106 protein-coding genes and 1 pseudogene (1 of these 107 only partly in view) are annotated in these 112352 nt (G+C 73.0%); 65 read left to right on the forward strand and 42 right to left on the reverse strand.

All coding sequences use genetic code 11. From position 1 onward, the window contains the following. Nucleotides 1-26: 26 nt before the first annotated feature. Entirely contained in the window at nucleotides 27-794 is a 768-nt protein-coding gene (locus AB0G11_RS17005; protein ID WP_357586669.1) for a methyltransferase domain-containing protein, read from the reverse strand. 94 nt (nucleotides 795-888) lie between these two features. Here AB0G11_RS17005 and add point away from each other — a divergent pair, with 94 nt between their 5' ends. Next, nucleotides 889-1905 carry an adenosine deaminase gene (add, locus tag AB0G11_RS17010; RefSeq protein ID WP_357586671.1) on the forward strand — a complete coding sequence of 339 codons (1017 nt, stop codon included), beginning with the start codon at nucleotides 889-891 and terminating at the stop codon, nucleotides 1903-1905. Here add and pgl read toward each other — a convergent pair. The 5 genes from pgl to tkt all read right to left on the reverse strand — a co-directional run bounded on the left by pgl (nucleotide 1902) and on the right by tkt (nucleotide 8508). Continuing rightward, nucleotides 1902-2675 carry a 6-phosphogluconolactonase gene (pgl, locus tag AB0G11_RS17015; protein ID WP_219509938.1) on the reverse strand — a complete coding sequence of 258 codons (774 nt, stop codon included), beginning with the start codon at nucleotides 2673-2675 and terminating at the stop codon, nucleotides 1902-1904. The genes add and pgl overlap by 4 nt on opposite strands. Before the next feature lie 73 nt (nucleotides 2676-2748). Further along, nucleotides 2749-3654: a glucose-6-phosphate dehydrogenase assembly protein OpcA gene (locus tag AB0G11_RS17020; RefSeq protein WP_219509939.1), complete on the reverse strand. Its 906-nt coding sequence runs from the start codon at nucleotides 3652-3654 to the stop codon at nucleotides 2749-2751. Beyond that, nucleotides 3654-5255, reverse strand: coding sequence for a glucose-6-phosphate dehydrogenase (zwf, locus tag AB0G11_RS17025; protein WP_246646029.1), 1602 nt, complete (start codon nucleotides 5253-5255; stop codon nucleotides 3654-3656). Before zwf ends, AB0G11_RS17020 begins: the two co-directional genes overlap by 1 nt. Before the next feature lie 63 nt (nucleotides 5256-5318). After that, on the reverse strand, nucleotides 5319-6410 hold the full coding sequence (gene tal / locus AB0G11_RS17030; protein ID WP_219509941.1) for a transaldolase: 1092 nt from the start codon (nucleotides 6408-6410) through the stop codon (nucleotides 5319-5321). 4 nt (nucleotides 6411-6414) lie between these two features. Beyond that, on the reverse strand, nucleotides 6415-8508 hold the full coding sequence (gene tkt, locus AB0G11_RS17035; RefSeq protein WP_308125991.1) for a transketolase: 2094 nt from the start codon (nucleotides 8506-8508) through the stop codon (nucleotides 6415-6417). A gap of 274 nt (nucleotides 8509-8782) precedes the next feature. Between tkt and AB0G11_RS17040 the strand changes: the two genes are divergently transcribed. Both AB0G11_RS17040 and AB0G11_RS17045 read left to right on the forward strand, forming a co-directional pair. Continuing rightward, on the forward strand, nucleotides 8783-9742 hold the full coding sequence (locus tag AB0G11_RS17040; RefSeq protein WP_219509943.1) for a heme o synthase: 960 nt from the start codon (nucleotides 8783-8785) through the stop codon (nucleotides 9740-9742). Nucleotides 9743-9844: 102 nt separating this feature from the next. Continuing rightward, nucleotides 9845-11008, forward strand: coding sequence for a PrsW family intramembrane metalloprotease (locus tag AB0G11_RS17045; RefSeq protein WP_219509944.1), 1164 nt, complete (start codon nucleotides 9845-9847; stop codon nucleotides 11006-11008). A 6-nt stretch (nucleotides 11009-11014) separates the two neighbouring features. Here the strand turns inward: AB0G11_RS17045 and AB0G11_RS17050 are convergent, their stop codons facing one another. After that, the gene (locus tag AB0G11_RS17050) at nucleotides 11015-11677 is read right to left on the reverse strand and encodes an ElyC/SanA/YdcF family protein (protein WP_357586673.1); all 663 of its coding nucleotides are present in this window, start codon (nucleotides 11675-11677) and stop codon (nucleotides 11015-11017) included. Nucleotides 11678-11771: 94 nt separating this feature from the next. Continuing rightward, the gene (locus AB0G11_RS17055) at nucleotides 11772-12773 is read right to left on the reverse strand and encodes a COX15/CtaA family protein (RefSeq protein ID WP_308125992.1); all 1002 of its coding nucleotides are present in this window, start codon (nucleotides 12771-12773) and stop codon (nucleotides 11772-11774) included. Nucleotides 12774-12865: 92 nt separating this feature from the next. Here AB0G11_RS17055 and AB0G11_RS17060 point away from each other — a divergent pair, with 92 nt between their 5' ends. From AB0G11_RS17060 to AB0G11_RS17095, 8 genes are read left to right on the forward strand one after another with little or no spacing between them, the layout of a single operon-like run. Further along, nucleotides 12866-14011 (forward strand): FAD-binding oxidoreductase, encoded by a 1146-nt coding sequence (locus AB0G11_RS17060; RefSeq protein ID WP_357586675.1) that lies wholly within the window; start codon nucleotides 12866-12868, stop codon nucleotides 14009-14011. Further along, the gene (locus AB0G11_RS17065) at nucleotides 14008-14250 is read left to right on the forward strand and encodes a (2Fe-2S)-binding protein (RefSeq protein ID WP_231618791.1); all 243 of its coding nucleotides are present in this window, start codon (nucleotides 14008-14010) and stop codon (nucleotides 14248-14250) included. Before AB0G11_RS17060 ends, AB0G11_RS17065 begins: the two co-directional genes overlap by 4 nt. Then, on the forward strand, nucleotides 14247-15605 hold the full coding sequence (locus tag AB0G11_RS17070) for an NAD(P)/FAD-dependent oxidoreductase (RefSeq protein ID WP_357586677.1): 1359 nt from the start codon (nucleotides 14247-14249) through the stop codon (nucleotides 15603-15605). Before AB0G11_RS17065 ends, AB0G11_RS17070 begins: the two co-directional genes overlap by 4 nt. Beyond that, nucleotides 15602-16495 (forward strand): dihydrodipicolinate synthase family protein, encoded by an 894-nt coding sequence (locus AB0G11_RS17075; RefSeq protein ID WP_357586679.1) that lies wholly within the window; start codon nucleotides 15602-15604, stop codon nucleotides 16493-16495. The genes AB0G11_RS17070 and AB0G11_RS17075 overlap by 4 nt, the downstream gene beginning before the upstream one ends. Further along, nucleotides 16492-17493, forward strand: a complete 1002-nt coding sequence (locus AB0G11_RS17080) for a proline racemase family protein (RefSeq protein ID WP_357586681.1) — start codon at nucleotides 16492-16494, stop codon at nucleotides 17491-17493. The genes AB0G11_RS17075 and AB0G11_RS17080 overlap by 4 nt, the downstream gene beginning before the upstream one ends. Continuing rightward, nucleotides 17490-18467 (forward strand): proline racemase family protein, encoded by a 978-nt coding sequence (locus AB0G11_RS17085; protein ID WP_357586684.1) that lies wholly within the window; start codon nucleotides 17490-17492, stop codon nucleotides 18465-18467. Before AB0G11_RS17080 ends, AB0G11_RS17085 begins: the two co-directional genes overlap by 4 nt. After that, a complete protein-coding gene (locus AB0G11_RS17090) occupies nucleotides 18464-19474 on the forward strand; it encodes an ornithine cyclodeaminase family protein (RefSeq protein ID WP_357586686.1) in 1011 nt (336 codons plus the stop codon). The genes AB0G11_RS17085 and AB0G11_RS17090 overlap by 4 nt, the downstream gene beginning before the upstream one ends. Before the next feature lie 15 nt (nucleotides 19475-19489). Beyond that, a complete protein-coding gene (locus AB0G11_RS17095) occupies nucleotides 19490-20161 on the forward strand; it encodes a GntR family transcriptional regulator (RefSeq protein WP_219505715.1) in 672 nt (223 codons plus the stop codon). 38 nt (nucleotides 20162-20199) lie between these two features. Here AB0G11_RS17095 and AB0G11_RS17100 read toward each other — a convergent pair whose 3' ends face one another. Then, nucleotides 20200-21114, reverse strand: coding sequence for an EamA family transporter (locus AB0G11_RS17100; RefSeq protein ID WP_219505714.1), 915 nt, complete (start codon nucleotides 21112-21114; stop codon nucleotides 20200-20202). Between the two features lie 109 nt (nucleotides 21115-21223). On the opposite strand from AB0G11_RS17100, the gene AB0G11_RS17105 reads away from it, so the two are divergent. Then, the gene (locus AB0G11_RS17105; RefSeq protein ID WP_357586688.1) at nucleotides 21224-22399 is read left to right on the forward strand and encodes an MFS transporter; all 1176 of its coding nucleotides are present in this window, start codon (nucleotides 21224-21226) and stop codon (nucleotides 22397-22399) included. 21 nt (nucleotides 22400-22420) lie between these two features. Here AB0G11_RS17105 and AB0G11_RS17110 read toward each other — a convergent pair whose 3' ends face one another. Both AB0G11_RS17110 and AB0G11_RS17115 read right to left on the reverse strand, forming a co-directional pair. Next, nucleotides 22421-23191 (reverse strand): ABC transporter permease, encoded by a 771-nt coding sequence (locus AB0G11_RS17110; RefSeq protein WP_357586690.1) that lies wholly within the window; start codon nucleotides 23189-23191, stop codon nucleotides 22421-22423. Then, nucleotides 23188-24096 (reverse strand): ABC transporter ATP-binding protein, encoded by a 909-nt coding sequence (locus AB0G11_RS17115; RefSeq protein ID WP_219505709.1) that lies wholly within the window; start codon nucleotides 24094-24096, stop codon nucleotides 23188-23190. The genes AB0G11_RS17110 and AB0G11_RS17115 overlap by 4 nt, the downstream gene beginning before the upstream one ends. A gap of 149 nt (nucleotides 24097-24245) precedes the next feature. Between AB0G11_RS17115 and AB0G11_RS17120 the strand changes: the two genes are divergently transcribed. The 15 genes from AB0G11_RS17120 to AB0G11_RS17190 all read left to right on the forward strand — a co-directional run bounded on the left by AB0G11_RS17120 (nucleotide 24246) and on the right by AB0G11_RS17190 (nucleotide 40060). Next, nucleotides 24246-25466 (forward strand): multidrug effflux MFS transporter, encoded by a 1221-nt coding sequence (locus AB0G11_RS17120; RefSeq protein ID WP_219505708.1) that lies wholly within the window; start codon nucleotides 24246-24248, stop codon nucleotides 25464-25466. 95 nt (nucleotides 25467-25561) lie between these two features. Further along, nucleotides 25562-26263: a metalloregulator ArsR/SmtB family transcription factor gene (locus AB0G11_RS17125; RefSeq protein ID WP_219505750.1), complete on the forward strand. Its 702-nt coding sequence runs from the start codon at nucleotides 25562-25564 to the stop codon at nucleotides 26261-26263. Further along, nucleotides 26260-27672, forward strand: a complete 1413-nt coding sequence (gene sufB, locus AB0G11_RS17130) for a Fe-S cluster assembly protein SufB (protein WP_219505706.1) — start codon at nucleotides 26260-26262, stop codon at nucleotides 27670-27672. Before AB0G11_RS17125 ends, sufB begins: the two co-directional genes overlap by 4 nt. Then, on the forward strand, nucleotides 27672-28796 hold the full coding sequence (gene sufD, locus AB0G11_RS17135; RefSeq protein WP_357586692.1) for a Fe-S cluster assembly protein SufD: 1125 nt from the start codon (nucleotides 27672-27674) through the stop codon (nucleotides 28794-28796). Before sufB ends, sufD begins: the two co-directional genes overlap by 1 nt. Further along, nucleotides 28793-29113, forward strand: coding sequence for a non-heme iron oxygenase ferredoxin subunit (locus tag AB0G11_RS17140; protein WP_219505703.1), 321 nt, complete (start codon nucleotides 28793-28795; stop codon nucleotides 29111-29113). The genes sufD and AB0G11_RS17140 overlap by 4 nt, the downstream gene beginning before the upstream one ends. Before the next feature lie 4 nt (nucleotides 29114-29117). After that, complete coding sequence (sufC, locus tag AB0G11_RS17145; RefSeq protein ID WP_219505701.1) at nucleotides 29118-29864, forward strand: Fe-S cluster assembly ATPase SufC; 747 nt, start codon at nucleotides 29118-29120, stop codon at nucleotides 29862-29864. After that, nucleotides 29861-31117, forward strand: coding sequence for a cysteine desulfurase (locus tag AB0G11_RS17150; protein ID WP_281427012.1), 1257 nt, complete (start codon nucleotides 29861-29863; stop codon nucleotides 31115-31117). The genes sufC and AB0G11_RS17150 overlap by 4 nt, the downstream gene beginning before the upstream one ends. Before the next feature lie 2 nt (nucleotides 31118-31119). Beyond that, nucleotides 31120-31560: a Fe-S cluster assembly sulfur transfer protein SufU gene (gene sufU / locus AB0G11_RS17155; RefSeq protein ID WP_219505699.1), complete on the forward strand. Its 441-nt coding sequence runs from the start codon at nucleotides 31120-31122 to the stop codon at nucleotides 31558-31560. Continuing rightward, nucleotides 31557-31919: a metal-sulfur cluster assembly factor gene (locus tag AB0G11_RS17160; RefSeq protein WP_219505697.1), complete on the forward strand. Its 363-nt coding sequence runs from the start codon at nucleotides 31557-31559 to the stop codon at nucleotides 31917-31919. Before sufU ends, AB0G11_RS17160 begins: the two co-directional genes overlap by 4 nt. A 299-nt stretch (nucleotides 31920-32218) precedes the next feature. Continuing rightward, the gene (locus AB0G11_RS17165; protein ID WP_357586695.1) at nucleotides 32219-34207 is read left to right on the forward strand and encodes a DEAD/DEAH box helicase; all 1989 of its coding nucleotides are present in this window, start codon (nucleotides 32219-32221) and stop codon (nucleotides 34205-34207) included. A gap of 314 nt (nucleotides 34208-34521) precedes the next feature. Beyond that, complete coding sequence (locus tag AB0G11_RS17170) at nucleotides 34522-34785, forward strand: phosphoribosyl-ATP diphosphatase (RefSeq protein WP_219505694.1); 264 nt, start codon at nucleotides 34522-34524, stop codon at nucleotides 34783-34785. Nucleotides 34786-34844: 59 nt separating this feature from the next. Beyond that, entirely contained in the window at nucleotides 34845-35690 is an 846-nt protein-coding gene (hisG, locus tag AB0G11_RS17175) for an ATP phosphoribosyltransferase (RefSeq protein WP_219505693.1), read from the forward strand. Nucleotides 35691-35744: 54 nt separating this feature from the next. Then, nucleotides 35745-36344, forward strand: coding sequence for a carbonic anhydrase (locus AB0G11_RS17180; RefSeq protein WP_357586697.1), 600 nt, complete (start codon nucleotides 35745-35747; stop codon nucleotides 36342-36344). Between the two features lie 207 nt (nucleotides 36345-36551). Then, nucleotides 36552-38363, forward strand: a complete 1812-nt coding sequence (locus AB0G11_RS17185) for a family 43 glycosylhydrolase (protein WP_357586699.1) — start codon at nucleotides 36552-36554, stop codon at nucleotides 38361-38363. A gap of 50 nt (nucleotides 38364-38413) precedes the next feature. Beyond that, the gene (locus AB0G11_RS17190; protein ID WP_357586701.1) at nucleotides 38414-40060 is read left to right on the forward strand and encodes a lectin; all 1647 of its coding nucleotides are present in this window, start codon (nucleotides 38414-38416) and stop codon (nucleotides 40058-40060) included. A gap of 14 nt (nucleotides 40061-40074) precedes the next feature. On the opposite strand, the gene AB0G11_RS17195 is transcribed toward AB0G11_RS17190, so the two are convergent. Further along, nucleotides 40075-41415, reverse strand: coding sequence for an aminotransferase class V-fold PLP-dependent enzyme (locus AB0G11_RS17195; protein ID WP_357586703.1), 1341 nt, complete (start codon nucleotides 41413-41415; stop codon nucleotides 40075-40077). 52 nt (nucleotides 41416-41467) lie between these two features. Further along, nucleotides 41468-42493: an EAL domain-containing protein gene (locus AB0G11_RS17200; protein ID WP_357586705.1), complete on the reverse strand. Its 1026-nt coding sequence runs from the start codon at nucleotides 42491-42493 to the stop codon at nucleotides 41468-41470. Nucleotides 42494-42614: 121 nt separating this feature from the next. On the opposite strand from AB0G11_RS17200, the gene AB0G11_RS17205 reads away from it, so the two are divergent. Continuing rightward, nucleotides 42615-43028 carry a hypothetical protein gene (locus AB0G11_RS17205; RefSeq protein ID WP_357586707.1) on the forward strand — a complete coding sequence of 138 codons (414 nt, stop codon included), beginning with the start codon at nucleotides 42615-42617 and terminating at the stop codon, nucleotides 43026-43028. Further along, nucleotides 43025-43678: an acVLRF1 family peptidyl-tRNA hydrolase gene (locus tag AB0G11_RS17210; protein ID WP_357586709.1), complete on the forward strand. Its 654-nt coding sequence runs from the start codon at nucleotides 43025-43027 to the stop codon at nucleotides 43676-43678. The genes AB0G11_RS17205 and AB0G11_RS17210 overlap by 4 nt, the downstream gene beginning before the upstream one ends. Nucleotides 43679-43746: 68 nt before the next feature. Here the strand turns inward: AB0G11_RS17210 and AB0G11_RS17215 are convergent, their stop codons facing one another. Further along, the gene (locus AB0G11_RS17215; protein ID WP_357586711.1) at nucleotides 43747-44562 is read right to left on the reverse strand and encodes an NAD(P)H-binding protein; all 816 of its coding nucleotides are present in this window, start codon (nucleotides 44560-44562) and stop codon (nucleotides 43747-43749) included. 91 nt (nucleotides 44563-44653) lie between these two features. Here AB0G11_RS17215 and AB0G11_RS17220 point away from each other — a divergent pair, with 91 nt between their 5' ends. The 8 genes from AB0G11_RS17220 to AB0G11_RS17255 all read left to right on the forward strand — a co-directional run bounded on the left by AB0G11_RS17220 (nucleotide 44654) and on the right by AB0G11_RS17255 (nucleotide 53481). Further along, nucleotides 44654-45208: a helix-turn-helix domain-containing protein gene (locus AB0G11_RS17220; RefSeq protein WP_357586713.1), complete on the forward strand. Its 555-nt coding sequence runs from the start codon at nucleotides 44654-44656 to the stop codon at nucleotides 45206-45208. 82 nt (nucleotides 45209-45290) lie between these two features. After that, nucleotides 45291-46310 (forward strand): LacI family DNA-binding transcriptional regulator, encoded by a 1020-nt coding sequence (locus tag AB0G11_RS17225; RefSeq protein ID WP_357586716.1) that lies wholly within the window; start codon nucleotides 45291-45293, stop codon nucleotides 46308-46310. A gap of 203 nt (nucleotides 46311-46513) precedes the next feature. Next, the gene (locus AB0G11_RS17230; RefSeq protein ID WP_219505678.1) at nucleotides 46514-48112 is read left to right on the forward strand and encodes an ABC-F family ATP-binding cassette domain-containing protein; all 1599 of its coding nucleotides are present in this window, start codon (nucleotides 46514-46516) and stop codon (nucleotides 48110-48112) included. A 113-nt stretch (nucleotides 48113-48225) separates the two neighbouring features. Further along, a complete protein-coding gene (locus AB0G11_RS17235) occupies nucleotides 48226-48441 on the forward strand; it encodes a helix-turn-helix domain-containing protein (protein ID WP_020547488.1) in 216 nt (71 codons plus the stop codon). 118 nt (nucleotides 48442-48559) lie between these two features. Further along, nucleotides 48560-49396, forward strand: coding sequence for an enoyl-CoA hydratase/isomerase family protein (locus AB0G11_RS17240; protein WP_357586718.1), 837 nt, complete (start codon nucleotides 48560-48562; stop codon nucleotides 49394-49396). Between the two features lie 327 nt (nucleotides 49397-49723). Beyond that, nucleotides 49724-51604, forward strand: coding sequence for an ABC transporter ATP-binding protein (locus AB0G11_RS17245; protein WP_357586720.1), 1881 nt, complete (start codon nucleotides 49724-49726; stop codon nucleotides 51602-51604). A 49-nt stretch (nucleotides 51605-51653) separates the two neighbouring features. Continuing rightward, nucleotides 51654-52568, forward strand: coding sequence for an LD-carboxypeptidase (locus tag AB0G11_RS17250; protein WP_219505673.1), 915 nt, complete (start codon nucleotides 51654-51656; stop codon nucleotides 52566-52568). Nucleotides 52569-52602: 34 nt separating this feature from the next. After that, entirely contained in the window at nucleotides 52603-53481 is an 879-nt protein-coding gene (locus AB0G11_RS17255; RefSeq protein ID WP_357586722.1) for a hypothetical protein, read from the forward strand. On the opposite strand, the gene AB0G11_RS17260 is transcribed toward AB0G11_RS17255, so the two are convergent. Together AB0G11_RS17260 and AB0G11_RS17265 are read right to left on the reverse strand one after the other, a co-directional pair. Continuing rightward, complete coding sequence (locus AB0G11_RS17260) at nucleotides 53478-55283, reverse strand: glycoside hydrolase family 15 protein (protein ID WP_357586724.1); 1806 nt, start codon at nucleotides 55281-55283, stop codon at nucleotides 53478-53480. The genes AB0G11_RS17255 and AB0G11_RS17260 overlap by 4 nt on opposite strands. A gap of 61 nt (nucleotides 55284-55344) precedes the next feature. Next, complete coding sequence (locus AB0G11_RS17265; protein WP_357586726.1) at nucleotides 55345-55947, reverse strand: hypothetical protein; 603 nt, start codon at nucleotides 55945-55947, stop codon at nucleotides 55345-55347. 63 nt (nucleotides 55948-56010) lie between these two features. Between AB0G11_RS17265 and AB0G11_RS17270 the strand changes: the two genes are divergently transcribed. Then, entirely contained in the window at nucleotides 56011-57441 is a 1431-nt protein-coding gene (locus AB0G11_RS17270) for a PLP-dependent aminotransferase family protein (protein ID WP_357586728.1), read from the forward strand. A gap of 6 nt (nucleotides 57442-57447) precedes the next feature. Here AB0G11_RS17270 and AB0G11_RS17275 read toward each other — a convergent pair whose 3' ends face one another. Next, a complete protein-coding gene (locus AB0G11_RS17275) occupies nucleotides 57448-58056 on the reverse strand; it encodes a trimeric intracellular cation channel family protein (protein WP_219505662.1) in 609 nt (202 codons plus the stop codon). A gap of 33 nt (nucleotides 58057-58089) precedes the next feature. Further along, on the reverse strand, nucleotides 58090-59580 hold the full coding sequence (locus tag AB0G11_RS17280; protein ID WP_219505660.1) for an oligopeptide:H+ symporter: 1491 nt from the start codon (nucleotides 59578-59580) through the stop codon (nucleotides 58090-58092). A 137-nt stretch (nucleotides 59581-59717) separates the two neighbouring features. Between AB0G11_RS17280 and AB0G11_RS17285 the strand changes: the two genes are divergently transcribed. The 3 genes from AB0G11_RS17285 (at nucleotide 59718) to AB0G11_RS17295 (ending at nucleotide 63397) form a co-directional block, all read left to right on the forward strand. Continuing rightward, nucleotides 59718-61562 (forward strand): AMP-dependent synthetase/ligase, encoded by a 1845-nt coding sequence (locus AB0G11_RS17285; protein ID WP_219505658.1) that lies wholly within the window; start codon nucleotides 59718-59720, stop codon nucleotides 61560-61562. Between the two features lie 76 nt (nucleotides 61563-61638). Beyond that, the gene (locus tag AB0G11_RS17290) at nucleotides 61639-62760 is read left to right on the forward strand and encodes a hypothetical protein (protein ID WP_357586730.1); all 1122 of its coding nucleotides are present in this window, start codon (nucleotides 61639-61641) and stop codon (nucleotides 62758-62760) included. 154 nt (nucleotides 62761-62914) lie between these two features. Beyond that, nucleotides 62915-63397, forward strand: coding sequence for a hypothetical protein (locus AB0G11_RS17295; RefSeq protein WP_219505654.1), 483 nt, complete (start codon nucleotides 62915-62917; stop codon nucleotides 63395-63397). 80 nt (nucleotides 63398-63477) lie between these two features. Here the strand turns inward: AB0G11_RS17295 and AB0G11_RS17300 are convergent, their stop codons facing one another. Then, entirely contained in the window at nucleotides 63478-65037 is a 1560-nt protein-coding gene (locus tag AB0G11_RS17300; RefSeq protein WP_357586732.1) for an OmpA family protein, read from the reverse strand. An 84-nt stretch (nucleotides 65038-65121) separates the two neighbouring features. On the opposite strand from AB0G11_RS17300, the gene AB0G11_RS17305 reads away from it, so the two are divergent. From AB0G11_RS17305 to AB0G11_RS17315, 3 genes are all read left to right on the forward strand, one after another. Beyond that, on the forward strand, nucleotides 65122-66144 hold the full coding sequence (locus AB0G11_RS17305; RefSeq protein ID WP_219505650.1) for a LacI family DNA-binding transcriptional regulator: 1023 nt from the start codon (nucleotides 65122-65124) through the stop codon (nucleotides 66142-66144). A 105-nt stretch (nucleotides 66145-66249) separates the two neighbouring features. After that, nucleotides 66250-67065, forward strand: coding sequence for an SAM-dependent methyltransferase (locus tag AB0G11_RS17310; RefSeq protein WP_219505649.1), 816 nt, complete (start codon nucleotides 66250-66252; stop codon nucleotides 67063-67065). A 142-nt stretch (nucleotides 67066-67207) separates the two neighbouring features. Then, nucleotides 67208-67975: a hypothetical protein gene (locus AB0G11_RS17315; protein WP_357586734.1), complete on the forward strand. Its 768-nt coding sequence runs from the start codon at nucleotides 67208-67210 to the stop codon at nucleotides 67973-67975. Between the two features lie 36 nt (nucleotides 67976-68011). Here the strand turns inward: AB0G11_RS17315 and AB0G11_RS17320 are convergent, their stop codons facing one another. Both AB0G11_RS17320 and xylA read right to left on the reverse strand, forming a co-directional pair. Beyond that, nucleotides 68012-68860, reverse strand: coding sequence for a CAP domain-containing protein (locus AB0G11_RS17320; protein ID WP_357586736.1), 849 nt, complete (start codon nucleotides 68858-68860; stop codon nucleotides 68012-68014). 165 nt (nucleotides 68861-69025) lie between these two features. Beyond that, entirely contained in the window at nucleotides 69026-70201 is a 1176-nt protein-coding gene (gene xylA / locus AB0G11_RS17325; protein WP_308125779.1) for a xylose isomerase, read from the reverse strand. A gap of 85 nt (nucleotides 70202-70286) precedes the next feature. On the opposite strand from xylA, the gene xylB reads away from it, so the two are divergent. The 3 genes from xylB (at nucleotide 70287) to AB0G11_RS17340 (ending at nucleotide 73808) form a co-directional block, all read left to right on the forward strand. Beyond that, nucleotides 70287-71699 (forward strand): xylulokinase, encoded by a 1413-nt coding sequence (xylB, locus tag AB0G11_RS17330; protein WP_357586738.1) that lies wholly within the window; start codon nucleotides 70287-70289, stop codon nucleotides 71697-71699. Nucleotides 71700-72173: 474 nt separating this feature from the next. Next, complete coding sequence (locus AB0G11_RS17335; protein WP_357586740.1) at nucleotides 72174-73370, forward strand: ROK family transcriptional regulator; 1197 nt, start codon at nucleotides 72174-72176, stop codon at nucleotides 73368-73370. Between the two features lie 234 nt (nucleotides 73371-73604). Continuing rightward, nucleotides 73605-73808, forward strand: a complete 204-nt coding sequence (locus AB0G11_RS17340; protein WP_049575752.1) for a cold-shock protein — start codon at nucleotides 73605-73607, stop codon at nucleotides 73806-73808. Between the two features lie 80 nt (nucleotides 73809-73888). Here AB0G11_RS17340 and AB0G11_RS17345 read toward each other — a convergent pair whose 3' ends face one another. After that, nucleotides 73889-74923, reverse strand: coding sequence for a glycosyltransferase family 9 protein (locus tag AB0G11_RS17345; RefSeq protein WP_357586742.1), 1035 nt, complete (start codon nucleotides 74921-74923; stop codon nucleotides 73889-73891). 34 nt (nucleotides 74924-74957) lie between these two features. Then, on the reverse strand, nucleotides 74958-76388 hold the full coding sequence (gene rfaE2, locus AB0G11_RS17350; protein WP_219505644.1) for a D-glycero-beta-D-manno-heptose 1-phosphate adenylyltransferase: 1431 nt from the start codon (nucleotides 76386-76388) through the stop codon (nucleotides 74958-74960). A gap of 154 nt (nucleotides 76389-76542) precedes the next feature. Between rfaE2 and AB0G11_RS17355 the strand changes: the two genes are divergently transcribed. Next, nucleotides 76543-76884, forward strand: coding sequence for a YciI family protein (locus tag AB0G11_RS17355; RefSeq protein WP_219505643.1), 342 nt, complete (start codon nucleotides 76543-76545; stop codon nucleotides 76882-76884). A gap of 56 nt (nucleotides 76885-76940) precedes the next feature. On the opposite strand, the gene AB0G11_RS17360 is transcribed toward AB0G11_RS17355, so the two are convergent. Next, nucleotides 76941-77522, reverse strand: coding sequence for a TetR family transcriptional regulator (locus AB0G11_RS17360; RefSeq protein ID WP_219505642.1), 582 nt, complete (start codon nucleotides 77520-77522; stop codon nucleotides 76941-76943). A gap of 140 nt (nucleotides 77523-77662) precedes the next feature. On the opposite strand from AB0G11_RS17360, the gene AB0G11_RS17365 reads away from it, so the two are divergent. Then, nucleotides 77663-79192, forward strand: a complete 1530-nt coding sequence (locus tag AB0G11_RS17365; protein ID WP_357586870.1) for an MDR family MFS transporter — start codon at nucleotides 77663-77665, stop codon at nucleotides 79190-79192. 75 nt (nucleotides 79193-79267) lie between these two features. Here the strand turns inward: AB0G11_RS17365 and nrfD are convergent, their stop codons facing one another. The 9 genes from nrfD to AB0G11_RS17410 form a co-directional block, all read right to left on the reverse strand. After that, a complete protein-coding gene (nrfD, locus tag AB0G11_RS17370; RefSeq protein WP_357586744.1) occupies nucleotides 79268-80278 on the reverse strand; it encodes an NrfD/PsrC family molybdoenzyme membrane anchor subunit in 1011 nt (336 codons plus the stop codon). Then, a complete protein-coding gene (locus AB0G11_RS17375; protein ID WP_219505640.1) occupies nucleotides 80275-81030 on the reverse strand; it encodes a 4Fe-4S dicluster domain-containing protein in 756 nt (251 codons plus the stop codon). Before AB0G11_RS17375 ends, nrfD begins: the two co-directional genes overlap by 4 nt. A gap of 1 nt (nucleotide 81031) precedes the next feature. Continuing rightward, complete coding sequence (gene fdh / locus AB0G11_RS17380; protein WP_357586746.1) at nucleotides 81032-84226, reverse strand: formate dehydrogenase; 3195 nt, start codon at nucleotides 84224-84226, stop codon at nucleotides 81032-81034. Between the two features lie 70 nt (nucleotides 84227-84296). Further along, nucleotides 84297-86054, reverse strand: a complete 1758-nt coding sequence (locus tag AB0G11_RS17385; protein ID WP_219505638.1) for an ABC transporter substrate-binding protein — start codon at nucleotides 86052-86054, stop codon at nucleotides 84297-84299. A gap of 23 nt (nucleotides 86055-86077) precedes the next feature. Then, nucleotides 86078-86353, reverse strand: a complete 276-nt coding sequence (locus AB0G11_RS17390; RefSeq protein ID WP_219505636.1) for a DUF2160 family membrane protein — start codon at nucleotides 86351-86353, stop codon at nucleotides 86078-86080. Between the two features lie 3 nt (nucleotides 86354-86356). Further along, complete coding sequence (locus AB0G11_RS17395) at nucleotides 86357-87178, reverse strand: carbohydrate ABC transporter permease (RefSeq protein WP_219505634.1); 822 nt, start codon at nucleotides 87176-87178, stop codon at nucleotides 86357-86359. After that, complete coding sequence (locus AB0G11_RS17400; RefSeq protein ID WP_219505631.1) at nucleotides 87175-88062, reverse strand: sugar ABC transporter permease; 888 nt, start codon at nucleotides 88060-88062, stop codon at nucleotides 87175-87177. The genes AB0G11_RS17395 and AB0G11_RS17400 overlap by 4 nt, the downstream gene beginning before the upstream one ends. Next, entirely contained in the window at nucleotides 88059-89156 is a 1098-nt protein-coding gene (locus tag AB0G11_RS17405) for an ABC transporter ATP-binding protein (protein ID WP_219505629.1), read from the reverse strand. Before AB0G11_RS17405 ends, AB0G11_RS17400 begins: the two co-directional genes overlap by 4 nt. After that, complete coding sequence (locus tag AB0G11_RS17410) at nucleotides 89153-90214, reverse strand: ABC transporter ATP-binding protein (protein ID WP_219505627.1); 1062 nt, start codon at nucleotides 90212-90214, stop codon at nucleotides 89153-89155. The genes AB0G11_RS17405 and AB0G11_RS17410 overlap by 4 nt, the downstream gene beginning before the upstream one ends. 171 nt (nucleotides 90215-90385) lie before the next feature. On the opposite strand from AB0G11_RS17410, the gene AB0G11_RS17415 reads away from it, so the two are divergent. The 5 genes from AB0G11_RS17415 to AB0G11_RS17435 all read left to right on the forward strand — a co-directional run bounded on the left by AB0G11_RS17415 (nucleotide 90386) and on the right by AB0G11_RS17435 (nucleotide 93605). Continuing rightward, nucleotides 90386-90595, forward strand: coding sequence for a hypothetical protein (locus tag AB0G11_RS17415; RefSeq protein ID WP_219505625.1), 210 nt, complete (start codon nucleotides 90386-90388; stop codon nucleotides 90593-90595). A 73-nt stretch (nucleotides 90596-90668) separates the two neighbouring features. Further along, on the forward strand, nucleotides 90669-90806 hold the full coding sequence (locus AB0G11_RS17420) for a hypothetical protein (protein WP_219505623.1): 138 nt from the start codon (nucleotides 90669-90671) through the stop codon (nucleotides 90804-90806). Further along, complete coding sequence (locus tag AB0G11_RS17425) at nucleotides 90807-91430, forward strand: TIGR00645 family protein (protein ID WP_219505621.1); 624 nt, start codon at nucleotides 90807-90809, stop codon at nucleotides 91428-91430. Next, complete coding sequence (locus AB0G11_RS17430) at nucleotides 91427-91630, forward strand: hypothetical protein (protein WP_219505619.1); 204 nt, start codon at nucleotides 91427-91429, stop codon at nucleotides 91628-91630. Before AB0G11_RS17425 ends, AB0G11_RS17430 begins: the two co-directional genes overlap by 4 nt. Before the next feature lie 283 nt (nucleotides 91631-91913). Next, nucleotides 91914-93605, forward strand: a complete 1692-nt coding sequence (locus AB0G11_RS17435; protein WP_357586748.1) for an endo-1,4-beta-xylanase — start codon at nucleotides 91914-91916, stop codon at nucleotides 93603-93605. A gap of 129 nt (nucleotides 93606-93734) precedes the next feature. On the opposite strand, the gene AB0G11_RS17440 is transcribed toward AB0G11_RS17435, so the two are convergent. From AB0G11_RS17440 to AB0G11_RS17455, 4 genes are read right to left on the reverse strand one after another with little or no spacing between them, the layout of a single operon-like run. Next, nucleotides 93735-95180: a HAMP domain-containing sensor histidine kinase gene (locus AB0G11_RS17440; protein WP_357586750.1), complete on the reverse strand. Its 1446-nt coding sequence runs from the start codon at nucleotides 95178-95180 to the stop codon at nucleotides 93735-93737. Next, nucleotides 95177-95869: a response regulator transcription factor gene (locus AB0G11_RS17445; RefSeq protein WP_357586872.1), complete on the reverse strand. Its 693-nt coding sequence runs from the start codon at nucleotides 95867-95869 to the stop codon at nucleotides 95177-95179. Before AB0G11_RS17445 ends, AB0G11_RS17440 begins: the two co-directional genes overlap by 4 nt. Before the next feature lie 55 nt (nucleotides 95870-95924). Then, the gene (locus AB0G11_RS17450) at nucleotides 95925-96707 is read right to left on the reverse strand and encodes an ABC transporter permease (RefSeq protein ID WP_357586752.1); all 783 of its coding nucleotides are present in this window, start codon (nucleotides 96705-96707) and stop codon (nucleotides 95925-95927) included. Next, entirely contained in the window at nucleotides 96704-97618 is a 915-nt protein-coding gene (locus AB0G11_RS17455; RefSeq protein ID WP_357586754.1) for an ATP-binding cassette domain-containing protein, read from the reverse strand. Before AB0G11_RS17455 ends, AB0G11_RS17450 begins: the two co-directional genes overlap by 4 nt. Before the next feature lie 168 nt (nucleotides 97619-97786). Here AB0G11_RS17455 and AB0G11_RS17460 point away from each other — a divergent pair, with 168 nt between their 5' ends. From AB0G11_RS17460 to AB0G11_RS17475, 4 genes are read left to right on the forward strand one after another with little or no spacing between them, the layout of a single operon-like run. Beyond that, nucleotides 97787-98932 (forward strand): alanine racemase, encoded by a 1146-nt coding sequence (locus AB0G11_RS17460; RefSeq protein WP_308125775.1) that lies wholly within the window; start codon nucleotides 97787-97789, stop codon nucleotides 98930-98932. Further along, on the forward strand, nucleotides 98919-100115 hold the full coding sequence (locus tag AB0G11_RS17465; RefSeq protein ID WP_219505610.1) for an IucA/IucC family C-terminal-domain containing protein: 1197 nt from the start codon (nucleotides 98919-98921) through the stop codon (nucleotides 100113-100115). The genes AB0G11_RS17460 and AB0G11_RS17465 overlap by 14 nt, the downstream gene beginning before the upstream one ends. Nucleotides 100116-100167: 52 nt before the next feature. Further along, entirely contained in the window at nucleotides 100168-100512 is a 345-nt protein-coding gene (locus AB0G11_RS17470; protein WP_308125774.1) for a YciI family protein, read from the forward strand. Beyond that, a complete protein-coding gene (locus tag AB0G11_RS17475) occupies nucleotides 100509-101720 on the forward strand; it encodes a DUF6596 domain-containing protein (RefSeq protein WP_357586755.1) in 1212 nt (403 codons plus the stop codon). The genes AB0G11_RS17470 and AB0G11_RS17475 overlap by 4 nt, the downstream gene beginning before the upstream one ends. On the opposite strand, the gene aroQ is transcribed toward AB0G11_RS17475, so the two are convergent. Continuing rightward, complete coding sequence (gene aroQ, locus AB0G11_RS17480; protein WP_357586757.1) at nucleotides 101695-102150, reverse strand: type II 3-dehydroquinate dehydratase; 456 nt, start codon at nucleotides 102148-102150, stop codon at nucleotides 101695-101697. The genes AB0G11_RS17475 and aroQ overlap by 26 nt on opposite strands. Before the next feature lie 4 nt (nucleotides 102151-102154). Next, nucleotides 102155-103309 carry an RtcB family protein gene (locus AB0G11_RS17485; protein ID WP_357586759.1) on the reverse strand — a complete coding sequence of 385 codons (1155 nt, stop codon included), beginning with the start codon at nucleotides 103307-103309 and terminating at the stop codon, nucleotides 102155-102157. A gap of 94 nt (nucleotides 103310-103403) precedes the next feature. Between AB0G11_RS17485 and AB0G11_RS17490 the strand changes: the two genes are divergently transcribed. The 5 genes and pseudogenes from AB0G11_RS17490 (at nucleotide 103404) to AB0G11_RS17510 (ending at nucleotide 107493) form a co-directional block, all read left to right on the forward strand. Further along, nucleotides 103404-104159: an aminoglycoside phosphotransferase family protein gene (locus AB0G11_RS17490; protein WP_357586761.1), complete on the forward strand. Its 756-nt coding sequence runs from the start codon at nucleotides 103404-103406 to the stop codon at nucleotides 104157-104159. Between the two features lie 59 nt (nucleotides 104160-104218). After that, complete coding sequence (gene moaA, locus AB0G11_RS17495; protein WP_357586763.1) at nucleotides 104219-105208, forward strand: GTP 3',8-cyclase MoaA; 990 nt, start codon at nucleotides 104219-104221, stop codon at nucleotides 105206-105208. Next, nucleotides 105209-106303 carry a P1 family peptidase gene (locus AB0G11_RS17500; protein WP_357586765.1) on the forward strand — a complete coding sequence of 365 codons (1095 nt, stop codon included), beginning with the start codon at nucleotides 105209-105211 and terminating at the stop codon, nucleotides 106301-106303. Further along, nucleotides 106300-106677 (forward strand): annotated as a pseudogene (locus AB0G11_RS17505) (NTP transferase domain-containing protein); the annotation flags it as partial. The gene AB0G11_RS17500 and the pseudogene AB0G11_RS17505, both read left to right, overlap by 4 nt. A 558-nt stretch (nucleotides 106678-107235) precedes the next feature. Then, nucleotides 107236-107493 (forward strand): DUF6457 domain-containing protein, encoded by a 258-nt coding sequence (locus AB0G11_RS17510; protein ID WP_219505728.1) that lies wholly within the window; start codon nucleotides 107236-107238, stop codon nucleotides 107491-107493. 317 nt (nucleotides 107494-107810) lie between these two features. On the opposite strand, the gene AB0G11_RS17515 is transcribed toward AB0G11_RS17510, so the two are convergent. Further along, a complete protein-coding gene (locus tag AB0G11_RS17515; RefSeq protein WP_219505599.1) occupies nucleotides 107811-108125 on the reverse strand; it encodes a DUF3099 domain-containing protein in 315 nt (104 codons plus the stop codon). Between the two features lie 99 nt (nucleotides 108126-108224). On the opposite strand from AB0G11_RS17515, the gene AB0G11_RS17520 reads away from it, so the two are divergent. Together AB0G11_RS17520 and AB0G11_RS17525 are read left to right on the forward strand one after the other, a co-directional pair. Further along, nucleotides 108225-108437, forward strand: coding sequence for a dodecin (locus tag AB0G11_RS17520; RefSeq protein ID WP_049573305.1), 213 nt, complete (start codon nucleotides 108225-108227; stop codon nucleotides 108435-108437). Nucleotides 108438-108565: 128 nt separating this feature from the next. Beyond that, nucleotides 108566-109636 (forward strand): carcinine hydrolase/isopenicillin-N N-acyltransferase family protein, encoded by a 1071-nt coding sequence (locus tag AB0G11_RS17525; protein WP_357586767.1) that lies wholly within the window; start codon nucleotides 108566-108568, stop codon nucleotides 109634-109636. On the opposite strand, the gene AB0G11_RS17530 is transcribed toward AB0G11_RS17525, so the two are convergent. Further along, on the reverse strand, nucleotides 109620-110990 hold the full coding sequence (locus AB0G11_RS17530; protein ID WP_357586769.1) for a metallopeptidase TldD-related protein: 1371 nt from the start codon (nucleotides 110988-110990) through the stop codon (nucleotides 109620-109622). The genes AB0G11_RS17525 and AB0G11_RS17530 overlap by 17 nt on opposite strands. After that, on the reverse strand, nucleotides 110987-112352 hold the 3' portion of the coding sequence (locus tag AB0G11_RS17535; RefSeq protein WP_219505594.1) for a TldD/PmbA family protein. The gene runs 128 nt beyond the window's last position; 1366 of the gene's 1494 nt are visible here — the last part of the coding sequence; its start codon lies off the right edge, out of view — the gene reads right to left on this strand; the stop codon is at nucleotides 110987-110989. Before AB0G11_RS17535 ends, AB0G11_RS17530 begins: the two co-directional genes overlap by 4 nt.

The raw sequence follows: 112352 nt of genomic DNA on the forward strand, positions 1-112352 counted from the left end.
GAGGGGCGCAGAGGGTGGCGGTCGGGTCAGGGGGTGGTGGCGTGGGCCAGGTGGGCGGTTACGGGGAAGCCGTCCAGGATGTACGGGGCGGCCAGGTGGTGGTAGGCGGCGCGGATGCGGGCCTGGACGGCGGCGGGCTGGGCGGCGATGGGGCCGAAGCGGGGGCCGCCGGCGGCGACGACGTCGGCGAGCCATGCGTCCGGGTCGAACGGGTGGCGCCAGCGGAGGGTGTCGACGGCGACGCCGGTGAAGCCCGCCCGGCGCATGAGCGTGGCGAAGCGGCCGGGGTCGGCGGCGGCGAGGGGCCGGGGCGGGAACGCGAAGGGGTGGCCGGCGGCTTCGACGGCGGCGGCGATGACGCCGGTGGCGGTCATCTCGGACGGCTCCCACCAGGTCAGCGCCACGCCCGCGCCGGGCCGGGCGACGCGGCGCAGCTCCAGGAGTGCGGCGGCGGTGTCGGGCGCGTGGTTGATGATGAAATTTCCGGCTACGGCGTCGAATGTCCCGTCCCGGAAGGGCAGCGACGGCAGCGCCGCCACCACCACCTCCGCCTCCGGATGGCGGCGCGCGGCCAGCCCCGCCATCGCGGCGTCGGCGTCGAAGGCGGTCACGCGGGCCCCGCGCGCCAGCGCTCCGGCCGTCACGACGCCGCTCCCGCACCCCGCGTCGAGCACCCGCACCCCGGCCCGCCGCTCGGCCGGGCCGGTGGGGACGCCCGCCCGGTCGAGGAGCGGGCCGACGGTGTGGGCGCTGAGCCGGGCGAATCCGCGCTCGTAAGCTTCGGGATCGGTCACCCCGGACAGCATAACGCCAAAACTTTACACATCCATGTGATATTCGCCCCGTAAGCCTGGAGGCGAGGCCGGGGCGCGGCCTAGGGTCGTCCGCATGAGTCCTGACGCGTTCATCGACGCACTGCCCAAGGTCGAACTGCACGTCCACCTGATCGGCTCCGCCTCCGTCGACACGGTGCTGGAGCTGTCGCGCCGCCACCCCGGCAGCCCGGTGCCGACCAGCGAGGAGGAGCTGCGCGCCTTCTACACCTTCCGCGACTTCCCGCACTTCGCCCAGGTGTACGGCGCGGTCAACGCCCTGGTCCGGGAGCCGGAGGACATCGCCACACTCGTGCTCGGCCTGGCCCGCGACCTGGCGGCGCAGGGCGGGCGCTACGCAGAGCTGCAGGTCACCCCGTACGCCCATCATGTCGTCGGCATGCCGGCCCGCGAGGTCACCGAGGCGCTGGACCTCGCCGCCCGGCGGGCTCCCGTCGAGCACGGGGTGGAGATGGCCTACATCTTCGACATCCCGGGCGAGTTCGGGGAGGAGGCGGCCAAGGTCACCCTCGACCACGCGCTCCAGGAACCTCCCGCTGCTTTGGTAGGTTTCGGGCTGGGCGGGATCGAGCAGAGCCGTGCGCCCCACCGCGACGCCTACCGTGACGCGTTCGCCGCGGCCAGGGCGGCCGGGTTGCACAGCGTGCCGCACGGCGGCGAGATGACCGGCCCGGAGACCGTGTGGGAGGTCATCGAGGGGCTCGGCGCCGAGCGGATCGGCCACGGCATCGCCTGCCTCGCCGATCCGCGCCTGGTGGACCACCTGCGCGAGACGCAGCTCCCGCTGGACGTCTGCCCCACCTCGAACGTGTGCACCGGCCAGGTCGCCCGCATCGAGGACCACCCGCTGCCGCGCATGCTGGAGGAGGGCCTGTTCGTCACGCTCAACAGCGACGACCCGCCCATGTTCGCCACCACGCTGGCCGACGAGTATCGCGTCGCGGCCCGCGTCTTCGGCCTGGGGGAGGCGGACCTCGCCGAGCTGGCCCGCAACGGCGTGCGGGCCAGCTACCTGCCGCAGGAGCGCAAGCAGGCGCTCCTCGGCGAGATCGACGCCCTGGTGGCCCGTTAGGGCGAGGCGATGCGGCCCAGGCCCGGCGGGATCTTGCCCGCGGCCGCCCGGTCCAGCAGGAACAGCGTGCCGCCCCGGCCGCGCGCCCCGGCCGCCGGGACCTGGACGGGCCCCGACTCCGACAGCGCCAGCCGGACCGCGCCCGACTTCTCCTCGCCGGCCGCGACCACCCACACCTCACGCGCCCCCTGGATGACCGGGAGCGTCAGCGAGATGCGCGTGGGCGGCGGCTTGGGCGCGCCGTGCACCGCGACCGCCGCGCGGGTGTCGTAGAGCGCCGGCATGCCCGGGAACAGCGACGCCACGTGCGCGTCGGGCCCCATGCCGAGCAGCAGCACGTCGAAGGCGGGCGCCGCGCCGTGGTCCTCCGGCCGGGCGGCCTTGGCCAGCTCCGTGGCGTAGGCGTCGGCCGACTCCTCCGCCGACAGCCCCGAGTCGGGACCCAGCATGACGTGCACCCGCGCGGGGTCGAGGTCGACGTGGTCGAGCAGCGCCTGCCGGGCGCCGGTCTCGTTGCGCTCCGGGTCGCCGGCCGGCAGGAAGCGCTCGTCGCCCCACCAGATGTCCAGGCGGCGCCAGTCGACGGCGTCACGCGCCGGCGTGTCACGGATCGCCGCCAGCGTGGCGATGCCGACGGTGCCGCCGGTCAGCACCAGCGAGGCCGAGCCCTTGGCGGACTGGGCGTCGACGAGCCGGGTGATGATCCGCGCCGCCACGGCCTTGGCCAGCACGTCGGCGTCGCGGTGCACAACAACAGTGGGAACGCTCACGAGCGCCACCCTTTCATGGATACGGCCGTGCCCGGGCACCTCGGGGGCGCCCGGGCACGGGGAGTCGTGCGGTCTAGCGGAGGCGGGCCAGGCGCTTGACGGCGGCCCCGTAGATCTCGTCGGTGTCGAGCCGGCGCAGTTCCTCGGCCAGCAGCTCCGACAGGTGCCTGCGGGCCAGCGCCACGTTGCGGTCGGGCTGGCCGGGACGCGACAGCGTGGCCAGGCGGGCGTCGGTGCGCACCACCGACAGCTCGCCCTCGTCGGTGGCGAGCCGTACGGCGGTCAGGCCGGGCCCGCCCGAGTCGGCCACGTCCATCTCGGCGCCCAGCCGCTCCGACAGCCACGACGCCAGCAGCGGCGCGCTCGGGTTGCCCGCCGACGCCTCCACGACGCCGCCGTGCACCCGGCCCACGGGCTGGTCGAACGCGGCGGCCAGCAGGCTGCGCCACGGCGTCAGCCGCGCCCACGACAGGTCGGTGTCGCCCGGCGCGTAGCCCTTGGCCCGCGTCACCAGGGACGCGACGCCGTCGTCGGCGTTCTTGGCGTCGGTCAGCCGCCGCTGGGCCAGCACGCCGATCGAGTCGGCCGACGGCACGTCAGGGGCGCGGCTCGGCCACCACGCCACCACGGGCGTGTCGGGCAGCAGCAGCGGGCTGACGACCGAGTCGGCGTGCTCGGTCAGCTCGCCGTACAGGCGCAGCACCACGGTCTCGCCCGGCGCCGACTCGCCGATGCGCAGCTCGGCGTCCAGCCGGTTGGCCTCGTCGGTCTCCCGGTTGATCACCACGAGGATGCGCGACGGGTGCTCGCGGGCGGCCTCGGTGGCGGCCCGCAGCGAGTCGTACTGGTCGCGCTCCTCGCACACCACGACCAGCGTCAGCACCATGCCGATCGCGGGCGCGCCCATCTGGTGGCGCAGCTGCGTGAGCTGCGCCGAGATCTTGCCCGCCGTCGTGTCGGCCAGCATGAACGTGGTCACTAGAGTCTCCTCCAGACGCGCCCGTCACGGGCCATCATCGCGTCGGCCGCGGGCGGCCCCCACGATCCCGACGGGTACGGCTCCGGCTGGCCCTGGGTGGCCCAGAACTCCTCGATCGGGTCGAGGATCTTCCACGACAGCTCGACCTCCCGCTGGTGCGGGAAGAGCGGCGGGTCGCCGATCATCACGTCGAGCAGCAGCCGCTCGTACGCCTCGGGCGACGACTCCAGGAACGACTCGCCGTAGGCGAAGTCCATGGACACGTCGCGCACCTCCATCGCCGTGCCCGGCACCTTGGAGCCGAACCTGACCGTGATGCCCTCGTCCGGCTGCACCCGCACGACCAGCGCGTTGTGGCCGAGGATCTCGGTGTCGTCGGCGCTGAACGGCAGGTGCGGCGCCTTCTGGAACACCACGGCCACCTCGGTGACCCGGCGGCCCAGCCGCTTGCCGGTGCGCAGGTAGAACGGCACGCCCGCCCACCGCCGGTTGGCGATCTCCAGCTTGACCGCCGCGTACGTCTCGGTGGTGGACCTCTTGGAGATGCCCTCCTCCTCCAGGTAGCCGACGACCTTCTCGCCGCCCTGCCAGCCCGCCGCGTACTGGCCGCGCGCGGTGTTGGCGGCCAGGTCGGCGGGCAGCCGCACGGCCTTGAGCACCTTCTCCTTCTCGCGGCGCAGCGAGGACGCCTCGAACGAGGTCGGGTCCTCCATCGCCACCAGGGCCAGAAGCTGGAGCAGGTGGTTCTGGATCACGTCGCGGGCGGCGCCGATGCCGTCGTAGTAGCCGGCCCGGCCGCCGATGCCGATGTCCTCGGCCATGGTGATCTGCACGTGGTCGACGAAGCTGCGGTTCCAGATCGGCTCGTAGAGGTTGTTGGCGAACCTCAGCGCCATGATGTTCTGGACCGTCTCCTTGCCCAGGTAGTGGTCGATCCGGAAGATCGAGCTCTCCGGGAACGCGGAGGTGGTGATCTCGTTCAGCTCGTGCGCCGAGCGCAGGTCGTGGCCGAACGGCTTCTCGATGACCACCCGCCGCCACGAGCCGTCGGGCGCCTCGGCCAGCCCGGTGCGCTTGAGCTGCTCCACGACCACGGGGAAGAACTTCGGCGGCACCGACAGATAGAAGGCGTAGTTGCCGCCCGTGCCCCGCAGCTCGTCGATCTCCTTCAACGCCATCGCCAGCGCGTCGAACGCGCCGTCGTCGGAGAACTCGCCCGGCACGAAGTGGATCCCCTCGCGGATCTGCTTCCAGACCTCCTCGCGGAAGGGCGTGCGGGCATGGGTCTTCACGGCGTCGTGCGTCAGTTTGGCGAAATCCTGGTCCTGCCAGTCGCGCCGGGCGAAACCGACCAGGGAGAAGCCCGGCGGCAGCAGCCCCCGGTTGCCCAGGTCGTAGATCGCCGGCAGCAGCTTGCGTTTGGCCAGGTCGCCGGTCACGCCGAACAACACCATCACGCACGGCCCCGCCACCCGCGGCAGCCGCTTGTCACGCGGGTCCCGCAGCGGGTTGGCGGCGGCCACCTCCAGCGTCGTGGACGTGCCGGCCACGGCCGCCGCCACGGCGACGGCCTCCTCCGGGGGCCCTGCCGGGTCACTCATCTCAAACCTCCAGTGAGGCGCCGCGCGGGGAGGGCCCGCCCTCCCCGCGGCGGGACGCCTTCGTCACGGAACCAGGTTCTTGCTGACACTCTCGAGCAGCTCGTTCCAGGACGCCTCGAACTTCTGCACGCCCTCCTCCTCCAGCACCCGCACCACGTCGTCGTAGTCGACGCCCGCCTCCTTCAGCGCGGCCATGGTGTTCCACGCCTGCTCGTAGAAGGGGCGCACGGTGTCGCCGGTGACGTTGCCGCCCGCGGCGGTCGCGTCGAGCGTCTTCTCCGGCATCGTGTTGACGGTGCCCGGCGCGACCAGCTCGTCGACGTACATCGTGGGGGAGTAGTCGGGGTTCTTCACCCCGGTGGAGGCCCACAGCGGGCGCTGCGGGCGGGCGCCGGCGGCGCGCAGGCGCTGCCAGCGCTCGGAGTTCATGACCTCCTCGAAGGCGGCGTAGGCCAGGCGCGCGTTGGCGACGCCGGCCTTGCCCTTCAGCTCGGGCTTGCCGAGCTTGTCGAGCCGGTTGTCGATCTCGGTGTCGACGCGGCTGACGAAGAACGAGGCGACCGACTCGATCGTGGCCAGGTTGAGGCCCTTGGCCTGGGCCGCCTCCAGGCCCGCCAGCCAGGCGTCCATGACCGCGCGGTAGCGCTGCAGCGAGAAGATCAGCGTGACGTTGACGCTGATGCCCTCGCCGATCGCCTGCGTGATCGCGGGCAGGCCCTCCATCGTGGCCGGGATCTTGATGAACAGGTTGGGCCGGTCCACCATCCACCACAGCGCACGCGCCTCGGCGACGGTCTTCTCGGTGTCGCGGGCCAGGCGCGGGTCGACCTCCAGCGACACCCGCCCGTCGACGCCCTGCGTGGCGTCGTAGACCGGGCGCAGCACGTCGGCGGCCCAGCGGATGTCGTAGGTGGTGATCGCGCGCACGGCCTCGCCCACGTCCACGCCGCGCACGGCCAGGTCGTGCAGCTGGGCGTTGTAGGCGTCGCCCTTGCTGAGCGCGCCGGCGAAGATGGTCGGGTTGGACGTGACGCCGACCACGTTCTTGTCCCGGATCAGCTCCTCCAGGTTGCCGCTGCGCAGGCGCTCACGGCTGATGTCGTCGAGCCAGATGGACACGCCCTGGCCGGACAGCTTGTTCAGGATCTCGCTCATGTCCTCAGTTTCCCGTCGTCTCGCCCTTGTCCTGGCCCAGCTTGGCCAGGCTCGCCTTGGCCGCCGCAGCCACGCGCTCCGCCGTCAGCCCGAACTGCTCGTACAGCGTCTTGTACGGCGCGGACGCACCGAAGTGCTCCAGGCTGACGACCTCGCCGCACTCGCCGACGAACTCGTGCCAGCCGAGGGCGATGCCCGCCTCGACCGCGACCCGGGCCCTGATCGACGAGGGCAGGACGGTCTGCCTGTATGCGGAGTCCTGCCCCTTGAACCACTCGACACACGGCATCGACACGACGCGCGTCGGGATGCCCTGGGCCTCCAGCAGCTCACGGCCGTCGACGGCCTGCTGCACCTCGCTGCCGGTGGCGATGATGATGACCTTCGGCTGGCCGTCGGAGGCGTCGCGCAGGACGTAGCCGCCCCGGGCCACGCCGTCGGCGCTGGTGCCCTCGTACACCGGCAGGTTCTGCCGGGTGAGCGCGAGCGCGGCGGGCCGGTCGGTGTGCTCCAGCACGGTCTTCCACGCGTAGGCGGTCTCGTTGGCGTCGGCGGGCCGCACCACGTCGAGGCCGGGGATCGCGCGCAGCGACCACAGGTGCTCGATCGGCTGGTGGGTCGGGCCGTCCTCGCCCAGGCCGATGGAGTCGTGCGTCCACACGTACGTGACCGGCAGCTTCATCAGCGCCGCCAGGCGCACCGAGGGCCGCATGTAGTCGGAGAACACCAGGAAGGTGCCGCCGTACGGGCGGGTGCCGCCGTGCAGCGCGATGCCGTTGAGGATCGCGCCCATGGCGTGCTCGCGGATGCCGAAGTGCAGCGTGCGGCCGTAGCGGTTACCGGGGAAGTCCTTGGTCTGGTACTCCTCCGGGATGAAGGACGGCTCGCCCTTCATCGTGGTGTTGTTGGACTCGGCCAGGTCGGCCGAGCCGCCCCACAGCTCCGGCAGCACCGGCGCGAGCGCGCTCAGCACCTCGCCCGACGCCTTGCGGGTGGCCATCGAGCCGCCGGTCTCGAACTCCGGCAGCGCCGTGGCCCAGCCGGCGGGCAGCTCGTGGCGGGAGATGCGGTCGAGCTCGGCGGCCCGCTCCGGGTTGGCCTCGCGCCAGGCGGCGTAGCCGCGCTGCCACTCGGCGTGCGCCTCGCGGCCGCGCCGCGCCACCTCGCGGGCGTGCTCCAGCACCGCGGCCGGCACGTCGAACGTCTTGGCCGGGTCCATGCCCATGACCTGCTTGGTGGCGGCCACCTCGGACTCGCCCAGCGCCGAGCCGTGGATCTTGCCGGTGTTCTGCTTGTTGGGCGCGGGCCAGCCGATGATCGTGCGCAGCCGGATGAACGACGGCCGGTCGGTCTCGGCCTTGGCCGCCTCCAGCGCCTCGTGCAGCGCCTGCACGTCCTCCACGTAGTCGCCCGACTGGGTCCAGTCGACGCTCAGCGTGTGCCAGCCGTAGGCCTCGTAACGCTTGACCACGTCCTCGGACTTGGCGATGAGCGTGTCGTCCTCGATGGAGATCTGGTTGTCGTCGTAGATGACGACGAGGTTGCCCAGCTTCTGGTGACCGGCCAGGGAGCTCGCCTCGTGGCTGATGCCCTCCTCGATGTCGCCGTCGCTGACGATGCACCAGATGTGGTGGTCGAACGGCGAGCGGCCCGGCTCGGCGTCGGGGTCGAACAGGCCGCGCTCGCGGCGTGCCGCCATCGCCATGCCGACCGCGTTGCCCAGGCCCTGGCCGAGCGGCCCGGTCGTGGTCTCCACGCCGGCGGTGTGCCCGTGCTCCGGGTGGCCGGGCGTCAGGCTGTCCCACTGGCGCAGCCGCCGCAGGTCGTCGAGCGTCAGGCCGTAGCCGGACAGGTAGAGCTGGATGTAGAGGGTCAGGCTGGTGTGCCCGGCCGACAGCACGAAGCGGTCACGGCCGAGCCACGTGGGATCGGTCGGGTCGTGCCGCATCGTGCGCTGGAACAGCAGGTAGGCGGCGGGGGCCAGGCTCATCGCGGTGCCGGGGTGACCCGAACCCGCCTTCTCCACAGCGTCCATCGCCAGGGCTCGAACGACGTCGACCGCCTGCTTGTCCAGGTCGGTCCATTCAAGGGCTGGCACGAGTTCGGTGCTCAAGTGCTCGGTCTCCGGAATCTAGTTGTCCTTGGTGGTGCCGGTTGGCGTATCCCGCCCACACCGGACCCTAACCGAGTGGGACTGGAGATCGATTCCCATCCCACCCCGGAGCGTGTCCGTTCGCGGTGCGAGCCCCCCATTGGCCGGACCGGCCGACCCGGCGACTACAGTTTGGTTGTTCCCTGGTCGCCGCGGCGGCCACTCACGAATCAGCTCCAATCAGAGGTTACGCGTTGACTCCGCACGTGCTGGAAGCGCCTTGACGGTGCTGACGAACAGGCAGACGACGGCGCCGGCCCCCGAGGCCGGGGAGCCGCTCCCGGCCGGCCCGCGCTCGATCGGGTCGGTCGTCAAGGCCTACATCGCGCTGACCAAGCCGCGGATCATCGAGCTGCTGCTGATCACGACGCTGCCGGTGATGTTCCTGGCAGCGGGCGGCCTGCCGCCGCTGTGGACGGCCGTGTCCGTCATGGTGTTCGGCACGCTGTCGGCAGGCAGCGCCAACGCGCTCAACTGCTACGTCGACCGCGACATCGACCAGAAGATGCGCCGCACCCGGCGCCGCCCGCTGGCCAGGCACCAGGTGTCGCCGCGCGGCGCGCTGATCTTCGGCATCGTGCTGGGCGCGCTGTCCACGGCCGGGCTGTGGCTGACGACCAACTGGCTGGCCGCGGCGCTGTCGACCGGCGCGATCCTGTTCTACGTGCTCGTCTACTCGATGATCCTCAAGCGGCGCACCGCCCAGAACATCGTGTGGGGCGGCATCGCGGGCTGCATGCCGGTCATGATCGGCTGGGCGGGCATCACCGAGCGTCTCGACTGGGCGCCGCTGGTGCTGTTCGGCGTGGTGTTCTTCTGGACGCCGCCGCACACCTGGACCCTGGCCATGCGCTACAAGGAGGACTACGCGGCGGCCAAGGTGCCGATGCTGCCCGTGGTCGCCACCGAGCGCCGGGTCATCCTGGAGTCGATCGCCTACACGTGGGCCACCGTGCTCTGCTCGCTGGCGCTGTGGCCGGTGGCCGGCACGACCCTGTTCTACCCGGCCGTCGCCGCCGTCCTCGGCGTGGCGTGCCTGTGGGAGGTGCACCGCCTGCTGAGCCGCCTCAACTCCGGCAAGACCGGCGTGGCGCTGCGGCCGATGCGCTTCTTCCACTGGTCCAACGCCTACCTGGCGCTGCTGTTCCTCGCGGTCGCCATCGACCCGCTGCTGTCCTGACCCCGGCGCCGCATGACCGCCGGGAAAGCGGGCACATCACCAGCCGGGCCTGCCGTGCCGCCTTGGAAGGACAGCGCATTCCTGATCCGTTACAGTCACCGTATGCCGTCCCGTGATCCACGCTGGGTGCTGAAGGACCGCCCGTCGTTCGCGTTGATCACCGGGCTGGTGCTGACCGGGATCTGCGCCCTGGCCTCGTTCGCCATCGACGTGATCAACGGGGAGCCGGTCCAGTTCTTCATCTCGCTCGGCCTGGCCCTGGCGCCGGTGCCGCTGCTGCTGGCCGCCGTGCTCGCGCTCGACCGGATGGAGCCGGAGCCGCGCAGCAACCTGGTCTTCGCCTTCGCGTGGGGCGCGGGCGTCGCCGTGCTCGTGGCGGGCGTGGTCAACTCGCTGAACCTGCACTACATCATGGACACCGTCAAGCTGTCGGAGGACACCGCCCGCAACATCGCCGCCACCTTCGGCGCCCCGGTGGTCGAGGAGACGATGAAGGGCCTGGTGCTGCTCGGCCTGCTGCGCTTCCGCCGGGCCGAGCTCGACGGGCTGACCGACGGCATCATCTACGCGAGCATGGTCGGCCTGGGCTTCGCCATGAGCGAGAACGTCAGCTACTACCTCCAGGCGCTCAACTCCGAGGCGGGCGGCGTGAGCCTGGCCGTGACCGTGGTGCTGCGCGGCATCCTGTCGCCGTTCGCCCATCCGCTGTTCACCTCGATGATCGGGGTGGCGGTGGCGCACGCGGCCACCCGCGAGGGGTCGGAGCGGGTCTTCTCCATCATGGCGGGCTGGTCGGGCGCGATGGTGCTGCACGGCCTGTGGAACGGCCTGGTCTCCTACGGCGGCTTCCCGGGGCTCGTGGTCGCGTACGTGACGCTGATGATGGTGCTGGTGGCGCTCATCGTGGTCGTCTTCCGCGACCGGCGCCGCATCGTCGAGCTCATCCAGCGCTACCTGCCGCCGTACGAGCCGACCAAGCTCGTCAGCAAGGACGACATCATCATGCTGTCGGCGCTGCCCAGGCGCCGCCGGGCCCGGCAGTGGGCCAGGATGTACGGCGGCAAGCGCGGGCTGCGGGCGATGAGCGACTACCAGCTCGCCGCGACGGAGCTGGGGCTGCTGCACGAGCGGGCGGCCCGGCGGATGGTCGACGACCAGACCTTCCACGAGGAGCAGCGGGCGCTGCTGGAGTGCATGAGCACGGCCAGGGCCGACTTCCCGATGCCGCCCACGCCGGCCGGCAGCCACGGCTACATGCCTGGCTGAGCCCGGTCAGGCGGGCGCGTCGACGATGCGCCGCAGCGAGGTCTCCACGGGGCCGGGGAAGACCGGGTCGGAGCGCAGCAGCAGCGCGTCGGCGAACGCCTTGCCGGTGGCCACCAGCTCGCGCGTGGCGTAGGCGTAGGTGGGGCCCGGCCAGTGCGCGGTGGAGTCGTCGCCGACGCCGAACGTCTCCAGCCCGGCCGTCCGGCAGAGCGTGACGGCCCGGGGCAGGTGGAAGACCTGCGTCACCACGGTCAGCCGTTCGGCGCCGAACACCCGGCGGGCCCGCACGCACGAGTCCCAGGTGTCGAACCCGGCGTAGTCGAGCACCATCACCCGCTCCGGCACGCCCCTGGCCAGCAGGTAGTCGCGCATCGCGGTCGGCTCGTCGTAGGCGGCCCGGCTGTTGTCGCCCGACAGCAGCAGCGCCCTGACCTTGCCCGCGCGGTAGAGCTCGGCGGCGATGTCGAGCCTGCGGGCCAGCATGGGGGAGGGCCGCCCGCCGTACAGCCCGGCGCCGAGGACGAGCGCGGCCTGCGAGGCGGGCACCCGCGCCTGCCAGCCCGCCGTGCCGGCCACCTCGCGGTGGCCGTCGCTGCCGAACCAGGCCCACGTCATGGGCGCCAGCGCGAGCACGCTGGCGAGCACGAGCCCCTGGTACGCGCGCCGCATCGTCTGACGAGTGGGGCGGACGAATCCCCGCAAAGGGCACCTCACCTTGGTGGGGGAGTGGCCGACATCTCACCCCATACCCTGGCATACCCCGTCAGGACTTGGCGGGGACTTCAGTGGGGGAGGGGCTGCCCGCCTCACCGGCCTCTTCGCCGGCCGTCTCGCCGGCGGGGTCGTGGGTGCGCAGCGCCGAGACGACGCGCAGCGTGAAGATCCACACCAGCGTGGAGCCGACCACGTGCAGGGCGACCAGCGCGGCCGGGACGCCGAGGAAGTACTGCGTGTAGCCGATCACGCCCTGCAGCAGCTCGACCACCAGCAGCGCGAGCGCCGCGCGCCGGGCCCGCCGGGGCGCGCGGGTCACGTGCAGGGCGAACAGCAGCGCGAAGGTCAGCCCGACGACCAGGTAGGCGACGTCGGCGTGCAGCCGGGCCACGCTCTCGATGTCGAGGTCGAAGCGGCTGGCCAGCTCGTCGCCCGAGTGCGGGCCCGTACCGGTCACCAGCACGCCCGCGACCAGCAGCGTGAACACCGCGGCCAGCAGCGCGTGGCCGAGCCGCCGTACGTCGCGGTGGACCAGCCGCCGCGCGGGCGCGTCGCCCTCGCCGGCGCGCGCGTACAGGGCCCAGCAGGCGGCGGTCAGCCCGATCGACAGCAGGTAGTGCATGCCGACCGTGAACGGGTTGAGCAGGGTGCTGACCACCACGCCGCCCCACAGCGCCTGCGCGATGATGCCGATCGGCTGCAGCCAGGCCAGCTTGACCAGCGAGGCGCGCCGCGGCTGGAGCCGGTGGGCGGCCACCCAGCAGGCCACCCCGATGACCAGCACGAGGAACGTGACCAGCCGGTTGCCGAACTCGATGGCCATGTTGATCGGCGCCACCTCGGGGTGCGCGACCGGGACGAAGCTGTCGGGCGTGCAGCGCGGCCAGGTCGGGCAGCCGAGCCCGGAGTTCGTCACCCGCACGACCGCGCCGCTCACCGTGATGCCCGCGTTGGCCACGACGGCGGCCAGCGCCCATCCGCGCAACGTCGCCGTGGTCGGCGACCAGAAGGATGACACGAAGGAGTCGGCGTAGCGCCCGGGTAGCTTCACGTCATCGATGGTAGGTGGCGGGTGTGGCGGTCCCGACACCGGCTTTTCCCTCCGCTGGACATGTGACATATTACTGAGGTGGAGGTGAGCCGATGTCCGACGTGATCGTCGTCGGGGCCGGCGTCGTGGGCGCCGCCTGCGCCTACTACGCCGCGCGCGCCGGGCTGGACGTGACCGTCGTCGACCGGGGCCCCGTCGCGGGCGGCACGACCGGGGCGGGCGAGGGCAACGTGCTCGTCTCCGACAAGGAACCAGGACCGGAGCTCGAGCTCGCGCTGCTGTCCAACGGGCTCTGGCGCGAGCTGGCCGAGACCCGCGGCGGCTTCGAGTTCGAGCCCAAGGGCGGGCTCGTCGTCGCCGAGACCGCCGAGATCCAGGACCGGCTCACCGAGCTGGCCCGCAAGCAGGGCGTCGAGCACGAGAGCGTCGCCGCCGGCGCGCTGCGCAACCTGGAGCCGCACCTGGCCGACGGGCTCGCGGGCGGCGTGTTCTACCCGCAGGACGCCCAGGTGCAGCCCATGCTGGCCGCCGCCAGGCTGCTGCGGCACGGCGCCGACAGCTACGGGCACGGCGCCGTCCGGCTGCGCCTCGGCGTCACCGTCACCGGCTTCGTCCGCTCCGGCGACCGCGTCACCGGCGTGCGCACCGACCGGGGCGACATCCTCGGCGGCGCCGTCGTCAACGCGGCCGGCACCTGGGGCGGCGAGCTCGCCGCGCTGGCCGGGGTGAGCCTGCCGGTGCTGCCCAGGCGCGGGTTCATCCTGGTCACCGAACCGCTGGCCGAGCCGCTGATCCGGCACAAGGTCTACACCGCCGCCTACGTCACCAACGTGGCCAGCGACTCGGCGGCGCTGGAGACGTCCGCCGTCGTCGAGGGCACCCAGGCGGGCACCGTGCTCATCGGCGCCAGCCGCGAACGCGTCGGCTTCGACCGCACCACCTCGGTGCCCGTGCTCGCGCGCCTGGCCGAGCAGGCCGTCGCCCTCTTCCCCGCGCTGCGCGGCGTGCGGGTCATCAGGTCCTACTGCGGGTTCCGGCCCTACTGCCCCGACCACCTGCCCGTGATCGGCGCCGACCCGCGCGCGCCCGGCCTGTACCACGCGTGCGGGCACGAGGGCGCCGGCATCGGCCTGGCCCCCGCCACCGGTCACCTGCTCGCCCAGCTCCTCACCGGCCGTGAGCCCGCCCTCGACCCGCACCCGTTCCGCCCCGACCGATTCCCGGAGGAGCCGCGTTGACCTTCCAGATCACGATCGACGGCCGGCCCGTGCCGGTGACGCCGGGCCAGACGATCGGCGCGGCCCTGCACGCGGCGGGCGTGCGCTCCTGGCGCACCACCCGGTTCGGCGGGCGGCCGCGCGGGCTGTTCTGCGGGATCGGCGTCTGCTTCGACTGCCTGGTCACTGTCAACGGCCGGCCGCCCGAGCGCGCCTGCCTGCTGGAGGCCCGGCCCGGCGACGAGGTGACCACCTCATGACCGGCAACCCGTACGACCTGGTGGTGGTCGGGGGAGGCGCCGCCGGGGTCGCGGGCGCGCTGTCGGCCGCCCAGCACGGGCTGCGCGTGGCCCTGCTCGACTCCGGGGCGCGGCTGGGCGGCCAGTACTTCCGCCACCCCGCCGCCCCGCCGAACCCCGGCACGCCCGGCTTCGACGGGTTCGCCCGCCGGGCGCGGGCGCTGGCCGAACGCGCCGACGTGCTGCTCGGCCACCAGGTGTGGAGCGTCACCCGCGAGCCGGACGGCGACCTGACCGCCCACTGCGTCACCACCTCGGACGGCGCCGAGCGGCCGGTGGACGTGCGCGGCAGGCGCCTGCTCATCGCCACCGGCGCGCACGACCGGCCGCTGCCGTTCCCCGGCTGGGACCTGCCCGGCGTGCTCACCGCGGGCGGCGCGCAGGCGCTGCTCAAGGGCAACGGCGTGGTCGCCGGGCAGCGCGTCGTCGTCGCCGGGACCGGCCCGTTCCTGCTGCCGGTCGCCGCCGGGCTGGCCGGGGCCGGGGCGCGCGTGCTCGGCGTGCACGAGGCGAGCGCCGGGCTCGGGCTGGCCCGCCACCCCGTGCTCGCCCTGGGCAAGGCCGGGGAGGCCGCCTCGTACGCGCTCACGCTCGCCCGGCACCGCGTCCCGTACCGGCCCCGCACCGCCGTGATCGCCGCGCACGGCCGGGACCGGCTCGAAGCCGTGACCGTGGCCCGGCTCGGCCGCGACTGGAACGTGCTGTCCGCCCGCAGCGTCGCCTGCGACACGCTGGCCACCGGCTACGGCTTCACCCCCCAGATCGACCTGGGCGTCCAGCTCGGCTGCGCCACCCGGCACGACGCCGACGGCAGCCCCGTCCTCGCCGTCGACGGCCGCCAGGCCACCGGCGTCCCCGGCGTGTGGGCCGCCGGGGAGCCCACCGGCGTCGGCGGCTGGCGGCTGGCCGAGCTCGAAGGCCGCCTCGCCGGGCTCGCCGCCGCCGGCAGGGCACTGCCCGTCAAGCTCGTCCGGCGGCGCGACAGCCTGCGCGCCTTCGCCCGCGCGCTGCTGGCGGCCTACCCCGTGAAAGACGGCTGGCAGGGCTGGCTGCGCGACGACACGCTCGTGTGCCGGTGCGAGGAGGTGCCGCTGGCCCGCCTGCGCGAGGCGCAGGACCTGGGCGCCACCGACGCGCGCTCGGTCAAGCTGCTGGCCAGGCCCGGCATGGGCTGGTGCCAGGGCCGCATCTGCGGCTACCCCGTCGCCTGCCTCACCGGCGAGCGGCCCGCGCCGCCGCGCCGCCCCGTCGCCCAGCCGATCACCCTCGCAGCACTCGCCGAAGCCGCCGAACCCCCCACGGGAGGACATCCATGACCGAACGCAGCAAGGCCTGGCACGGCATCATGGTCGCCACCGCGCTCCCCCTGCGCGCGGACCTGACCGTCGACTTCGACGCCTACGCCGAGCACTGCCGCTGGCTGGTGGACCAGGGCTGCGACGGCGTCGTGCCCAACGGGTCGCTCGGCGAGTACCAGACGCTCACCGCCGACGAGCGGGGACGCGTCGTGCGCACCGCCGTCGAGGCCGTGGGCGGGCGCAACGTGATGGCGGGCGTCGGCGCGTACGGCTCGGGCGAGTCGCGGCGCTGGGCCGAGCAGGCCGCCGAGGAGGGCTGCGGGTCGGTGCTGCTGCTGCCCCCGAACGCCTACCGCGCCGACGAGGCCGCGGTCGCCGAGCACTACCGCGAGGTCGCCGCCGCCGGGGTGCCCGTGGTGGCCTACAACAACCCCTACGACACCAAGGTCGACCTGACGCCCGCGCTGCTGGCCCGGCTGTTCGACGAGGGCCTGATCGTGGCCGTCAAGGAGTTCACCGGCGACCCGCGCCGCGCCTACGAGATCGCCGAGCTGGCCCCCGGCCTGGACGTGCTGATCGGCTCCGACGACGTGCTGCTGGAGCTGGCCCTGGCCGGCGCGGCCGGCTGGATCGCGGGCTACCCGAACGCGCTGCCCGCCGCCGGCGCCGCCCTCTACAGGGCGGCCGTCGCCGGAGACCTCGGCACGGCCCTGCCGCTCTACCGTAAGCTCCACTCGCTGCTGCGCTGGGACTCCAAGACGGAGTTCGTCCAGGCCATCAAGCTGTCGATGGACCTGGCGGGCCGTCCGGGAGGCCCCTGCCGCCCGCCCCGGCGGCCGCTGACGGACGAGCAGGCCGCCGCCGTGCGCGCCGCCACCGAGAAGGCACTCGCGGAAGGACTGCGATGAGGACCAAACGCGTGTTCCACGCCGTGGACTCGCACACCGAGGGCATGCCCACCAGGGTCGTCACCGGCGGCGTCGGCGTCATCCCCGGCGCGAGCATGGCCGAGCGGCGGGTCTACTTCCGCGACCACCTCGACCACATCCGCAAGCTGCTGATGAACGAGCCGCGTGGCCATGCCGCCATGAGCGGCGCCATCCTGCAGCCGCCCACCCGGCCAGACGCCGACTGGGGCGTGCTGTTCATCGAGGTGTCTGGGCTGCTGCCGATGTGCGGCCACGGCACGATCGGCGTGGCGACCGTGCTGGTGGAGACCGGCATGGTCGAGGTCGTCGAGCCCGTCACCACCGTCCGCCTGGAGGTGCCCGCCGGGCTCGTCGTCGTGGACGTGGCCGTCCGCGACGGCATGGCGACGTCCGTGACGCTCAGGAACGTCCCCTCCTACGCCGACCGGCTCGACGCCACCGTCACCGTGCCCGGCTACGGGGAGATCCGCTACGACCTCGCCTACGGCGGCAACTTCTACGCCATCGTCGACCTCGACGCGTACGGGCTGCCGTTCGACCGCAAGGCCAAGAACGACATCCTCGCCGCCGGGCTGGCCACGATGGCGGCCGTCAACGCCGCCGACGAGCCCGTGCACCCCGAGGACGAGCGCATCCGCGGCTGCCACCACGTCTACTTCGCCGCGCCCGGCTCCGACGCCCACCACTCGCGGCACGCGATGGCCATCCACCCCGGCTGGTTCGACCGCTCGCCGTGCGGCACCGGCACCAGCGCCCGCATGGCCCAGCTGCACGCCCGGGGCGAGCTGCCGCTGGGCCGCGACTTCGTCAACGAGTCGTTCATCGGCACCCGGTTCATCGGCCGCCTGCTGGAGGACGGCGTCGTCGGCGGCAGGCCCGCCGTCGTCCCGTCGATCACCGGCCGCGCCTGGGTGACCGGCACCGCCCAGTACTTCCTCGACCCGCGCGACCCGTTCCCCGAAGGGTTCGAGCTGTGACCCCGCCTGCGAGCACGCCCCTGATCAGCACCGTCGACTACCACACCGGCGGCGAGCCGTTCCGGATCGTCACCGGCGGCGTCCCCGCCATCCCCGGCGCCACCGTGCTCGAACGCCGCGCCAACGCCCCCGCCGCCGCCGACCACGTGCGGCGGCTGCTCTGCCACGAGCCGCGCGGCCACGCCGACATGTACGGCTGCTTCCTCGTCCCGCCCGACGACCCCGGCGCCCACCTCGGCGTCCTGTTCTGGCACAAGGACGGCTACTCCACCGCCTGCGGCCACGGCACCATCGCGCTCGGCGTGCACGCCGTCCGCGAGGGCCTGGTCGAGAGCGACCCAGACGGCGAGACCGACGTCGTCGTGGACGTGCCCTCCGGCCGCGTCACCGCCCGCGTCCGCCGCGAGGCCGGCCGCGTCACCGCCGTCACCTTCGTCAGCGTCCCCTCGTACGTGATCGCGCGCGGCGTCCCGGCCGCCGGGATCGAGACCGACCTGTCCTACGGCGGCGCCATCTACGCCTCGGTGCCCGCCAAGGCCGTCGGCCTGTCCGTCGAGCCGCGCCACGTGGGCGAGCTCATCGCCTGGGGCCGCCGGATCAAGGCCGGGCTGGAGGGGCACCCGGCCACCCGGCACCCCGGCGACGACCGGCTGTCCGGCGTCTACGGCGTGATCTTCTACGACGACCTCGGCCCCGGCCGCCAGCGCAACGTCACCGTGTTCGCCGACGGCGAGGTGGACCGCTCGCCGTGCGGGTCCGGCACCGCCGCCCGGCTCGCCCTGCTGCACGAGGACGGCCACCGCGGCACGCTCGTGCACGAGAGCGTCGTCGGCAGCGTGTTCCGCGCCCGGGTGGCCGCCGAGACGCCCGCCGGGGTGGTGCCCGAGATCGAGGGCATGGCCTACCGCACCGGCAGGCACACCTTCGAGCTCGACCCGGACGACCCCATCGGCACGGGGTTCACGCTGCGATGACCCTTCCCCATCTCGACGCCGACACCGTGCGGCGGCTGGTGCCCGTGGCCGGCGCCGTGCGGCTCCTGGAGGAGGCGCTGCTCGGCGGGCTGGACCCGGAGGCGACGCCGCAGCGGCCCGTCGTCGATCTGCCCGCCGGTCAGCTCCTGCTGATGCCCGCGGCGGCCGGGCGGTACGCCGGGGTCAAGGCCGCCACCGTGGCGCCCGGCAACGCCGCGCTCGGGCTGCCCCGCATCCAGGGCACGTACCTGCTGTTCGACGGCCGCACGCTGGCGCCGCTCGCCACGATGGACGGGATCGCGCTCACCTCGCTGCGCACGCCCGCCGTCTCGGCGCTGGCCGTCCGCCACCTGGCCGAGCCGGACGCCGGCGACCTGCTCGTGTTCGGCACGGGCCCGCAGGCGTGGGGTCACGTCGAGGCGCTCGCCGAGGTCAGGCCCGTCCGGCGGGTCACGGTCGTGGGCCGCGACCCCGGCCGGGCCGGGGCGTTCGCCGCCCGCTGCCGCGAGCTGGGCCTGGAGGCCGAGGCGCTGACCGGCCCAGGTGATCAGACCGGTGAGCGGGCCGGTGATCAGGCCGGTGAGCGGGCCGGTGAGCGGGTCGGCGCGGCCGTGGCGCGGGCGGACCTCGTCGTCTGCTGCACCACCGCCAGGCAGCCGCTGTTCGACGGCGCGCTGGTGCGCGATCGGGCCACGGTGGTCGCCATCGGGTCGCACGAGCAGGACGCCCGGGAGCTCGACGGCGAGCTGATCGCCCGGTCGTGCGTGGTCGTCGAGGCGAGATCCGCGGCGCTGGCCGAAGCGGGGGATGTGGTCATCCCCATCCGCCACGGTACGATCACCACTCATCATCTCGCCGGAAACCTCGCTGAGCTGGTCGCGGGCCGGGTCGTCCCGGGCGACGGGCCCCGCGTGTTCAAGGGCACCGGCATGGCGTGGCAGGACCTGGTCGTCGCGGCCGCCGCGTACGAGGCGTGGTTTCAGCGGACCCGGTCCCGGAGGACCTAGGGAAGGGATGGGCGGATGGCTGCCGAGGACCGGCTCGACCTGCCGATGGTGGGCGAGCGGCAGAGCCTGCGCGAGCAGGTGGCGCACGCGCTGCGGGCCGCGCTGATCACGGGGGAGATGCGCCCCGGCGTGGTCTACTCGGCGCCGGTGCTGGCCGCGCAGTTCGGCGTGTCGGCCACGCCCGTCCGCGAGGCCATGCTCGACCTGGCCAAGGAGGGCCTGGTCGAGGCGGTGCGCAACAAGGGCTTCCGCGTCACCGAGCTGTCCGAGCGCGACCTGGACGAGCTGACCGAGATCCGCAGGCTCATCGAGGTGCCGACCGTGGCGCGGCTGGCCGACACCGGGCGCGCCGCCGACTTCGAGCGGCTGCGCCCGGTCGCCGAGGAGATCGTCGCCGCCGCCGAGCAGGGCGACCTGCTCGCCTACGTCGACGCCGACCTGCGCTTCCACCTGGAGCTGCTCGCGCTGTCGGGCAACGCGCACCTGGTCGAGGTCGTCAGGGACCTGCGCACCCGGGCCCGCCTCTACGGCCTGTCGCAGCTCTCCCAGCGCGGCACGCTGGCCGACTCCGCCCGCGAGCACGTGGAGCTGCTCGACGCGCTCAAGGGCGGCGACGTGGAGGCCGTCCGTCTGATCATGTCGGAGCACATCCAGCACGTGCGCGGCATCTGGGCCAGCAACGCCTGAGCCCGCCCTGGCCCCGGCAATCCCAGCCCCGGCCCGCCCTAGCCCCGGCCCGCCCGCGTCGAGCCGAAGCTGGCCGCCACGATGCACAGCACCGCCGCCCACTGCTGCACGTTCAGGATCTCGCCCAGCAGCAGCACGCCGATCAGCGCCGCAGCCGCGGGCTCGACGCTCATCAGGATGCCGAACACGTGCTTGGGCATCCGGCGCAGCGCCTTGAGCTCCAGCGAGTAGGGGATCACCGACGACAGCAGCCCCACGCCCAGCCCGATGAGCACCAGCTCCGGCTGGAGCAGGTCGGCGCCGCCCGTCGTGACGCCCACCGGCGCGATCACCACGGCCGACACGATCATCGCGAACGACAGCCCGGTGGTGCCGGGGAAACGGCCGCCGGCCGCCGCCGACAGCAGGATGTAGGCCGCCCAGCAGGCGCCCGCCACGAGCGCGAAGCCGATGCCGGCCCAGCTCACCCCGGCCGACTGCCCCCACGGCGCCAGCAGCACCACCCCGGCCGCGGCCAGGCCGACCCACAGCAGGTCGAGCCGCCGCCGCGAGGCCGCCACCGCGACGCCCAGCGGCCCCAGGAACTCGATCGCCACCGCGACGCCCATGGGCAGCCGCGCCAGCGCCTCGTAGAACGTCAGGTTCATCACCGCGAGCGTCACGCCGAACGCCAGGCCCACAGCCCAGTCGCGCCACGCCAGCCCGCGCAGCCGGGGCCGGGCCACCGCCCCCATGATCAGCGCCCCGGCAGCGATCCGCAGGAACACCACCGCGCTCGGCGGGAGCGCCGCGAACAGCTCCTTGGCGAACCCCGCCCCGAGCTGCACGGAGAAGATCCCCAGCAGCACCAGCCCGGACGGCGGAATGGAATCGGCGGCGCCGCGCAGCAGGCTGCCGGCCCGGGGCAGGCGGCCGCCGCGGTCGAGCGGGTCGTCGTAGGCGAAGGCGGTCACGGATCTCCTCACAGCGAAAAGGCCCTCGCAGCCTACCCACCGCCTCCGGCGTCGCCGCAGCCGAGGTGATATGACTGCCCGATAACCCCATGAATCGGTAAAGGGACCCATGTCCGCCACTCCCGACAGGCCCCCGTCCTCCCTCGCCGCGGCCTCGTTCGTCAGCTGCTTCGACCGCTTCGCCGTGACGCCCATGCTCGTGCTCATCGCCGTCGACCTCGGCGTCCCGCTGGCCGCCGCCGTCGCCGTGGCCAGTGGCTACTACCTCGCCTACGGGCTGGTGCAGCCGCTGTGGGGCGTGCTGTCCGACCGGTTCGGGCGGGTGCGCGTCATGCGGATCGCGCTGCTCGGCGCGGCCGTGACGGGCCTGGTCTCCGCATTCATGCCGGTGCTCGGCGCGCTCGTCCTGTCCCGGGTCGCCGCGGGCGCCTGCTTCGGCGCGATCGTGCCCGCCTCGCTCGCCTACGTCGGCGACACCGTCCAGCCGTCCGGCCGCCAGCGCGCCCTGTCGGACCTGATGGGCGTGATGGCGCTGGGCACCGCGCTGGCCACCGGCTTCGGCGGGCTGCTCGGCGACCTGGCGGGCTGGCGGCTGGTGTTCACCGTCCCGGCCGCGTGCGCGCTGGCCTGCGCCGTCGCGCTGCGCGCCCTGCCGGAGCCGCCCAGGAGCGCCGCCGGTCCCGGGCGCGGCGGGCACGTCGGCGCGGTCCTGCGCAGCCCGTGGGCGCTGCTGGTGTTCGCGCTGGCGTTCGTGGAGGGGGCCGTGCTCATCGGCACGATGGCGTTCCTGGCCACCGCCCTGCAGCACGACGGCGTCTCCACCACCGTGGCCGGGCTCTGCGCCGCCGCCTACGGGCTCGGCGTGTGGCTGTTCAGCCGGCTGGTCATGCGGCTGTCGCGTGGGTGGCCCGCGTGGTGGCTCATCGCGGCGGGCGGCGCGCAGATGTGCGCCGGGTACGCCGTCGTCGCCGCCGGGGTGAGCGTGGCCGCCGTCACGGTCACCGCGCTGCTGCTCGGCGGCGGCTGGTCGTTCATGCACTCGTCGCTGCAGACGTGGGTCACCTCCGTGGTGCCGCACGCCAGGGGCACCGCCGTGGCGTTCTTCGCCTCGGCGCTGTTCGTCGGCAGCGCCGCCTCCTCGTGGGCGGCCGGGCCGCTGGCTGGGGACGGCCGCTACGGGCTGCTGTTCGGGCTCGCCGCGGCGGCGGCGCTGCCCCTCACGGTCGTGGCCGCCCTCGCCAGACGCCGCTACGGCGCCCTCGTCCCGGACGCGACGCCCGGTTAGGCCAGGGCGTCGTCGCGCCGGTCAGTCCCAGCGGAAGGTGCGGGCGGCCAGGCCCAGGGAGGCCAGCGCCCAGACGGCCAGCACGGCGAGCGCGCCCAGCGGCAGCGCCGCGCCGCCCGACAGGACCGCGCGCAGCCCGCCGGTCAGCGCCGAGATCGGCAGCAGCTCCAGCACCGGCCGCACCGACGCGGGGAACTTCGCCAGCGGGAACACCACCCCGCCCGCCGCCAGCAGCAGCAGGTAGACCAGGTTGGCGGCGGCCAGCGTCGCCTCGGCCCGCAGCAGGCCGGCCATGAGCAGCCCGAGCCCGCTGAACGCGGCGGTGCCCAGCAGCACCAGCAGCGCGGCGGCGAACGGCGACCCGTGCGGCTGCCAGCCCAGCGCCAGCGCGACCGCGACGATCACCGCGACCTGGATGGCCTCCACCGCGATCACCGCGGCCGTCTTGGCCAGCATGAGCCCGCCCCGCGACAGCGGCGTGGCGCCCAGCCGCCTGAGCACCCCGTAGCGCCGCTCGAACCCGGTGGCGATCGCCTGCCCGGTGAACGCCGTCGACATCACCGCCAGCGCCAGCACGCCCGGCGCGAGGAACGCCACCCGGTCGCCGCCGCCCACGTCGATGAGCGGCGCCACCGAGAAGCCGGCCAGCAGCAGCACCGGGATGATCATCGTGAGCAGCAGCTGCTCGCCGTTGCGCAGCATGGCCCGGATCTCGGCCCCGGCCTGCGCCAGCACCATGCGCGGGAACGGCGCCGCCCCCGGCGCGGGGGTGAAGTCCAGCGTGGCGCTCATCGCAGCTCCCTGCCCGTCAGCTCCAGGAACACGTCTTCCAGCGTGCGGCGCTCGATGCGCAGGTCGTCGGCCGTGACGCCCTCCGCCGCGCACCAGGCCGTCACGGTGGCCAGCAGCTCCGGGTCCACCTGGCCCTCGATGATGTAGTGGCCGGCCGGCGACTCCTTGGCCGCGCTCCCGGCCGGCAGCGCGTTGAGCAGCTCCTCCAGCCCCAGCCCCGGCCGGGCGCGGAAGCGGAGCTGCCGCTCGGCGCCGGTCAGCGTGGCGGGACTGCCCTCGGCCACCACCCGGCCGCGGTCGATGATGACGACCTTGTCGGCCAGCCGCTCGGCCTCGTCCATGTGGTGGGTGGTCAGCACCACCGACACCCCGGCGGCGCGCAGCTCGCCGACCAGCTCCCAGCACGCGTGCCTGGCCTGCGGGTCGAGCCCGGCCGTCGGCTCGTCCAGGAAGACCAGCTCGGGCCTGCCGATGACGGCCGCGGCCAGCGACAGCCGTTGCTGCTGGCCGCCCGACAGCCTCCGGTACGGGGTCCGTACGTGATCGGAGAGGCCGAGGCGCTCCAGCAGCGCGCCCGGGTCGAGGGGACGGGCGTAGAAGCGGGCGACCAGCCGCAGCCACTCGGCGCAGCGCATCGCGGGCGGGACCCCGCCGGACTGCAGCATGACGCCCACCCGGGGGCGCAGCGCGGCGGCGTCGGGGGCGCTGCCGAGCACCCGCACCGTGCCGGCGTCGGCTTTGCGGAACCCCTCGCAGATCTCCACCGTCGAGGTCTTGCCGGCGCCGTTGGGACCGAGGACGGCGGTGACCGCGCCGCGCGCGGCCAGCATGCTGAGGCCGTCGACCGCGGTGGTGCCGCCATAGCGCTTGACCAGGTCCGCGATCTCGACGGCTGGGGATTCCATGCGCACGAGTTTAGGGACTGCCGGGGCCGGTCCGGCCCGCAGGGCAAGCTGGCCGAAATTTATCCCATAATTGGGAATTCGGGGGACCAGATGATGGTTTGACCCCTCGGCCCTCGTGGGCCACACCGCCTGCGGGGAAAGGGGTACGCATGTCCGTGGCAGAGGCCACGCAGTCGCAACCGGCCGTCGTCAAGGAGCGACGGGGGCTCCTGCTCCTCATCCTGGGCGCGCTGTCGGCGATCGGGCCGCTGTCCATCGACATGTACCTGCCCGCGCTGCCCGCCATCAGCGGCGAGATGCTCAGCCCCGCCGCCCAGGTCCAGCTCACGCTCACCGCCTGTCTCATCGGCGTGTCGGCCGGCCAGGTGATCGCCGGGCCCGTGAGCGACGTGCGCGGGCGGCGGCTGCCGCTGATCGTCGGCGTGGCCGGGTTCGCGCTGACGTCGCTGCTGTGCGCCTTCGCGCCGTCGGTGCCCGTGCTGATCGTGCTGCGGCTGCTGCAGGGCATGCTCGGCGGGGCCGCGCTGGTCATCGTCCGGGCCGTGGTCCGCGACCTGTACGACGGGCCCGCCATCGCCCGCATCTTCGCCACCCTCATGCTGGTCAGCGGCCTGGCGCCGATCCTGGCCCCGGTGGCGGGCGCGCAGCTGCTGGCCTTCACCTCCTGGCGCGGCGTGTTCGTCGCGCTCAGCCTGGCCGGGCTGGTGCTGCTGCTGGCCGTCCTGCCGGGCGTGCGCGAGACGCTGCCCGCCGAGCAGCGGGAGGGCGGCGGGCTCAAGCACACGCTGGCCACGTTCTGGGCCCTGCTGCGCGACCGCGCGTTCATGGGCTGCGCGCTCACGGCCGGGCTGGCCTTCGCCGCCATGTTCGCCTACATCTCCGGCTCGCCGTTCGTGCTGCAGGAGGTGTACGCGGCCACGCCCCAGCAGTATTCGCTCATCTTCGGGCTCAACGCGCTCGGCCTGACCGTGATGGCCCAGGTCGGCGGCAGGCTGTCGGGCCGGGTCCGGCCGGCGCGCCTGGTGTTCGCCGGCCTGTTCGTGAGCCTGGCGGGAGGCGGGCTCCTGCTGGCCGCCGCGGTCACCGGGCTGGGGCTGGCGGGTATCGTGGCGGGGCTGTTCGTCATCATGTGCGGCCAGGGGCTCGTCCTGCCGGGCACCGGCGCGCTGGCGCTGGCCGGGCAGCCCCCGCAGGTCGCCGGGTCGGCCTCGGCGCTGCTGGGCGTCCTGCAGTTCGCGCTGGGGGCGGTCGCGGCCCCGCTGGTGGGCCTGGCCGGCCAGGACACCGCCGTGCCGATGGCCGCGCTGATGCTCGCCCTGATGGCCGCTTCGGCGCTCAGCTTCGGCATCCTGGGACGCCAGCGAAATTAGGTAAGCCTACCCTGCGTGAGAAATTGCATTGCCGGGTCCTCCGGATTCATTTGAGATGCGGGAAGGAATTACGGCACACTGATGTTGTGAAAAACGTGCCCACGATCGAGCCAGGCAGCGAGCGCAGCACCCGTGCGCGCGTGGCCCGGCTGATCCTGGAACACGGTCCCATCGCCGCGGCGGCGCTGGGCGAGCGGCTCGGGCTCACGCCCGCGGCCGTCCGCCGTCACCTCGACGCGCTGCTGACCGACGGGATGATCGAGCCTCGCACCGGGCGCCAGCGCGGTCAGCGCGGGCGCGGGCGGCCGGCCAAGCTGTTCGCCATCACCGACGCGGGGCGCAGTGCCTTCGAGCACGCCTATGACGATCTGGCCGGGAGCGCGCTGCGTTTCCTGGCAGAGCGCATGGGAGAAGAAGCCGTGTCCGACTTCGCCCGCTCACAGGTTTCCGGCCTGCTGCGGCGGATGGAGCCGGTCATGCGGGCGGTGCCGGCCGACCAGCGGGTCCAGGTCCTGGCGCAGGCGCTGTCGGCGGAGGGTTACGCGGCCTCGGCCAGCAAGGCCAAGTCCGGCGGCGACCAGCTCTGCCAGCACCACTGCCCGGTGGCGCACGCGGCCGCGGAGTTCCCGCAGCTGTGCGAGGCCGAGACGGAGGCGTTCGCGCAACTGCTCGGCACCCCGGTGCAGCGCCTGGCCACGATCGCGCACGGCGACGGGGTCTGCACCACGCACGTCAGCCCCCAGACGCTGGGGCCCGCACATAGAGCCATCGATAAGAACAAGGAGACCGGAAGGTGACTGTCACCGACCGCCCGGAGCTGGAAGGCCTCGGGAATTACAAGTTCGGCTGGGCCGACCCCGACGCCGCCGGGGCCGCGGCCAAGCGCGGCCTGTCCGAGGAGGTCGTCCGAGACATCTCCGCGCTCAAGAACGAGCCGGAGTGGATGCTCGACCTTCGCCTGAAGGGGCTCCGCCTGTTCGGCAAGAAGCCGCTGCCGACCTGGGGCTCCGACCTCACCGGCATCGACTTCGACAACATCAAGTACTTCGTGCGCTCCACCGAGAAGCAGGCCGCTTCCTGGGACGAGCTGCCCGAGGACATCAAGAACACCTACGACAAGCTCGGCATCCCCGAGGCGGAGAAGCAGCGCCTCATCGCCGGCGTCGCGGCCCAGTACGAGTCCGAGGTCGTCTACCACAAGATCCGTGAGGACCTTGAGGAGAAGGGCGTCATCTTCGTCGACACCGACACGGGCCTGCGCGAGCACGAGGAGCTCTTCAAGGAGTACTTCGGCTCGGTGATCCCGGTGGGCGACAACAAGTTCGCCGCTCTCAACACCAGCGTGTGGTCCGGTGGCTCGTTCATCTACGTGCCGCCGAACGTCGAGGTCGAGATCCCGCTCCAGGCCTACTTCCGGATCAACACCGAGAACATGGGCCAGTTCGAGCGGACGCTCATCATCGTCGACGAGAACAGCTACGTGCACTACGTCGAGGGCTGCACCGCGCCGATCTACTCCTCCGACTCGCTGCACTCCGCGGTCGTCGAGATCATCGTGAAGAAGAACGCCCGCTGCCGTTACACGACCATCCAGAACTGGTCGAACAACGTCTACAACCTGGTCACCAAGCGCGCCGTCGCCTACGAGGGCGCGACCATGGAGTGGATCGACGGCAACATCGGCTCCAAGGTCACCATGAAGTACCCGGCCGTCTACCTGATGGGCCAGCACGCCAAGGGCGAGACGCTGAGCGTCGCGTTCGCCGGCGAGGGCCAGCACCAGGACGCCGGCTCCAAGATGGTGCACCTGGCGCCCAACACGAGCTCCAGCGTCATCTCCAAGTCGGTGGCGCGCGGCGGCGGCCGCACCTCCTACCGCGGTCTCGTGCAGATCGAGGAGGGCGCCCACGGCAGCGCCAGCACCGTCAAGTGCGACGCCCTGCTCGTCGACCAGATCAGCCGCTCCGACACCTACCCGTACGTCGACGTCCGCGAGGACGACGTCTCGATGGGCCACGAGGCCACGGTCTCCAAGGTCAGCGAGGACCAGCTGTTCTACCTCATGAGCCGCGGGCTCGAAGAGGACGAGGCGATGGCGATGATCGTGCGCGGCTTCGTGGAGCCGATCGCGCGTGAGCTGCCCATGGAATACGCGCTCGAGCTGAACCGGCTGATCGAGCTGCAGATGGAAGGAGCCGTCGGCTGATGGGCCTGAACGAGAAGCCCCTGTCGACCCTGCACGAGAAGGCGTCGTACGACCTGGCCGACTTCGAGGTCCCCACGGGTCGCGAGGAGGCGTGGCGCTTCACGCCGCTGTCGCGCCTGAAGGGGCTGCACAACGGCCAGGCCGCGGCCAGCGGCCAGGTGGTCACCCAGGTCTACACGCCCGAGGGCGTGCGGGCCGAGTGGGTCGGCCGCGACGACGAGCGCATCGGCAAGGCGTACGTGCCCGCCGACCGGGTCAGCGCCCAGGCCTACAACGGCTTCGAGAAGGCGCTGGTCGTGACCGTGCCGAAGGAGGCCGTGCCCGGCGACGCGATCACCGTCGAGATCAAGGGCAACGGCGGCGAGGGCGCGGCGTACGGCCACATCGTGGTCGTCGTCGAGCCGATGGCGCAGGCGACCGTGGTCGTCCAGCACGAGGGCAGCGCCGTCTACGCCGACAACGTCGAGTTCGTCGTCGGCGACGGCGCCACGCTCAAGGTCGTCAGCCTCCAGGACTGGGCCGACGACGCCGTGCACGTCTCCCACCACCACGCCCAGCTCGCCAAGGACGCCACGTTCCGGAGCTTCGTGGTGACCCTGGGCGGCGACCTGGTGCGGCTGTCGCCCAGCGTGTCCTACACCGCGCCCGGCGGCGACGCCGACCTGTCCGGCGTCTACTTCGTCGACGCGGGCCAGCACCTGGAGCACCGCCTGCTCGTCGACCACTCGCAGCCCAACTGCAAGAGCAACGTCGACTACCGCGGCGCGCTCCAGGGCGAGGGCGCCCACGCCGTCTGGATCGGCGACGTGATCATCAGGGTCGCGGCCGAGGGCACCGACACCTACGAGCTCAACCGCAACCTCATCCTCACCGACGGCGCCCGCGCCGACTCGGTGCCCAACCTGGAGATCCTCACCGGCGAGGTCGCCGGCGCGGGGCACGCCTCGACGTCGGGCCGCCTCGACGACGAGCACATCTTCTACCTCCAGGCCCGCGGTATCCCGTTCGACGAGGCCCGCCGCCTGGTCATCCGCGGCTTCCTCGGCCAGCTCATCGAGAAGATCCAGGTCGAGGAGCTGCGCGAGCGCGTGATGAACGCGGTGGAGGCGGAGCTCGCACGATGAGCGGCTACGAGAAGGTGTGCAAGGTCAGCGACATCCCCGACGAGGGGGTGATCGGCGTCGAGGTGGGCGAGACCCCCGTGGCGCTGGTGCGCAAGGGCGACGAGGTGTTCGCCCTGCACGACATCTGCTCGCACGCCGAGGTCAAGCTCAGCGAGGGCGAGGTGTACGACGGCACCCTGGAGTGCTGGCTGCACGGCTCGTGCTTCGACATCCGCTCCGGCAAGCCCACCGGCCCGCCCGCGACCAAGCCCGTGAACGTCTACACAGTCAAGATCGACGGCGACGACGTCCTCGTCTCGCTCTCGAAGGAGTCATAAACACATGTCCACCCTTGAGATCCGTGACCTGAAGGTCGCCGTCGAGGACAAGGAAATCCTGCGCGGCGTCAACCTGACCGTGAAGGCCGGCGAGACCCACGCCATCATGGGCCCCAACGGCTCGGGCAAGTCCACGCTCGCCTACGCGATCGCCGGTCACCCGAAGTACACGATCACCGGCGGTGAGGTGCTGCTCGACGGCGTCGACCTGCTGGAGCTGTCGGTCGACGAGCGCGCCCGCGCCGGCCTGTTCCTCGCCATGCAGTACCCGGTCGAGGTCCCCGGCGTGTCGGTGTCCAACTTCCTGCGCTCGGCCGTCACCTCCGTCCGCGGCGAGGCGCCCAAGCTGCGCGAGTTCGCCAAGGACCTCAAGAGCGGCATGGACGCCCTGGCCATCGACGCGGCCTTCGCCCAGCGCAACCTGAACGAGGGCTTCTCCGGCGGCGAGAAGAAGCGCCACGAGATCCTCCAGCTCGAGCTGCTCAAGCCGAAGATCGCGGTGCTCGACGAGACCGACTCCGGCCTCGACGTCGACGCCCTGCGCGTGGTGTCGGAGGGCATCAACCGCTTCCGCGCCTCCGGCGAGACCGGCGTGCTGCTCATCACCCACTACACCCGCATCCTGCGCTACGTGAAGCCCGACTTCGTGCACGTCTTCGCGGCCGGCCGGGTCGTGGAGGAGGGCGGGCCGGAGCTGGCCGACAAGCTCGAGGCCGAGGGCTACGAGCAGTACACGAAGGCATCTGCATGACTTCCACCAGCTTGGACGTGGAGAGGATCAGGAAAGACTTCCCGGTCCTCTCCCGCGAGCTGCCCGGCGGGCGTCCGCTCGTCTACCTCGATTCGGGCAACTCCTCGCAGAAGCCCACATCGGTCGTCGAGACCATGCGCGAGCACCTGGCGATGCACTACAGCAACGTCGGGCGCGCCATGCACGTGCTGGGCTCGGAGTCGACCGAGGCGTACGAGAGCGCGCGCGACAAGGTCGCCGCGTTCATCGGCGCCCCGTCGCGCGACGAGGTGGTCTTCACCAAGAACGCCTCCGAGGCGCTCAACCTCGTCGCCTACAGCTTCGGCAACCCGGCGTGCGCCGACCCGCGCTTCACGCTCGGCCCCGGTGACGAGATCGTCATCTCCGAGATGGAGCACCACTCCAACATCGTGCCGTGGCAGATGCTCGCGCAGCGCACCGGCGCGACGCTGAAGTGGTTCGGCGTCACCGACGAGGGCCGGCTCGACCTCGCCGACGGCGTCGTCACCGAACGCACGAAGATCGTCTCGGTCGCGCATCAGTCGAACGTGCTCGGCACCGTCAACCCGGTCGCCGACGTGGTCGCGCTCGCCCGCCGGGCCGGCGCGCTGGTCCTGCTCGACGCCTCCCAGTCCGTCCCGCACCACCCCGTGGACATGGCGGCGCTGGACGCCGACTTCGTGGCCTTCACCGGCCACAAGATGGTCGGCCCGTCCGGCATCGGCGTGCTGTGGGCGCGCGGCGAGCTGCTGGAGGCCATGCCGCCGTTCCTCGGCGGCGGCGAGATGATCGAGGCGGTCTGGATGGACCGCTCGACGTACGCGCCCGCGCCCCACAAGTTCGAGGCCGGCACCCCGCCGATCGTCGAGGCCATCGGGCTCGGCGCGGCCGTCGACTACCTGACCGGCATCGGCATGGCGGCCGTGGAGGCCCACGAGCGCGAGCTCACCGCCTACGCGCTCGACGCGCTGCGCGAGGTGCCCGGCCTGCGCCTGATCGGGCCCGACTCCCTCGACCTGCGGGGCGGCACGCTGGCGTTCACGCTGGAGGGGATCCACCCGCACGACGTGGGCCAGATCCTCGACGACCGGTTCGGCATCGCCGTGCGGGTCGGCCACCACTGCGCGCGCCCGCTGCACCTCAGGTTCGGAATACCGGCGACCACCAGGGCGTCGTTCTACCTGTACAACACCACGGGCGAGGTCGACGCCCTGGTGCGCGGCCTCCACCACGTACAGAAGGTGTTCGCATAGCCATGATCGGCGAGTCGATGTACCAGGAGCTGATCCTGGAGCACTACAAGCACCCGCAGGGGCGGGGGCTGCGCGAGCCGTACGACACCGAGGTTCACCACGTGAACCCCACGTGCGGCGACGAGATCACGCTGCGCGTCAAGGTGGGCGACGCGGGCCGCATCGAGGACGTCTCCTACGACGGCCAGGGCTGCTCCATCAGCCAGGCCGCCGCCTCGGTGCTGCACGAGCTGACCGCCGGCTCGACCGTCGAGGAGACCCTGTCGGTGGTCGACGAGTTCACCCGGCTCATGCAGGGCAGGGGACAGGTGGAGGCCGACGAGGACGTGCTCGGCGACGCGGTCGCGTTCGCCGGGGTGGCCAAGTTCCCGGCCCGCGTGAAGTGCGCGCTGCTGTCGTGGATGGCCTACAAGGACGCTGTAGTGAGGAGTGCTGCACGATGAGCAAGCCCGTCGAGACCCCGACCGGCTTCGACGGCGAGGCGAGCGTCGAAGAGGTCATGGAGGCGCTCAAGGACGTCGTCGACCCCGAGCTCGGCATCAACGTCGTCGACCTCGGCCTGATCTACGGCCTCAACCTCGACCCGGCCGACGGCGGCGCCAAGCCGGTGGCCACCATCGACATGACGCTGACCAGCGCGGCCTGCCCGCTGACCGACGTCATCGAGGACCAGGCGCACTCCGCCCTGGAGGGCATGGTCTCCGATGTGAAGATCAACTGGGTCTGGCTGCCGCCGTGGGGCCCGGACAAGATCACCGATGAGGGCCGTGAGCAGCTTCGTATGCTAGGCTTCAACGTCTGATCTTTTACCGCTGGTCGGCTGGCGCTCCGCGTCAGCCGCTTCAGCATGCCAGGGGATCCGGAAAGTCCGGCGCCCCGACGGGGAATAGTCTTGATCCTCCCCGCGTTGGCACCAGGGACACCTGACGCCTCATCGCGCGTCCCGCGCCGCCTGCGGCCGGCGCCCAGGTGCGCCTCCCCCTCCGCTCGCCCCCACGGCGGGCGCACTGCACCGTGTACGGCAAGGCCGCCGTACGTCCTGGCTCGTCCTTTCGCAGAAGTGACGTGCCACTTCGACTGAAAGGCACGAAGTTCGTGACCATGCTTGACGCTGCCCTGCCCGAGACGACCCCTGAGCAGGGCCCGTCCGAGTTCGAGCTGCTCGGCCTGCCCAAGCCGCTCATCAGCGGCCTCTCCCGGCAGGGAATCGACAGCCCGTTCCCCATTCAGAGCGCGACGATCCCGGACGTGCTCTCCGGCGCCGACGTCCTCGGCCGCGGCCAGACCGGCTCCGGCAAGACGCTGGCCTTCGGCCTGCCCACGATGGCCCGCCTCGCCGGCGTCAAGCCGGCCCCCGGCCGGCCCCGCGCCATGATCCTCGTCCCCACCCGTGAGCTCGCGCTCCAGGTGCACGACGCCATCGAGCCCCTCGGCCGCGGCCTCGGCCTGCGCATGAAGGTCGTCGTCGGCGGCATGTCCATGGGCAAGCAGATCGAGGCGCTGCGCCGCGGCGTCGACGTCGTCATCGCCACCCCGGGCCGTCTCGGCGACCTCATCCGGCAGGGCGAGTGCTCGCTGGAGGACATCGAGATCAGCGTCCTGGACGAGGCCGACCACATGTGCGACCTCGGCTTCTTCCCCGTCGTCACCGAGCTGCTCGCGCAGACCCCGGCCGACGGTCAGCGGCTGCTGTTCTCCGCCACGCTCGACGGCGACGTCGACAAGCTCGTGCAGCGCTTCCTGAAGGACCCGATCACCCACTCCGTCGCCCCCGCGACCTCTCCGGTCGACACGATGGAACACCACGTCATGCAGGTGACGCGCGACGACAAGTTCGACGTCACGGCCGAGATCGCCAACCGCGAGGGCCGTACGATCATCTTCGTCCGCACCCAGCACGGCGTCGACCGGCTGTGCAAGCAGCTCGCCCGCGTCGGCGTCAAGGCCGGCGGCCTGCACGGCGGCAAGCGCCAGAACCAGCGCACCCGCATCCTCGCCGAGTTCCGCGAGGGCTCGGTCAACGTGCTCGTCTGCACCGACGTGGCCGCCCGCGGCATCCACGTCGACAACATCAGCCTCGTCCTGCACGTCGACCCGCCGCAGGACCACAAGAGCTACCTGCACCGCGGCGGCCGCACCGCCCGCGCCGGCGAGAAGGGCACCGTCGTCACGCTGGTGCTCCCGAACGAGCGCCGCTCCACCGACGCGCTGACCCGGCGGGCGGGCATCCACCCGTTCCGCCTCAAGGCGACGCCCGGCCACCCGCGCCTGGCCGAGATCGCCGGGGCCCGCACGCCCAGCGGCGAGGCCATCCCCGTGTGGGAGCCCGACGTGCGCAAGCCGCTGCGCCCCCGGCGCGAAGGCGGCCACACCGGCTCCGAGCGCCGCGGCCGGCGTCCGCGCCGTGAGTTCGACGGCGAGCGCCGCCCGCGCCGCCACGACGGCGACCGCCCGCCCTTCGCCGGCCCGCGCCGGACCGAGGACGGCTCGTTCGGCGGCCAGCGCCGCACCGACGACCGCTACCCGCGCCGTCACGACGAGCCCCGCACGTTCGGCGACGACCGCCGCTCCGGCGGCGACCGTCCCCGTGGTGGTGGCTACCGCAACGACGGCGACCGCGGCGGCTTCTCCGGCGGCGGCGACCGCGGCGGTGACCGTGGTGGCTACCGCAACGACGGCGACCGCGGCGGCTACTCCGGCGGCGGTTACCGCAACGACGGTGACCGCGGTGGGTTCCGCAACGACGGTGACCGTGGTGGCTACTCCGGTGGTGGCGACCGCGGCGGCTTCCGCAACGACGGCGACCGTGGCGGTTTCTCCGGCGGCGACCGTGGGCGTGGCGGGTTCCGTGAGGGTGACCGGCCGCGTGGCGGGTTCCGCTCCGACGACCGCCGCCACTCCACCGACCGTGGCCGCCCGTTCTCGGCCGACCGCGAGCGCGGCGTCCGCACGGACGACCGTCCCCGTGACGGCTACCGCTCCGGCGGCGCCCGTCCCGACGACCGCGGCCAGCGGGGCGGCTTCCGCGCCGACGACCGTGGCAACGGCGGCTTCCGCCGGGGCGGCTCCGCCCGCCGCTACGAGCGCTGATTCCCGGGGCGGCACCGCCCCATGAGTTCGTCCGACGCCCGCCGCGCCCGGTCCTCCCGGGCACGGCGGGCGTCCGCGTTCCCGCACCTCGGCGGGCGCACCTCACCCGCCCGCCGGTGGCCTGCCTGCACGACGTACGGGCCGTTCCCGGTCCGGACGGCCGCCGCCACGCCGTCACCGGCCTCGGCCCCCGCCTGCCGCCAGGCACGGGCCCCGCGCGACTCGCGGGCGTCTCGGCTGGCGGACGCGGCACGAAGCGGGGTCGCGCGGCGACTAGGCTGTTACCGCACGCCAGCCGATCGACGAGAGAGATCATGAAGACCTTCGAAGAGCTGTTCGCCGAGCTGTCCGAGAAGGCCCGGACCCGGCCCGCCGGCTCCGGCACCGTGGCCGCCATCGACGCCGGCGTCCATGCCATCGGCAAGAAGGTCGTCGAGGAGGCCGCCGAGAGCTGGATGGCGGCCGAGCACGAGTCTGACGACCGGGCAGCCGAGGAGATCTCCCAGCTCCTCTACCACGTCCAGGTGCTCATGATCGCCAAGGGGATCGGCCTGGACCAGGTCTACAAGCATCTCTAGGGCGCCCCCGCGCCCGCCTCCGGTCTTCCGCAACGACTCTGGACACCGAGGAATCAGACATGCTTCGCCTGGCCGTACCGAACAAGGGCACTCTCAGTGAGGCCGCCCAAGTCATGCTCAAGGAGGCCGGCTACCGGTCCCGCAGAGACAGCAAGGAGCTCGTCGTCGTCGACGAGGAGAGCGGCTGCGAGCTGTTCTTCCTGCGCCCGCGCGACATCGCCGTCTACGTCGGGGAGGGCACGCTCGACGCCGGCATCACCGGCCGCGACATGCTCGTCGACTCCGGCGCGTCGGTCGAGGAGGTCATGCCGCTCGGCTTCGGTGCCTCCACCTTCCGTCTGGCCACCCGGGCCGGCACGATGACGTCCGTCAAGGACCTGCAGGGGCTGCGGGTGGCCACCGCCTACGCGGGCCTGCTGGAGAAATACCTGTCCGACCAGGGCGTCGACGCGCGCGTCATCAAGCTCGACGGCGCGGTCGAGACCGCCATAAGGCTCGGCGTGGCCGACGCGGTGGCCGACGTGGTGGAGACCGGCACGACGCTGCGCAACGTCGGCCTGGAGGTGTTCGGCGACCCGATCATGAAGTCGGAGGCGGTGCTCATCAAGCAGCACACCGCCCCGGCGACCAACGGCGTCGAGCAGCTCGTGCGCCGGCTGCAGGGGGTCGTGCACGCCCGCGACTTCGTGATGATGGACTACGACATCCGCGCCGAGCGGATCGAGGAGGCCATCGCGCTCACGCCGGGCATGGAGGGGCCGACGGTCTCGCCGCTGCACCGGGAGGGCTGGGTGGCCGTGCGCGCCATGGTCCGGCGCCGGGGGCACCAGCAGGTGATGGACCAGCTGTGGGACATCGGCGCAAGGGCCATCCTGGTCACCGACATCTACGCCTGCCGCCTGTGACCTCTGCCTGCGCCGTCAGGTAATCGCCTGTTCCGGGCGGGAACGTACCGGTCCGTGAGTATCCGACCTGTTACGGAGCGGTGCGCCCGCCGCGCTTTCACCGTGCGCGACGCGTGGACGTGGCTCAAGCGCGGCAACCGCCGCTGGGCGGCCGGGACTCCCGGCCGGGCCGGGCAGGACGTGGAGCGGCGGCGGCAGGTGGCGCGGGCGCAGGCGCCGTTCGCGGTGGTGCTGTCGTGCGTCGACTCGCGGGTGCCGCCCGAGGTGGTGTTCGACGCCGGGCTCGGCGACCTGCTCGTCGTCCGCACTGCCGCGCACACGCTCGACTCGCTGGTCAGGGCCGCCGTCCAGTACGGCCCGCACGCGCTGGGCGCGCCGCTCGTGCTGGTGCTCGGGCATCAGCGCTGCGGCGCGGTGACGGCGGCGGCGACGGCCCTGCGCGAGCGCGCCACGCTGCCGGGGGAGCTGCCCGCCGTCGTGGCGGCGCTGGCGGGCGCGTACGAGAGCTCGGGTGGCGACGTGGCCGCGATGACGCGCGCCCACACCGCCGCCACGGTGCGGGAGTTGCGCGACGACCCGCTGCTGCGCGGGCGCGCGACGGTCCTGGGCGCCCACTACTGCCTCGACACGGGCCTGGTCAGCCGCGTCGTCTGACGCACGCCGCCGCCGCTGCCCGGGTGAAACTTTCACCCGGGCGGGGGAGAGCGCGCCAGGTGAGGCAGGGGGGCGGTGGCGAGGGGGATTCCTGTCGTTGACGCGGGGCCGGACCTCGGATGTACTCCGGCACATCGGGCCCCTCGGAGGGGCGCTCTGCGGTACCGAATGTTAGCGCTAACAGCGCAAGTCGGAGGAGGACAACCGGTGAGATCCGCCCTGCGCACGCTTCTGTGTGCCGTCGGCCTGCTGCTTCCGGCCGTGCTGTTCCCGTCGGCGGCCGGAGCCGACAACCCGATCGTGCAGACCATCTACACGGCCGACCCCGCGCCACTCGTCCACGACGGCCGGGTCTACGTCTACACCGGACACGACGAGGACGGCTCCACGTACTTCACCATGCGGGACTGGCGTGTCTACTCCTCCTCGGACATGGCCAACTGGACGGACCACGGCTCGCCCCTGAGCCTGGCCACCTTCGCCTGGGCCGACGCCAACGCCTGGGCGGGTCACGTCACCCACCGCAACGGCCGCTTCTACTGGTACGTGCCGGTCCGCGACCGTGCCAGCGGCTCGATGGCCATCGGCGTCGCGGTCGCCGACAGCCCGACCGGGCCCTTCCGGGACGCCATCGGGCGCCCGCTGGTCAACAACGGCGAGATCGACCCCAACGTCCTCATCGACGACAACGGCCAGGCCTACCTGTACTGGGGCAACCCCCGCCTCTGGTACGTCCGGCTGAACACGGACATGATCTCCTACTCCGGCAGCCCCACCCAGATCCCCCTCACCACCGCGGGCTACGGCACGCGCACCGGCAACGCCGCCCGCCCGACCCTCTACGAGGAAGCCCCCTGGGTCTTCAAGCGCAACGGCCTCTACTACAACGTGTTCGCCGCCGAATGCTGCTCCGAGTTCATCGCCTACTCGACGGCGCCCACCGCCACCGGCCCCTGGACCTACCGGGGAACGATCATGCCCAGGCAGGGGAGCAGCTTCACCAACCACGCCGGGATCGTCGACTTCGCCGGCGGGTCGTACTTCTTCTACCACAACGGCGCCCTCCCCGGCGGAGGCGGTTTCACCAGGTCGGTGGCCGTGGAGAAGTTCACGTACAACGCCGACGGCACCATCCCCGTCATCAACATGACCACCGCCGGGCCGCCGCAGATCGGCACCCTCGACCCGTTCGTCCGGCAGGAGGCCGAGACCATGGCCTGGTCCTCCGGGGTCGAGACCGAACCCTCCGAGGAAGGCGGCCTGAACGTGGGCTTCATCGAGAACGGCGACCACCTCAAGGTCAAGGGCGTCGCCTTCGGCAACGGCGCCTCCTCCTTCACCGCCCGCGTCGCCTCGGCCACCAGCGGGGGCCGGATCGAGCTGCGGCTCGGCAGCGCCACCGGCGCCCTCGTGGGCACCTGCGCCGTCACCGGCACCGGCGGGTGGCAGAACTGGGCCTCGGTCACCTGCCCGGTGTCCGGGGCGACCGGCACCCATGACCTCTACCTCCGGTTCACCGGCGGCAGCGGCTACCTGCTCAACCTCGGCTGGTGGCAGTTCACGCCGAGCGGCGGCAGCGGCGCCGAGCTGCTGACGAACGGCGGCATGGAGGACGGCACGACGGGCTGGACCACCTCCGGAGGCACCCTGACCTCCGCCGCCGACGTCGCCCGCACGGGCAGCCGGTCCCTGCTCAACTCCGGCCGTACCGCGGCCTGGAACGGCCCCCACCAGAGCCTGACCGGGCGGCTCGCCAACGGCAGGAGCTACACCACGAGCGTCTGGGTGCGGTCGCAGAGCGGAACCCCCAGCGCGAAGGCGACCCTGGCGGTCACGGCGAACGGCGCCACGAACTACCACCAGCTCACCCCGGCGCGAACCGTCGGCGCGAACGGCTGGACCCAGCTCACCGGCACCACGACCGTCTCCTGGACCGGAACGCTGACCGGCGCCTCCTTCTACGTCGAGACCGTCGCTGGGACCGACGGCCTCTACGTCGACGACGCCTCCTTCCGGTGACCTGGCGGAAGGACCGACCCCGCCCCTTCGACCCCCGAGGTGAGACATCGATGGACAGGAACCGAACGCGCCTCCCCCTGGTCCACGCCGCCGCCGCCATCCTGGCCCTGGCGACCACAGTCGTGGCGGTCGGCCCGGCCACACCCGCGCGGGCGCTGGACAACGGCGTGGGCCGCACCCCGCCGATGGGATGGAACACCTGGAACACCTTCGGCTGCAACATCAACGAGACGCTGATCAAGCAGACGGCCGACGCGCTGGTCAGCTCCGGCATGCGTGACCTGGGATACCAGTACGTCGTGGTCGACGACTGCTGGTTCGACCCGGCCCGTGACTCCGCCGGAAACCTGCGGGCCAACCCGTCCCGGTTCCCGAGCGGCATGAAGGCGCTCGGCGACTACCTGCACGCCAGGAACCTGAAGTTCGGCCTCTACCAGGCGCCCCTGGACCGGACCTGCGCCCAGTACTTCGGCTCCTACCCGGGGGCGACCGGGAGCCTCGGCCACGAGGTCCAGGACGCCCGGCAGTTCGCCGCCTGGGGCGTCGACTACCTCAAGTACGACTGGTGCTCGCCCACCGGCACCATCGACGACCAGGTGCGCACCTTCGCCAAGATGCGGGACGCCCTGGCCGCCACCGGCCGGCCGATCCTCTACAGCATCAACCCCAACAGCATTCACGAGAAGACCGGCCCGCGCCGCGACTGGGGCGACGTCGCCAACATCTGGCGTACGACCGAGGACATCACCAACGCCTGGAACACGGGCCAGACCAACGGCTACCCGATGGGCATCCAGAACATCGTCGACGTCAACGTCCCCCTCGCGGGCAACGCCCGGCCGGGGCAGTTCAACGACCCCGACATGATGGTCGTCGGCCGGGGCGGCATGAACGACACCGAGATGCGCAGCCACTTCGCCCTGTGGGCCGTCATGGCCGCCCCGCTGATCGCCGGGAACGACGTCCGGAACATGGACGCCGCCACCGCGACGATCATGAAGAATCAGAACCTGATCGCCGTCAACCAGGACCCGCTCGGCCTGCAGGCCACCCAGGTCAGCCACGACGGAACCCGCCGCGTGCTGGCCAAGCGGCTCAGCAACGGCGACGTCGCGGTGGCGCTGTTCAACCAGGGCGGCGCCACCACCACGATCAGCACCACCGCCTCCGCCGTCGGCCTGACCGGCGGCCCGTTCACGCTCCGCGACGCCTGGACGAACGCCGTCACCACGACCACCGGGACCATCTCGGCGAGCGTCCCGCCCCACGGCACCGCCGTGTTCCGGGTCAGCGGCGGCACCCCCGCGCCGCCCGCCACCCGGATCCAGGGCGCCGGTTCCGGCAGGTGCCTGGACGTGTCCGGCGCGTCCCAGGTCAGCGGTACCCAGGTGGTGATCTGGGACTGCCACCACCAGAGCAACCAGCAGTGGACCGCCACCGCCGCCGGCGAACTGCGCGTCTACGGCGGCAAGTGCCTGGACGTCGACAGGGCCGCCACCGCCGACGGCACCGGCGTCATCATCTGGGACTGCAACGGTCAGAGCAACCAGAAATGGCGCTTCAACGCCGACGGCAGCATCACCGCCGTCGGCGCGGGCAAGTGCCTGGACGTGTCCGGCAACGCCACGGCCAACGGCGCCAGGCTCCAGATCTGGTCCTGTAGCGGGGCGCCCAACCAGCGATGGACCCGCCTGTGAGGCCCGGGGCGGCGCTAGCCGAGCTTCTTCACCGCCTCGACGGCCTGGTCGACCTGCTCGGGGGTGGTGACGATGCTGGTGCCGAACCGCAACAGCGGCGGGTCGTACGGGGTGAGGCTCGTGTCGATCATGCCGGCGCGCAGCCGCTGCATCGCCTCCCCGGGCTGCATGCCGTCGACCGAGACGCACACCAGGCCGGCCGAGAGCGCGGGGTCGGCGGGGGTGGCGAGCGTGACGTGCGGCAGACCGGCCAGGCCGGCCTTGAGCCGGGTGGCCAGCTCCTGGGTGCGCCGCTGGATCCGGTCCAGGCCGATGACCTCCTGGAACCCGAACGCCGCCGGCATCGCCCACCGGTGCTCGAACGCCTTGTAGCCGCCCGGGGTCGCCAGGCGGGCGTCGGTGCGCGCGGGCGGCTCGCCGGTGCGCCACGCCTCGAACGCGCCCTGGCTGAAGGCCGGGATGACGGGGTCGAGCGCGTCCCAGGCGCGGCCCCACACGATGCCGGTGCCGCGCGGCCCGAACAGCCACTTGTGCGTGCCGCTGACCAGGAAGTCGCAGCCGAGCTCGGCCACGCCGTCGGCCATCGCGCCGAAGCCGTGCACGCCGTCGACGCACAGCAGCGCCCGGTCGTGTTCGTCGCGTGACCGGTTGACGTCGGCGAGCATGTCGGCGATCTCCCGGACGGGCAGGCGGACGCCGGTGCTCGAATGCACCCAGGTGATCGCGACGATCCGCGTGCGGTCGCGCAGGCCCTCCCTGATCGCGGTGACGATCCGGCCGGCCGACGCCCGCGCCGGGTCGTCGTACAGCCTGACCCGGCGCACCTCGGCCCCCGTGCGCCGGGCGAGCAGGCGCAGGCCCTCGTGGGTGGCCAGGAAGTCGTGCTCGGTGGTGAGCACGTCCTGGCCCTCGCGCAGCCGCAGGCCGGAGTAGAGCAGGCCGAGGCCCATCGTGGTGCTGTCGGTCAGCGCGATGCCGGACGGCTCGGCGCCCAGATGGCGGGCGGCGGCCGCGCGGATCGCCTCGTCGGGGTCGCCGCCGTCCGGCAGGTAGTGCGGGTTTCGGTCCAGGGCGTCGCGGTGCTTCTGGACGGCTTCGCGGACCATCGCCGGGGCGGGTGCCAGGATGAACGCCGCGAACTGCGCGTACTTGGGGTCGAGCGCGAACTGGGCGCGTACGGACTCCCAGTCCTGAGGGTCGAAAGGCGGCGCGGAACCCCCGGCGGACCCCCCGGCGGAGGCTCCAGCGGAGGGAGGCGGAGCGGCAGGGGAGGCAGCAGGGGAGGACGTGCAGGCGGCCACGCTCGCCAGCACTCCCGCGCCGAGCAGGGCCCGTCTGTTCAGCCGAGGAGTCACGCCCTCTTCCTATCCCGGCCCCGCGGCCGTGCCCAGCTCCGGGACCGAGTCGTTACGAGCGCATCGCCGCCACCTCGCGGATCAGGTCCGACACGCGGACGATGCCCAGGCAGCGGCTCAGCTCGTCGGTCACCACCAGGTCGTCGTAGACGCGCAGCGCGTCGCGGCCGGCCGCCTGCATGGCCGCCACCGCCGGGGTGGTCTTCGGCACCGTGCGCGGCGGGTCGGCCAGCCGCTGCGCGGGCTTCGAGCCGTGCAGGGCGTGCCCGTAGCGGGAGGCGATCGACAGCAGGAACCGGCTGCGGTCCAGGCTGCCCTTGGGCCGCTGGTACTCGTCCACCAGGATGACGCTGGTGATCGTCGGCTCGTGCCCGAACGCCTCCACCGCCTCCTCCGCGGTCGCCGCCACCGGCAGCGTCACCGCGGGCAGCAGCAGCTCCTGCACGCGCGGCCCGAGCATGACGGCCGCGGGGGAGTCGTCGGCGGGTGGCAGCGGCACCCGCACCCGGCCGTCCGGGCCGGGCGCGAGCAGCGGCCCGTGCGCCAGCCGCACCCCCCACCCGCGTGCGGCCTCCAGCTGCGCCGGGTCCTCCACGCCGGGGGCCAGCACGTGCGCGCCGACGCCGCGCGCCAGCGCCGTCAGCCCCTGCGCCACCGCCGCCGCCCGGTGGTCGCGCGGCGCCCGCGCGATCAGGTCGGGGGCCATCGCCACCAGGTACGGGGCCGTGTCGGCGATGAGGTCGAGCGGCACGCTCTCCGCCCCGGCGCCGCCGAAGCCGAGCAGGTAGCCGAGGTTGCGCAGCCCGTCCAGCGCCACCTTCAGCACCGGCCGGTCGGTCACCGCGCACGGCCCCGACAGCAGCAGGATCGCCTCGCGCGGATGCCTCCGGGCGCGGCGCAGCGCCTCGTGCAGCGGGACGAGCGCCCCGGCGCCCGACAGCACCACCCGCATGGGCAGCTCCAGCACCATCGGAAGCGGCGCGGCCCGCAGCTGGCCCGAGGCGTCCAGAAGCGCGGGGTAGGCGATGACCGATCCGGTGTCGAGGTCCACGACAGGGCCGGTGAGCAGGGAGGACACGTTGAGATGATGGTGTCACCCGAGCACGCGGGGAAGGGCGGTGCGGCGAAGTTCACCGACATTTCTCGCGGTATTTCCCACCCGCTCGAAGGGGAATGCCGTTCGGGTCTACGCTGGTCCCGTGACACCCGAACACACGCGCGACGTGCCGGCGAGCCGCGATCTGCCGCGGCGGATCGCCTGGGGGGCGCCGGCCCTGTTCCTGGCGGCGTTCGCCGTGTTCGAGAGCGTCAAGTACGGCCTGCCGACGACGGCCGCGGCGCTGGCGTTCTTCGCGCTGCCGAGCCTGGCGGGGCTCGCCGGGGCACGCCCGCCCGGCCTCGTCCACCAGGCCGTGCACCGCGTGTGGATCCCGCTGGCGGTGCTGGTCGGCTACACGTTCGGGCCTGTCGTGTGGCCGCCGCTGTTCACCGCCGGGCTCGGCTGGCTGACCCGCATCGCCGTCGACCGGACCTTCGGCCGCGGCCTGGGCCACGATTCGGGCCGCGATCCGGGCCACAGCAGGGCGGCGGCGGACGGCGACGTGCCCGCGTGAGGGCCCGGCCGGCGAAGGGCGGCGGCCGCTGGGTGAGCGTGCCGCCGGAGCGGGTGCACCCGTGGATCGACGGGTTCGCCGGACGTCACGGGCCGTTCGAGGCGACCGGCGACGAGCGGGTGGTCCGGCTCACGGCGGCCGACGGGGCGGTGGCCGAGCTGCACGTGCCGTTCCCGCCGATGCGCCCGGGGCCGCCGCACGTCACCCGGCTGGCCGGGCATGCGCGGGAGGACCGCCGGGTGGGCGTGGTGCTGGTGCGGCTCGGCGGCTACGCGGCCGGGGTGTTCCACGGGGGCGAGCTGGTCGCCTCCAAGGCCGGCTCACGGCTGGTCCAGGGCCGCACGGCGGCGGGCGGCTGGTCGCAGCAGCGGTTCGCCAGACGCCGCGAGAACCAGGCGGGCAAGGCGTTCGAGGCGGCGGCCGAGACGGCGCTGCGCGTGCTGACGCCGCACCTCGGCGAGCTGGAGGCGGTGGTGTTCGGCGGTGACCGCAAGGCGGTCGACGCGCTGCGCGCCGACCGCAGGCTCGCGCCGCTGTTCGCGCTGGAGTCGGAGCCGTTCCTGGACGTGCCGGACCCCAGGCTGGCCGTCCTCCGCGACACCCCGGGCCAGTTCCGCGCCGTCCGCATCCTGATCACCGACCCGGCCTGACCTCCCGCCCGGCCCGCCCGGCCCGCCCGGCCCGCCCGGCCCGCCCGGCCCGCCCGGCCCGCCGGGTGTCAGGCGAAGGCGGCCGCGTGCTCGGCGGCGAAGGCGGCCAGCGTGCGGGGCGGGCGGCCGGTGAGGTCGCGGACCGCCGTGCTCAGCGACCACCAGTCCGTACGCCCCATGTCCCGCATCATGGCGGCCAGCGCGCCCGCGGCCGGCTCCGGCAGGCCCCGCGCGACCAGGTGGGCGGTCATCTCGGGCACCGGCAGGTCCACGTAGGCGACCGGCTTCCCGGCGGCGGCGCTGATCACGGCGGCGATCTCCGCGTGCGTGTACGACTCCGGCCCGGTCAGCTCGTGGACCGCCGACGGCCCCACCGGGGCGGTCAGCAGCGCGGCGGCGACGGCCGCGACGTCGCGGGTGTCGATGTAGTTGACCCGGGCCTCCCCGTACGAGCCGTGGAAGCGGCCGTCGCGCACCTCGCCCGGCAGGTTCTGCATGAACCCGCTCGGCCGCAGGATCGCGTACGGGACGCCGCACGCCCGCAGGTGGTCGTCGATGCGCCCGTGCGGGTCGGCGCCGAGCGGCCCGCCGGGCCGGGCGCCCCGGACGGAGACGGACACGATCTGGGCCACGCCCGCCTCGGAGGCCAGGTCGACGACGGCGCGCTGGGCGTCGGCGACGCCGGGCCAGAGGGAGCTGTTGAGGAACAGCCGGTCGCCGGGGGACAGCAGCCCGCCGATCGTCTCGGGGCGCTCGAAGTCGGCCACGGCCTCCGCGCACGCGAGCCCGGCCGGGCGGCGGACCACGGCCACGACCTCCTCGCGGGGCAGCAGCCCGGTCAGGGCCCTGCCGATGGAACCGGTCGCGCCGGTGACCACGATCACGGCAACCTCCTAAGTGGACGATGAGATTCCGCTTGGACCGTACCGTAACCGGAATCGCATCGTCCACTTGTCTCCCGGTACGCTGGGCGTCGTGCGTGCGGACGCCAGGCGCAACCTGGCCAAGATCGTCGAGGCGGCGGCCTCCGTGATGGCCGAGCGCGGCACCGGAGCCCCGATGGAGCTCATCGCCCGTCGCGCGGGCGTCGGCGTCGGCACGCTCTACCGGCGCTTCCCCGACCGGGAGGCGCTCGTGGCGGCCGTGGCCGAGCACTACGTCGGCTCGCTGGCCGAGGCGCTCGAGCGGGCCGCCGCCGAGGCGCCCGACGCCTGGCAGGGGGTGCGCGCGTTCGCGCTGTGGGCGGCCGACCCGGGGCGCGGCGCGCTCGCCGCCGCGCTCGCCGAGCTGCCGGACGGGACGTACGAGGATCAGGACGGGTTCATCCGCGCCCGCGCCCGCTGGCTGGAGCGGCTCGACGCGCTGGTGCGCCGGGCCCAGGCCGACGGCGTCATGCGCGGCGACGTCGGCGCCGCCGACGTGGTGGCCGCGCTCAACCTGTTCGCCTGCCATCCGGAGGCGCTGCCGCCGCACGTGGCGGCCCGCCCGGACTGGTTCCTGGGCCTGATGCTCGACGGGATGACGGCCTGAGCCGGTCTTTGAGACGATTCAAAACAATCTTGATTGCCGCTATGCTGGGGCGCGTCACAGCGGCACGGCCTCGTGAGGATCAATGGGGACCAGGAGCATCAAGGAGGTCGCGCAGCTGGCGCGGGTCTCGGTCGGCACCGTGAGCAACGTGCTCAACCGGCCCGAGATCGTCTCGCCCGCCACGCGGGAGCGGGTCTTCCAGGCGATCCGCGAGCTGGGCTTCGTCCGCAACGAGGTGGCCCGCCACCTGCGCGTCGGCCGCAGCCGCACGGTCGGGCTGGTCGTGCTGGACGTGTCCAACCCGTTCTTCGCCGACGTCGCGCAGGGCGCCGAGGGCCCGGCCGACGAGCACGACACGATGGTCGTGCTGTGCAACAGCGGCGCCGACCCGGTCCGCGAGCGCCGCCACCTCGACCAGCTCGAACAGCAGCGCGTGCTCGGCATCCTCATCACCCCCGTCGACGCCGCCAGCCCCCGCCTCACCGAGCTGGCCGCCCGGGGCACGCCCGTGGTGCTGGTCGACAGCGCCGCCTCCGGCGCCCAGTGCTCGGTGGCGGTCGACGACCGGCTCGGCGGCCGGATCGCCGGGGAGCACCTGATCGAGCGCGGGCACCGGCGCATCGCGTTCATCGGCGGGCCGCCGTCGATCAAACAGGTCGCCGACCGCCACGCGGGCGTCATGAGCGCCGTCGAGGCCGCCGGCGACGGCGTCGAGCTGGTCGCGTGCGCGATGCCCACGCTGAGCTTCGACACCGGCAGGCGGGCGGGCGAGCGGCTGGCCGCGATGCCGCCCGGCGAGCGCCCCACGGCGGCCTTCTGCGCCAACGACGTGGTGGCGCTGGGCTTCCTCCAGGCCATGGCGGCCCGCGGGCTGCGGGTGCCCGCCGACATGGCCATCGTCGGCTACGACGACATCCAGTTCGCGGCGGCGGCGGCCGTGCCGCTGTCGTCGGTGCGCCAGCCGCGCGAGCTGCTCGGCCGCACCGCGATCGAGCTGCTGCTGGAGGAGGTCACCGAGTCTGAGCGGCACCGCCACCGGCAGGTCATCTTCCAGCCCGACCTGGTCGTGCGGGCGTCCAGCGAGCCGCGCCGGGGTGGGTGAGGTCCCGGCGTTTGAGTCGATTCAACAGCCGTCTCGTGGTGACGTGCGAGGTAGCTCGCCGTCCTGGGCGGCGGTGATCATCCGAGCCCGTCATAACTCTTGGTCAGGGCCCTACACTGATCTGTATGCACACTCCCGATTGACCGGCGTCGCACGCCTTCTGAAATCCCTCGTTTCCCTAGCTCGGGAGTGCTGAGCCAACCATGATCATTGCTAGTGACATCGAACTGCGCGCCGGTTCGCGGCTGCTCATCGAGAGCGCGTCCTTCCGGGTCAACCCCGGCGACAAGATCGGTCTGGTCGGCCGCAACGGCGCCGGCAAGACCACCCTCACCAAGGTGCTGGCCGGTGAGGCGCTGCCCGCCGCGGGCGGCGTCACCACCAGCGGCAGCGTCGGCTACCTGCCGCAGGACCCGCGCACCGGCGACCTCCAGGTGCTGGCCCGCGACCGCATCCTGTCCGCCCGCGGGCTGGACGAGGTGATCCGCAAGCTGCGCCAGGCCGAGCTCGGCATGTCCTCCGCCGACGACCGCACCCGGGAGAAGGCGGTGCGGCAGTACGGTCGGCTGGAGGACCAGATGCACGTGCTGGGCGGCTACGCGGCCGAGTCGGAGGCCGCCTCCATCGCCTCCAGCCTCGGCCTGCCCGACCGCGTGCTGGGGCAGCCGCTGGAAACGCTTTCCGGCGGTCAGCGCAGGCGTGTGGAATTGGCGCGAATTCTTTTCAGCGGAGCGGAAACTCTCCTACTCGATGAGCCGACAAACCACCTAGATGCGGACTCAATCGGGTGGCTTCGTGATTTTTTGCGATCCCATCAGGGCGGCTTGGTGATCATCAGCCACGACGTCCAGCTTCTTGAAGCCACGGTCAACAAGGTCCTGCACCTGGACGCCAACCGGTGCGTCATCGACCACTACAACGTCGGCTGGAAGGCCTACCTGGCCCAGCGCGAGACCGACGAGAAGCGCCGCAAGCGCGAGCGGGCCAACGCCGAGAAGCAGGCCGGCGCGCTGCTCGCGCAGGCCGACAAGATGCGCGCCAAGGCGACCAAGGCCAAGGCCGCCCAGGACATGATGCGCCGCGCCCACCGGCTGCTGGCCGGCACCGAGGAGGAGCGCAAGGGCGACAAGGTCGCCAAGCTCCGCTTCCCCGAGCCGCAGCCGTGCGGGCGCACCCCGCTCATGGCCGAGGGCCTGTCGAAGTCGTACGGGTCCCTGGAGGTCTTCACGGACGTCGACGTGGCCATCGACCGAGGTCACCGGGTCGTCATCCTCGGGCTCAACGGCGCGGGCAAGACCACGCTGCTGCGCCTGCTCGGCGGGATCGAGGAGCCCGACACCGGCGCGATCAAGCCCGGCCACGGCCTCAAGATCGGCTATTACGCCCAGGAGCACGAGACGCTCGACGGCTCCCGCACCCTCCTGGAGAACATGCGCTCGGCGGGCGGCACGTTCACCGACACCGAGTTGCGCAAGGTTCTCGGCTCGTTCCTGTTCACCGGCGACGACGTCGACAAGCCGGCCTCGGTGCTCTCCGGTGGCGAGAAGACCCGGCTGGCGCTGGCCATCCTGGTGCTGTCGAGCGCCAACGTCCTGCTGCTCGACGAGCCCACGAACAACCTCGACCCGGTCAGCCGCGAGCAGGTTCTGGAGGCTCTGAGGTCGTATTCAGGAGCGATCGTCCTGGTTACCCATGACGAGGGTGCCGTTGATGCCCTTTCACCGGATAGGGTGATCTTGCTGCCAGACGGAACTGAAGACGCGTGGAGCGAGGAATTTTCCGATCTTGTGGCACTTGCCTGATCTTAATTTGGGTGGGTACGGATCTTTTCCCGTGGAGTAGGTAGCCGATCCCGCTGAAATGACTGATCATGGCGGAGTAACGCTGCGGAAGTCCGGCACTACAGGAGGTACTCGTGGCCGAGACACTGAAGAAGGGCACCCGGGTCACCGGGGCCGATCGTGAAAAACTGGCCGGCGATCTCAAGAAGCGCTATGCCGCGGGTGAGAGCATCCGCGCCCTGGCCGCTTCTACCGGCCGGTCCTACGGGTTCATCCACCGCATCCTGAGCGAGTCCGGCGTGACTCTGCGCGGGCGCGGCGGGGCGACCCGAGGCAAGTCCAAGCGCTGACGGCCGCCTCGGAACGTGCGTCCGCAGCCGCCCGTTCCTAGTCAGCCGCCGTCGCGCCCGAGCCAGAATCATATTCTGTAAGCTCGGGCGCGACGGTAAGCCGACGAGGGAGCAGGCGATGGCGGAAGCGAAGGCGCAACGACAGCGCGGGGGGAATGCGGAGGACGTCTCTGCCGCCACACTGGCGGAGGCCGGCCTGCGCTTCGAGGTGGACGGTGAGATAGCGACGATCACGCTGGACCGGCCGGACAAGCGGAACGCCCAGACGTCCGCGATGTGGTCGGGTCTGGCTCGCATCGGCGACAGCCTGCCGGAGCAGGTGCGCGTGGTCGTGGTGAAAGGTGAGGGACCGTCCTTCTCGGCAGGGATCGACCTGCGCATGTTCACACCTGAGGGGGTGCCCGGACAGGGCTCGTTCAGTTCGGCGGCGCGGCTCGACAGCACCTCGTTCGAGCAGCGGCTGAAGGAGGCCCAGCAGGGATTCCTGTGGCTACGCCGCCCCGAGATCGTTTCCATCGCGGCCGTGCAGGGCCACGCGATCGGCGCGGGATTCCAGCTCGCGCTCGCCTGTGACCTGCGGATCGTGGCCGACGATGTCAAGTTCTGCATGAAAGAGCCCGCACTGGGGCTGGTGCCCGATCTGACCGGCACCAAGCCGCTGGTCGAGCTGGTCGGCCTGGCCAAGGCGATCGACATCTGCCTGACCGCCAGGACCGTGGAAGCCGAAGAAGCCTCGCGCATCGGCCTGGCCGAGCTGGTGGTCGCAGGGGGCGACCTGGCCGGGGCCGTACAAGACAAGATCGCGCAACTGCTGTCCACCAACCGTGACGCGGCCGCCGCGACCAAGCGACTCCTCCAGGGCGCGCGCTCGCGCACCCTGGAGGAGCAGGCCGCCGCCGAAGGCGCCGAACAGGCCCTCCGCCTGCGTGCCCTCTTCGGCGACACCCCCGCCTGACCCACCGACCCCCCTTGCACCCGGCCGTCACACCCGCCTGACGCCAGGGGGACACCCTGTACGCCCCCGGGGCGCCGCCGCCGGCCCCCCACCTGGGATGACGCCCCCGCCCCGTCGTTCTTAGGGTGGGGCGCCACCCCCACTGGGTGCCACGCCGCTGGGTGGCTCGCCCCTGCTGGGGCTGCGGCGGTGTGGTCCGCGGGGGTGCCCAAGGTGGGGGGTTCTCCTGGGGTGCGGGGGGCTTCGGGGTGGGCGGTTTCGCGGTGAGCGGATGTGGGAATCGGGGGGCCGTCCGGGGGCGCTCTGCTGGGGGAGGAGGGCTGCCTGATGGCCATGATGGGCGGAGGCTTCGGGCCTCAGGTGTGGGCGTCGCTGCGACGCGACGGCGACGTGACCAAGCAGCGGCTCGCGCCGGGCACGGTGCGGCGCATCGCGGGCTACGCGCGGCCGTACACCAAGCAGATCACCGCGTTCCTGGCGCTGGTCGTGGCGGGGGCGGTGATCGTGATCGCCAATCCGCTGCTGATGAAGGCGATCATCGATGACGGCATCCTGCCGAAGCGGCCCGGCGTGGTGGTGGGGCTGGCGGTGGCGATCGCCGCGCTGGCGCTGGTGGACGCGGGGCTGACGCTGGTGCAGCGGTGGTTCTCGGCGCGCGTGGGCGAGGGGCTGATCTACGACCTGCGCACCGAGGTGTTCGACCATGTGCAGCGGATGCCGGTGGCGTTCTTCATGCGCGCGCAGACCGGCGCGCTGGTGTCGCGGCTCAACACGGACGTGATCGGCGCGCAGCGGGCGCTGACGAGCACGCTGTCGTCGGTGGTGTCCAACGTCGTCAGCCTGGTCCTGGTGCTGGGCGCGATGCTGGTGCTGTCGTGGCAGGTGACGCTGGTCGCGCTGGTGCTGCTGCCGATCTTCATCGTGCCGGCCAAGTGGGTGGGCCGCCGCATGTCGGCGCTGACCCGTGAGCAGATGCAGCTCGACGCCGAGATGAGCTCGGTGACGACCGAGCGGTTCAACGTGGCGGGCGCGACGGTGGCCAAGCTCTACGGCAGGCCGGAGGACGACGCGCGCATGTTCGGCGGCCGGGCCGCGCGGGTGCGTGACGTCGGGGTGACGGTCGGCATGTACGGCACCGTGTTCCGGGTCGCGCTCGGCCTGGTGGCGGCGCTGGCGACCGCGCTGGTCTACGGCATCGGCGGCGTGCTGGCCGTGGGCGGGGTGTTCGAGCTGGGCACGCTGGTGGCGCTGGCGGCGCTGCTGATGCGCCTGTACGGGCCGCTGACCTCGCTGTCGAACGTGCACGTGGACGTGATGACGGCGCTGGTCAGCTTCGACCGCGTCTTCGAGATCCTGGACCTGAAGCCGATGGTGGCCGAGCGGCCGGACGCCCGCCCGCTGCCGGAGGGGCCGGTGACGGTCGAGTTCGACGACGTGCGCTTCCGCTACCCGGCCGCTGCGGAGGTGTCGCTGGCCTCGCTGGAGTCGGTGGCCCGGCAGGACACCGGCCCCTCCCAGCAGGTGCTCGACGGCGTGTCGTTCACTGCCAGGCCGGGGAGGCTGGTGGCGCTGGTCGGCCACTCGGGGGCGGGCAAGACGACGATCACCTCGCTGGTGTCGCGGCTCTACGACGTCAACGAGGGCGCGGTGCGGATCAACGGGATGGACGTGCGTGACGCCACGTTCGCCTCGCTGCGTGACACGATCGGCGTCGTCATGCAGGACTCGCACCTGTTCCACGACACGATCGGCGCCAACCTGCGCTACGCCCGTCCCGAGGCGGACGAGGAGGAGCTGTGGGCGGCGCTGCGGGCGGCGCAGATCGGCGACCTGGTGGAGTCGCTGCCCGACGGGCTCGACACGGTGGTGGGCGAGCGCGGCTACCGGCTGTCCGGCGGGGAGAAGCAGCGGCTGGCGCTGGCGCGGCTGCTGCTCAAGGCGCCGCGCGTGGTGGTGCTCGACGAGGCCACCGCGCACCTGGACTCGGAGTCGGAGGCGGCCGTCCAGCAGGCGCTCAAGACGGCGCTGGCGGGCCGCACGTCGCTGGTGATCGCGCACCGGCTGTCGACGATCCGGGAGGCGGACGAGATCCTGGTCGTGCAGGACGGCCGCATCGCCGAGCGGGGCCGGCACGAGGAGCTGCTGGAGCGCGGCGGCCTCTACGCGGAGCTCTACCGCACCCAGTTCGCCTCGTCGGGCAGCCCGTGAGCCGGTCGCGAGTCGCATCCGGAAGGTAAAGTGTGACACCGTTTGGCGGGTGAACGTGCCATTCCCAGCTTTGCAGTCAGGCGACACCGTCGCGATCGTCTCCCCGTCGGGCCCGGCCGACGCCGCCCAGCTCCGGCGGGGCGTCGAGCGCCTGGAGGGGCTCGGCCTGAAGGTGGTCGTGGGCGCCCACGCGCTGGACCGCCAGGAGCTGCCCTATCTGGCGGGCTCCGACGCCGACCGTGCCGCCGATCTGCAGGCGGCCTGGTGCGACCCGGCGGTGTCGGTGGTGTTCTGCTCCCGGGGCGGCTACGGCGCGGCCCGGCTGCTCGGGCTGCTCGACTGGGACGCCATGCGGGCCGCCGGTCCGAAGGTTCTGGTCGGCTCCAGCGACATCACCGCGCTGCACCAGTCGTTCGGGGTCGAGCTGGGGGTGCCGACGCTGCACGGCCCGATGCCGGGCGGCCTGCTGCTGGGCGGCGAGGACGGGCCGGAGGCGGCGACGTGGGAGCACCTGCGGGCGGCGCTGACCGGTACGGCTTCCGCGGTGAAGGGGGAGCTGGCGCTCGCGCCGGGCCGCGCCGAGGGCGTGCTGACGGGCGGTAACCTGTCGCTGCTGGCCTCCCTGTGCGGCACCCGCCACCAGCCGTCGTTCGCGGGCCGGATCGCGCTGCTGGAGGACATCACCGAGGAGCCCTACCGGATCGACCGGATGCTCACCCAGCTCCTGCAGTCGGGGGCGTTCGAGGGCGTGCGGGGGATCGCGCTCGGCTCCTGGGTCGACTGCGGTGACCCCTACCCGGTGCTGCGCGACCGGCTGCTCCCGCTGGGGGTGCCGATCGTGGCAGGACTGCCCGTGGGGCATGGGTCTCCCCAGATGAGTGTGTGGCTTGGGGCGCTTGGGGTTATCGATACCGAATCGTGCTCGCTGGCTGGCCCGATCGGGAACGACGAACCGGCAAGGTAGGACTCACATAGGGGACGAACCGGACATTGGGGGGATGCGGCGCGTGAACTTTTTCAAACGTGACCGGGAGCCCTCGCGCCGGGCGGTCGAGGACGTCGACCTCGACTCCCTGCTCGCCCTCGTGGCCGATTCGCTCGGCTACAGCTGCCGCTTCGCCGCCGACGGCGCGTCACTGACGCTCGGCGGCGGGCGGGAGATCCTGGTCAGGCTCACCGGCCTGCGCCGCGAGGCCGGCCGCCGGGCCCGCGAGGACTGGCCGACGCTGGTCTCCGAGCACCTGGCCGGCGCCGTGGCCGCGGCCGACGAGCTGCTCGACGTGTGCGACCTCGACCAGGTCAAGCCGCTGCTGCGGACCCGCGTCGAGGCGGTGGACGAGGTCGCCGACCTGACCCGGGTGGTGGGCCGCCACCTCAACGGCGACGCGGTGGAGCTGCTCACGGTCGGCTCCCGGCCGGTGCGCCCCGAGGAGGCCGGCTGCTGGCCGCTGCCCTCCGGGCAGGCGCTGGAGCTGGCCGTCTCCAACGTCAGGCTGGACGACAAGCTGTCGGTGGAGACCATAGAGCTGTCGGGCACCCCGGTGACCCGGCTGACCGGCCGCATCCCGGCCGCCGCCACCCATCTGCGCTGGCTGGAGGACTATCTGCCGGTGCCCGCCGACGGCGCCCTGGTCGTGCTGCCCGACCCGTACACGCTGCTCGTGCACCCGGTGGACGGGATCGGCGTGGTGCGGGCGATCGAGCGGCTGCGGCTGCACGCGGCCCGCACCGGCGGGCTCAGCCCGCAGGTGCACTGGTGGCACGAGGGGCGGCTGACCCTCATCCGGGCCGACATCGTGCGGCAGCAGGGCCAGACCCGGCTGGTCGTGGCCCCGCCGCCGGAGTTCGCGCGGGTGCTGGCCCGGCTGGCGGTCTAGGGCTCGCGCGGCATCTCGTTCAGCGCCCGGGGCTCCACGCGCGGGTCGCCGCTGAGGGCGCGGGCCGCGTGGATGAGCGGGACGTGCGAGAACGCCTGCGGGAAGTTGCCCACCAGCCGGTCGTAGCGCGGGTCGTACTCCTCGGCGAGCAGGCCGAGGTCGTTGCGCAGCGCCAGCAGCCGGTCGAACAGCGCGCACGCCTCGTCGCGGCGGCCCTGCATGGCCATCACCTCCACCAGCCAGAAGCTGCACGCCAGGAACGCGCCCTCGCCGCCCGGCAGCCCGTCGACGTCGTTGTCCTCGGCCACGGGGTAGCGCAGCACGAACCCGTCGGACATCAGCTCCTTCTCGATGGCGGCCACGGTGCCGATCATGCGCGGGTCGTCCGGCGGCAGGAAGCCGATGATCGGCATGAGCAGCAGCGAGGCGTCCAGCTCGTGCGAGCCGTAGGACTGGGTGAAGGTGTTGCGGCCGGCGTCGTAGCCCTTGTCGCAGATCTCCGCGTGCACCTTGTCGCGCAGCGCCCGCCACCGGTCGACGGGGCCGGTGCGGCCGAAGTTCTCGACGTACTTGACGGCCCGGTCGAGTGCCGCCCAGCACATCATCTTGGAGTGGACGAAGTGGCGGCGCGGGCCGCGGACCTCCCACAGCCCCTCGTCCGGCTCGTCCCAGTGCTCCTCGACGTAGTTGAGCAGCTCGCGCTGGACGGCCCAGCCGCGGTCGTCGGGGGCCAGGCCGGAGGAGCGCGACAGGTAGAGGCAGCTCATGACCTCGCCGTAGACGTCGAGCTGGAGCTGGTTGACCGCCTGGTTGCCGATGCGGACCGGCCGGGAGCGCTCGTAGCCCTCCAGCCAGTCGAGCTCCAGCTCCGGCAGCCGGCGCTCGCCCGCGACCCCGTACATGATCTGCAGGTCCTGGGGGCGGCCGGCGATCGCGCGCAGCAGCCACGACCGCCAGGCGCCGGCCTCCTCCAGGTAGCCGGAGCCGATCAGGGCGTCGAGCGTCAGCGTCGCGTCGCGCAGCCAGCAGAAGCGGTAGTCCCAGTTGCGCACGCCGCCCAGGTCCTCGGGCAGCGAGGTGGTGGGGGCGGCCACGATGCCGCCGGTGGGTGCGTAGGTGAGGGCCTTCAGCGTGATCAGGGAGCGGACCACGGCCTCCCGCCAGGGGCCGTCGTAGGTGCACCGCGACACCCATTCGGCCCACATGGCCTCGGTCTCGGCGAGCTGGTTCTCGCAGTGGATCTGGGGCGGCATCGGCTCGTGCGAGGGGTGCCAGGTGAACACGAACGGCAGCCGGTCGCCCTCCTTGACCTCGAACGTGGCCACGTGGGCGTAGTCGCCGCCCTTGAGCGGCACCGGGGAGTGGAGCCAGACCGAGTCGGGGCCGCCGACCGCCTGGAGGTGGCCGTCGGTGCGGCGCATCCACGGCACGATCCGCCCGTAGTCGAAGCGCACCCGCAGCTGCGTGGACATCTCCACGGTGCCGGACACGCCCTCCACGATGCGCACCACGTCGGGGTTGACGTCACGCGCCGGCATGAAGTCGATCACCCGGACGGTGCCGGTGGGGGTGTCCCACTCGCTCTCCAGGATGAGCGTCTCGGGCCGGTAGCGGCGCCGGTCGGCCGGCCTGCGCCCGGTCGGCCCCAGCCACCAGTGGCCGTTGCGGTCGCTGCCGAGCAGGGCCGCGAAGCAGGCGGGGGAGTCGAACCTGGGCAGGCAGAGCCAGTCGATGGAGCCGTCCCTGCCGACCAGGGCGGCCGACTGCATGTCACCGATGAGCGCGTAGTCCTCGATCCGCATGTCTCGACGCTACACGCGCCGGGGCCGGTCATGTCGCGTCATGACCGGCCCCGGGGCGCGCTCACCGCAGCGGGAACCACCGGGTGAAGACCTGGGTCAGCGGGCCCACGGCGAGGGCGAACAGCAGGGTGCCGAGCCCGACCGTGCCGCCCAGCAGCCAGCCCGCCGCCAGCACGGTGATCTCGATGAGGAAGCGGCTCAGCCGGACCGACAGGCCGAGCCGGACCAGGCCGGTCATGACGCCGTCGCGCGGGCCCGCGCCCATCCCGGCGCTGATGTAGAGCACGGTGGCCAGCGCGATCGACGAGACGCCGAGCGCCACGTACAGCCAACCGAGCACCGGGTGGCCCGAGGAGGGGAGCAGGAGGATGGCGGCGTCGGCGAAGAGCCCCACGAAGATCACGTTGCTGATCGTGCCGAGGCCCGGCCGCTGCCGCAGCGGGATCCAGGCGAGCATCACGACCGCGCCGACGATGATGATGACGGTCCCGATGCTGAGGCCGGTCCAGCGGGCCACGCCCTGGTGGAAGACGTCCCACGGGCCGTTGCCGAGGCCGGACTCGACCTGGAGGCCGATGCCGGTGCCGTACAGGGCCAGGCCGCCGTAGAGCCGCAGCAGGCGCAGGGGCAGGGAGCCGATCGGGGTGACAGTGGCTTCGCTCATGATGGACCCAGAGTGGCACGCTCCCGGTTTGCCCTTACAGGGCCAATCAGGAAAAGTGGCCTTATGAAGCATCTGTCGGCTCAGCAGGTGGCCCGGCTCGCCGACGTCCCACCGGACGCCCGGCCCTACTACCGGGCGCTCGCCGACGCCGTGCGCGCCCTCGTGATGGACGGCCGCATCCCGGTCCGCGTGCGCATGCCCGCCGAACGGCACCTGGCCGGCACGCTCCAGGTCAGCCGCACCACCGTGACCGCCGCCTACGACCTGCTGCGCGAGCGCGGCTACCTGGAGAGCCGGCAGGGCTCGGGAAGCTGGACCGCGCTGCCCGACCCCGCCGTGTCGTCCGACAACCCGTGGCTGGCCGTCGACGACGGCGGCCTCATCCAGATGCACGCCGCCGCCCCGCCCGCGCCCTCCGCGCTGCGCGAGGTGATGGCCGCCGCCGTCGACGACCTGCCCCGCTACGGCATGGGCAACGGCTACCACGCGCTCGGCCTGCCCGTGCTGCGCGAGCGGATCGCCGCCTACTACACCGGGCGCGGCCTGGCCACCCGGCCGGAGCAGATCCTCGTCACCACCGGCTCGCAGAACGCCATCCAGCTCGTCCTCGGCGTGCTGACCGGGCCGGGCGACCCCGTCGTGGTCGAGTCGCCCACCTACCCGCACGCCATCGACGCCGTCCGCCTGCGCGGCGCCCGGATCGTCCCCGTCGGCGTCACCCACGAGGGCTGGCAGCCCGACCTCGTCGCCGCCGCCATGCGCCAGCCGGCCGCCCGCCTCGCCTACCTGATGCCCGACTTCCAGAACCCCACCGGCGCGCTCATGGACGACGCCACCCGCGCCGCGCTCACCGGCGCCGCCCGGCGCTGCGGCACCACGCTGCTCGTCGACGAGACGTGGGCCGAGCTGGCCCTGGACGACGTGCCCCGCACCGCCCCCATGGCGGCCTTCGACACCGACGGCCGGGTGATCAGCATCGGGTCGGCGTCCAAGCTGTGGTGGGGCGGGCTGCGCATCGGCTGGATCCGCACCACCGCCGCGCTGGCCCGGCGCATGGCGCTGCACCGCGCCGCCGCCGACATCGCCAGCCCGGTGCTCGAACAGCTCGTCGTCGCGCGGCTGTTCGACCGGCTGGAGGAGACCAGGGCCGAACGCCGCCGCGCCCTGCGCGCCTCCCGCGACGCCCTGGTCACCGCGCTGCGCACGCACCTGCCCGAGTGGGAGTTCGCGGTGCCGCGCGGCGGCGGCACGCTGTGGATCCGGCTCGGCTCCGGCTCCGCCGTCTCCCTCGCCGAGGCGGCCGCCGGTCATGGCGTACGGATCGCGCCCGGCCCCTGGTTCGGTCTGGAGGGCACGCTGGAGGGTTACCTGCGGCTGCCCTACACGCTGCCGCCCGCGCTCCTGCGGGAGGCGGTCACCCGCGTCGCCGCCGCCCACCGGCACGGCCCGATCGGCCCCGCCCGGGTCCCCGACTCCCTCAGCCCGATGGTGTGAGCGGCGTCATTCGGTGATCCCCCTGGCGAGGGGCGCGCGCCAGTTGAGGCGCATGGCGGCGATCCGCAGCACGAAGGCGAGGACGGCCGCGCCCAGCGTGGCCGGCCAGCCGTGCAGGCCGAGCTCCGACAGGATCGCCATCGCCGCCGAGCCCAGCAGGGCGGGCAGCGCGTACAGCTGCCGGTCGTACAGGAGGGTGGGGATCTCGCCGGCCAGGACGTCGCGCAGCATGCCGCCGCCCACGGCCGTGACGACGCCCAGCAGGGCGGCGTGCAGCGGGCTCAGCCCGTACTCCAGGGCCTTGGCCGTGCCGACGGCGCAGAACAGGCCGAGGCCGGCGGCGTCGAGCACGAGGATCGCGGGCATGACGCGGGCCACGTGCGGGTGCCAGAAGTAGACCACGGCCGTGGCCACGACCGGCACCAGCACGTAGCCGAGGCTCTGGAACGCGGCGGGCCGCACGTTGAGCACCAGGTCGCGCACGATGCCGCCGCCCAGCGCGGTCATCTCGGCGAGCACCGCCATGCCGACCACGTCGAGCCGCTTGCGCACGCCCATGAGGGCGCCCGACAGCGCGAAGACGAAGATGCCGGCGAGATCGAGAAGTTCTGACACGTTGGCAATGTCTACAGGATGTCCGCGCGACGGCTAGCGGATGGGGGGCATGGCGGGCACGTGGTGCTCGGCCATCAGCGCGCGCAGCTTGCGGGTGAACATGAACAGCGCCAGCCCGGCGACGATCGCCAGCGCCGCCAGCAGCAGGTAGTAGGCGGGCTCGGACATCACGTTGCCGAGCCGCCCGGTCTGCCCGCCGACGGCGTCGCCCACCGACACCGCGATGAACCACACGCCGAGCATCTGCCCCTTGAACGCCTGCGGCGCCAGCTTGGTGGTGACCGAGAGGCCGACCGGGCTGAGCGACAGCTCGCCGAACACCTGCACCAGGTAGACCAGCACCAGCCACCAGACCGACACCCGGCCGCTCTGCGCCAGCGACGCCGCCAGCGCCATGATGACGAAGCTGAGCCCCACCATGACCAGCGCGAAGGCGAACTTCTGCGGCGTGCTGACCCGGTTGCCCAGCTTGACCCAGAGCGCCGCGAACACCGGCACGAAGATCATGATGAACAGCGGGTTGAACGACTGAGTGGTCGCCGCCTGGATCGGCACCCCGAACAGCGACAGGTCGGTGTTGTTCTGCGCGAAGAACAGCAGCTTGCTCGGCGCCAGGTCGTAGATCATCCAGAAGATGGCGGCGGCGATGAACAGCCAGATGTACGCCTTCATCCTGGACCGCTCGTCCTCGGTCAGGTCGTGGCTGCCGAGCATGATGTAGCCGAAGTAGACGACGGGCACGGCCAGGATCACGACCGTCACCACGAGCGTGAACCGGCTGAGCGTGAACGTGCCGGTCGCCGCCCACGCGCCCAGCGCCACGGCCGCGACCGCCACCGCCGCGCAGGTCATCAGGCCGAAGCGGCGCAGCTCGGCGGGCGACAGCGGCATGCCCGGCCGCTCGCCGACGCCGCGCAGGCTGCGGCGGCCGCCCCAGGCGTACTGCGCCAGGCCCAGCGCCATGCCGACCGCCGCCGCGCTGAAGCCCAGGTGCCACCGGTCGCCGGCGGCCAGCCAGCCCACCACGATCGGGGCGAAGAACGCGCCCAGGTTGATGCCCAGGTAGAACAGTGAGAACCCGGCGTCGCGGCGCGCGTCGGCGTCGTCGGGGTAGAGCTTGCCCACCATGACGGAGATGTTCGGCTTGAGCAGGCCGGTGCCCGCGATGATCAGCAGCAGGCCGAGCCACACGAAGATCGGCCCCTGGACCGGGATGGCCATGCTGATGTGGCCGCACATGATGACGAACCCGCCCCAGAACACCGACCGGCGCGGCCCGAGGATCCGGTCGGCGATCCAGCCGCCGGGCAGCGCCACCAGGTAGATCAGTGCGCCGTAGACGCCGACGACCGCCTGGGCGGTCTCCTCGGTCATGCCGAGCCCCTGGTTGGCGGGGGAGGCCACCATGAACGTCGCCAGGATGGCACGCAGTCCGTACCAGCTGAACCGCTCCCACATCTCGGTGCCGAACAACGTCGCCAGGGCCCACGGGTGACCGAAGAACGTCCTGCCGCCGTTACTCATCCGTGCCCCCGATGGTCACTCAAAGCGTGTGAAAGATTACTCTACGTCACAGATGTGCCAGACCCTTGCCGCTACCCGCGCGGTGTGGTGCGATGCATGCCAAATGTGTAAGTGGTCGCTGACTGGAGGCCCGCGCCATGGCAGAAGTCCTCGAAGTCCGGGCGGAGATCGAGCGGCTCATCGCCGGCCGCACCGTGTGCGAGCAGCTCCGACAGGTCGCCGAAAGCCACCCCGACGCCCCCGCCTACTCCGATCCCGTCGAGGGCCCGGCCGGCGGCTGGGCCACGCTCACCTACGCCGAGGCGCGCGGCCGCGTGCTGGAGATCGCCGCCGCCTTCGCCGCGCTCGGGCTGGAGCCCGGTGACTCGGTCGCGCTGATGATGGTCAACCGCAGCGAGCACGTGCTGGCCGACCTGGGCGCCGTGCACGCGGGCGGCGTCGGCTGCACCGTCTACTCCACGTTCGCACCCGACCAGATCGCCTTCGTCGCCGGCGACGTCGGCGCCCGCTACGCGGTGCTCGGCGGCCCCGCCGAGCTCGCCCGCTGGGAGCCCGTCCTGGACCGGCTGCCCGGCCTCCGCACGATCATCATGCTGGAGGGGGCGCCCGACGGCGACCGGTTCATGTCCTGGCGGGACTTCCTCGACCTGGGCCGCGCCCGCCTGGCCGAGGACCCCGCCACCGTCGAGGCCCGCTGGCGGGCCGTCACCCCCGCCGACGTCGCCACCGTCCTCTACACCTCGGGCACCACCGGCATGCCCAAGGGCGTGCCGCTCAGCCACACCAACATCTTCTACGAGGTCGAGTCCACCGACCGGATGGCCTCGCTGCCGCTGCTCGGCACCCAGATCTCCTACCTCACCTACGCGCACATCGCCGAGCGCGTCCTCAGCCTCTACCTGCCGCTGGTCAAGGTCTCCCACGTGCACTTCTGCACCGACCTGGCCAACCTCGGCGCCACGCTCGGCCAGGTCAGGCCGATGCTGTTCTTCGGCGTGCCCCGCGTGTGGGAGAAGATGATGGCCCGCCTCCTGGCCGTCCTGGCCACCCAGCCCGAGGAGCAGCAGGAGGCCGTACGGCAGGCCATGGCGGCCGGCGTCGCCTACGTCGAGGCCGGGCAGTACGGCGCCACCCTCACCCCCGAGATCGAGGCCGCGTACGAGAAGGCCGACGCCTCGCTCCTGTCGGTCATCCGCGGCATGATCGGCTTCGACCGCGCCCAGTGGACCGCCACCGGCGCCGCCCCGCTCGCCGGCGAGGTCCAGCGCTTCTACGCCGGGCTCGGGCTCAAGGTCATCGACGTGTACGGGATGACCGAGACGACGGGGGCGTTCACCGGCAACGGCCCTGCCTGCTACCGCCTCGGCACCGTCGGCCGCGCCGAGCCCGGCGTCGAGGTGCGCATCGCCGGCGACGGCGAGCTCCTCACCCGCAGCCCGCTCAACACCACCGGCTACCTCGGCCGCCCGGAGGCCACCGCCGAGCTCATCGACGCCGACGGCTGGCTGCACACCGGCGACATCGGCACCGTCGACGCCGACGGCTTCTACCGGGTCGTCGACCGCAAGAAGGAGCTGATCATCACCGCCGGGGGCGAGAACATCTCCCCGGCCGAGATCGAGAACCACCTCAAGGAGCACCCCCTCATCGGCCAGGCCCTCGCCTACGGCGACAACCGGCCGCACCCGGTGGCCGTGCTCACCCTCGACGGCGAGGTCGCGCCCGGCTGGGCGCAGGCGCGCGGCATCGCGTTCGCCACGCTCGCCGACCTGGCCGCCCACCCCGACGTGCTCAAGGAGGTCGAGACGGCCGTCGAGGCCGCCAACGCCAAGCTCGCCCGGGTCCAGCAGGTCAAGCGGTGGGCGCTGCTCGGCGCCGAGTGGACCGCCGAGACCGAGGAGCTGACGCCCAGCCTCAAGCTCAAGCGGCGGGTGGTCCACGCCAAGTACGCCGACCTCATCGCCGGGCTGTACGACTCCTGACCTTTTGCCATCGGTTGCCATCGGGGGCGTGTGTCGTGGTCCAGGTCATGACCGGGCGGTTCGTACCGTCTTGATCATGACCAGAAGCCTTCTTCTCGTCTCGCTCGCGGCGGGTGCGCTCACGGTGCCCGCACCGGCGTCCTCCGCCGCGACCGAGCTCGCCATCCGGGAGATCACCGTACGGCCGGCCGCTCCGGTGGTCGGGGCCGGCGACTCCGTCCGCCTGGTGATCGACGTGGTCGCCAAGGGGGTGCGGGGGCGCGACGGGGTGACCGTCACGGTCGAGCCCGGCTCGCCGCCCGCCGGCGCGGAGCGCCCGTCGCCGCCCGGCCGGCCCCGCGTCCTCGCCCCGGACGAGAACGTCACCGAAGGCGGCGCCGACGCCCTGCCACCGGCGCAGGCCGTACAGGAGAACCCGGCCCGGCCCGGCACAGCGGACGGCACATCTAACGGCGTGGCTAACGGCGCGGCGGACCGGGGGGCGGACGGCGCGGATGCGGCGCGGCCCGGCGAGGGCGCCGGCCGGCCGGCGACGGAGGCCGGGCGGCCCGGCGGGGAGGCCGGGGGGCCCGGGGTGGACGCCGTCCGGTCGGGGGCCGAGGCGGTGCGCTCGGCCGCCGAGACCGTGCGGACGGCGGCGGGCGCGTTCCGGCCGCAGGTGGTGCGCGAAGAGGGCGCAGAGGGGCGGCCCGGGGTGCCGGTGCGGCTGGTGTGGCGGTTGGCGCCGAGCCCGATGCGGATGAGCGGCGGCTGGCAGACCTGGCGCTTCCTGCCGGACAAGGAGCTGACCCGCTTCTACCCGGCCGGCACCTGGACGATCACCGCGACGGCCAAGGGCGCGCAGGGCGCGAGCGTGACCGCGTACGAGACGTTCCAGCTCAGGCGGGAGACGCGGCTGTCGGACGTCGCGGTGGAGCGGTCCCGCCACGCCGAGGGGGTGCGGCTGCACGGCTCGCTGAAGAGGGCCGACGCGCGCGGCCTGACCGGGCTCTCGCCGTTCGGCGGGCAGCGGGTGGAGCTCCTGTGGCGGCAGAGCCCGTCCGGCGAGTGGGCGCACGCCGGGTACGTCACCACGGACGCCAAGGGCTCGTTCACGCACACGGTGCGCGACCGGACGGGCGGCTTCTGGCGGGTGCGGTACGCGGGCACCGGCCACTACGCGCCTGACCAGTCCAAAATCCACGAAATCGCAGGATAAAAGCCCTAATACAACTCCATAAACGACATCACCGGAATTGGTGTTGCGAAATTGTGATCGTCCGTTTCGCAACCTTTCTTTACCCTTACGCGTCATTGGACGGTGACGTGTGCCGTCCCGGCGCGCGTTCCATACGGGGAAGGAAGTCAGTTTCATGATGCGACGACTCGCCGCCGGAGTGGCGGCGGCCGCCATGGGCGCCACCGTGCTCGCGGGAGCGGCCGCGCCCGCGATGGCCGACCCCGGCTACGACAGTGGCCAGACCCGGCTCGACCTCGACGTCAACCCCGAGCCCGCCTGGCGCGGCAAGCCGCTGACCGTCGAGGGCAAGCTGTCCGTGCACTGCGACGAGGACTTCGCCAGCGGCCTCGTCGTGGTCCTGCACGACAACCGCTGCAAGGAAGGCAGCTGGCACCGGCTCGGCTGGAAGCGGATCGTCATCCTCTTCAAGCCGTCCTACAGCGGCCGCTGGGAGTACGTCGACACGCTGAAGACCGGCCGCGACGGCTACTTCCACACCCGGGTCGAGGCCCGCTCGTCCGGGACCTGGCGGGCGGTCTTCGAGGGCTCGCGCCACCTGGAGCCGTCGTCCGACACCGACTGGGTCAAGGTCTACGGCCGCCACCACCACCGCTAGCCGATCACGCGGACGCCCGGTCCCTCACACGCGAGGGACCGGGCGTTCGCCGTCGTCACGGCATTCCCAGAGCGGAACTGTCAGGGGAGCGGCACCCGCAGCGGTCCGAAGTCGGCGATCTCCACGGTGAGCTCCCCGGCCGCCGCCGGCAGCTCGAACAGGCCCCAGAACTCCCGCTCCTGCCCCGGCCCGAACTTCTCGCTGGACAGGCGCACCCCGGACACGTCGGTGCACGCGCAGTAGGCGTCGACGCCGCCGTTCTCGGCCGGCACCTGGAGCCGCCCCGGCAGGTAGCGGCGCTTGCCCCGCTCGTCGGTGAGCGTGACGGCGGTGGCCGCCTGATACTTGAACGACATCCAGTCCTTGGCGCGGTGCAGCTCGTTGTACCAGGCCTCGGCGCCGCCCTCGTTCTTCACCCGGTAGGTGAGCAGGCCGAGCCCGTCCGGCAGCCGCCGCAGGCCGGTCACCTCCAGCTTGAACGGCTGCCCGTCGGCCGTGGTCGAGCCGGTCAGGCCCTCAGCCGGCCGGCCGCTCGGCTGCGCACTCGGCTGGGTGGCGGCCGGGGCGGGCTCCGGCTTGGCGAACGTCACCGTGACACGGCGGTTGCGCCGCCTGCCCTCGTCGGTGCCGTTGTCGTAGAGCGGCTGCCGCGACCCGAACCCCCGGGCCTGGTAGGTGACGCCGTCCCGGGTGACCAGCGCCGACAACGCCTTGCGGACCGCCTGGGCGCGGCGCGCCGAGAGCGGGTCGTTGATCGCGTCGGTGCCGGAGGAGTCGGCGTGCCCCTCGACCTTGACGGTGTCGCCGGGGGAGGCGTCGACGAGCTTCGCGGCGCGCGCGAGCACCGCCCTGGCCTTGGGCGTGAGCGTGGCCCGGTTGACCGCGAACAGCACGTCGGAGGAGAGGCTGATGCTCAGGTCCCTGCCGTCGTCGGCGGTCTCCTCCGACAGGTCGGTGGACTCCGACGGCGTCACGATGCGGCGGGCCAGCGTGGTGACCTGCTCGGCGCCCGGGTCGGGGAGGGTGACGCCGGGCGGGGTGACGGGCGGATCGTCGCTGATCGGCACGTCCGGCATCGGCGGGCCCACCGGGGTGACCACGGTGGCGGTGGTGGGGGAGCCCGCGGGCGCGGGCAGCATCGCGTACAGGTCGACCGACTGTCCCGGGTCGAGCGAGTACGGCAGCTTGTCGCGGTCCTGGTCGCTGCACAGGCACGGCGAGCCGGTCGGCTGGTAGGGCAGGATCCACGAGCGCGCGGCCGTGTCGAGCACGCCGATCCCGGAGGCCCAGCGGATCTGGCCCAGCGGTCTCGTCTGGTCGCCGAGCTGGCCGGTCCACGAGATGCTGTCGGACTCGCCGGTGTTGGTCAGCCGGACCTGGACGGCCAGGTGCGCGCCGCCCATCCGGTTCAGGCCGGTGACCTCCACCTTGAGGTCGGGCGTGAGCGTGCTGCGCGACTCCGCGAGCGCGGCCGTCGCGGGCGCGGTGGCGGATGCGGTGGCGGGCGCGGTGGTGGCGGGCGCCGAGGACGCCGGCGCGCTGGCCCGGCTGGCAGATTGGGGTGCTTCTGCCCCGTTCGTCAGCCCGCAGGCCGAGGAGGCGAGCAGGAGGACGAGCGTGACAGGCTTTCTAAGCTTCACCGGACGCATGATGTCGTATTCGTCCGTTCCTGTCGTGTTGAAAGTTCAGTAGGCTCGGCTGAAGATTTCAACGCGGGGGAGTCGATGAGCCGGGTCACGCTCAAGGAGGTCGCCGAGCGGGCGGGTGTGGCCATCGGCACGGCCTCGGCGGTGTTCGCCGGCAAGTCCTGGGTGTCCCCGGCCACCGGCGCCGCCGTGCGGCAGGCGGCCGAGGAGCTCGGCTACCGGCCCCGCGCCCGCAAGGCCACCGCCGCGCCGGGCGGGATGATCGGGTTCGTCTCCTGGGTGAACGACCTGTTCGCCCCGGCGAACCCCTACTACGCCCCGGTCCTGTTCGGCGCCCAGCAGGCGTGCGCCGAGCTGGGCCTGTCGATGACGTACGAGGTGGTGCAGCGGCGCGGCGACCTGCTGCCGCTGTGCGTGGCCCGTGAGCAGGTCGGCGGGCTGCTCGTGCTGAGCTCGGCCCCCCGCGACCAGCTGCTCCGCATCCTCGACGCGGGCGTCACCTGCGTGCTGCTGGAGTCCGCCGCCGGCGACCTGCCCGACGGACTGGCCGTCGACCAGGTCGGCCACGACGACGAGACCGGCGGCTACCTGGCCACCCGCCACCTGCTCGACCTCGGCCACACCGACCCGCCGCCCGCCGTCATCACCGCCGACGAGCGCGTGCTGCCCGCCGCCCGCAGGCTGTCCGGCTACCGGCGGGCTTTGGCCGAGCGCGGGCTGCGCCCGCCGCCCGGCTACGTCCGGCGCGGCGAGTTCACCTCCGAGACCGGCCACGAGCAGATGGCGGCGCTGCTCGCGCTGCCCGTGCCGCCGACCGCCGTCTTCTGCGCCAACGACGAGTCGGCCTTCGGCGCGCTCGCCGCGCTGCGCGAGCGCGGCCTGTGCGTGCCCGGCGACGTCAGCGTGATCGGCTACGACGACATCGCCATGGCCGCGCACGCCTCCCCTCCCCTCACCACGATCGCCAGCGACAAGGAGCTGCTGGGCGCGCAGGCCGTCTGGCACCTCGTGCAGCGCATCCGGCGCCCCGGGCTCACCGGCCGCGACACCCGGATCGCCGTGCGGCTGGTGGCCAGGGAGTCCACCGCGCCGCCCCGCTGAGCCGGCCCCCGCTGTCCGCCCGATAGGCACGCATCCGCCCTGCTCGACCGAGTAGCATGTCGATCAAGCTGCTTGAGGCTTGCTTGAGGTGAAGGAGACCCCTCCGTGACCGAGCTTGAGCGGGTTCCGCCCGGCGTCGACCCCGGCGTCCCGAGTTCCGCCCGGGTCTACGACTACCTGCTCGGCGGCAAGGACCACGTCGCGGTCGACCGCGCCGTCGCCGAACGGCTGCTCGCCGTCGCGCCCGACTCCCGCCTCGTCGCCCGGGCCAACCGGATCTTCCTCGTGCGCGCCGTACGGCATCTGGCCGAGCAGGGCGTGCGGCAGTTCATCGACGTCGGCGCCGGCATCCCCACCTCGCCCAGCGTGCACGAGGTCGCCCGCGAGGTGCACCCCGCCTGCCGGGTGATCTACGTCGACTACGACCCGGTGGTGCGGCTGCACGCCCAGGTGCTGCTGGCCGACTCGCCCGGCGTGGAGAGCATCCAGGCCGACCTGCGCCGGCCCGCCGACATCCTGACCGACCCGCACGTCACCGGCCTCATCGACTTCGACCAGCCCGTCGGGGTGCTGCTCGTCGGCATCTTCCACTTCGTCAAGCACGAGGAGGACCCCGCCGGGATCATCGCCGCCTTCCGCAAGCGGATGGCGCCCGGCAGCCACCTGGTCCTCTCCCACGCGATGCTGGAGAGCGACCCCGAGGCGCGCGGCGAGCTCTACCGGGCCACCGCCAACACCCCGGCCCACCCCACGTTCCGCTCCCGCGACGAGGTGCTGGCGCTGCTCGACGGCTTCGACCTGATCGGGCCCGGGCTCGTGCCCGTCCAGGACTGGCGGCTCGCCGGCGACGACGACATCCCGCTGATGGACGGCATGCCCAAGCTGCGCATCGACGGCGCCGTCGGGCGGGTCCCCGCCTAGGGAGGGCCGTCCCGGGAGCGCCTGCCTAGCCCCCGCGCCACGGCTCTGTTGCCGCCGCCCGATCCAGCCCCGGCGGCAGCCGGTTCCGCCCCGTTTCTCGGCATGATGGAGAGAGGCTGAACCCTTCAGAAGGGCCTCCGGCATGCCATTGTTAGGCTTCGCCCTGTCCTGCTGCATCCTCCCCTTCGGCTTGGGGCTCTCCGCCCTGCTGGTGCTGGCGCTCGAATGGCTCGCACCCGACGTCATCCCGTTCGAGCTCGACACGTTCTGGGCCCTCGACCGGCCGCTCTGGCCCGCGTTCACCGGCGCGGTCACGCTCGTCTGGCCGGTCCTGGCGGCCGGGCTGCTGATCACCCTCGTCGCCGTGCCCCGCCAGCGTCACGCCCAGCGGCAGATCGCCGCCTACGGCGTCGAGGACGCCCAGGTCATCCGGCTGGGGCCGGCCCGGATGCTGTTCCAGAGCGCGCTGGAGGAGATCGCGTTCCGGTGGGTGCTCTTCTACGCGGCCATCGCCGGCGCCACCTTCGCCGACTTCGTCCTGCTGGGCTTCGCCGACCTGCACCCGGTGCGGTGGCTGTTCACCGAGGTGCTCATCCCGCTCGCCGACCTCGCCACCTTCGGCATGCTGCACGAGCAGCTCACGCTCGGCGCCTGGGCCGTGGCCGCGGCGATCCTCACCAGCAACGGCCGCTTCCGCAACGGCCACCTCTACCAGGGGCTGATCGGGTGGATCTGGTCCTGGTACATGGGCATGTTCCTGTTCCTGGTGATGTTCGAGTACGGGCTCCCCGCCGCCATCGCCGTGCACGTCGCCTACAACCTGGTCACGCTGACCCTGCACGTGGCCATCACGGGAGTGGCGCCGCGCGTGGTGGTGCTGAACCTGGAGCCGCAGCCCCTTCAGGAGTGACGTACGGCCCCCGGGGCGCGCCGGGGGCCGTACGGATCAGCGGGCGGCGAAGTTCTGGGTCCAGTAGGTCTGGCCCTTGGCGTTCTTGGCCGCGCCCACGCCGATGAGCGTGTACTTGCAGTTCATGATGTTCGCCCGGTGGCCGGAGCTGTTCATCCAGCCGCTGACCACCGCGGCCGGGGTGCGCTGGCCCATGGCGATGTTCTCGGCCCAGCCGGTGCCGCCGGTGAACCCGGCCGCCCGGATGCGGTCCATGAACGAGCGGCCGTCCTGGGAGGTGTGGCTGAAGTAGCCGCGGGCGGCCATGTCGGAGGAGTGGCCGAAGGCGGCCTTGCGCAGCTGCGGGTCGTGCTTGAGCGGGGCGCAGCCGCCCTTGGCGCGTTCGGCGTTGGTCAGGCGGACGACCTCGTTCTCCTCGGCCGTGCCGACCGTGCCCGCCGGGGGAGCGGGCGAGGAGGTCGGGGCGGGGGCGGGCGTCGCGGTGGCGGACGGGGTCGGGGCCGGGGCCGGGGAGCAGGTGAGCCGGACCGGGCGGGACCTGGCCGTGTGGCCGCGGTAGTCGGTGGCGAGCGCGTAGTAGACGCCGGGGGCGCACGGGAGCGTGAGCGTGAGGCGGGCGCCGGTGGCCCGCCGGGCGCCGCTCCTGACCACCGGGTCCTTGCCGGGCTGGGCGCGCTTGACGCGCACGCGGATCAGCGCCGGGCGCTCGCAGCCGCTCCTGGTGGCGGACGCCCGGACCCTGCCGTCGTCGCCGACCTGCGGTCCCGTCACGGACAGCCGGCAGGCCGCCTGAGCGGTGGAGGCCGTGCTTGCCGCGTGGGCGGCGGGCGTCACGAGCGTGGCGGCGGTGGCGAGGCAGGCGATCATCCCAAGGGATCGGCGCATGCGGTGTTCCCTCCAGTTTCCGGTAGACGCTGGATGGAAATCGCATTCTGTCGGGGCCAGAACCAACTTGTCAGGAAAATTCGGATATCTGGGTAAACCAACGGGGCCCCTGGGGCGTCCGCGCAGCGCGAGGGGCGGCCACCCGGAGGCGGCCGCCCCCGAGTCTCAGCGGGCGCCCAGCAGGTGCTCCATGGCGAGCTGGTCGAGCCGCTCGAACGCCATCCCGCGCGCCCCCGCCGCGTCCGCGTCGAAGTCCTCGAACGCGCCGCGGTCCGCAAGCAGATCCTGCAGCGTCTCCCCGTCCGCCAGCGTGGGCCTGGCCAGGTCGTCCAGCCGGGACGCGCGCAGCGCCTCCTGCACCTCCGGGTCGGCGCGGAAGGCCGCCGCGCGCTCCTTGAGCATGAGGTAGTTGCGCATGTTGCCGGCCGCCGACGCCCACACGCCGTCGACGTCCTCGGTCCGCGGCGGCTTGAAGTCGAAGTGCCGCGGCCCCTCGTACCCGCCGCTCTCCAGCAGGTCCACCAGCCAGAACGCGTCCCGCAGGTTGCCCGCGCCGAAGCGCAGGTCCTGGTCGTACTTGACGCCCGTCTGCCCGTTCAGGTCGATGTGGAACAGCTTGCCGTGCCACAGCGCCTGGGCGATGCCGTGGGTGAAGTTGAGCCCGGCCATCTGCTCGTGGCCGGTCTCCGGGTTGACCCCGACCAGCTCCGGATGGGCCAGCTCGCCGATGAACGCCAGCGCGTGCCCGACGGTCGGCAGCAGGATGTCGCCGCGCGGCTCGTTCGGCTTGGGCTCGACGGCGAAGCGCAGGTCGTAGCCCTGGCTCAGCACGTACTCGCCGAGCAGGTCGAAGGCCTCCTTCATGCGGTCGAGCGCCACCCGCACGTCCTTGGCGCCGCCCGACTCGGCGCCCTCGCGGCCGCCCCACGCCACGTAGACCTTGGCGCCCAGCTCGACGGCCAGGTCGATGTTGCGGATGGTCTTGCGCAGTGCGTAGCGGCGCACGTCACGGTCGTTGGCCGTGAACCCGCCGTCCTTGAACACCGGGTGCGTGAACAGGTTCGTCGTGGCCATCGGCACCACGAGGCCCGTCTCGTCCAGCGCCTGGCGGAACCGCTTGACGTGGCGGTCGCGCTCGGCGTCGCCGGAACCGAACGGGATGAGGTCGTCGTCGTGGAACGTCACCCCGTACGCGCCGAGCTCGGCGAGCCGGTTGACGGTCTCCACCGGGTCGAGCGCCGGGCGGGTCGCGTCGCCGAACGGGTCGCGGCCCGGCCAGCCGACGGTCCACAGACCGAAGGAGAACTTGTGCTCCGGGCGGGGCGTGAGGCTGTCAGTCACTGGGACTCCTATTCGTAAGGGCAGAAAACAAATTAATATGCCAAGGCGGCGGAGGGAAGACCGCCCCCGGAACGCAGGAGGCAGCATGTCGGCACAGCGCGTCGTCATCGGCATCGACAGCTCTACCCAGTCGGCCAAGGCCGTCGCCGTGGACGTGGACACCGGCGCCGTCGTCGGCGAGGGCCGCGCCCCCCACACCGTCACCTCCGGCGCCGGCCGCGAGAGCGACCCCCGGCAGTGGTGGCAGGCCCTCTGCGACGCCGTCGAGGCCACCGGCCACGCCGCCCGCGCCGCCGCCGCCTCCGTCGGCGGCCAGCAGCACGGCCTCGTCACCCTGGACGACGCCGGCGAGCCCGTACGCCCCGCCCTGCTCTGGAACGACGTCCGCTCCGCCGGCCAGGCCGCCGCCCTGGTCGCCGAGCACGGCGCCGACCGGCTCGCCGAACGCGTCGGCAGCGTCCCCACCGCCGCCTTCACCCTGACCAAATGGCTCTGGCTGACCGAGAACGAGCCCGCCCATGCCGCCCGCGCCGCCGCCGTCCGGCTGCCCCACGACTACCTCACCGAACGCCTCACCGGCCAGGCCGTCACCGACCGCGGCGACGCCTCCGGCACCGGCTGGTGGACCCCCACCGGCTACGACACCGGCCTGCTGGACGCCGCCGGGCTCGACCCCGCCCGACTGCCCCGCGTCACCGACGGCCTCGCCGGCACGGCGCTCCCCGGCGGGCCGCTCGCCGATGGCACCCCCGTCGCCGCCGGCACCGGCGACAACATGGCCGCCGCGCTCGGCCTCGGACTGCTCCCCGGCACCCCCGTGCTCAGCCTCGGCACCTCCGGCACCGTCTACGCCGTCACCCGGCGCCGGCCCGCCGACCCCACCGGCGTCGTCGCCGGGTTCGCCGACGCCCTCGGCAACTGGCTCCCGCTCGCCTGCACGCTCAACTGCACCCAGGCCGTCGACAAGATCGCCTCCCTGCTCGGCCGCGACCGCGACGCCGTCGAGCCCGGCGGCACCGCCGTCGTCCTGCCCTACCTCGATGGCGAACGCACCCCGAACCTGCCGCACGCCGCCGGCCTCCTGTACGGGCTGCGCCACGACACCACCGCCGGCCAGGTGCTCCAGGCGGCCTACGACGGAGCCGCGCACTCGCTCCTCGCCGCCCTCGACGACGTCCTGCGCGCCGGCGGCGAACAGCCCGACCCGGACGTGCCGCTCGTCCTCATCGGCGGCGGCGCGCGCGGCGCCGCCTGGCGCGACACCATCCGCCGCCTCTCGGGCCGGCCCGTCCTCATCCCCGCCGCCGGCGAGCTCGTCGCCCTCGGCGCCGCCGCCCAGGCGGCCGCTCTCCTCACGGGCGAGGCCCCCGACGAGGTCGCCCGCCGCTGGGGGACCGCCCGCGGCACCCTCCTCGACCCGCTGCCCAGGGACGCCGAGGCGATGGACAGGATCGCCGGTACGCTGCCCCGTGCCGACCGTCTCCTGACCACCCCCTGACCCCCGGAAGATCCCCATGCCCCCACCCACCGGAAGCACCGCCCCTCCCCCGGCGACCTCCCTCGAAGCCGAGACCCCCCACCAGGGACCCGGCCCCGACTGCGCGCCCCTTGCGCGCGCCACCACCCCTCCGGAGAGCGGGTGCGCCCGCGAGGAGGGCAAGAGTTCCGCCCAGGGGAGCGGGCGCGGCGCTGCTGCCGCCGACGCCGTACGGGACGTTGCTCCTGCGGGGGGCGGGCCCGTCTGTGGGAGCGGCGGCGGTGCCCGTACGCGTGCCCGGTTGGCCAGGGGTGCTGCCGCTTGCGGCTGGGGGGCTGCTTGTGGGGGCGGGGGCCGCGTGCGGGGAGTCGTCCCTGCGGAGGGCGGGGCTCTTCGGGGTAGTGGCGGGCGGGTTGCTGGTGCGGGGGTATGGGTGTGAGGCGTTGGGAGCAGGCGCGTCGGCAGGACGGGGGGCGGCCGGCGTCGCAGCAGGGGATGCGGCAGCACAACCTGGCGCTCGTCATGGGGACCGTCGCCGCGCACGGGCCGGTGTCGCGGGCGGCGGTGGCGGGGCGGACCGGGCTGACGAGGACCGCGGTCTCCAGCCTGGTGGACGAGCTGCTCGCCGGGGGGCTGCTGACCGAGCTGGGGCCGGCGGCGAGCGGCCGGGTGGGGCGGCCGGGGACGGCGCTGGCGGTGAGCGAGGAAGGCCCGGCGGGGCTGGGGCTGGAGGTGGGCGTCGAGCATCTGGGCGCCTGCGTCACCGACCTGCGCGGTGAGGTGCGGGTGTGGTCGCGGGCCGAGAGCCCCAACGCGGCGCTGGACCCGGCCGGGGTGATGGCGGCGCTGTCGGAGCTGGCCGACGACGCCACCCGGCGGGCCGCCGAGCTGGGGCTGCGGCCGGTCGCGGCGGTGGTGGCGGTGCCCGGCCTGGTGGGGGACGTGCCCGGCACCGTGGCCCGGGCGCCGAACCTGGGCTGGCACGACGTTCCCGTCGCCGGGCTGTGGCCGGGGGAGCTGCCGCTGCGCGTGGAGAACGAGGCCAACCTGGGCGCGCTGGCCGAGCTGTGGGCGCATCCGGTGGCGGACGACTTCGTGCACGTGTCGGCGGAGAGCGGCATCGGCGCGGCGCTCGTGGTCGGCGGGCGGCTGTTCAGCGGCGCCCGGGGGCTGGCGGGCGAGCTCGGGCACATGCCGGTGCATCCGGACGGGTTCCCCTGCTCGTGCGGCGCCCGGGGCTGCCTGGAGCAGTACGCGGGCAAGGCGGCGGTGCTGCGCGCCGCGGGCCTCCCGCTCCCGGCGGCGATCGGCGCGGCCCAGGCGGGTGCGGACGTGGCGGGTGCGGCCCTGGAGGGTGCGGACGTGGTGGCGGCGCTGGCCGGGCTGGCGCGGGCGGGGGAGACGCCGGTGGTCCGGGCGCTCGACGGGGCGGGGACGGCGCTGGGGACGGCGCTGGCCGGGGCGGTGAACCTGCTCGACCCGGCGGCCGTGGTCCTCGGCGGCGCGTACGCGGAGCTGGGGGAGTGGCTGCTGCCGGCGATGCGGCGCGAGCTGGCGGCGCGGGTGACCGTGCGGCCGTGGGACCCGGAGGCGCTGACGGTGTCCGAGCTGGGCCGTCGCGGCCCGCTGCTGGGGGCGGCGCTGGCGACGGTCCGGGGCATTCTTGACGATCCCGCCGCACTCTGGTCATGACGCGGCGCCACGACAGATGTCGATCTTTGCGAGATCGTCGTCAGGGAGCGCGGAGCGTGCTAGCGTATTAGGCGTTGCAGTTCTGGTACCCATGGATTTCGTGTGCGCCTGGCGGGATGTGACCCTCGGGCGCATTTGTGTTTTCGGCGGTCATCTTCCTCAGGTGTCACTACGGCGACACGGGATCCGCGAACCGCGCTTCCCCGCACTCTTCGCCAATCGAAGGAGATTGACATGGCGACTGGCACCGTGAAGTGGTTCAACGCTGAAAAGGGCTTCGGCTTCATCGAGCAGGACGGTGGAGGCGCTGACGTCTTCGCCCACTACTCCAACATCGCGGGCAACGGCTACCGCGAGCTGCGCGAAGGCCAGAAGGTCAGCTTCGACATCACCGCGGGCCAGAAGGGCCCCCAGGCCGAGAACATCGTTCCGGCCTGACCCCTTCACACGGCTTCACCGGAAGGCCCGCACCCCCCGAGGGTGCGGGCCTTCCGCCTTCCCTGCCGGGAGCACGATCATCAGGGCCGGTGATCGGATCGCAGGAGGTCGTGGGCCTGCTCCAGCACCGACTCCACCGGGATGCCGGCCACCCACGACGGGTCGTGCGGGCAGCGCGGCACGGCCGGGTCGAGCCCGTCGGTCCCGCACACCGGGCAGGCCGGCGTCCACGACACCAGCGGCCGGTGCCGGTCCCGGCTGATCGGCCCCGCGTTGATCAGGTTGCCGCACCAGTAGACGCTGACGGTCGCCGTGCCCACGGCCGCCGCCAGGTGCCGCGGCCCGGTGTCGTTGGCCACCACCAGGTCGCACGCCCGGTAGAGGGCGGCCAGCCCGCCCAGGCCGAGCACGCCCGCGAGCGGCAGGGCGGGCCGCCGCATCGCCGACACCACCCCTGCGACCAGGTCCCGCTCGGCCCGGCTGCCGGTGACCACGACCGGCCGGCCGAGCGCGTCGGCGACGGCCGCGAAGCTCTCGACCGGCCAGCGGCGGCGCGGGTCGTTCGCGCCGGGATGGATCGCGACCAGGCCGGGCGGCGGCTCGCCGAGCACGGCCGCCACCTCGGCGGCGTCGGCCGCGGTGACCTCCACTCTCGGTTCGAGCCGGTCGGCGGTGGCGCCGACCAGCGCCGCCACCTCCAGGAAGCGCAGCGTCTCGTGCTGGTGGCCGCCGTAGTGCACCCACCGGTCCAGCGGCTCGGCGTCCGGCGCGCGCAGCCCCACCGTCAGGCCCGCGCCCAGCTCCCGCACGAACGGGTTGGAGTGCCGCCCGCCGCCGTGGATCTGCACCGCCAGGTCGAACCGCCGCTCCCGCAGCCGGGCGAACAGCTCGGGCGGCGCCCGGTGCCCGGCCTCCATCGTCGACACGCCGGTCACCGGCGGCAGCGCCACCACCTTGGCCACCGGCCCCGGCCTGCCGCGCAGAAACGCCGCGTGCCAGTCCAGCCCGAGCAGCGTGATCTCCGCCCCCGGGTAGCGGCTGCTCAGCGCCTCCAGCGCGGGCAGCGCCAGCAGGAAGTCCCCGACCGCGTTCGCCCGCAGCACCGCGATCCTCACAGCGGCTCCATGACGTGGTGGCGCGCGAATGGGGTCATGGCTGCTCCGGCAGCGAGCGCACCCGTTCGATGATCGCGGTCGTGGACCGGTCGGAGACGTAGTCCAGCACCATGACCTCGCCGCCCATCGCCCGCACCAGTGGCGCCTCCGGCAGCATGGCGGCCGTGTAGTCGCCGCCCTTGACGTACAGGTCGGGCCGGATCATCCGCAGCAGCCGCTCGGGCGTGTCCTCCTCGAAGGAGGTCACGTAGTCGACGTAGCCGAGCGCGGCCAGCACCGACATGCGGTCCTCGCACGAGTTGATCGGCCGGCCCGGGCCCTTCAGCCGCGCCGTGCTGGCGTCGCTGTTGACGGCCACCACGAGCACGTCGCCGAGCTGCGCGGCCCGTTCCAGGTAGGTGACGTGGCCGCGGTGCAGCACGTCGAAGCAGCCGTTGGTGAACACGATCCGATCCCCGCGCCGCCGGTGCTCGTCCAGCCGCTCGGCGAGCCGCTCGGCCTGCCGGTCGGCCGGGCGCAGCAGCTCGTCCTCGCCGCGCAGCGCCTTCAGCAGCTCGTGGCGGGTGCAGGTGGCGGTGCCCGGCCTGCGCACCACCACCCCGGCCGCCGCCTGCGCGGCCCGCGCCGCCTGCTCCGGCTCCGCGCCGCCCGCCAGCCACAGCGCGAACGCCGCGGTGAACGTGTCGCCCGCCCCCGTCGTCATGTGGTCCGGCGCGGGATCGGCGTACGTCCGGTACGGCGGCCGCCCCGGCCGGTGCAGCAGCGTGCCCTCGCCGTCGAGCGTCGTCACCACCATCCGCGCCCCCGACGCCGCCAGCAGCCTCTCGGACCGGTCGGTGAGGAAGCGCACCCGGTCGGCGGTGTCGCCGTCCTCGCCGAGCAGTTGCAGCACCTCGCCGTAGTTGGGCAGCATCGCGGTCGCGCCGCACTCCCGCCACGGCGTGATCACGTGCGCGTCCACGACCAGCACCGGCAGCCCGGTCAGGGCCCGCCGCACCGCCGGCGTGCAGACGCCGCCGCCGTAGTCGCAGGCCACCACCACGTCGGCGCCGCGCAGCGCCCGCTCCAGCTCGGCCAGCACGCGCTCCTCGGCCTCGCCGCCGAGCGGCTCGCGGTCCTCCTCGTCGTAGCGGGCGATGAGCTGCTCGCCGACCATCAGCCGCTGCTTGTGCGGGGTACGGCGGCCCGGCACGGTCACCAGCCGGGCGTCCACGCCCAGCAGTTCGAGCGCCCGGGCGAGCGTGCCCGAGCAGGCGTCGTCCCCGACCGCGCCCACCAGGCGCACCCGTGCTCCGAGCGCCACCAGGTTCGCCGCCGCGTTGCCGGCGCCGCCCGGCGCCTCGTCGGTGGCCTCCACGCTGACCACCGGCACCGGCGCCTCCTGGGCGATCCGCCGCACCGGGCCGCGCAGCCAGGAGTCGAGCATCACGTCGCCGACGACCACGGCCTCGATGTCGCTGTTCATACGCTGCGTCTACCTGGAGAAGCGCTGCCCAAACAGAGACGGTGCCCAACGAAGCTTTGCCGTGACGCTGCCCGTTCCGGCGCACCCTGTTCGCCGTACGGGGGAGAAGACACACCATGACACGGCATTTCGAGATCCGCGGGGAGGTGGGGTGATGGCCCGCTACGCGGTGCTCGTGTACGAGGCCGTCGCCCCCGCCGACCTGCCGCACGACGTCCAGGAGGCGCACCGGGCCCTGCCCGGGCAGGTCACCGGGCTCGGCGGCCGGCTCGTCGCCGGGCTGACCCTGGAGCAGCCCGAGACCGCCACGGCGATGCGCGGCGGCCGGGTGACCGACGGGCCGTTCGCCGAGGCGGAGGAGGCGCTGGCCGGGGTCCTGGTCGTCGAGGCGCGCGACCACGACCACGCGCTGTCGATCGCCGAGCTGGTGCCCGTCGTGCGCGGCGGCGTCGAGGTGCGGCCGCTGCTCGGCGTCACGGTGCCCGACGAGAGCTGACCCGCCCGGACGACGGGACGAGCCTGGTGCAGGGGCGGGTCGGTTGAAGGGGCGGGTCAGGTGAAGGGGCGCGCCATCTGCTCCAGCGTCTCGTCGATGACCTCGTGCAGCGGGCGGGCCTGCTCCTCCTCGATCCACGTGTGCGTGGCGAGCCGGAGCGCGGCGAGGAAGGCGGCGGCCATCACCCGGGGGCTCACGCCGCCGCCGCGGCGCAGCGCGAGGGCCTGGGCCAGCTCCCGGTCGAAGGCCGCGTGGTTGGCGAGCTGCCGGGCCAGCAGCGACGGGTGCTTCATGGCCAGCCGGGTGCGCACCGCCTGCTCGCGCTCCGGGACGCCGATCTCCTCGTAGAGCCGCTGGACGGCGCCGCGCAGCGCGAGCCAGGCGGGCCGGTCGGCGGGCTCGGCGCGCACCCGCTCGACCAGCGCCCGGATGCGCCGCTCGTCGCCGTAGAGGATGGCGTCCTCCTTGCCGGCGAAGTAGTTGGAGAACGTGCGGCGGGAGATGTTGGCCGCGTCGGCGATGGCCTCGACGGTGACGGCGTCGAAGCCGTGCTCGATCGTGAGCCGCAGCGCCGCCTCGTGCACGGCCTGCCGCGTCTCCGCCTTCTTGCGCTCCCGCAGGCCCAGCGTGCTGTCCATGATGCGGACATCTTACCGGCTGGGAATAACTGCCCAGTGCGCAAACTTGCCCAATGCGAATGTAGGGTGTCCTCTGCACGTTTTGATGAGGATTTGGGGGAAAGCGCGTGAGCGCCACCATGGACGCACCACCCGGGCAGATGACCCACCGGCAGATTCTCGAAGCCCTCAGCGGGCTCCTGCTGGTCCTGTTCGTCGCGATGATCAGCGGCACGATCGTGTCCGTCGCGCTGCCGCAGATCATCGGCGCGCTGAACGGCAGCCAGTCGCAGTACACCTGGGTGGTCACCGCCTCCCTGCTGGCCGCCACGGCGTCCACGCCGATCTGGGGCAAGCTGGCCGACCTGTTCGACAAGAAGCTGCTGATCCAGATCTCCATCGTGATCTTCATGGTGAGCTCGCTGGCCTGCGGGTTCGCCCAGAACACCGGGCAGCTCATCGCCTTCCGCGCGGTGCAGGGCCTCGGCATGGGCGCCCTGCAGGTGCTGGTCCAGGTGGTGATCGGGGCCATGATCAGCCCCAAGGAGCGCGGCCGCTACAACGGCTACCTGGGCGGCGTCATGGCCGTGGCCACCGTCGCCGGCCCGCTGCTCGGCGGCCTCATCGCCGACACCTCGTGGCTCGGCTGGCGCTGGTGCTTCTTCGTCGCGGTGCCGTTCACCATCGCCGCGCTCGCCCTGCTGCACAAGACCCTGCACGTCAGCTCGGTCCGCGCGCGGAACGTCAAGATCGACTACGTGGGCGCGACGCTCATCGCCGCCGGCGTCAGCGTCCTGCTCATCTGGATCACCTTCGTCGGCAACTCCTTCGACTGGCTCTCCTGGCAGACCGCGGTCATGGCCGGCGGCGGCCTCGCCGTCCTGGCCCTCGCCACCTGGGTGGAGTCACGGGTGAGCCAGCCCGTCGTGCCGCTGCACGTGGTGCGCCGCCGCACCCCCGCCCTGGCGATCCTGGCCAGCCTCGCGGTCGGCATGGCGATGTTCGGCGGGGCGGTCTTCCTTGGCCAGTACTTCCAGATCGGCCGCGGCTACACGCCCACCGAGTCGGGGTTGCTCACCATCCCGATGATGCTCGGCGTGCTGGTCTCCTCCGCCGTGAGCGGCAACCTGGTGTCGAAGACCGGGCGCGTCAAGCCGTACATCGTCAGCGGGTCGATCGTGCTGACCGCCGGGTTCCTCGTGCTGTCCACGATGGACCACGACACCTCGCTCTGGCTGATCGGCGGTGCGATGGTGCTGGTCGGCGCGGGCGTCGGCATGTCGATGCAGAACCTCGTCCTGGCCATCCAGAACACCGTCCCGCTGCGCGAGCTGGGCGCGGCCAGCGGCGCGATCACGTTCTTCCGCTCGCTCGGCGGCACCATCGGCGTCTCGGTGCTCGGCGCGGTCCTGGCCCAGCAGGTCGCCACCGACATCACCCGGGGCCTGGCCAGGGCGGGCGTCACCGGCCGGGCCGCCGCCGAGTCGGCCGGCTCGCTCAACCTGGAGGCGCTGCGCGAGCCGTTCGCGACCGTCATCCGCACCGCCTACGGCGACGCGACCGGGCACATCTTCCTCATCTCGGCCGGCATCGCCGCCGTCGGCGTCGTGGCCACGCTGTTCCTGCCGAGGATCACGCTGCGCGACAGCGTCGACCTCCAGCCCGCCGAGGGCGAGAAGGCTCCCGCCTGACCTCCGGGGCGCGCGCCGCGAGCCACGAGGCGGCGCAGGTGATCAGTACGATCATCGCGAACGGGACGTATTTCTTCACTGGGTGTCGTCCTCCTCCTCGGTGAGCCGGGCGCGTTGCGGCTCGACGGTGTAGCGGGGGTCGCGGGCCGAGGCCGTCCCCGCCTCGAACACGCCGAACCGGGTGCACACCGAACCGGCCAGCAGCGCGGCCCCGGCCACGACGGCGGCCCGGCGGCTGCGGCGGCCGGCGGTCAGGCCGACCAGCGCCCCGGTGACCGACAGCGCCTGCCCGAGGCGCAGCAGCCGCCCGGCCCGACCCCGCCGCAGCGGCTCGGCGACCGTGCCGAGCCGGTGCTTCATCCCCGCGGCGGCGGCCAGCTCGACGGCGACGCCCGCCACGGCCGCCCGCCGCGCCGGGGCCGCCTCGGCGAGCGGCGCGGCCAGCAGGCCGATCCCCGCCGCCGACGCCGCCGCCGACCCGGCGAACAGGAACGGCATCTCCCGGTAGCCGCCGTGCCACGCGGGCACCGCGGTGTCGGAGATCAGCACCGCCGTGTAGGTCGCCAGCGCCGGTCCCAGCAGCCCGGCCCCCACCGTGGCCCATCTCGCGACCCCCGGCCAGGGCCCGGGCACCAGCGCCGTCGCCGCGGCCAGCCCCGCCTGCGGGCCGTACGCGGTCAGGATCCAGGTGCCGACGCTCATCGGGGAGGTCACCTTGAACACGCGCAGCATGTTGAGGAAGCGCCCCGGCCGCCCCAGGTCGTGGATGAGCGCGTACAGGGAGCCCGTCACCCCGCACAGCGCCGCCGTCTTGCAGGCCCGCGCCAGGCGGGGGCGGCCGGTCAGGTGCGCGGCGGCGGCCAGCGTGGACGAGGCCCCCGCCAGCCCGCCGAGGAACAGGTAACCGCCGATGTCGTGCGCCTGCCAGGTGGGCTCGTTGAGCACCGGCAGCCCGTAGTAGGAGCCGAAGTCCGCCCGGGGCACCATGCGCCGCTCCCGGGGCCGGCCCAGCGACTCCGGCACGGCGTCGCGGCCCGGCGGCAGCGCCGGGTCCCCGTCCAGCCGCACGTCCGTCAGCCCGGTCATGACCGCCCCCTCCACGACAGCGCCACCAGCCCCGCCAGCAGCCCGGCCGCGGCCACGGCGGCGTGCCGCCACATCGACGGCAGGTCCCGCGTCGTCACCACCGGGTCCGGCGGCAGCCCGTACACCTCCGGCTCGTCCAGCAGCAGGAAGAACGCCGCGGTGCCGCCCACCCCGTCGGCGGGGGAGTGGCCGTACAGCCGGGCCGAGCCCACCCCGGCCTCGTGCAGCCGCTCCAGCCGCCGCGACGCCCGCTCGCGCAGCTCGTCGAGGTCGCCGAACTGGATCGAGTCCGTCGGGCACGTCTTCGCGCACGCCGGCTCCATCCCGGCCCCCAGCCGGTCGTAGCACATCGTGCACTTGTGAGCCAGCCCGTCGCCCTCCCGCTTGCCGATCACCCCGTACGGGCACGCCGGGACGCAGTAGCCGCACCCGTTGCACACGTCCTCCTGCACCACGACGGTGCCGAACTCGGTGCGGAACAGCGACCCGGTCGGGCACACGTCCAGGCAGGCCGCCTCGGTGCAGTGCTTGCACACGTCGGAGGCCATCAGCCAGCGGAAGTCGGGGTGCGGCTGCTCGACGAACGCCACGTGCCGCCACGTGCTCGCGCCCAGCCCCTTGGTGTTGTCGTACGACATGCCGGTGAAGCCGAGGACGTCGTCCGGGACGGCGTTCCACTCCTTGCACGCCACTTCGCACGCCTTGCAGCCGATGCACACGCTGGTGTCGGTGAAGAAGCCGACGCGGCCCATGTCACGCCTCCGTTCCGGTGCGCTCGGTGATCCCGGCGCGCAGCCGGTAGTGCTGGACGAGCTCGGGCAGCGCCGGGCCGCGCGGGCGCCGGCCGGGCCGGATGTCCGCCGACAGCGCCTTGACCTCCTGGATGTGCGAGCTCGGGTCGAGCGAGATGGCCGACAGCTCGTTGGCGGCGTCGCCGCGCGCCCGCCCGTTGGGCCCGAAGTGGAACGGCAGCCCGATCTGGTGGATCACCTGCCCGTCGGCGTGCAGCGGCGTCATCCGCTGGGTGACCAGCACCCGGGCCTCGATGGCGTTGCGCGCGGTGACGATCGTCGCCCAGCCGCCGTGCGTGAGTCCGCGCTCGGCGGCCAGCTCGGGCGACACCTCGCAGAACATCTCCGGCTGCAGCTCGGCCAGGTAGGGCGTGCTGCGGCTCATCCCGCCCGCGGTGAAGTGCTCGGTGAGCCGGTAGGTGGTGACCACGTACGGGTAGACGGACGCGCCCGCCTCGCCGCCGCTGGGGTGGTAGCGGTTGTGCACGTGCGGGTACAGCTTGCGCGCCGGGCTGCGCTGCCGCCCGTACAGGGCGTTGGCCACCGGCGAGTCCTGCGGCTCGTAGTGCGTGGGCAGCGGCCCGTCGAGCACCCCGGCGGGCGCGAACAGCCAGCCCTTGCCGTCACCCTGCATGATGAACGGGTCGACGCCCGACAGCGCCTCGATCCCGGCCGCGTCCTCGGGCGGCCGGTAGTCCGGCGCCTTGCCCCGCTCGAAGTCGGGCACGTCGTAGCCCGACCAGGCCGACCCGTCCCACCACACGAGCTTCTTGCGCTCGCTCCACGGGCTGCCGTCGGGCCGCGCCGAGGCCCGGTTGTACAGCAGCCGCCGGTTGGCCGGCCACGCCCACGCCCACTCGGCGGCGATCCAGTCCTGCTCGGCGCCGGGCTTGCGGCGGGCCGCCTGGTTGACGCCGCCGGCGCGGACGCCGCAGTAGATCCAGCACCCGCACGCCGTCGAGCCGTCGCTCCTGAGCTGGTCGTAGCCGGACAGCGGCCGGCCCTCGGCGTCGGTGCCGTTGATCTCAGCCAGCACCGCCTCCGCGTCCGGCTCGGCCGTCGGCCCGCTCACCGGGTAGTCCCAGGTCAGGTCGAGCACGGGCGCGTCCATCGGGTCGGCGGACCCGGCCAGCTTCTCCCGGATGATCCGCCCCAGGTGGTACATGAACCACAGGTCGCTGCGCCGGTCGCCGGCCGGCTCGACGGCCTTGTGGTGCCACTGCAGCAGCCGGTTGGTGTTGGTGAAGCTGCCGTCCTTCTCGGTGTGCGCGGCGGCCGGGAAGAAGAACACCTCGGTGCCGATCTCGGCGGTGGACAGCTCGCCGGTCTCGATCTCCGGCCCGTCCTTCCACCAGGTGGCGCTCTCGATCAGGTTGAAGTCGCGCACCACCAGCCAGTCGAGCTCGGCCATGCCCAGGCGCTGCATGCGGGCGTTGGCCGAGCCGACCGCCGGGTTCTCGCCCAGCAGCAGGTAGCCCTTGCAGGTGCCGTCGAGCTGCGCCATCACCGTGTCGTAGTGGCTGTGGCTGCCGGTCAGCCGGGGCAGGTAGCCGAAGCGGAAGTCGTTGTCGGGCCGCGCCGACGGCCCCCACCACGCCTTGAGCAGGCTCACCAGGTAGGCGGGCATGTGCGCCCAGTAGCCCTTGACCGGCGCGTCGGCGCGCAGGAAGTCCTCCAGCCGCTGGTGGCGGTGCGCGTGCGGCATCGGGATGTAGCCGGGCAGCAGGTTGAACAGCGTCGGGATGTCGCTGGAGCCCTGGATACTGGCGTGCCCGCGCAGCGCCTGGATGCCGCCGCCCGGCCGGCCGATGTTGCCCAGCAGCAGTTGCAGGATGCTCGCCGCCCGGATGAACTGCGAGCCGTCGCTGTGCTGCGTCCACCCGACCGCGTACACGAACGCCGACGTCCGGTCCGGCCCGGAGTTCTCCGTCAGGTGGCGGCAGACCCGCGCGAACAGCTCGGGCGGCACCCCGCACACCCGTTCCACCATCTCCGGCGTGTAACGGGCGAAGTGGCGGCGCAGGATCTGCATCACGCAGCGCGGGTGCCGCAACGTCTCGTCCCGCGTCGGCGTACCGCGCATGCTGGAGCCGCCCGCCCCGTGCATCTCGCTCTGCCCCGCCTGCGGCTGCTCGCGCTCGCCCGCCGCCGAGATCACCGGCATCCCCTCGTACTGCCAGCTCCGGTGGTCGTAGCAGCGCTCCTGCGGGTCGAAGCCGGAGAACAGCCCGTCGAGGTCCTCGGTGTCGCGGTAGTCCTCGCCGACCAGGGTGGCGGCGTTGGTGTACGCGACCACGTACTCGCGGAAGTAACGCTCCTCGGTCAGCACGTGGTTGATCAGCCCGCCCAGGAACGCCACGTCGCTGCCCGCCCGCAGCGGCACGTGCAAGTCGGCCAGCGCGCTCGTGCGGGTGAACCGCGGATCGACGTGGATCACCGTCGCGCCGCGCGCCTTGGCCTCCATCACCCACTGGAAGCCCACCGGGTGCGCCTCGGCGAAGTTCGAGCCCTCGATGACGATGCAGTCGGCGTGCTGCAGGTCCTGCATGAACGTGGTCGCCCCGCCGCGCCCGAACGAGGTGCCGAGGCCGACGACGGTCGAGCTGTGGCACACCCGCGCCTGGTTCTCGATCTGCACCACGCCCAGCGCCGTGAGCAGCTTCTTGATGAGGTAGTTCTCCTCGTTGTCCAGCGTGGCGCCGCCGAGCGAGGCGATGCCCATCGTGCGGGCGGTGCGCGCGCCGTCGCGCTCCCACTCCCACGTCGCGCGGCGGGTGGCGATGATCCGGTCGGCGACCATGTCCATCGCCGTGTCCAGGTCGAGCTCCTGCCAGTCGGCGGCGTGCGGCGGCCGGTGGAGCACCTTGTCCAGGCGGCCGGAGCCGGTGGTGAGCTGCAGGCTGGCCGCGCCCTTCGGGCACAGGCGGCCGCGGCTGACCGGCGAGTCCGGGTCGCCCTCGATCTGCACGACCTTCCCGTCGCGGACGTAGACGTTCTGCGCGCACCCGACGGCGCAGTAGGGGCAGACGGACTTGACCACCCGGTCCGCCGTCGCCGTCCGCGCCTCCAGCCGGTCGGTGCGCGCGGACCTGACCGCCCGCCCCCGCCCGGTGGGGTCCCCGCCCATGAGTTGCCGCAGCAGCGGCCAGCCGTTCATCCGTGTTTCCCCCGAAATCCCCTGGCCGGAGTCCTGCCCTGAGGTCTCCGGCCGGAAACCGGGGCCGCCGTCAGTCGATCTTCTTCCACTGGGCGACGAGCTGGTCGTAGTCGAGCGTCTCGGGCTTGCCGCGCTCGTCGGCGAGCTTCGGCGCGGGCGCGCCCGGCTGGTCCAGCCAGTGCTGCGCGTCACGCTCGGGGTTCAGCTTGGGCGCGCACGCGCCGCCGTAGCCGCGCCGCTCCAGCCGCGACAGGATGTCGTCCTGCTGCCTGGCCAGGTTGTCCATCGACTGCTGCGGCGTCGTCTCCCCGGTGACGGCGGTGGCCACGTTCTGCCACCACAGCTGCGCCAGCCTCGGGTAGTCCGGCACGTTCGTCCCGGTCGGCGTCCACTGCTCACGCGCCGGGCCCCGGTAGAACTCGATCAGGCCGCCGTACTTGTCCGCGTTCCGCTCGAAGTGGTCGCTGCGCAGGTCGGAGTCGCGGATGAAGGTCAGCCCGACGATGGACTTCTTCAGCGACACCGTCTTGGACGTGACGAACTGCGCGTACAGCCAGGCCGCCGCGCGGCGCTCCGCCGGGGTGTTGCGCAGCAGCGTCCACGAGCCCGCGTCCTGGTAGCCGAGCTTGTTGCCCTCCTTCCAGTACGCGCCGTGCGGGCTCGGCGCGATGCGCCACTTCGGCGTGCCGTCGGCGTTGACGACCGGCAGCCCCTGCTTGGTCATGTCGGCGGTGAACGAGGTGTACCAGAAGATCTGCTGGGCGACGTTGCCCTGCGCGGGCACCGGGCCGGCCTCGCTGAAGTTCATCCCGGCCGCCGATCTCGGCGCGAACCGCTTCAGCCAGTCGACGTACTTGGTCAGCGCGTAGACGGCCGCCGGGCCGTTGGTGTCGCCGCCCCGGGTGACCGACGAGCCCACCGGGCGGCAGTTCTCCACCCGGATGCCCCAGTCGTCGACCGGCAGCCCGTTCGGCAGGCCCGGGTCGCCGTTGCCCGCCATCGACAGCCACGAGTCGGTGAACCGCCAGCCGAGCGACGGGTCCTTGCGCCCGTAGTCCATGTGGCCGTACACCTTGACGCCGTCGATCGTGCCGTCGCCGTTGACCTTCGAGGTGAAGAACTCCGCGATGTCCTCGTAGGCCGCCCAGTTGACCGGGACGCCCAGCTCGTAGCCGTAGGCGTCGCGGAACTGCTTCTTGATCGCCGGGTCGGTGAACCAGTCGTAGCGGAACCAGTAGAGGTTGGCGAACTGCTGGTCGGGAAGCTGGTAGAGCTTCTTGTCCGGCCCGGTCGTGAAGCTGATGCCGATGAAGTCGCCGAGGTCGAGCGTCGGCGAGGTGACGGCCTTGCCCTCGCCGGCCATGTAGTCCGACAGCGGGAAGACGTAGTCGCCGCGCGCGTGCGTGCCGATCAGGTCGGAGTCGTTGACGTAGGCGTCGTAGATGTTCTGGTCGCCCTGGATCTGCGTCTGCAGCTTCTCGATCACGTCGCCCTCCTGGATCAGGTCGTGCTTGACCCGGATGCCGGTGATCTCGCCGAACGCCTTGGCCAGGCGCTGCGACTCGTACTGGTGCGTGGTGATCGTCTCGGACACGACGTTGATCTCCATGCCCCGGTACGGCTGGGCCGCCTTCATGAACCAGTCCATCTCGGCCAGCTGCTGGTCGCGCGTCAGCGTGCTCGGCGTGAACTCGGTGGACACCCACCGCTGCGCCGCCGCCTTCGCGTCCGCCTCCCGGAACTCGCCGCCACCGCCTCCCTGCCCCTGCGAGCATCCCGCCGCCACCAGGGCGAGCAGCAGGACGGGTACGGCCGGACCTCGTGCCATGAACGCCATTGCGCCTCCTCGGGTCAGCCCCATCTGCCGATGACCAGCACCACCACGACCGCGAGCGCCAGCGCGAGCCACATGGACAGATCGCTGACCGCGATCCACCCGGCGAGCACCACGGCGGCGCTGACGAGGCCGATGTACAGCCGGTCACCCCGATCGGTCTCGATGCGCAGGAAGCCGCGCCGCGCCACCGGCGGCGAGATCCGCGCCCAGACGGCCATCCCGGCCAGCAGCAGCGCCAGCCCGGCGAACACCAGCGCCGTGGGCGCCGTCCACACCATCCACTCCAGCACCGCTCACACCCTCCCCAGGCTGAACCCGCGGGCGATGTAGTTGCGCACGAACCAGATGACGATCGCGCCCGGCACGATCGTCAGCACCCCGGCCGCCGCCAGCAGCCCCCAGTCGACGCCCGCCGCGCTCACCGTGCGCGTCATCGTGGCGGCGATCGGCTTGGCGTTCACCGAGGTGATCGTCCTGGCGATGAGCAGCTCCACCCAGCTGAACATGAAGCAGAAGAACAGCGTCACGCCGATCGCCGACCGGATCATCGGCAGGAAGATCCGCACGAAGAACCGGGGGAGCGAGTAGCCGTCGATCGCCGCCGTCTCGTCGATCTCGCGGGGGATGCCCGACATGAACCCCTCCAGGATCCACACCGCCAGCGGCACGTTGAACAGCATGTGCGCGATCGCCACGCCCAGATGCGTGTCGAACAGGCCGACCGACTGGTAGATCTGGAAGAACGGCAGCAGGAACACCGCCGGGGGTGCCATCCGGTTCGTCAGCAGCCAGAAGAACAGGTGCCGGTCGCCGGCGAAGCGGAACCGGGAGAACGCGTACGCCGCCGGCAACGCCACGACCAGCGACATCACCGCGTTCATCGACGTGTAGACGATCGAGTTCAGGTAGCTCGAATACCACACCGGGTTCGTGAAGAACGTGACGTAGTTGTCGAACGTCACCCGCTGCGGAATCAGCGAGAAGCTTCCGAGGATGTCCTGGTTCGGGCGGATCGACATGCCGAACATCCACAGCACCGGCAGCAGCAGCGTCGCCCCGTACAGCCAGAACACCGTCCGCGCCCACGGCAGCCGCCGCCCGTCCCGCCCGCTCATCGGCCGCTCCTCGTCAGCACGGTGAAGAACACGTAGCAGGCGATCTGCACCACCAGGAAGTACAGCAGCGAGAACGCGCCCGCCGGCCCCAGGTCGAACTGCCCGACGGCGATCTTCGACAGCAGGATGCTGAGGAACGACGTGGCGTTGCCCGGCCCGCCGCCCGTCACCACGAACGGCTCGGTGTAGATCATGAAGCTGTCCATGAACCGCAGCAGGATCGCGATCGTCAGCACCCCGCGCAGCCTCGGGAGCTGGACGTGCCGGAACGTCGCCCACGCCGACGCCCCGTCGATCTGCGCCGCCTGGAAGTACGGGTCCGGGATCGACCGCAGCCCCGCGTACGCCAGCAGCGCCACCAGCGGCGTCCAGTGCCACACGTCCATGACGAGCACCGTGATCCACGCGTCGGTGGCGTCGAGCGTGTAGTTGAAGTTCACGCCCGGCACCCGGTTGACCGCCCAGCCGCCCAGGCCGATGTCGGGACGGGCGAAGATCTGCCAGATGGTGCCGACCACGTTCCACGGGATGAGCAGCGGCAGCGCCACCACGACCAGCGCCGCCGGCACCGCGACCCGCCCGTGGCGCGGCATCGTCGCCGCGATCGCCACCCCCAGCGGGATCTCGACGAGCAGCACCTGCGCCGAGAACAGCAGCGTGCGGCCGAACGCCGCGCGCACCTCCGGGTCGCGGGTCACGTCGCGGAACCACTCCAGCCCGACGAAGATCCGGTCGTTCGGGCTGAACACGTCCTGCACCGAGTAGTTCACGACCGTCATCAGCGGGATCACCGCGGTGAACGCCACCGACAGCACGACCGGCAGCACCAGCCACCAGGCCCGGTTGTCGCGCCGCTTCACCTCCGGCGGGCGCTTCTCGCTCACGCTCCGGGCCTCCCGTCCAGCGGCTCGACGACCCCGCACCTGACGGCGTCCCTGAACAGGAACGCGCGCCCCTCGGCGAAGCTCAGCGGCTCCGCCTCGCCCACCGTGACCGCCGCCCCGGCCTCCGCACGGACGACGAGCGGGTGCCCGTCCACCGCCGCGTGCACCAGGTCGTAGGCGCCCATCCGGTCCACCCCCGTCACCCGGCCCGTCAGCCCGTTCAGCCCGCCGTGCCCGGCGCCCAGGCGGACGAACTCCGGCCGCACCCCGACCCGCACCGGCCCCGGCGGCAGGTCGCCGGAGGCCCGCCCCAGCGCCGTGCCGCCGACCCGCACCACGCCGCCGGCCAGCTCGCCCGGCAGCACGTTCATGCCGGGCGAGCCGATGAAGTGGCCGACGAACTCGTGCGCCGGCGACAGGAACAGCTCGCCCGGCTCGCCCGCCTGCACGATGCGCCCCTCGTTGAGCACGACCACCTCGTCGGCGAACGTCAGCGCCTCCGTCTGGTCGTGCGTGACGTAGATCAGCGTGTGCCCGGTGTCGCGGTGGATCTCCTTCAGCTTGCTGCGCAGCGCCCACTTCACCGCCGGGTCGACCACGGTCAGCGGCTCGTCCAGCAGCACCGCCGCCACGTCCGGCCGCACCAGCCCGCGGCCCAGCGCGACGATCTGCTGCCGGCCCGGGTCCAGCCGCCGCGACCGGCGCCGCAGATGCTCGTCCAGGCCCAGCAGCCGCGACACCTCCCGCACCCGCCGGTCCGTCTCCGCCCGGCCCAGGCCCCGGTTGCGCAGCGGGAAGGCCAGGTTGTCGTAGACCGACATCTCCTCGTACAGCACCGGGAACTGGAAGACCTGCGCGATGTTGCGCCCCGCCGTCGGCACCCCGGTCACGTCCCGGTCGCCGAACCAGATCCGGCCGGTGGTGGGGGAGAGCAGGCCCGAGACGATGTTCAGCAGTGTCGTCTTGCCGCACCCGCTCGGCCCGAGCAGCGCGTACGCCCGAGACCCGCGCCACGTCCACGTCGTCGGCCGCAGCGCCCACGTCCGGCCGCCGTCGTAGCTGTGTCCCACGCCCTCCAGCCGGATGTCAGTCATGCAGATTGTCCTCCGCCATGCCGCGACTCGAACACGAACACGTCCTCCGGGTCCACGTACGCGGTCGCCCGGCCGCCCGGCTCGTAGGCCCGCGTGCCCGGCAGGTGGGCCACCACGTGCGGGCCGCCGTCCAGCAGCAGGTGCAGGAACGTCGACCCGCCCGTCACCTCCGCCAGCCGGACCTCCCCGGGGAAGCCCACCGCGCCGCCGCCCGGGCGCTCGACGGCCACCTGGTGCGGGCGCACGGCCAGCGCCACCTCACGACCCGGCGGCAGCCCGGCGGGGGCGGGGAAGGTCGCGCCGAGGCAGTCGATGCCGCCCTCGCGCGCCACGCCCGGCAGCACGTTGAGCGGCGGGTCGCTGAGCGCCGCCGCGACCGCCAGCGACGGCGGCCCGGCGTACAGGGCGGCCACGTCGCCGGTGTGCAGCACCCGGCCCTCGCCCAGCACCACGGCCGGGGCGCCGAACGACAGCGCCTCGTTCGGGTCGGCCGTCGCGTACAGCACCACGCCGGGGGAGTCCGCGAACATGCCCCTGAGGTCGGCGCGCAACTGCTCGCGCAGCTTGAAGTCCAGGTTGGCCAGCGGCTCGTCGAGCAGCAGCACGTCCACCGGGCGGGCCAGCGCCCTGGCGATCGCGGTGCGCTGCTGCTGGCCGCCGGACAGCTCGCCGGGCCGCCGGTCCAGCAGCTCGCCGATGCCCATCAGCTCGGCCACCTCGCGCACCCGCCGGTCCACCGACTCGCGGGGGAAGGCCCGGTCCAGGCGCAGCGGGGAGGCGATGTTCTCGTACACCGTCAGCGTCGGGTAGTTGATGAAACGCTGGTAGACGAAGGCGACCGACCTGCGGCGCACCGAGACCGAGGTGACGTCACGCCCGCCGACGAGCACCCGCCCCGCGTCCGGTGGATGCAGCCCGGCGACGACCCGCATGAGCGTCGTCTTGCCTGCCGTCATCGGCCCCAGGAGGGTGGTCATCCCCCTCGGTAACTCCAGGTTGATGTCGTCGAGCCAGACCTCGCCGCGCTGCCGTACGCGGACGCCGTCGATGAGCAGCATGATAGATCGCCACCTTTTCTCCTCCAGTTAACATGATCCACAAAGGCGTGCAAAGGGTCTTTTCGCGGCGGCGCACATGAGAATCGCGGTCAATTCCTGTACTGAGAGTTACTGAAAAACTACTGTGGGTAGCAGTTCAGGGGTGTTCCCCTACCGGACCCAGGAGGTCTCATGCACCGCACGCTTCGCCTGACCGGCGTCGCCGCCCTCGTGGCCGGCGGCCTGCTCGCCGCCACCGCGCCCGCCCACGCCATCGTCGACCCGGTCGGGGCCCTCGAGTGCCTCACGGCCAGCGCCGGCGAGGTCACCACCCTCGTCGACCCCTCGGCCCCGGGACTCCCGGCCGAGGTGCCCGCCGTCAACTGCCTGACCGCGCCCTGACTCTCGGCAGGCCGGGGCGGCCCCCGTCCCGGCCGCAGGTTTCCGTTCCGCCCAGCAACCCCAAGGAGCAGCGTTGTACCTGCGGACCCTGTACGTCGCCGTCCTCACGGCGGCCGCGATCGTCCTGCCGCCCCTGGCGGCGGACGCCGGCGGCGAGCCGCTGATCGGCCTGGAGACCGTCATCCAGCACGTCAACCTCCTCACGTCCTAGATGCACCCGCCCCTGCCTCTGCACGTGGCCGGCGCCCCCCGGGAGCGGCGCAGCCCGCTCAAGCGCCTCGGCTACGTCATGTTCCTCAGCCGCTGGATCCAGGCACCCCTCTACCTGGGCCTCATCGCCGCGCAGGTCGTGTACGTGTGGCGGTTCATGGCCGAGCTGATCCACCTCGTGGAGCTCGGGTTCGGCGGCCACCCTCCGGAGACCACCGTCATGCTCATCGTCCTCGGCCTGGTGGACGTGGTGATGATCTCCAACCTGCTGATCATGGTGATAGTGGGCGGCTACGAGACGTTCGTGTCGCGCCTGCGCATCGAGGGGCATCCCGACCAGCCCCAATGGCTCTCCCACGTGAACGCCAACGTGCTCAAGGTCAAGCTCGCCATGGCCATCATCGGCATCTCCTCCATCCACCTGCTGCAGATATTCATCAACGCGGCCCGCCCGGCCGTCACCGACAGGGAACTGCTATGGAAAACGTTGATTCATCTGACCTTCATCGTCTCGGCTGTCGCGCTGGCCCTCATCGACCGCATCATGCTGAACAGCCGGCCGAGCCGGCACCGGCCGGGCGACCCGGCTTCCGCCTCGCCGCAGCAACGGGTATCGGCGGCGTGATCGTCGGCTTGCTCGCGCAGGTGTCCCCGGCGGCGGCCAAGCCGGCTCCACCGCTCATCGGCGACATCATCATCTTCAACGACGAGATCGTCGAGCCGGTGTCGGCGCCGGTCAGCACCTGCGGCGCGCTGTTCCCCGTGCTCAGCTCCGGATCCAGCACGTGCACGGACGCCTCGCGCGTCTCCGACGACGACGCATGACCGGCACGAGGCGCAGGACCGGCGCCTGACCGCCATGCTCCCGGCAGGCCACCCACCTACCGGGACCCCGTGCCCGCCCCCAGCTCCCCCTGCGGGGCGGGCACGCGGCGCCCTCCGCCCGTGAAAGTTTCATATAGCGTCCGATAATTTCTGCTCACCACCTGCGCCGATGACGGGACGCCGTTCCCGGCATTGACCACGCTCTCGCATGTCAATACCTTCCCCGCAAGGGTCCCGGGCTGATGAAACTTTCGGGATCGGAACTTCGCGGAGGTAGGTGCTCGTGCTCTCGACAACGCTCAACAGATCCGGAGCCCGGATCAGAACCCTCACGGCGGCGGCGGCCCTCGCCCTGCTCACCGTGTTCCTGGCGCCGGCCGTCCCCGCCGACGCCTCGGCGCCGCTGCGCCAGCACGCCGCCGCACGCGGCAAGTTCATCGGCGCCGCCCTCGCCACCGGGCCGCTGTCGAACGAGACCCAGTACCGCACCCTCGCGGCCGGCGAGTTCAACCAGATCACCGCCGAGAACGCGATGAAGTGGGACGCCACCGAGCCCAGCCAGGGCCAGTTCAACTTCTCCGGCGCCGACGCCATCATGAACTTCGCCCAGCAGAACGACCAGCAGGTCCACGGCCACACGCTCGTCTGGCACAGCCAGACCCCCACCTGGGTGCAGAACCTGCCCGCCACCGCCATGCGCGAGGCCATGCGCAACCACATCGACACGGTCGCCGGCCGCTACGCCGACAACCCCGCCCTGGTCTCCTGGGACGTGGTCAACGAGGTCTTCGAGGAGAACGGCAGCCTGCGCACCTCGTTCTGGTACAACACGCTCGGCCAGAGCTACATCGCCGACGCCTTCCGCTACGCCCGCGCCGCCGACCCCGACGCCCGGCTGTGCATCAACGACTACAACGTCGAAGGCATCAACGCCAAGAGCACCGCCATGTACAACCTGGTCCGGTCGCTGCGCCAGCAGAACGTGCCCGTCGACTGCGTCGGCTTCCAGAGCCACCTGGCCATCCAGTACGGCTTCCCCAACGACCTGCAGCAGAACCTGCAGCGCTTCGCCGACCTCGGCGTCCAGGTGCGCATCACCGAGCTCGACGTGCGCATGCAGATGCCGCGCGACGCCTCCAAGGACGCCACCCAGGCCACCTACTACCGCAACGTCGTCAACGCCTGCCTCGCCGTGACCGCCTGCGCCGGCGTCACCATCTGGGGCATCACCGACAGGCACTCCTGGGTGCCCGACACGTTCCCCGGCGAGGGCGCCGCGCTCATCTACAACGAGAACTACCAGACCAAGCCGGCCTACACCGCCGTGCACGACGCGCTCGCCGGCGGCACCGGCAACGACACCACCCCGCCGACCACCCCGGGCACCCCGGCGGCCTCCGGCGTCACGAGCAGCTCGGCGAGCCTGTCCTGGGCGGCCTCCACCGACTCCGGCGGCAGCGGCCTGGCCGGCTACAACGTCTACCGCGAGCAGGGCGCCACCGACACGCTGCTCGGCCAGTCGGCCACCAACTCCACCACCCTCACCGGCCTGACGGCCGACACCGAGTACCAGGTGTACGTGCGCGCCCGCGACGGCGCCGGCAACCTGTCCACCCCCTCGGCGACGGTGACCTTCGAGACCAGCGCGGGCGGCGGCCCCGGCGGCCCCTGCACCGCGACGGGCACCGTCCAGACCCAGTGGAACAACGGCTACGTCGTGCAGCCCGTCACCGTCACCAACACCGGCTCGGCCACGCTCAACGGGTGGACCGTCACCTTCACCCTGCCCGCCGGCCACACCCTCGCGGGCTCCTGGAACGCCACCCTGACCACCAGCGGGCAGACGGTGACGGCCAAGAGCGTCTCCTACAACGGCACCCTGGCCCCCAACGCCGCCACCAGCTTCGGCTTCCAGGTCAACCGCCCCAGCGGCAACACGCAGACGCCCTCGGGCTACACCTGCGCCTCGCCGTGACCGCGTACCCCTGATCTCCGCGCGGGCCGAGGGAGGAGCGGCACCGGGAGCCGTACGGCCCGCGCGGCTTCCCGCGGGCGCGCCCCCCACGCGGGGGCGCGCCCGCCCCTTACGGTCTGCACGGGGGCGTCAGGGGTTCAGGAGGGGGAGGGTCAGGCGGAAGCGGGCGCCTTCGCCGAGGGCGGTCCGCAGCTCGACGTCGCCACCGTGCGCGCGGGCGAGGGAGCGGGCGATGGCCAGCCCGAGCCCCGCGCCGGCGCCGACCGAGCGGTCGCGGGAGCGGTCGGTCCGGTAGAAGCGGTCGAAGACGCGGCCCGCCTGCTCGGCCGTCATCCCCGGCCCCTCGTCCGCCACGTCGAGCACCGCCCGGCCGTCCGCCGTGCCGACGCCGATCCGCACGGGGGTGCCCGGCGGGGTGTGGGCGGCGGCGTTGCCCACCAGGTTGGCGACCACCTGACGCAGCCGCGCCTCGTCGGCGTGGACCGGCGCCGGGCCGGGCGGCCCGCCGTCGGGCCCGGTGACCTCGACGGGACGCGCCGGGTCGAGGGCGCGCAGGTCGTGCCGGGCGTCGTTGGCGAGCGTGCGCAGGTCCATCGGGGCCAGCTCGAGCTGCTCGTCGGCGCCCTCGTCGAGCTGGGCGAGCAGCAGCAGGTCCTCGGTGAGCGCGGTGAGCCGGGTGGCCTCGCGGTCGATGCGCCGCATCGCCTCGTCGACGTCGGCGGGGGAGGCCAGCGCGCCCATCCGGTGCAGCTCGGCCGAGCCCTTGATGACGAACAGCGGCGTGCGCAGCTCGTGGCTGACGTCCGAGACGAACGCGCGCATCCGCGCCTCGGACGCGGCCCGGTCGGCGAAGGCGCGTTCGAGCTGGCCGAGCATGGTGTTGAGCGACGCCGCCAGGTGCCCGATCTCGGTGCCGGGCGGCGCCAGCACGGGCACCCGCCGGCTGAGGTCGCCGCCGGCGATCGCGGCCGCGGTGTGCTCGATCCGGCGCAGCGGCCGCAGCCCCCGGCCGAGGGCGAACCAGCCGGCCCCCGTCAGCAGGACGAGCAGCACCGCGCCGCTGATCACGCTGCTGGCCCGGACCCGGGCGATGGTCGCGTCGGCCTCGGCCAGCGGCGCCGCCGCGATCACCGTCCCGCCCCGCCCGGTGGCCGGCCGGGCGACGGCCCGCCACCGGCCCGAGCCGTCGGCGGCGGGCAGGTCGGCGGCCGACGCGTCCGCGGGCACCGCGCGCAGGTCCTCCAGGCGCGGCAGCGTCGCGGCGGCCACCCTGGGCGAGTGCACGCTCGCCGCCACCGCGCCGCCCGCGTCCAGATAGACCAGGTACGGGCTGCCGAACACGTCGAGTCCCTGCGCGAGGAGGCCGGGGCGGGCGGCGGCGTCCGCGAGGTCGGGCGGCCCGGGGGCCGGCACGCTGGAGACGAGCGCGGTGAGCGAGCGCAGCTGGCCGTCGAGCCGGCCGAGCTGGTAGCGCTCCAGCTGGTCGGCGACGACCGCGCCGGCCAGGCTCAGCCCGGCCAGCAGCAGCCCCGCGGTGAACAGCAGCAGCCTGGCCCGCAGCGACAGCCGCCTCACCGCCGGGGCTCGCGCATCACGTAGCCCACGCCGTGCACGGTGTGGATGAGCTTGGGCTCCCCGGCGTCGACCTTGCGCCGCAGGTAGGAGATGTAGGTGTCGACGATGCTGGCGTCGCCGCCGAAGTCGTAGCGCCACACCCGGTCGAGGATCTGCGCCTTGGACACCACCCGCCCGGCGTTCTCCATCAGGTAGCGCAGCAGCCGGAACTCGGTGGGGGAGACCCGGACCGGCCGCCCCTCCCGCGTCACCTGGTGCCCGTCGACGTCGAGCGTGAGCGCGCCCACCTTCAGCACCCCGGCGTGGTGGCCGGAGGTGCGGCGGAGGATCGCGCGGATCCTGGCGATCAGCTCCTCCAGGTCGAACGGCTTGGTCACGTAGTCGTCGGCGCCGAGGGAGAGCCCGGTGACCTTGTCCGCCTGGCGGTCGCGGGCGGTGAGGAACAGGACGGGCACCGGCCGCCGCTCGCGCAGCCGCCGGACCACCTCGAAGCCGTCCATGTCCGGCAGCATCACGTCGAGCAGCACCAGGTCGGGCGGTTCGGCGCCGGCCGCGGCGACCGCCTCGGTCCCGGTCGCCACCGAGGTCACCCGGAACCCGGCGAAGCGCAGCGTCGCCGCGAGCAGCTCGCGGACGGTGGCCTCGTCGTCCACCACCAGCAGCCGCTCGGCGTCCTCCTCGGGCGTCATCGCCCGGCCTGATCCGTCCACGCCGGCCAGGATACGGAAGCCCGGTGCCCGCCCATCACACGTCGCGGCGCCGGAACAGCACGAACGCGGCGGCCAGCACGGCGGCCACCCCGAGGCACATCCCGCCCAGGTTCAGCCACGGGTGCGGGTGGGCCGGGTCGGGGACCGTCGTGAGCACCGAGGCGGCGCCCCTGGTCGGCCAGACGGCGACGAGGCCCTGCAGCCACGACGGGAACAGGCCCGCGAGGGCGGGCACCAGGAAGACGATCCCCACCAGTGTGGCGAGCGCCCCCGCCGTGGCCCGCATGATCGTGCCGAGCCCGGCCGACAGCAGCGCGATCGCCGCCAGGTAGACCCCGCCGCCCGCCACCGCGGAGAACACCCCCGGGTCGCCGAGCCGTGCGTACGGCACGCCCTGACCGGCGAGGAGGGCCTGGCCGAGGAGGAAGGAGGCGAGCATCAGCGCCTGCCCCGCCACCACGGCGATCGCGGTCGCCACCACCACCTTGGCCGCCAGCAGCCGGTGCCTGCTGGGCGCGGCGGTCAGCGTCGTCGCCATCAGCCCGGTCGCGTACTCGGAGGTGACGACCAGGATGCCCACCACGCCGATGATCAGCTGGGCGACGATGTACGACGTCAGGCTGAGGTTCGTCGGGTCCCACGCCTGCCGTTCCGCCTCGGTCAGGGCCGCGTGGTCGGCCCCGGCCGTACTCATCGACAGGCCCGTGATGCCGAGCCCGACCACGAACAGGCACGCCAGCGTGTACCAGGTGGAACGCAGCCCGCGCAGCTTGATCCATTCGGCGTGCAGGAGGCGGGTGAAGCGCACGGAGCTCATGCCCGGGCCCCCTGGTACTCGACGCTGTCCCTGGTCAGCTCCATGAAGGCGTCCTCCAGCGAGGGCCGCTGCGGGGTGAGCTCGCTCAGCTCGACGCCGTGGTAGGCGGCGAGCTTGCCGATCTCCGCGCTCGTCATGCCGGAGACGACGAGGGACGACTCCGGCCCGCCGCGCACGGCGGCCCCGGCGGCGGTCAGCCGGCGCGCGAAGGAGTCCGCCCCGGACGCGCGGACGAGCACGGCGCCCTCGCCGGCGCCGCGCACGAACTCGCCCATCCCGGTGTCGGCGATGAGCCGGCCCCGGCCGATGACCACCAGGTGGTCGGCGGTCAGCGCCATCTCGCTCATGAGATGGCTGGAGACCAGCACGGCCCGGCCCTCACGGGCGAGGGAGCGCATGAAGCCGCGGATCCAGCGGATGCCCTCGGGGTCGAGTCCGTTCACCGGCTCGTCGAAGATCAGCACAGCCGGGTCGCCGAGCAGCGCCGCCGCGATGCCGAGCCGCTGCCGCATCCCGAGCGAGAACCCGCCGGCCCGCTTGCCGGCCACGGACTCCAGCCCGGTCCTGGCGAGCACCTCGTCCGCGCGGCGCCGGGGCAGGCCGTTGCTCACCGCGAGCGCCAGCAGGTGGTCGTACGCCGTCCGGCCGCCGTGCACCGCCCCGGCGTCGAGCAGCGCGCCCACCTCGGTCAGGGGCACGGGCAGGTCCCGGTAGCGGCGTCCGCCGACGGTGGCGGACCCGCTCGTGGGAGCCGCCAACCCCATGATCATCTTCATCGTGGTGGACTTGCCCGCGCCGTTCGGGCCGAGGAAGCCGGTCACCTGCCCGGGGGAGACGGTGAACGACAGGTCGTCCACCACCGTGTCCGGCCCGTACCGCTTGGTCAGCCCTTTTACGTCGATCGTCGTCATGGCCGAGATCCTGGCGGGTCCGGCCGACCGCCTTCTGTGAGCTTCTGGGAGAACTCTGGGAACCCGCCCGGCCGGCCCGCCGCCGTCCCGTTCACTCTCAGGAAACCCGAAGGACCCGCCCATGCGGAACAATGAGCCGATGAGGAGACGCGAACGGGGCGGCGGCCCGTGAGGCAGCGGGTGCGCGCCGCGGCGCTGCGGCTGGCGGGCGCCGGCGGCCTGCCCGCCTACGTGTACGACCTGCCCGGCCTGGCCGCGCACGCCGCGGACGTGCGCGCCGCGATGGGCGGCACGGCCGAGGTCTTCTACGCCGTCAAGGCCAACCCGGCCGCCGAGATCCTGCGGACGCTGCGCCCGTACGTGGACGGCTTCGAGGTCGCCTCCGGCGGCGAGCTGGCGCACGTGCGCGAGGTCGCGCCGGACGCCCGGATCGCCTTCAGCGGCCCCGGCAAGACCCCGGCCGAGCTGGCCCTCGCCCTGGAGGCGGGCGTCGAGCGGCTGCACGTCGAGAGCCCCCGCGAGCTGGCCCGCCTGATCGAGCTGGCCGGCCCGCGCGGAGCCGACGTGCTGCTGCGCGCCAACCCCGGCCTGCCCGGCGAGGGCGCCGCCACCCCGTTCGGCATGGACCCCGCCGGGCTGGCCGCCTGCCTGCCGCTGCTCGCGGACGCGCCGCGGATCCGCGTGCACGGCCTGCACACCCACCTCACCTGGGCCCGAGAGGACGCGGCCGGCCTGGCCCGGCTCGCCGCCGAGGTCGCCCGCTGGGCGCTCGGCTGGATCGGCGCGCACCTGCCGCACCTCACCGCCCCCGAGCTCGACCTGGGCGGCGGCATGGGCGTCGACTACGCCGCCCCGGACGAGCGGTTCGGCTGGGCCGCCTACGCCGGCGCGCTGTCCCGCCTCGGCGGGGCGCGGCTGCGGATCGAGCCCGGCCGCGCGCTGACCGCCTACGACGGCTGGTACGTCACCGACGTCCTCGACGTCAAGCGCAACCACGGCCGCGACTACGCCGTCCTGCGCGGCGGCACCCACCACCTGCGCACCCCCGTCGCCCGCGGCCACGACCAGCCCTTCACCGTGATCCACCGCGAGAGCGCGGGCCCCGCCCTGACCGGCCGCGCCACCCTCGTCGGCCAGCTGTGCACCCCCAAGGACGTGCTGCACCGCGACGCCCCCGTCACCGGCCTGCGCCCCGGCGACCTGATCGCCTTCGGCCTGGCCGGCGCCTACGCGTGGAACCTGTCCCACCACGACTTCCTCATGCACCCCCACCCCGGCCTGCACTACCTGGACGGACGCGATGATCCTCGATGACGCGGCAGACCCCCTCCACACCTGGCAGCACGCCGAGCGCTACCTGGGCGGGGGCACCCGCGCCTACAGCAGCTTCTCCGCCGACCTGGAGATCTCCGAGCCCTACCACCCGCAGCTCGGCCGCCCCCGCTTCCCCGTGCCGACCTTCCGCGTCACCGGGACGTTCCTGACGAACGCCGTCGAGTCCACGCTCACCAAGCTCTACCGGCGCGGCGACGGCTTCCTGCTGCCCGTCCACCCCGAGACGCTCGCCCACCCCGCTCTGCCCGGCCGCGACGCGCTGGTCGAACGCGGCCCCGACCTGACCGTGGTGCCCTCGGCCAACGCCCGCACCGTGTTCGTCGAGCGGATCGGCGCCGAGCCCGTCGAGCCGCACTTCGTCAAGCTGCACTACCCGCGCAGGCTGTCGCGGTTCACCCGGCGGCTGCGCCGCCCGATCATCACCGTGCAGCTCTGGGCCGCCGAGGAGCTGCTGGCCGCCGGGCTGCCCGTGCTGCCCGAGGTGGCGGGCGGCGTGCTCGGCGACGACCCGCGCGAGGCGTGGGGCTTCCTGCTGCGCGAGGCCCGCCCCCGCTCCGGCGGCCTGCCGTTCACCGTGCCGCTGTTCGCGCTGTACGGCCACGACGTGCGGCGGCCCGGCGACCCGACGCTGATGGAGCAGCTCGTGGCCCGCAGCGGCGAGGACCCCGGCGACTGGCTGGCCCGCCGCGTCGTCACCCCGATGGTCGAGCTGTGGTGCCGGGCGCTGACCCGTACGGGATGCGTCCTGGAGCCGCACGGCCAGAACACGCTGTTCGCCTTCGACGGCGGCGGGCGCACGGCCGTCCTCTACCGCGACTGCGGCGTCTACGTCGACCCCCGCACCCGCCACGACCTCGGCCTCACCCGCGAGCTGCCGCCCGTCAACGTGATCTCCCGCGACGTCCGGCAGCCGCGCGAGAGCGTCTTCAGCCTCGCCTACGACAGCTTCCTCGGCCACCACGCGCTCGAACGCCTCGCCGCCGTCGCCGAGGCCGCGCTCGGCGTGCCGCCGGAACGGCTCAGGCGGGCCGCCCGCGACGCCTTCGCCGCCGGCGTGCCCATGCCCGCCACCGTCCACTACTACGAGGACCGCCTGCGCGCGAACGGCGCCTGGGACCTGACCGACACCGGCGAGCCGCCCGCCTGGCGGCCGGTGTCGTGACGGGCGCTCTCCCGTTCGTCTTACAGGTGAGACCCACGGGAAGGGGAATGTCGTGAAATACGTGCTGATGTTCATGGACACCGAGCAGTTCACCAAGGACCTGGAGGCCATGACCGGCGACGAGCGCGCCGAGGCCGTACGGAAGGTCGAGCAGTGGTTCGCCGACCACGCCGGCCGGATCACCGGCGGCAGCAAGCTCGCGCCGCCGCACACCGCCACCACCGTCCGCCTGGAGGGCGGCGGCGAGCCCGTCATCACCGACGGGCCGTTCATGGAGGGCAAGGAGGTCGTCAGCGGCTTCGCCGAGATCGACGTGGCCGACCTCGACGAGGCCCTGGCCATGGTCCGCACCTGGCCCGCCTGCCCGACGGTCGAGATCAGGCCCGTCGAACGGTGACAGGCGCGCCCGCCGACGAACTGGCCCGCGTGGTGCGCGAGCACGCGGGCCGGCTCGCCGCCTCGCTGGTGTCGCTCCTCGGCGACTTCTCCGCCGCCGAGGACCTGGTCCAGGACGCGGTCGAGACCGCGCTGCGACGCTGGCCGGACGAGGGCATCCCGGACCGCCCCGACGCCTGGCTCCACACGGTGGCCCGCCGCCGCGGCCTGGACGTGCTGCGCCGCGAGTCCGTCTACCGGGCCAAGCTGGAGCTGCTGCGCGACCCCGCCCCGGCCGAGCCCGACGGGCGGCTGCGGCTCATGTTCACCTGCTGCCACCCGGCGCTGCCCAGGGCCGCGCAGATCGCGCTCACCCTGCGCGTGGTGTGCGGGCTCACCACCGGCCAGATCGCCGCCGCCTTCCTCGCCCCGGAGACGACCGTCGCCCAGCGCATCACCCGCGCCAAGAAGAAGATCGCCGAGGCCGGGATCCCGTACCGGGTGCCCGCCGCCGGCGAGCTGCCCGCCCGCGTGCGCGAGGTGCTGGCCGTCATCTACCTGCTGTTCAACGAGGGCTACCTGTCCAGCACCGCCGAGCGCGCCCACTCGCGCGACCTGGTCGACGACGCCGAATGGCTCGCCTCGCTGCTGACCGGGCTGATGCCCGCCGAACCCGAGGCCGCCGGGCTGCTCGCGCTCATCCGCCTGCACCGGGCCCGCGACGCCGCCCGCTTCGACGACTCCGGCGGCCTCGTGCTGCTGCGCGACCAGGACCGGTCCCGCTGGGACCACGACGCCATCGCCGCGGCCACCGCCCTGCTGACCCGCACCGCCCGCCGCCACCGCGCGCCCGGCCCGTACCAGCTCCAGGCCGCCATCGCGGCCTGCCACGCGGAGGCCGACCGCTGGGACGACACCGACTGGCGGCAGATCGTCGTCCTCTACGACATGCTGCTGCGCCTCGCGCCCTCACCCGTCACCCGGCTGCACCGCGCCGTCGCCGTGCGCCACGCCGACGGCCCCGAGGCCGCGCTCGGCGAGCTGAAGGACCTGCGGGCCGCGCTCGACCGCTATCCGCTCTATCACGCCACCCATGCCGAGCTGCTGCGCGACCTCGGCCGGCCAGGCGAGGCCCGCGAGGCCGACGAGCGCGCCCTGCGCCTGACCGCCAACCCCGCCCAGCAGGCCCTGCTGGAGGAGCGCATCAGCTGGTCGGGCACAGCCCCCTGATCGCCAGCGCGTAGCCGCGCACCCCGAACCCCACCACGATCCCCGCCGCCACCGGCGACAGGTACGAGCGGTGCCGGAACGGCTCACGCCGGTGCACGTTGGAGATGTGCACCTCCACCACCGGCAGCTCCGCCCCCTCGATCGCGTCGTGCAGCGCCACCGACGTGTGCGTGTAGGCGCCCGCGTTGACCACCGCGCCCACCGCCCGGCCCGCCTTCACCGCCGCGCCCGCCTCCTGGATCCAGTCGACGAGGTCGCCCTCGTGGTTGGACTGCCGGAAGTCGAGCTCCATGCCGGCCGCCGCGCACTCCTCGCGGCACAGCGCCTCCACGTCGGCCAGCGTGGCCGTCCCGTAGACCTCCGGCCTGCGGGTGCCGAGCAGGTTGAGATTGGGGCCGTTGAACACGTACACGGTCGTCACGCCCGCCATTGTGTCAGCCCTTGTAGTTGAACACCTGCCGCAGCGTGTGCCGCACCGTCACCAGGTCCTTCTGGTCCTCCATCACCTGGTCGATCGGCTTGTACGCCTCCGGGTGCTCGTCCACCAGCGCCGCCGCGCGGTCCTCGTTCCAGGTGCGGCCCCGCATCGCCGCCTTCAGCGACGAGGCCGACAGCTCCCGCTTGGCCCTGGTGCGCGACATCCGCCGCCCCGCCCCGTGCGCGCACGAGTGGTACGACTCCGGGTTGCCGCGCCCGCTCACGATGTACGAGCGCGTCCCCATCGAGCCCGGGATGACGCCCTCGTCACCGGTGTCGGCCTTGATCGCGCCCTTCCTGGTGATCCACAGCCTCTTGCCGTGGTGCTCCTCCAGCTGGGTGAAGTTGTGGTGGCAGTTGATGGTCCGCACCCTGCGCCCCGTGCCCACGACGCGGAACAGGGCGTCGACCAGGACCCGGTCCATCCGGGCCCGCGAGGCCATCGCGTAGCGCTGCGCCCACAGCATGTCCTCGATGTAGGCGTCGAACTCCGGCGAGCCCTGCACCAGGTACGCCAGGTCCGGGTCCTCCAGCCCGATCGCCTGGCGGCGCATCAGGTTCTTGGCCCCGGCGATGTGCTTGGTCGCGAGCTGGTTGCCGATGCCGCGCGAACCCGAGTGCAGCACCGTCCACACCCGGTCGCGCTCGTCCAGGCACACCTCGACGAAGTGGTTGCCCGAGCCGAGCGTGCCGAACTGGCGCGACACCGTCGCCTCCTGCTTGCCCGTCAGCTCCGTGCGCGGACGGCCGAGCTCGCTCAGCGCCCGGTCGACCGACGGGTCCTCGTGGCCCTTGCCGACGCCCGCCGGGATGCGGCGCTCCACCAGCGGCATCAGCGCGTCGAGCGTGGCCGGCAGGTCCGCGGCCGTGAGCGTGGTCTCGGTCGCGACCATGCCGCAGCCGATGTCGACCCCGACGGCGGCCGGGATGATCGCGCCCTCGGTGGGGATGACCGAGCCGACCGTCGCGCCGATGCCGACGTGCGCGTCGGGCATGAGAGCGACGTGCCCGGAGACGAACGGCAGGCGGGCGGCGCGAGCGGCCTGCGTGATCGTTCCCTCGTCGATCTCGCTGGCCCAGGACAGCAGGTTCGGTGCGGGCTGGTGCGGCATGAGTGGATCTCCTCGGTTCGTTCTTGATCCAGTCTGCCGGGGGCGCAGGTGAAAACCCACTCATTTTACCCGCCGGCTTGTTACGATCCCCGCCGTGATCGCCGAAGAACCGCTGGCCGGAGGCGGGGTCAACGAGGTCGTCCGGGCCGGCGACACCGTCCGCCGCCCCGCCGCGCCGTGGACCCCCGCCGTGCACGGCCTGCTCACCCACCTGGCCGCCCGCGGCTTCACCGGCGCGCCCCGCGCCCACGGCCTCGACGAGCGCGGGCGCGAGATCCTCGACTACGTGCCCGGCGCCGTCGCCCACTACCCGGCGCCCCCCTCCACCTGGAGCGACGCCACGCTGACCGCCGTGGCCGCGCTGCTGCGCGACTACCACGACGCCACCATCGGCTATGTCCCGCCCGCCGGCGCCCGCTGGCAGTTCGCGCCCAAGGAGCCCGCCGAGGTCGTCTGCCACGGCGACGTCGCCCCGTACAACTGCGTCTTCCGCGACGGCGTGCCCGTCGCGTTCATCGACTTCGACACCGCGCACCCCGCGCCCCGCCTGTGGGACGTCGCCCACGCCGCCTACCGCTTCGTCCCCATCACCCTCGGCGGCCACGGCGAGGAGCCGCTGCCCGTCGCCGAGCAGATCCGGCGGCTGCGGCTGTTCTGCGACGCCTACGGCCTGCCCGAGGCCGACCGGCGGGCGCTGCCCGGCACCCTCGTCCGCGTCCTGCACGGGCTCGCCCGCCACATCCGCGAACGGGCCGCCGCCGGCGACGCCGCCTTCGCCGCCCACCTCGCCGACGGCCACCCCGAGCTGTACCTCGCCGACGCCCGGCACGTACAGCGGTATGCGTTTTGAGACAGCGCATGACGCCGACGTAGGCTGGGCCTCTGGCGAACGACAGGAGGTGACGCCCCATGTTGCGAGACTCGTTCGGACGGGTGGCGACGGATCTGCGGGTGTCGCTCACGGACAAGTGCAATCTGCGCTGCTCCTACTGCATGCCGCCCGAGGGTCTCGACTGGCTGCCCAACTCCCAGCTCCTCACGGCCGACGAGATCGTCCGGCTCGTCACCATCGGCGTCGAACGCCTCGGCATCCGCGAGGTCCGCTACACCGGCGGCGAGCCGCTGCTGCGCCGCGAACTGCCCGACATCGTCGCCCGCACCACCGCGCTCACCCCGCGCCCCCAGGTGTCGCTCACCACCAACGGCATCGGCCTGGCCCGCCTGGCCGCCCCCCTCGCCGCCGCCGGCCTCGGCCGCGTCAACGTCTCGCTCGACACCCTCGACCGCGACACGTTCAAGAAACTCGCCCACCGCGACCGGTTCACCGACGTGATCGCCGGCATGGCCGCCGCCCACGACGCCGGTCTGCGCCCCGTCAAGGTCAACGCCGTGCTCATGCGCGACGTCAACCAGCACGAGGCCGTCCCGCTGCTGCGCTACTGCCTGCAACAGGGCTACGAGCTGCGCTTCATCGAGCAGATGCCGCTCGACGCCCAGCACGGCTGGAGCCGCGACACCATGGTCACCGCCGACGAGATCCTCGACCTGCTGTCGGCCGCGTTCACCCTCACCCCCGACGAGAGCGAGGACCGCGGCAGCGCCCCCGCCGAACGCTTCCTCGTCGACGGCGGCCCCGGCCGCGTCGGCGTCATCGGCTCCGTCACCCGGCCGTTCTGCGGCGCCTGCGACCGCGTCCGGCTCACCGCCGACGGGCAGATCCGCAACTGCCTGTTCGCCACCGAGGAGTCCGACCTCAAGTCCGCCATGCGCGCCGGAGCCACCGACGACGACCTCGCCCAGCGCTGGCTCGCCGCCGTCGCCCGCAAGCGCGCCGGCCACGGCATCGACGACCCGTCCTTCCTCCAGCCCGCCCGGCCCATGTCGGCGATCGGCGGCTAGGTGCCCAGAGCGCGCGATCTCGGCCTCCCGCTCGCCGGCCGGCCCGGCGCGCACAACGCCATCACCGACGTGCCCGGCGTCCGCGTCGGCCACCGCACCGTCGTCCGCGACCCCGGCATCCGCACCGGCGTCACCGCCGTCGTCCCCGGCGCCACCCCGGTCAGCCCGCTGCCCGCCGGCGTGTTCACCGGCAACGGCCACGGCAAGCTCATCGGCGCCACCCAGCTCGCCGAGCTCGGCCTGCTGGAATCACCCGTCGTCCTGACCTCCACGCTGTCCGCCTTCCGCGCCGCCGACGCGCTCGTCACCTGGATGCTCGCCCGGCCCGACTGCGCCGGCGTGCGCACCTTCAACCCGGTCGTGGGGGAGTGCAACGACGGCCACCTGTCGGACATCCGCGCCCGGCCCATCACCGAGGCGCACGTGCTGGCGGCCATCGACACGGCGACCGGCGGGGCCGTCCCTGAAGGCTGCGTCGGCGCGGGCACCGGCACCGTGGCGCTCGGCCACAAGGCCGGGATCGGCACCTCCTCCCGCCTCGTCCCCCCGTACACGGTGGGCGCCCTCGTCCAGGCCAACTTCGCCGGCACCCTCCGCCTTCCCCCGGCGGGCCCCTCCCATCCGGACCGATCCCAGGCGGACACACCGTCACCGGGCCGCCACCTGCAGCCCGCTGGGTCACCGTCAGGCCCCCTGGAGGGGGACCGGCCCTCGACCGGCTCCCCGGCGCCCTTCCCCGGCCTACCGGCTCCCGTGGCGGTCGGTGACGACGGAGAGGCCGGGTCGTGCATGGTGGTGGTCGCCACCGACGCGCCCCTGGACGCGCGGCAGCTCACCCGGGTGGCACGGCGCGCCGTCTTCGCCCTGGCCCGGGTCGGCGCGGCCTACACCCACGGCAGCGGCGACTACGGCATCGCCTTCAGCGTCCGCCCCGGCGCCGCCCCCGTGCCGGACGCCTCGCTGAGCCCGCTGTTCGAGGCGACGCTCGACGCCGTCGAGGAGGCCGTGCTCAACTCCCTGTTCACCGCCACGACGACCACCGGCGTGCACGGCCGCACCGCCCACGCCGTCCCCCTCCCGGGCGCGACGCCATGAGGCCCGGGTACGACGCTGTGATCCTCGCCGGGGGCCAGGCCCGCCGCCTCGGCGGCCTCGACAAGCCCGGCCTCGACGTCGGCCGTCGCTCGCTGGTCGAGAACGTCGTCGCGGCCGTCCCCGCCGCCGGGCGCGTCATCGTCGTCGGCCCGCCCCGTGACCTGCCCGGCGTCCTGTTCACCCGCGAGGACCCGCCGGGCGCGGGCCCGATCCCCGCCCTGCGCGCCGGCCTCGCCCACGTCACGGCCCCCTGGGTCATCCTCCTCGCCGGCGACCTCCCCTTCCTGAACGCCCGCCACGTCACCACCCTCCTCACCGCAGCCCACTCCCTGCCGCCCACCGCTGAGCCCCACCTCGCGACCGCGCCAGACCGGCCCGCACACCCGGCGGAGACGGACGCTTCCACCAGCCAGGCCCGCCCGTCCGGCCCTCCCAAGGCGGCGGGAACGCCCTTCGAAGGGCCGGAGCCTCACACGGCGCCAGGCGCTCCCGGCCGGCCAGGGGCGGAGGTCAGCCCGTCCATGCCACCCGGGACGGCGGACGCTCACTCCGAAGGGCCGAAGCCTCACGCCCCACCAGGTGCCTCCGGTCCGCCCGGGGCGGGGTCGGGCCCGTCTGGGGCGGTGTCCGGGCCGTCCGGGCCCCGGGTGGGGGGCGCTTCCTGGGTACGCGTGGCGTCAAGCGACGTCGGTCGGCGCGGCCCGGGCGGTTCCGGGGTTGGGCCGGGCGGTGGGGTGGTGGCCGTGGATGGGGAGGGGCGGGAGCAGTGGCTGCTGGGCGTGTGGGACGTGGCGGAGCTGCGGGAGGCGCTGGACCGCTATGAGGGGCGGTCGCTGCGCGGGCTGCTGGCGCCGCTGACACGGGCCCGGGTGGCGTTGCCGCGCCGGGCATGGTTCGACTGCGACACTGTGGACGACCTCGAGGAGGCACGGATGAACGTACTGGCCGAATGGACCGCGCTGGCCTGCAAGGAGCTGGGCATCGACCCGGCGCGGGTGGACCGGGACCAGATCCTGGAGCTGACCAAGGAGGTGGCGCACGGGGTCGCGAGGCCGGCGGCGCCGCTGACGGCGTACCTGCTGGGGCTGGCCGAGGGGGCCGGCACGGCGCCGGAGGAGGCCGTGGCGCGGCTGACGACGCTGGCCCGCAATTGGGGCGAGGCGACGGCCGAGACGCTGACGGACAGCTGACACTGGAACGAACTACCGCTGTCAAGCACCCCGCTCGAACCTGAAGATTTCCTGTGAAATACGGCCAGGGCGGGGTGTAAACGATTTCGGGAAAGCAGCCCTATCCAATACGGGGGGCGCGCGTCGAACAGATCATCTAATGCGACGCTTTACCTGGAAAAAGGGCGACGCCGGGTGGTTACGGGGGCAAACCACCCGGCGTCGCTTCATCGGCGTTCCGACGGGGGCCCGGAACGCCGGCACCAGCACTCCGACGGGGGACCGGAGCGCTTGCCTAAAGCGTACACCTACAACCCATGGGATGCGTCAAGACTTAGTCACGACCCGATCTCGCGTCGGTGCAGCGGTATCTCGCTTTGGTTAGCTTCGGGTGTGTGAAAGGTGGGAGGTGGGGCGTCCCTCCCCCTCTCATTGGCCCCGATTACCGCTATGTATGGCAAAAAGACGGCCCCGGCGATGAACAGCAGCCGGTAGGGCCACGGCACCGGCACCACGACCGCCAGGATCAGGCAGATCGTCCGGATGCCCATCTTGACCAGGTAGCTGATCTCGCGCCGATGGACGTCGGCGGTGAGCGACGGACGGGCGTCCGTCACCTGGTGAACCGCCTCTTTCCTGCGCCAACCCCTCATGTTTCCCACCGTAGACCTCGGACGGGGCGCTCGCGAAGGCGCACCCCCCTGGGAGCACAGGTCATGCGATCATGGCCTTCTAGTAAGGAGGATGTGGACATGACGGACCGAACGTACCGGGTGACCGAGATCGTCGGCACTTCGGGGGAGAGCGTCGACGAGGCCATCCGCAACGGCATCCGGCGCGCCTCGCAGACCCTGCGCCACCTCGACTGGTTCGAAGTGACGGAGGTGCGCGGCCACATCGAGGGGGGAGAGGTGGCGCACTTCCAGGTCGGGATGAAGGTCGGCTTCAGGCTGGAAGACGCCTGAGCACGCCCTGACAGCCCGGGAACACCCGGACACGCCCGGGAACTCCGGGGACACACGGGAAACGCCGTCTCTGTCACGGTTCCGTGCGGGACGTGACAGGGGCGGCGCGGGCCGTTCACACTGCGGTCATGCGCCGCCGCCCCGCGCTCCCGCCCGCCCCGCCTGCCCTGGCCGCTGTGCCCGGCGCTGTGCTCAGCGCTGTGCTCGCCGTCGTGCTCGCCTGCGCCCTCGCCGCCTGCGGGACGACCGCCACGCCGCGGGAGGCCGCCGGGCAGACCCCGCCGCGGTCACAGGAGCCTGCCCCGGCCCCTGTCCTGCGCCAGAGCGCCGCCGAGGCGGCCCGTACGGCGGCGAGCCTGCGCCGGCTGGACGACCTGCCGCTGTACGAGATGACCTTCCACGGCGGCTACGACGCCGAGGCGCCCCTCACCGAGCAGGAGCTCGCCCGCCGCGACGACGCGTGGGCCTGCTCGCTGTTCCTGCAGCCCGGCGAGGCCGGCCCGGTGTTCGGCCGCAACTTCGACTGGGACCCGCACCCGGCGATGGTGGTGCACGCCCGCCCGCCGGGAGGCTACGCCTCACTGTCGATCTCGGACGTCTCGTACGTGCTCGGCCACGGCGGCGCCCCGGACCTCGGTGACCCGGCCGACCGGCGGCGGCTGGCGCACGCGGTGCTGGCGCCGTTCGACGGCATGAACGAGAAGGGCCTGGCCGTCGGCCTCGCCCAGGTGCCCGACGCGCTGCTGCCCGCCCGCGCGCCGGGACGCACGACGGTCGGCAGCGCCCGCGTCATGCGGCTGCTCCTGGACCGGGCCGCCACCGTGGACGAGGCGGTCGCCCTCATGCGCCGCTACGACGTCGACTTCTCCGGCGGCCCGCAGGTGCACTACCTGATCGGCGACCGCTCGGGCCGCTCGGCGGTCGTCGAGTACGGCGACGGCAGGCTCAACGTCATCGAGGACCGCGTGCTGACCAACATCACCATGACCGGCGCGAGCCGCGCCACCCGCCTGGCCGATCCCCGCTACCGCGCGCTCAGCCAGGGGGCCGGCGCCGACCCCCTGGCCCTGCTGCGCCGGGTGGCGCAGCCGCACACGCGCTGGTCGGTCGTGTACGACCTGACGGCCGGCACCGCCCGGCTGGTCACCGGGCAGCGCTGGGGCCGTGTGCACGAGCTGGCGATCAGCTCGCCTGGCTGACCGTCGACATGTTGAAGTCGGGCACCCGCACCGGCGGCATGACCGCCCGCGTGAAGTAGTCGCCCCACTCGCGCGGCAGCGTCTGCTCCGGCGCGCCCACCTCCGTGAGGCGGCCCAGCAGGTCGACCGGGCTCTCGTTGAACCGGAAGTTGTTCACCTCGCCCACGACCTCGCCGTGCTCGACCAGGTAGACGCCGTCGCGGGTGAGCCCGGTCAGCAGCAGCGTCTGCGGGTCGACCTGGCGGATGTACCACAGGCAGGTCAGCAGCAGGCCGCGCTCGGTGGAGGCGATCATCTCCTCCAGGGAGCGGCCGTCCTCCGGCCCCTTCATGATCAGGTTGTCGACGGAGGGCGTCACCGGCAGGCCGCTCAGCCCGGCCGAGTAGCGCGTCTGCAGCAGCGCCTCCAGCCGGCCGTCGGCGATCCAGTCGGTGGCCGACAGCGGCAGCCCGTTGTCGAACACCGAGCTCTCCCTGCTGGACGAGCGTGCCGTCACGAACGGCGCGCAGCCGATCCCGGGCGCCGCCGGGTCGCTCGACAGCGTCACGGGCAGCGTGGCGAGCCGCTCGCCGACCCGGGTGCCGCCGCCCGGCTTGGAGAACACCGAGCGGCCGTCCAGCGCGTCCCTGGCGCCGGCGGACCAGAACAGGTAGACCATCAGGTCGGCGACCGCCGTCGGGGGCAGCAGCGTCTCGTAGCGGCCCGCCGGGAGGTCGACGCGCGTCTTGGCCCAGTCGAGCCGCTGCGCCAGCCCCGCGTCGAGGGCGGCCACGTCCACGTCGGTGAAGTCGCGCGTGGCCACCCCGGCCCACGCCGAGCGCTTGAGGTCGGCGGACTTGGCGTTGAGCTCCAGCCGCCCCGACGGCTGGTCGTGGCGCAGCCGCAGCCCGGTCGAGCTGCCGAGGAACGTCGTGGTCAGCGTGTGCTCGGCGAACCCGTACAGCCTCCTGCCGCCCGCCTCGGCGGAGGCGAACGCCTCGCCGAGCGCCGGCGCGAACCCGCGGAACACCTCGATGTCGGTCGGCGTCACCGGGCCGTCCCACGACGCGCTCGCCGGGCCGCCCGCGACGAGCTCGCCCGCGTCCTCGGCCGGCTGCGCGTCGCGCGCGGTCGCGTCGGCGGCGGCCACCACGGCGGCGAGCTGCTCGGGCCGCACCGCGGCGCGCGACACGACGCCCACGCCCCGCCCGGCGATCGAGATCACGGTCAGCCGGCTGGAGCGCGCCACGCCGTTGGTCGTCAGCGTGTTGCCGGCGAAGCGCAGGTTGGCGGTGGACTCCTCGTCCACCAGCACCACGCAGCCGTCGGCCGTGGAGAGCTCCAGGGCCCGCTCCACCATCTCCTGGGGAGTCACTTTCCGCCCTCCTGAACGGTGTTGAGTATCCGTACGTTCCTGAACAGGGCCGACGGGCAGCCGTGGCTGACCGGCGCCACCTGCCCCGGCTGGCCCTTGCCGCAGTTGAAGGCCCCGCCGAGCACGTACGTCTGCGGGCCGCCGACGCGTTCCATCGACTGCCAGAAGTCGGTGGTGGTGGCCTGGTAGGCGAAGTCGCGGACCTGCCCGGCGAGCTCGCCGTGGGAGATCCGGTACGCGCGCTGACCGGTGAACTGGAAATTGTAGCGCTGCATGTCGATCGACCAGCTCTTGTCGCCGACGATGTAGATGCCGCGCTCCACGCCGGAGATGAGCTCCTCCGTCGACGGGCCGCCGGGCGCGGCGGCCAGCGACACGTTGGCCATGCGCTGGATCGGCATGTGGCCGGGCGAGTCGGCGAAGGCGCAGCCGTTGGAGCGGCCCAGGCCCTTCATCAGCGCCATCCGCCGGTCGAGCTGGTAGCCGACCAGGACGCCGTCCTTGACGATGTCGAAGCTCTGCCCCTGCACGCCCTCGTCGTCGTAGCCGATGGTGGCCAGGCCGTGCTCGACGGTGCGGTCGCCGGTCACGTTCATCAGCGGCGAACCGTAGACCAGTTCGCCGAGCTGGTCGAAGGTGGCGAAGCTGGTGCCGGCGTAGGCGGCCTCGTAGCCGAGCGCCCGGTCGAGCTCGGTCGCGTGGCCGATCGACTCGTGGATGGTCAGCCACAGGTTGGACGGGTGGATCACCAGGTCGTAGTCGCCCGCCTCGACCGACGGCGCGGCCAGCTTCTCGGCCAGCAGCTCCGGCAGCGCGGCCAGCTCGGCCGCCCAGTCCCAGCCCGTGCCGGTCAGGTATTCGTAGCCCCGGCCGACCGGCGGCGCGATCGTGGACATGTCGTCGAAGCCGGTCTCCGACGCCTTCATGGCGTTGAGCACGGGATGCACCCGCACCCGCTGCTGCGTCGTCACGGTGCCGGCCGTGTCGGCGTAGAACTTCTGCTCCTTGACCTGCAGCAGCCGCGCCGACACGTGGTCGGCGCCCTTGAGCAGGCCCGCCGACCAGTCGGCCAGCAGCGCCACCTTGTCGGCCGACGGCACGTCGAACGGGTCGACGTCGTAGGACGACACCCAGGTGACCTCGCCGTGCACCGGCTCGGGCGCGAGCTCGATCGGCTCACGGTTGATCGGGGCGCTCACCTCCGCGACCCGCACCGCCTGCTCGGCCACCCGCGCGGCGGCCTCGGGGGTCAGGTCGATCCCGGCGGCGAACCCCCAGGTGCCGCCCTTGACCACGCGCACGGCGTAGCCGAGGTCGTCGGCGTCGGCGGCGCCCTCCAGGCGCGCGTCGTAGAGGCTCAGG

The organism is Nonomuraea sp. NPDC023979 (assembly GCF_040639085.1).
Classification (GTDB): Bacteria; Actinomycetota; Actinomycetes; order Streptosporangiales; family Streptosporangiaceae; genus Nonomuraea; species Nonomuraea ceibae.

Excerpts from the sequence above, each read along its gene's own strand:
- AB0G11_RS17340 (WP_049575752.1), top strand. The coding sequence starts at position 73,605 with ATGGCGACTGGCACCGTGAAGTGGTTCAACGCTGAAAAGGGCTTCGGC.
- AB0G11_RS17485 (WP_357586759.1), bottom strand. The coding sequence starts at position 103,309 with ATGCCGCACCAGCCCGCACCGAACCTGCTGTCCTGGGCCAGCGAGATC.
- AB0G11_RS17075 (WP_357586679.1), top strand. The coding sequence starts at position 15,602 with ATGACCGAACGCAGCAAGGCCTGGCACGGCATCATGGTCGCCACCGCG.
- AB0G11_RS17045 (WP_219509944.1), top strand. The coding sequence starts at position 9,845 with ATGCCGTCCCGTGATCCACGCTGGGTGCTGAAGGACCGCCCGTCGTTC.
- AB0G11_RS17360 (WP_219505642.1), bottom strand. The coding sequence starts at position 77,522 with ATGGACAGCACGCTGGGCCTGCGGGAGCGCAAGAAGGCGGAGACGCGG.
- AB0G11_RS17150 (WP_281427012.1), top strand. The coding sequence starts at position 29,861 with ATGACTTCCACCAGCTTGGACGTGGAGAGGATCAGGAAAGACTTCCCG.
- add (WP_357586671.1), top strand. The coding sequence starts at position 889 with ATGAGTCCTGACGCGTTCATCGACGCACTGCCCAAGGTCGAACTGCAC.
- AB0G11_RS17515 (WP_219505599.1), bottom strand. The coding sequence starts at position 108,125 with ATGAGGGGTTGGCGCAGGAAAGAGGCGGTTCACCAGGTGACGGACGCC.
- AB0G11_RS17105 (WP_357586688.1), top strand. The coding sequence starts at position 21,224 with ATGTCCGCCACTCCCGACAGGCCCCCGTCCTCCCTCGCCGCGGCCTCG.
- zwf (WP_246646029.1), bottom strand. The coding sequence starts at position 5,255 with ATGAGTGACCCGGCAGGGCCCCCGGAGGAGGCCGTCGCCGTGGCGGCG.
- AB0G11_RS17260 (WP_357586724.1), bottom strand. The coding sequence starts at position 55,283 with ATGCGGATCGAGGACTACGCGCTCATCGGTGACATGCAGTCGGCCGCC.
- AB0G11_RS17080 (WP_357586681.1), top strand. The coding sequence starts at position 16,492 with ATGAGGACCAAACGCGTGTTCCACGCCGTGGACTCGCACACCGAGGGC.
- xylB (WP_357586738.1), top strand. The coding sequence starts at position 70,287 with ATGTCGGCACAGCGCGTCGTCATCGGCATCGACAGCTCTACCCAGTCG.
- AB0G11_RS17385 (WP_219505638.1), bottom strand. The coding sequence starts at position 86,054 with ATGGCACGAGGTCCGGCCGTACCCGTCCTGCTGCTCGCCCTGGTGGCG.
- sufC (WP_219505701.1), top strand. The coding sequence starts at position 29,118 with ATGTCCACCCTTGAGATCCGTGACCTGAAGGTCGCCGTCGAGGACAAG.
- AB0G11_RS17365 (WP_357586870.1), top strand. The coding sequence starts at position 77,663 with ATGACCCACCGGCAGATTCTCGAAGCCCTCAGCGGGCTCCTGCTGGTC.
- hisG (WP_219505693.1), top strand. The coding sequence starts at position 34,845 with ATGCTTCGCCTGGCCGTACCGAACAAGGGCACTCTCAGTGAGGCCGCC.
- AB0G11_RS17455 (WP_357586754.1), bottom strand. The coding sequence starts at position 97,618 with ATGACGACGATCGACGTAAAAGGGCTGACCAAGCGGTACGGGCCGGAC.
- AB0G11_RS17170 (WP_219505694.1), top strand. The coding sequence starts at position 34,522 with ATGAAGACCTTCGAAGAGCTGTTCGCCGAGCTGTCCGAGAAGGCCCGG.
- moaA (WP_357586763.1), top strand. The coding sequence starts at position 104,219 with ATGTTGCGAGACTCGTTCGGACGGGTGGCGACGGATCTGCGGGTGTCG.
- AB0G11_RS17285 (WP_219505658.1), top strand. The coding sequence starts at position 59,718 with ATGGCAGAAGTCCTCGAAGTCCGGGCGGAGATCGAGCGGCTCATCGCC.
- AB0G11_RS17190 (WP_357586701.1), top strand. The coding sequence starts at position 38,414 with ATGGACAGGAACCGAACGCGCCTCCCCCTGGTCCACGCCGCCGCCGCC.
- AB0G11_RS17090 (WP_357586686.1), top strand. The coding sequence starts at position 18,464 with ATGACCCTTCCCCATCTCGACGCCGACACCGTGCGGCGGCTGGTGCCC.
- AB0G11_RS17450 (WP_357586752.1), bottom strand. The coding sequence starts at position 96,707 with ATGAGCTCCGTGCGCTTCACCCGCCTCCTGCACGCCGAATGGATCAAG.
- AB0G11_RS17395 (WP_219505634.1), bottom strand. The coding sequence starts at position 87,178 with ATGAGCGGGCGGGACGGGCGGCGGCTGCCGTGGGCGCGGACGGTGTTC.
- AB0G11_RS17095 (WP_219505715.1), top strand. The coding sequence starts at position 19,490 with ATGGCTGCCGAGGACCGGCTCGACCTGCCGATGGTGGGCGAGCGGCAG.
- AB0G11_RS17355 (WP_219505643.1), top strand. The coding sequence starts at position 76,543 with ATGGCCCGCTACGCGGTGCTCGTGTACGAGGCCGTCGCCCCCGCCGAC.
- AB0G11_RS17520 (WP_049573305.1), top strand. The coding sequence starts at position 108,225 with ATGACGGACCGAACGTACCGGGTGACCGAGATCGTCGGCACTTCGGGG.
- AB0G11_RS17405 (WP_219505629.1), bottom strand. The coding sequence starts at position 89,156 with ATGACTGACATCCGGCTGGAGGGCGTGGGACACAGCTACGACGGCGGC.
- AB0G11_RS17115 (WP_219505709.1), bottom strand. The coding sequence starts at position 24,096 with ATGGAATCCCCAGCCGTCGAGATCGCGGACCTGGTCAAGCGCTATGGC.
- nrfD (WP_357586744.1), bottom strand. The coding sequence starts at position 80,278 with ATGACCGGGCTGACGGACGTGCGGCTGGACGGGGACCCGGCGCTGCCG.
- AB0G11_RS17225 (WP_357586716.1), top strand. The coding sequence starts at position 45,291 with ATGGGGACCAGGAGCATCAAGGAGGTCGCGCAGCTGGCGCGGGTCTCG.
- AB0G11_RS17245 (WP_357586720.1), top strand. The coding sequence starts at position 49,724 with ATGGCCATGATGGGCGGAGGCTTCGGGCCTCAGGTGTGGGCGTCGCTG.
- AB0G11_RS17255 (WP_357586722.1), top strand. The coding sequence starts at position 52,603 with ATGCGGCGCGTGAACTTTTTCAAACGTGACCGGGAGCCCTCGCGCCGG.
- rfaE2 (WP_219505644.1), bottom strand. The coding sequence starts at position 76,388 with ATGAACAGCGACATCGAGGCCGTGGTCGTCGGCGACGTGATGCTCGAC.
- AB0G11_RS17070 (WP_357586677.1), top strand. The coding sequence starts at position 14,247 with ATGACCGGCAACCCGTACGACCTGGTGGTGGTCGGGGGAGGCGCCGCC.
- AB0G11_RS17305 (WP_219505650.1), top strand. The coding sequence starts at position 65,122 with ATGAGCCGGGTCACGCTCAAGGAGGTCGCCGAGCGGGCGGGTGTGGCC.
- tal (WP_219509941.1), bottom strand. The coding sequence starts at position 6,410 with ATGAGCGAGATCCTGAACAAGCTGTCCGGCCAGGGCGTGTCCATCTGG.
- fdh (WP_357586746.1), bottom strand. The coding sequence starts at position 84,226 with ATGAACGGCTGGCCGCTGCTGCGGCAACTCATGGGCGGGGACCCCACC.
- AB0G11_RS17465 (WP_219505610.1), top strand. The coding sequence starts at position 98,919 with ATGATCCTCGATGACGCGGCAGACCCCCTCCACACCTGGCAGCACGCC.
- AB0G11_RS17120 (WP_219505708.1), top strand. The coding sequence starts at position 24,246 with ATGTCCGTGGCAGAGGCCACGCAGTCGCAACCGGCCGTCGTCAAGGAG.
- AB0G11_RS17425 (WP_219505621.1), top strand. The coding sequence starts at position 90,807 with ATGCACCCGCCCCTGCCTCTGCACGTGGCCGGCGCCCCCCGGGAGCGG.
- AB0G11_RS17050 (WP_357586673.1), bottom strand. The coding sequence starts at position 11,677 with ATGCGGCGCGCGTACCAGGGGCTCGTGCTCGCCAGCGTGCTCGCGCTG.
- AB0G11_RS17240 (WP_357586718.1), top strand. The coding sequence starts at position 48,560 with ATGGCGGAAGCGAAGGCGCAACGACAGCGCGGGGGGAATGCGGAGGAC.
- AB0G11_RS17280 (WP_219505660.1), bottom strand. The coding sequence starts at position 59,580 with ATGAGTAACGGCGGCAGGACGTTCTTCGGTCACCCGTGGGCCCTGGCG.
- AB0G11_RS17160 (WP_219505697.1), top strand. The coding sequence starts at position 31,557 with ATGAGCAAGCCCGTCGAGACCCCGACCGGCTTCGACGGCGAGGCGAGC.
- AB0G11_RS17230 (WP_219505678.1), top strand. The coding sequence starts at position 46,514 with ATGATCATTGCTAGTGACATCGAACTGCGCGCCGGTTCGCGGCTGCTC.
- AB0G11_RS17165 (WP_357586695.1), top strand. The coding sequence starts at position 32,219 with ATGCTTGACGCTGCCCTGCCCGAGACGACCCCTGAGCAGGGCCCGTCC.
- sufU (WP_219505699.1), top strand. The coding sequence starts at position 31,120 with ATGATCGGCGAGTCGATGTACCAGGAGCTGATCCTGGAGCACTACAAG.
- AB0G11_RS17525 (WP_357586767.1), top strand. The coding sequence starts at position 108,566 with ATGCGCCGCCGCCCCGCGCTCCCGCCCGCCCCGCCTGCCCTGGCCGCT.
- AB0G11_RS17335 (WP_357586740.1), top strand. The coding sequence starts at position 72,174 with ATGCGGCAGCACAACCTGGCGCTCGTCATGGGGACCGTCGCCGCGCAC.
- aroQ (WP_357586757.1), bottom strand. The coding sequence starts at position 102,150 with ATGGCGGGCGTGACGACCGTGTACGTGTTCAACGGCCCCAATCTCAAC.
- AB0G11_RS17295 (WP_219505654.1), top strand. The coding sequence starts at position 62,915 with ATGATGCGACGACTCGCCGCCGGAGTGGCGGCGGCCGCCATGGGCGCC.
- AB0G11_RS17110 (WP_357586690.1), bottom strand. The coding sequence starts at position 23,191 with ATGAGCGCCACGCTGGACTTCACCCCCGCGCCGGGGGCGGCGCCGTTC.
- AB0G11_RS17290 (WP_357586730.1), top strand. The coding sequence starts at position 61,639 with ATGACCAGAAGCCTTCTTCTCGTCTCGCTCGCGGCGGGTGCGCTCACG.
- AB0G11_RS17445 (WP_357586872.1), bottom strand. The coding sequence starts at position 95,869 with ATGACGCCCGAGGAGGACGCCGAGCGGCTGCTGGTGGTGGACGACGAG.
- sufD (WP_357586692.1), top strand. The coding sequence starts at position 27,672 with ATGGGCCTGAACGAGAAGCCCCTGTCGACCCTGCACGAGAAGGCGTCG.
- AB0G11_RS17510 (WP_219505728.1), top strand. The coding sequence starts at position 107,236 with ATGAACGTACTGGCCGAATGGACCGCGCTGGCCTGCAAGGAGCTGGGC.
- AB0G11_RS17060 (WP_357586675.1), top strand. The coding sequence starts at position 12,866 with ATGTCCGACGTGATCGTCGTCGGGGCCGGCGTCGTGGGCGCCGCCTGC.
- AB0G11_RS17410 (WP_219505627.1), bottom strand. The coding sequence starts at position 90,214 with ATGCTGCTCATCGACGGCGTCCGCGTACGGCAGCGCGGCGAGGTCTGG.
- AB0G11_RS17415 (WP_219505625.1), top strand. The coding sequence starts at position 90,386 with ATGCACCGCACGCTTCGCCTGACCGGCGTCGCCGCCCTCGTGGCCGGC.
- AB0G11_RS17375 (WP_219505640.1), bottom strand. The coding sequence starts at position 81,030 with ATGGGCCGCGTCGGCTTCTTCACCGACACCAGCGTGTGCATCGGCTGC.
- AB0G11_RS17140 (WP_219505703.1), top strand. The coding sequence starts at position 28,793 with ATGAGCGGCTACGAGAAGGTGTGCAAGGTCAGCGACATCCCCGACGAG.
- AB0G11_RS17320 (WP_357586736.1), bottom strand. The coding sequence starts at position 68,860 with ATGCGCCGATCCCTTGGGATGATCGCCTGCCTCGCCACCGCCGCCACG.
- AB0G11_RS17270 (WP_357586728.1), top strand. The coding sequence starts at position 56,011 with ATGAAGCATCTGTCGGCTCAGCAGGTGGCCCGGCTCGCCGACGTCCCA.
- AB0G11_RS17265 (WP_357586726.1), bottom strand. The coding sequence starts at position 55,947 with ATGAGCGAAGCCACTGTCACCCCGATCGGCTCCCTGCCCCTGCGCCTG.
- AB0G11_RS17315 (WP_357586734.1), top strand. The coding sequence starts at position 67,208 with ATGCCATTGTTAGGCTTCGCCCTGTCCTGCTGCATCCTCCCCTTCGGC.